Raw genomic sequence first — 113516 nt, 5'->3', positions numbered from 1 at the left:
GTTGCCGGCAGCTTCACGCCAAAGCCCTGCGATGGCCATGAACGGCGAGCCGTTGAGCGTGAAGCGATGCTTTGCCTTCGGATACTTCGTGCCCGTGAACTCGAAGAAGGCGGATGCCGGAACGAGGCAGCGTTTGCTGCCGGCGAATTGCCTGCCTTCGGAGCGGAAGTTGAACACTGGTCCGCCTTTCGGTCCGGCCGGTGGAAATCCGAACGTCATCGACGTCAGTTCGACAGCGCCGGTGTCGCCGGCGGCGCGCATGATCGGGGCCGGATCATTAATGTGGATGTCATCAACCTGCGGCAGGTCAAGTTCGGTCTGATGGGTCGGGATCTCGAGTGCCAGCGACTCCAGCATCCGGCAATATTCAGCCCAGAGAATATGCTGCTCATAGTCGTTGCACATGGAAGGCTCCCGACCGGTCTGCCAGTTTACGTTACGCAAACAAAGAGGCGATGGAAAGCCGTGGCCGTTCAACCCTCGCGGTCGCGCTCGACCAGGATATCGGCCTCGATCGCCGCGTTGACGAAGGGGGCGCGGGCATAGCGCGCCTCTTGAAGGCCTTCCAGAACGCCAAGGCAGGCTTTGCGGGCGGCGACGTGATAGCCGCCTGTCTTCACGGGCCATCGGTTCATGAGGATGTCAGCGGCCTGCGCGACACGCTCCACCTTGTAGATCGTGTTTCTGGACCTGCCGAGCGCCACGCGAACCGGCTCATCGAAATGCTGATCTTGCATGCTTCCCCTCCCGAACGCGATCGCGAGTCAATTCGGGGGAGGCAAGTTCGGTTCCACGGGAGCGATTTGCCAACGCAATAAACCCGCCTTCTGAAATCACTTTGCGCGCATCGGCCAAATGGCGGATTTGATTTGCTTGGTAATCCCGTCTGCCTAGGGCAAACTGCCTGCCGGGGCTGCAGGAGGAGAAATGCGAGCACGCGCAGCTACGATCGGCGATCTCGAAAGTGTCTTCCGCGATCTGTCCACGCGGATGTCGGACGAGTATGTGGCCGCCGGCAAGGACAGCAAGGTCGCCTACGACAATCTGATGATGAATTTGAAGGAAGGCCGGGCGCACGCGCTGGTCGACGGCGACAAGACGGTGGCGATCGTCGCCTGGCACGAAAACAGCGACGCCGCCGACACGCTGTTTGCCGCGCAGGAGGGTTTCTTCAGCGCCGCGACGGTCCGCTTCTGCAGGCGCCACATCCGCCACATTCAGGCGCTGGCCGGCAACCTGCCCATCCACTCGCGCAGCTGGCTGCAGCGGGCCGACGTCGGCAAATGGTTCCGTGTCATCGGTTATGTCGAACGCGGCCGGGAGAACGGCGCCACTGTGTTCGAATTGCCGCCGGCACGGGGAGCGTCAGCTGCGCGGGCTGCCTAGGGCTGCGCACCCACGGATGCCATCACGGAAAAGCCCCCGCCAGGATGGCGATGGGCCGATATCGCCTGCAATGGGTTCATATATCGGGCTGATCGAGCGCCTCGAAAATCACCCGTTCCAACGAATCGAACTCCTCTTCGATCTCGCTGACCTCAAGGCCTAAATGCCGAGCATCCAGGGCAGCTCGCGTGGTCAGGGTTCGAGCCGTTGCCTTGTCGGCAGGCAGTTCGCCCGGCAGGTGCTCGTGGATCCAGCCCTGCAGGAAATCAACGCCGCGCTCGCTCATCGATTTATCCCTTCCGTTATCTGGGGATTATTCACCCAGAATGACCCCAGAAGCGACGATCTGAGCCGTCAGGCTGGTGAGCCTGCCTCGCTTCACGAGCGTCGGTTTTTGGTAGATTTTCTTCATGGCGGTGCCTTTCGCGACAAATCGCTCGTCGGCAACAACGTCCGTCGCGGGGCAGCGTTCCCTGGCCGGCTGTCAGGTCGCGCCAGGCACCCTCGGCCGCACCCCGCTTCAGGCGGTTCCCGGACCGCGGGCTGCGGATCGGCCCACCCAGATCCCGAAAAGTGGAATCCGGTTTTTCGGAAAAGATTATGCTCAAACAACAAGATAGGGCACCATCCCGATTTCCATCGGGATGGACCGGCTCTAGCCGCGAAAACGGTTTACAAGGCGCTTCTTGAGCCTGCGCAGCGACAGGCTTCGCCTGAGGGAAAACCAGGCGATGCGCCGACGCACTTTGCGCATGGCATCGGCGTGGATTGCGTCAACGCTGCGGCTTCCGTCCCCAAGCTTAAGTGGCGGGGCGGATGATGCCGACCGGATGATGCCCTGCAGCGCCTTTGCGTGCAGATCGGCGTATCGGCCGTAATTGGCGCCCGCATCCCAGCCGGGAGGCCGCGCCAGGACGGTCGGGTTGTTGTTGATCTCGAAGGTCTGAATGCGGCCGTCGATCATGCCGTAGTCGATGCGGCCATAGTCGATCCCGGCTAGCGCGAACACCCCCTCGATCTCGGCCGCGTGCGGATTGTCAGCGACATAGGCGCGGCTTTCAGCCCTGTCCGCCTCAGTGAAGCGGGTGCTTGGAAACTTGATGTACCAGTTCTCGTTGATGAAGCAGTGCTGCGGATAAATGGTGGAACCGACCTTGTAGGCCGAATATTTGCGGAAGCGCCCATCGGCCGAGGGGGCGGCGCCATATTCGACGATCATCAGGTCCGGGTCATGCCGGATAGGCTCCGGCAGGGCGGCGATTGCCACTTCCAGCGCTTGCGCGCTGTCCAACAGTCCGGTCAGCGGCGGATCGTGCCGGCTTTCCCAGCGCACGAACACCGGAAAGCGCGAAATGGCCTGGCGCTGATCGAGGCGATGGACATCGAAACCGTTGAGGCTGACTCCCTTCAACCGCTTCAGCAGGTCAAAGCGGCCAAGCGCCTTGGCGGGGTTGTTCAGCAGGAGCAGGCCGGGATCCTGGGCAGCGACGCTGTCGAACAGGTCAGTCGCCGCCTGCATCTGAACCGGCGTGAGCCTTTCGAAATCGGTAAAAATGAACGTTCCCGGCGCGACCGAGCCAAGACTGCCGGTCTCTTCATAAGGGATTATCCGCAAGACATCGCCAAGCCCATGCGGGTAATAGCCAAGGAACACACCTATCGTGTAAGCGTGCTGGCGGGTACAAAGGTAATAGACCGGGCTGAAGCCCGCGGCAACGGTCATGGCCATGACCCTGCCCGCCGGTCATAGTTCGACGGGTGGTTGTGATTCAGGGTGAGGTAACCGGGGTTATTCACAAGAAAATGCATGGAGAATTTCCATCGGCCGACCACAGCTGGCGGCAAGTACGCGCCGGTTGCTTCAATGGTTCTACAGACATCTACGCGATCTACGATGAGATGCGCCAGCAGGCGCCTGTTTGGCAGGCGCCGTGGGGCGACGTCTACGTAACGAAATACGATCTTGTTTCGGCCTGTCTTGTCAACCGGCAGCTGTCGCATGTCCCGCCGAGCGGCGAAGCCGATACCGGCCGATCAGCCATCAATGACTGGCTGATGTATCAGGAGGGACGGGCGCACGCCGCCATCCGGCAAGCCCTGCAGCAGCCCTTTGTAGGCAACGGCACGGCAGTGCTGGCGCCCGTGGTCGACGAGGCCATCGACCAGCTCGTTTCAAAGGCGGATCTGTCCGGCACGGTCGACGTCGTCGCCGCCTTCACGCGCGCGGTGCCGGAACGCATCATCGGCCGGCTGCTCGGCGTTCCAGCCGAAGACATGCCGATGCTGCGCGCCTGGTCGGCATCGATCCGCACCATCCTCGATACCGGTTTCGATGACGCCTTCGGCTCGGCGCCGAACGCCGCCGACGAAATGTCGGCCTATTTCGCCGAGCTGTTGCGCAGCCACCTTGCCGGCGCCGTAATGCCGCCGTTGCTGGTCGGATTGCCGGCGCTGGTCGATGCCGTCGGGCTGACGGTTGCCGGCCGCAACATCGCCTTCCTGGCTTTCGCCGGGCACGAGACCACCGTGCATCTGCTTGGCAACATGCTGTTCCATCTCGCCCACGCGCCCGCCCAATGGGCTGCCTTGCGGGCCGATCCGCATCTAGTTGCCACTGCGGTTGCCGAGACCCTGCGGCTTGAAAGCCCGGTTCAGAAAATCTGCCGCTGGCCGCTGCAGCCTATCGAACTGAACAATCAGCCGATCGATAAGGAGCAGATGGTCGTCCTGCTCGTCGGCGCAGCCAATCGCGATCCGGCCCGGTTCAGCCAGGCCGAGCGCTTCGACATCAGCCGTTCGGGCAAGCAGAACCTCGCCTTCGGCCGCGGCGCCCATGTCTGCATCGGCAAGGCGCTTGCCGAAATGGAGGGAAAACGGCTGCTGGAGGCAGTGCTCCGTCGCTGGAGCAGCATCGAACCCGCCTCTGGACAGCCGACATGGATGGACAATTCGTCGATCCGCGGGCTGGAATCACTCGTCTTGCGGCTGGCTGCCTGACCGGCGCGGGGTCAAGCCCCGGTCGCGTCCAGCGCGGCGATGAGCTCACTGTCGGCCTGCCGCAACAGCACCGGCGCCTTCATCCCCGCAATGCTTATACCGCCTTTCAGGCGATGGCGTTTCAGCCGGCCATAGAGATCCTCGACCGGCGTCGCCTGGACAGGGCCAAGCTGGCCGATCCGGCGGGCATATTCGTATTGCGGGTTGGCGGCGAGTTCGGCATCGAGCTTTTCGCTCCATGCCGCAGCGGCCGGTCCGGCTTCGAGGAAGAGACGGTAGTGCGGATGCGGCTCTGTTGCCGCAACGACCAGCGCATAGGCCTGCTGCTGGCCAAGCCCGATCTTACCGATGCAATGAGCGACGAATGCCTCGGTCAGCTTCTCGCCGCAGAGATCGGAGACCATGCCGGCGCGACCGACGAATTGCAGACGCGGCGTGTCGCCGTCGAAGCCGACGACCTTCACCATGTCCTGCGTGTCATAGCGATAAAGGCCGGAGCCGGTGGTGACGATCAGCCGATAGGCCTGGCCGATCTCCAGCCGCCAGGCAAAATGGCTGGTGCCGCCATCGTCGACAAATTCGAAGAAGCCGCTTCGCGCGGCAAGGATCGATCCGGGACCGTCGCCATAGGGAAATGAAACGGCGGCTTCCGTCGACATCAACCCTTTCGACTGGATGAAGGCGGCGGGGAACAGGGCCTGCAGTTCGGCGGCGAAACCTTTGCTCGATGCATCGGTCCAGCAGCTGACGGTGTCAAGCTGCGGCCAGATAACCGAGAGGTCGCCTTGTGGGTCACGGAGCGCTTTCTCCAGCGTTTCGATACGGGTGCGCACCGCGGCGGCGGGGTGCGTTGCCGTCAACATCGAAGTCAACTGGGGTAAGAGGATGCCGGCATCGCGCCGCATCGCGCGCAGGATTTCGGTGAAATAGGTAGGGCTCCACACCCAGACCAGGGCAAGATCCTCGCAGGCCAGAAGATGCAGGCAGGTCTGCCGCTGCCAGCTCTCGAAATCGGCGAGCAGCCGCAGCTCCATGGGCACGGCAGACAGGGCGATCAGGCTGTCGCGCAAGGCGCCGAAATAGGCGAAAGGCACGGGGCTGCCGACCCGGTGCACGCCGATGCGCTGATCCAGCGACCGGCCGACGGGGCTGAGCGCGAAATAACTGCGGCCTCGCGTGACGCCGGGCCGGCGGCGGATCAAGTCGGCAAGCCAGGGATAAAGGCAGTCGGTGAACGATCTCAACCCGGTGTCCGTATAGGGGATGTTCTTGGAGCCGCCCGAACTGCCGCCGGTCTGCTCGATGAACCGGATCGGCCCGGTTGTCAGCACCCCGTCCTCGCCGCCGATCGCCCGGCCGATGTAAGGCTGGAGCGCGGCATAGTCGGCGATCGGCACCAGATCGCGAAACGCTTCCGCCGAACGGATTTCGGCGAACCGGCGGTCCTTGCCGAACGCGGTCGAACCATTGGCACTGATGAAACCAGCCAGGGTGCCGCGCTGGGCCGTTTCGACGCCGCTCAGCCCGGCGCGGAACCCGGCGTCGGTAGCCGCGGTGAGATCGGCAATCCGCGACCAGGCGTCAATGACCATCCGCCAGGCCTTCGGCAAAGCTGGTCGCCCCGTAGCGCTTCAGGTTGGCGATGTCGAATTCGGCCAGGCAGGCAAGCTCGACACCACGAAAATGCCAGGGATTGGCCTTGAGGAAGAAGGCCGCGTAGCGGTTGCGCGCGGCGGTTTCCTCGACGCCTGCCCATTCGTGCCGCAGATGCCCATGCGACTGGCCGAAATCGATCAGCCCGGTCTCGGGATTGAAATACTGTTCATAGCGCACTGCGGCGATCTCGTTGCGTATCCGCGCCAGACCGCTGGTATCTCGTCCGTCGATCGAGGGAAAGAAGTCGCGGAAAAAATTGGGCAGGATGCGGAACGTGCGGTGGCCCATCATGATGGAAAACCAGAACAGCCGGCCCTCGCCGATCCTTGCCTTGACGGCGCCGGCAGCGCGAAACCAGGCGCGCAGCAGCACCGGATCGCCCCAGCGTGATGAATCCAGAACCGTGTCGCCGGAAAAGAGATAGTGAACCGTGTCGTCGGCAATCTCCTGGCTTCCGACGAAAATGGTCGAGAAGCCGATGATCTCGTGCCGGCGTCGGATAAGGACGACGACCTCTTTTTCAGCGAGATCGCGATCGAACCGGTCGCGATCGGCAGCATCGTAGTATTTCTCGTAAAGGCGGAACATCTCGTCACGATCGTCTTTGCTGAGATCGCGCACCGGCATCGTTCCGGATTCGGTCGAACCGGCGTCATGCGCCACGGTTTTCCCCCCGTCAATCGATGCCATGCGTGCGACATACGGGACAAGGCAGCGACACTTCAACCGAAAAATGCCTTCGATCCACGGTAAACGATCCCACCAATTGTCGGCAGGTTGCGAAGCCAATGCGGGGCGTGGCATTTGTCGATGCCGATCATTGGGATGACAAGCAGGACATGGCAAGGCCGCCAGACATCGTCCGACAACAGGCCGCGAGCGCAGGCGTCAGCCTGAACCGGGCGCTTTCCAAACTCGGCCTGTGTTCGCGCAAGCAGGCCGAGCTGCTGATCGCCGAAGGGCGCGTGCAGGTTGGCGGCAAGGTGGTGCGCGATCCGTCGCTGCGTGTCGATCTCGGCCGCGACCGCATCGCTGTCGACGGCGAGCAGATCGTCGGCGAGGCAAAAGTCTACCTGATGATCAATAAGCCGCGCGGACAGGTCACCACGCGCGATGACCCGCAGGATCGTGGCACCGTCTATGACTGCCTGGTGGAATTGGAGTTGCCTTTCGTGTCGCCGGTCGGCCGCCTCGACAAGGCCAGCGAAGGCCTGTTGCTGATGACCAACGACACGCGCTGGGCCAACCGCCTGCTCGATCCGGCCTCGCATGTCGCCAAGACCTATCATGTCCAGATCGGCACCGCGCCCGACGAAGCGATGCTGGCGCGCTTTCGCGACGGAGCGATCGTCGACGGCGAACTGCTGACCGCAAGTTCGATCGAACTGCTGCGCAGCGGCGGCCGCACTGCCTGGCTGGAAATCGTGCTCGACGAGGGCCGCAACCGCCAGATCCGCCGCCTGCTCGGGGCATTCGACATCGAGGTGCTGAGGCTGGTTCGGGTGGCGATCGGCGGTTTGCAGCTCGGCGAGCTCGCCAAGGGCAAGGCGCGGCATCTGACATCGGAGGAATTGGCGGTGCTCGCGCGTTAAGAGGCAGGCTTGCTGAGAAACACTACTTCTGGTTCCACCTGCGTATCACCGGCTCGCTCAGATCGTGCTCATAGCCGAGGATGCTGAGGCTCGCGGTATCAAGCACGAAGTGCGCACCGCCTTCGGGTGGCAGACCGAGCCAGCGCGCGGCCAGCACGCGCAGGAAATGCGAGCTTGAAAACACCAGCACATTGCCCTCGATTGCCCGCAGCCCGGCGATGATCCTGTCGGCCCTGGCACCAACATCCGCTACCGACTCGCCGTCGGGACAGCCGTCACGGAACAATTGCCAGCCGGGGCGCTGCACAAGAATCTCCTTGGTCTTAACGCCCTCATAGGCGCCATAGTCCCATTCCTGCAGGTCGTCCTTCTTGACGGCAGCAGCGCCGAAGCCGGCAAGCGTGCAGGTGCTGAAGGCTCGCTGCGACGGGCTCGACCACACCGCCTGGAAGGACAGATCCTTGAGCCGGTCCGCCACGCCGCGAGCTGCCGCCTCGCCCTTTGCCGTCAACGGTATGTCGGTGCGGCCGGTGTGTTTTCCCGAAGCGCTCCACTCCGTCTCGCCGTGACGGACGAGGTAGATTTCGGGGTACGGATTGCTCATGCGCCGGCCTTTCGGTTTTACGTCCGCACCCTACCCGGGAGGGCCCGGCCAGCGCCAGCCACGTGCAGGCGGAAAAGGAAAGGCCGCAACCGAATCGGCTGCGGCCTTGTGCTCAAACGTCAGTGCCCGGAGCGGTCAGGCGGGCTGCAGATCGCCCGACAGCGCCAGGTCGGCTTCCTCGGACAATGTGCCGGCCATGGCGGCGGCGAACTTGGTCTGGTCGAGTTCGCCTTCCCAGCGCGCCACAACAATCGTCGCCACTGCATTGCCGACGAAGTTGGTCAGCGCCCGGCATTCCGACATGAAGCGGTCGACCCCTAGGATCAGCGCCATGCCGGCAACGGGTACCGTAGGCACGACAGAGAGCGTGGCGGCCAGCGTGATAAAGCCGGCGCCGGTGATGCCGGCGGCACCCTTGGAGCTCAGCATGGCAACCAGCAGCAGCAGAATCTGGTCGCCATAGGTGAGCGGCGTATCGGTCGCCTGGGCGATGAACAGCGCCACCAGCGTCATGTAGATGTTGGTGCCGTCGAGGTTGAAGGAATAGCCGGTCGGGATGACCAGGCCGACCACCGAGCGGTTGCAGCCGGCGCGCTCCATCTTGGCCATCAGGCCGGGAAGAGCGGCTTCCGAGGACGAGGTGCCGAGCACCAGCAGCAGCTCTTCCTTGATGTAGCGGATCAAGGCGAGGATCGAGAAGCCGTTGTACCAAGCGACAGCGCCGAGCACGACCAGCACGAAGAGCAGCGACGTCAGGTAGAAGGTGCCGATCAGAAAGGCGAGGTTGGCAATCGCGCCGATGCCGTATTTGCCGACGGTGAAGGCCATGGCGCCGAAGGCGCCGATGGGGGCGGCCTTCATCAGGATGGCGACCAGGCGGAAAATAGGCGAGGTCAGCGCCTGCAGGAAATCGACGACCGGGCGGCCGCGCTCGCCGACCAGGGCGAGAGAGATGCCGAACAGTACCGAGAAGAACAGCACTTGCAGAATGTCGCCTTGCGCGAAGGCGCCGGTGATGGTGTCGGGGATGATGTTGAGCAGGAAGCCGACGATGGTCGTGTCATGCGCCTTCTCGGTGAAGGTGGCGACCTTCGAGGGGTCGAGCGTCGCCGCATTGATGTGCATGCCGGCGCCCGGTTGGACGACGTTGGAGACGACCATGCCGACGACCAGCGCCAGGGTCGAAAAGACCAGGAAATAGATCATCGCCTTGCCGGCGACGCGGCCAACCTTTTTCAGGTCGGAGACGCCGGCAATGCCGGTGGTCACCGTCAGGAAGATGACCGGCGCGATCACCATCTTGACCAGCTTGATGAAGGCGTCTCCGAGCGGCTTCAGCGAAGCACCGAGTTCGGGATAGAAATGACCGAGCAGCACGCCGGCGGCGATCGCCGTCAGGACCTGCACGTAGAGATGACGGTAAAAGGGTAGCTTGCCGCGCGGTTCGGCGGCAGCGAATGCTGGCTGCATGACGTCCTCCATGGCGCCCCGATCGAAAGCTCGACCTCCCGGGGCAGTTGCTTTCCGCAGCCTTGCGACTGCTGTATCGGTGATTGCAACTGCCGTGCCAGACTGTGCGGCATTACCGCAGCCATTGATTTTGTTGGGTATTCGACCGATCGAGGCTGATGCCGCTCAACCGCAAGTGCGGACATCCGCATGATTGAATTGTGCTTTGTGCGAAATTATGCACAAATAGGGAATGTTGCAACGCCCTGCCGCGGTCCTGTCGCCGACGCCCGAGCAACTCGGCAAAAGCGCGCGTCGCGCCTGGCTGCTGTTTGCGGCGATCGCGCTGATGATCGTTGCCACGGCGCTCACCGGCGCCGGCTTCTACGCGCGCCGCGCCGAGGTCGCGGCACTGGCGGCGCAAGGCCGCACCGATGCCAATCTGAAGGTAGCGTTGCTGCGCGCCGTGCTGGAAAGCCCGCGGGCGCTGCCGCTGCTCTTGTCCGAGGACCAGCAGGTGCATGACGCCCTGCAGAACAAGGGCGCTGTCACGATCGACGTGCTCAACCGCAAGCTCGAAGGGCTGGTCTCCGGCACCAAGGCTTCGGTGCTTTACGTCACCGGCGTCGACGGGTTTGCGATCGCCTCCAGCAACTGGCGCGAAACAACCAGCTTCGTCGGCAACGACTATGGCTTCCGCGCCTATTTCTCCGGCGCCATGCAATCGGGAACGGCCGAATATTTTGCGCTGGGCAACATCAGCAAGCGCCCGGGCCTCTATATTTCGCGTCGCGTCGGCAATGCGGCGGCGCCGCTCGGCGTCGTCGTCGTCAAGATGGAATTCGACCAGCTTGAAGCCGACTGGCATGAGGCCAACCGGCCGGCCTATGTCAGCGACGACCACGGCGTCGTGCTGATCACCAGCGTGCCGTCCTGGCGCTTCATGACCACCGCGCCGCTGGCCGGCCCGGTGGCTGCCGCCATCCGGAGCAGCCAGCAATTCGGCAACGCGCCGCTGATCCCCTTGCCGATCACACGCCCCGAGGCATTGAGCCCTGACGTGTCGATGGTGCATGCGATAACACCGGGCGGCAGCGATGCCGAATATCTCAGGCTTTCGACACTGGTCCAATCGACGCCATGGCGGCTCGATTATCTCGTGCCGGTCGAAGCGCCGATCGCGGCTGCGGTGCGTGAGATGCGGCTGCTGGCGCTGGGCGTCGTGGTGCCGTTGCTGGCGCTGGCCGGCTATCTCCTGTGGCGCCGTCAGTCGGCGCAGATGCGCATCGCCGCCGAACAGGCAGCGCGCATCGAGCTCGAGCGCCGCGTCGTCGAGCGTACGCATGACCTCAGCCTGGCTCGCGACCGGCTGCAGGCCGAGATCACCGATCACCGCAGCACCGAAGCCAAGCTGCAGGTCATGCAGCAGGAATTGGTGCAGGCCAACCGTCTTGCTACCCTCGGCCAGGTTGCCGCCGGCGTCGCGCATGAGATCAACCAGCCGGTGGCGACCATCCGCGCCTATGCCGACAATGCGCGTGTGTTCCTGGAGCGCAAGCAGACCGCCTCGGCCGAGGAGAACCTTGGAGCGATTGCCGCGCTGACCGAGCGCATCGGCGGCATCACCGAAGAGTTGAAGGTCTTTGCCCGCAAGGGGCGCACGGCAGCCGAACCGGTCGAACTGCGCGGCGTCATCGAGGGCGCCGTGGTGCTGCTCAGAAGCCGCTTTGCCGGCCGGCTGGACGCGCTCGATATCACGCTGCCGCCGGTAACGCTCAAGGTGATGGGCAACCGGCTGCGGCTCGAACAGGTGCTGATCAACCTGTTCCAGAATGCGCTGGAAGCGCTGGACGGGCGCGACGGCGCCAGGGTGCAGGTGTCGGCCCAGGAGACGGCCGACGGCGTGGCGCTTGCCGTCGCCGACAATGGGCCGGGCATTTCGCCTGCCATCCTCAAGTCATTGTTCACGCCGTTCAACACCTCGAAGGAAAAAGGCCTCGGGCTCGGCCTCGTCATCTCGCAGGACATCGTCGCCGATTATGGCGGCCGCATCGAGGTGGCGAGCGGCCAGGCCGGCACGCGCTTTACCATTCACCTCGCCAGGGCAGCATGATGGACACCGCACCGGTCGTATTGATCGACGACGACAGCGAATTGCTGAGGGCCACTCGGCAGACGCTGGAACTCGCTGGTTTTTCCGTCTCGGCCTTTGCGGTGGCGGCCGAGGCGCTGGCCGGGCTCGACGCCAATTTTCCCGGCGTGGTGGTGTCCGACATCCGCATGCCCGGCATTGACGGCCTGCAGCTCTTCGACCGCGTCTTGCAGCTTGATGCCGACATTCCGGTCATCCTGGTCACCGGGCATGGCGACATCGCGGTTGCGGTCAAGGCGATCAAGGATGGCGCCTACGACTTCATCACCAAGCCTTTCGCCGCCGACCGGCTGGCGCAAAGTGTGGCACGGGCGGCGGAAAAGCGCCGGCTGGTGATGGAGAACCGCGCCTTGCGCGAAAGCGCCGAACAGGCGCAGGACGGCCTGCCGCTGATCGGGCAGACGCCGGCGATGGAGCGATTGCGCCGGACGCTGCGGCAAATCGCCGATACCGATGTCGACGTTCTGGTGACCGGCGAGACCGGCTCCGGCAAGGAGGTGGTGGCGAGCCTGCTGCATCGCTGGAGCCGCCGCGCCAGGGGCAATTTCGTGGCGCTGAATTGCGGCGCGCTGCCGGACACGGTCATCGAAAGCGAGCTGTTCGGCCATGAGGCCGGCGCCTTCACCGGCGCACAGAAGAAGCGCATCGGCCGGATCGAGCATTCGAGCGGCGGCACGCTGTTCCTCGACGAGATCGAAAGCATGCCGGCCTCGACCCAGGTGCAGATGCTGCGGGTGCTGGAAATGCGCGAGGTGACGCCGCTCGGCACCAATGAAATCCGGCCGGTCGACCTGCGCGTCGTCGCCGCCGCCAAGGTCGATCTCGGCGACGCCAGCCAGCGCGGCGCCTTCCGCGAGGATCTCTACTACCGGCTCAATGTGGTGACGATCTCGATCCCGCCGCTGCGCGAACGCCGCGACGACGTCGCCCTGCTGTTCTTCTACTTCGCCGAGCGTGCAGCCGGCCGCTTCCGCCGGCAAATGCCAGCCGTGCCTGCCTCAGTGCACCGCCATCTGAGCCAGCACGACTGGCCGGGCAATGTGCGTGAACTCGCGCATTTCGCCGAGCGTTTCGTGCTGGGACTCGAGGAAGCGGCGCAAGCGCCACCTTCCGCCCCGGCGGAGCCGGATGACGCCAGCTCACTGCCGGAACGGCTGGAACGCTATGAAGCCAATGTCATCCGCGAGGCGCTTGGCCGCAATGACGGCGATGTCCGGCGCACGATTGAAGCGCTCGGCATTCCGCGCAAGACCTTCTACGACAAGCTGCAGCGGCACCGCATCGTGCGCAGCGATTTTTCCAGGTAATTCATTTTCCAGGTATTCAGGCGTGTGGACCCGAAAGCAGGGTAGATTTTGTGAACCGGCGCAAAAAAACCGTGGCAAGTCGGCATCAGAAAGTGTTGAAGACCGCATCGGCGGCCTTCGGCACGGCGCGATCCGGTTGCGCTCGGCAGATGTTGATGATTTGTTGCCGGTCAGCGGAGAATGAATGATGCGAGAACCTGTCGGTCAAGATGAATATGGATCGACCAACCCGTTCGATCCGGACGATCTGACGAATTTGAACGCGATCGGCCCGGCCATGGGCGGCGGCAACGACTTCGAGAAATACGCCGTTGCCGTGATCATCGTCTTCGGCGCGCTGATCATTGGCGGGCTGATGGCCGCTTCCATGACCTTTGGTCACCGGAACGGCTTCCTGTTTGCGCTTGGCGGCGCAACCGCGGCCTGGATATCGGGCAATGCGCTGCTCCTCGACCGTCCCCGCATCTACGCGGCGTTCGTCGTGATCGCGGCGCTGATGCTCGTCGGGTCGACGCTTACGCTCGTCCTCTGATCAATCTCTTGTTTTGATCAGTAGCCAATCGCCTCGCCGGATGCGGCGCGGCTGTCGATGGCGCCGTTGTAGCGGGCGCCGCCGCCCTTCTCGATTTCCGCCAGGCTCTTGCCGCCGACAAGAATGCCGGCCGCCTGACCCCAGGTAGAATCCGCGAGATCGAGGTGGTAGCCCATGCCGGCCAGCAGTTTTTCAGTGTCGGGCGACAGGCCGAACGGTTCGACATAGATCGTGTCGGGCAGCCATTGATGGTGGATGCGCGATGCGTCGATCGCCTCCTGGATGTTCATGCCGTGGTCGATGACGTTGACGATGGCTTCCAGCGTGATGGTGATGATGCGCGAGCCGCCGGGGCTGCCGATAACCATGAACGGCTTGCCGTCCTTGGCGACGATGGTCGGGCTCATCGATGACAGCGGCGTCTTCTTCGGCTGGATGGCATTGGCCTCTCCCTGCACGAGACCGTAGAGGTTGGGCACGCCAGGCTTCTGGGTGAAATCATCCATCTCGTTGTTGAGCAGGATGCCGGTGCCGTCGGCGACCACGCCGGCGCCGAACGAACCGTTCAGCGTATAGGTGACCGCGACCGCATTGCCGTCATCGTCGATGATTGAATAGTGCGTCGTTTCCTTCGACTCGCCGAAGCCCTTCGGCATCAAATCCTGCGAGACGCCGGCGCGGAACGGGTCGATCTTGTCGCGGATCTCCTTGGCGTAACCCTTGTCGAGCAGTTTCGAGACCGGATTGTCGACGAAATCGGGATCGCCGAGCGCCGAGTTGCGGTCCACATAGGCGTAGCGCATCGCCTCGACCATGACATGCACGGTCTCGGCCGAGCGGGCGCCGAGATAAGACAGCGGGTAGCCCTCCAGCACGTTGAGGATTTCGCAGATGATGACGCCGCCGGAGCTTGGCGGCGGCGAGGACGTGATCTCATAGCCCCGATAGGTGCAGCTCACCGGTTGCAGCTCGCGTACCTTATATTGCTCGAAGTCTGAGTTGGCCAGAATGCCGCCCTTGGCGCCGCTCGCCTTGACGATGGCGTCGGCGATGGCGCCTTTGTAGAAGGCGTCGGCGCCTTTTTCGGAGATGGCGGCGAGCGAGGCTGCAAGATCGGGCTGGAGGAGACGCTCGCCGGCGCCATAGGGTTTGCCGTCCGGCTTCAGGAAGATGGCGGCGGCGGCAGGGTCCTTCGCCAGCCGTGCGGCATTGCTCGCGAATGAAGCAGCGTCGCCCTGGTCGAGGATGAAGCCATCCTTGGCATAGGCAATTGCCGGCGCCATCAAATCCTGGCGTGGCAGCGTGCCATATTTTTCACGAGCCATCTCGAACCCTGCCACGGAACCCGGTACGCCGACCGCAAGGTAGCCATCAAGGCTGGCGCCCTTCACCGGATTGCCGTCCTTGTCGAGATACATGGTCTTGGTTGCCGCCAGCGGCGCGCGCTCGCGGAAATCGAGGAAGGTCGATTTGCCGTCCTTGAAGCGGATGGTCATGAACCCGCCACCGCCGATATTGCCGGCATTAGGGTAGACGACGGCGAGCGCATAGCCGACGGCGACCGCCGCATCGACGGCATTGCCGCCCTTCTTCAGCACCTCGACGCCGGCTTCCGACGCCAGATGCTGGGCGGTGACGACCATGCCGTGCTCGCCCTTCGCCGGTTGTGGCGAGGCGGCATGGAGCGCGCCGGATGGCGCGAGCGCAATTGCGAGCGAAAGGGTGACGCCAATCAGCGTCCGGCGGGTCAAGGGCATGGCGGTGCTCCAAGTGCGGTGCCTAGAAGAGCTACATGGAGCGGCCGAGTCCATCATCAATATGAGCGAACACATATTGATGTTCGCCTGCCGGCAGAGGCAAGCTGATCTCCCCCCTGTGGTGGAGATTAGCCAATCTCAAACAATCCCGCCTGAACCGCCCACAACCGCCGGCCGTTCCGCCGCGACCTTCGCCCGGTAGCCCGCCGCGCGATATGCGGCGACTGGATCGATGGCGCCGCCTGTGTTCAGCCGCGCCATGGCAAGGATCGGCTCGACATCGGTGCGGTAGGCAGCTTTCAGCGTCTGCGTCGCCATCAGCGCATCATTGCCGTCTTGGAAACCCTCGAGCGCCTTGCGGTCGACCAGCAGCGCCTGCGCATAGGCGCGCTGCACCTCGACCGCCGACAGCATCAGGCTTTCGATCGGATCGGTGACGTTGTGGCTCTGGTCGAGCATGTGGGCGGGATCGAAACCCTCGGCGCCGGACAGCTCGGCATCGACCAGTTCGTTGAAGACCAGGAACAGCCGATAGGGATCGATCGAGCCGGCATCGAGATCGTCGTCGCCATATTTGGAATCGTTGAAGTGGAAGCCGCCGAGTTTCTTGAACTGGATCAGCCGCGACACGATCATCTCGATGTTGACGTTGGGCGCATGGTGGCCGAGGTCGACCAGGCAGTAGGCCTTGTCGCCCAGCTCCTTGGATATGAGGTAGTTGGTGCCCCAGTCCTGCACGACCGTGGAGTAGAAAGCCGGCTCGTACATTTTGTGTTCGGTGAACAGTTTCCAGTCGGCGGGCAGTCCGGCATAGATCTCCTTCATCGCGTCGAGATAGCGCTCGAAGGCTTTGGCGAAATTGACCTGGCCGGGGAAATTCGAGCCGTCGCCGATCCACACTGTTAGCGCCCTGGACCCCAGCGTCTTGCCGATCTCGATGCATTCCAGATTGTGCTCGACCGCCTGGCGGCGCGTGCCGGCATCGGCATGCGACAGCGACCCGAACTTGTAGGACAGTTTTTGGTCCCTGGCATCCGAGAAGGTGTTGGAATTCATGGCGTCGAAGCCGAGGCCGAAGCGCGAGGCCGCCTGCTTCAGCCGGTTCGGATCGGCCTTGTCCCACGGTACATGCAGCGAGACGGTCGGCGTCGCCTGTGTCAGTTGGCTGATGACGGCGCAGTCCTCGATCTTGTCGAAAATGTCGCGCGGCTCGCCGGCGCCGGGAAAGCGGGCAAACCGCGTGCCGCCTGTGCCGACGCCCCAGGACGGAATGGCGACGGCGAATTTCTCGACCTTGTCGCGGATGGCATCGATGGCGATGCCGCGGCGGTCGAGGCGTTCGCCGAGCGACGCGTAGTCGCGCTCGAGGTCGGGTTTGCGCTGGGCGTTGTGGCTGGAGACGAGATCGGCGGCGATGATGGTTTCGGACAAGTGCTATTCCTCCCAATGCGTTCAGTCAGCGCTGCCCTTCATCCGGCCCTTCGGGCCACCTTCTCCCCGTATAGTGACGGGGAGAAGAGAAGCGCTCCGCCCTTAACTCAGCGCGTAAAGCTCTGCGCGTTGCCGGCGTCGACGTTTATGATGTTGCCGGTGGATTTGGCCGACATGTCGGACGCCAGGAAATAGATCGCTTCGGCGATGTCTTCGGGAAACACCGAGCGCTTCAGCATCGAGCGCGAGCGGTAGTGTTCTTCCAGATCGTCGGTCGACATCTTGTAGGCGGCGGCGCGCTGTTCCTTCCACTCGCCGGTCCAGATCTTCGAACCGCGCAGCACGGCGTCCGGATTGACGACGTTGACCCGGATCTGGGCTTCCGCGCCTTCCAGCGCCAGGCAGCGGGCGAGATGGATTTCGGCCGCCTTGGCGGTGCAATAGGCGGCGGCATTGGGTGACGCGGCAAGACCGTTCTTGGAGGCGACGAAGACGACATTGCCGCCGATCTTCTGGGCCCGGAACAGCCGGAAGGCTTCGCGCGAGACCAGGAAATAGCCGGTCGACAATATGTCCATGTTCTTGTTCCACAGCGCCAGCGTCGTCTCCTCGATCGGCGCCGAGGAGGCGAGGCCTGCGTTGGAGACGAGAATATCAATGCCGCCGAACTCGACGGCTGTCTGGGCGAAGCCGGAAATCACCTGCTCCTCCGCGGTGACGTTGATCAGCACCGGCCGGACGAAGTCCTTGCCATAGGCTTTCGCCAGTTCGTCGTTGGCGTTGGCAAGTGCGGTCTCGTCGATATCGGCCAGCACGACGCAGGCGCCTTCGCGCAGCAGGCGATTGGCGGTGGCGCGGCCGATGCCGCCGGCGCCGCCGGTGACCAGCGCGATTTGGCCGGCGAGCGACTTCGGCTTCGGCATGCGCTGCAGCTTCAAATCCTCGAGCAGCCAGTATTCGATGTCGAAGGCCTCCTGCGCCGGCAGGCCGACATAGGACGAAACGGTCGAGGCCCCGCGCATGACATTGATGGCGTTGACGTAGAATTCGCCAGAGATGCGGGCGGTGGCCTTGTCGCCGGCGAAGGTGAACATGCCGACGCCGGGCATCAGGTAGACCACGGCGTTGGGGTCACGGATCGGGGGCGAGTCCGGATGCTTGCAGCTGTCGTAATAGGCCTGGTAGCCGACACGGTACTCAGCAATATCGTCGGCGAGGCGCGCAATCACGGCTTCGACGTCGGGCTTCGCTGGGTCGAACTCGATAACCAGCGGGCGGATTTTTGTGCGCAGGAAATGATCCGGGCATGAGGTACCGAGTGCCGCCAGCGGGCGCAAATCCCTGGAGTTGACGAATTCGAGCACAGCGGCGGAATCGTCGAAATGGCCGAGCTTGTGGCTCTTCTCCGAAATCAGGCCGCGGATCCTCGGCATCAGTCTCGCCGCGATGGCGCGGCGCTCAGCGGCGTCTAGCGATTTGACGACTTCGCCGCCGAAGATGGCGAGACCCTCGGAGCGGCGCTCGAACCATTCGATCGCCTGGTTGATGACCGAGATCGTCGTCTCATAGCACTCCTTGGGTGTGTCGCCCCAGGTGAACAAGCCGTGGCTTTCGAGGATGACGCCCTTGGCCTCGGGGTGTTCGACGCAGAATTTCTCCAGCCAGAGGCCAAGTTCGAAGCCCGGCCGCTTCCACGGCAGCCAGCCGATGGCGTCACCGAATATCTCCTTGGTCAACGCCTTGGAATCCTTGGCCGCGGCAATCGCGATAATGGCATCGGGATGCATGTGATCGACGAACGGCTTCGGCACATAGGCGTGCAGCGGCGTGTCGATCGAGGCCGCGCGCGGGTTGAGATTGAAGGTGCAGTGGGGAAGATAGCCCACCATCTCGTCCTCATGCGCGACGCCGCGATAAAGGCCTTTCAGCGCCTGCAGTTTGTCCATGTAAAGCGTGGCGAAACCGTCCAGCTTGATCGAGGCGCTGTCGCCGCCCGAGCCCTTGACCCATAGCACTTCGACTTCGGCGCCGGAGAGCGGGTCCTTCTGCCGGATCTTGGACGAGGTGTTGCCGCCGCCATAATTGGTGACACGCTTGTCGGAGCCGAGCGTGTTGGAGCGATAGACCAGAAGCTCAGGCTCGCTCAGCCCCTTGGCTTTAGCATCGTCCCAAAGGTTGGCAAGGCGCGAGCCGGAGCGCTTGTCGAGCATGATTATCCTCCCTGGGACGCAAAAGGCGCGGTCCATTTTGCCGGAAATGTCTACGCAAGCATCTCGGTTGTCAATCATAAACGATCAAGATCGATCATATTGCACTGCACAATGAAATTATATGAGCGGAAATGATTGACACTGGTGGTTTTCTAGTGCCTCATGACCATGCAGGGAGGAACCATGCACGAAAAAGAGCGCCACAGGATCATTCTGTCCGCCGTCCAGGAAAAGCCTGTGGTGACGGTGCAGGAGATGGTCGACCTGACGGACTCCTCCGAGGCGACGATCCGGCGCGATATCGCGGCTCTTCATGTGCAAAAGCGCCTGCGTCGCGTGCGTGGCGGCGCCGAGGCGATCTCGCCACCGCAGTTCATCGGCCTCGCCGGCCGGCCCTTTTCCGTCAACGAAACGCTTAACGCTTCGCAGAAGCGCGCGATTGCGCGCGAAGCGGTGGAGCTGTGCAAGGACGGCGAACCGATCATCATCAATGGCGGCACCACCACCTTCCAGATGGTGCATTTCCTGACCGGACGCCGCATGCCGATCTTCACCAATTCGTTCCCCATCGCCGAGCACCTGCTCAAGCATTCGAAGAACACCGTCATGCTGTCGGGCGGCACCATCTACCGCGAGCAGAACATCATCCTCTCGCCCTTCGACAATGACGTGACGCGTAGTTTCTACGCGCGCCGCATGTTCATGGGCGCTCAAGGGCTCGGGCCGCTTGGCCTGATGGAAGGCGACCCGCTGCTGATCCAGGCGGAGCAGAAACTGATCGACCAGGCCGACGAACTGGTGGTGCTGGTCAACTCATCGAAATTCCGCCAGCGCTCGAGCCTGATCCTGTGCGGGCTCAAGCGCATCGCCACCGTCATCACCGATGACGGCATCGAGGATCGCGAAGCCAACATGCTGGAGGCCGCGGGTGTGACGCTGATCGTCGCCCGCAAGTCGGCAAAGGAAGAATCCTCGCTGCAGGCCTGAGGCCAACCGCAGCGACGATGGAATGCAACGCTCAAGGGAGGAAATACGATGAGCTTTCTGAAGAAATTGATGGTGACGGCCGCGTTCTCGGCCGCCATGTTCGTGAATGCCGCCTATGCCGAGAACGTCAAGATCGCGCTGGTGGTGAAGTCGCTCGGCAACGGCTTCTTCGACGCCGCCAACAAGGGTGCCGAAGAGGCGGCCAAGGAACTCGGCGATGTCGACATCATCTACACCGGCCCGACCAAGGCGACCGCCGAAGCGCAGATCGAAGTGGTCAATTCGCTGATCGCGCAGAAGGTCAACGCCATTGCGATTTCGGCCAATGACGCCGACGCGCTGGTGCCGGTGCTGAAGAAGGCGATGGAGCGCGGCATCACCGTCATCTCGTGGGATTCGGGCGTCGCCAAGGAAGGCCGCCAGCTGCACCTCAACCCGTCCGACACCGGCCTGATCGGCGAGACCATCATCAAGCTTGCCGCCGACTATCTGCCGGAAGGCGGCGAAGTCGCCATTCTGTCGGCTTCGTCGACCGCGACCAACCAGAACGCCTGGATCGACGCGGCCAAGAAAATCCTGCCGGAAAAATTCCCCAAGATCAAACTCGTCGCCACCGTCTACGGCGATGACGATTCGGCCAAGAGCACCGACGAAGCCAAGGGCCTGCTGAAATCCTATCCGAACCTCAAGGCGATCATCGCGCCGACCACCGTCGGCGTCGTTGCCGCTGCCCAGGTCGTCACCGACGCGAACCTGATCGGCAAGGTCAATGTCACGGGTCTGGCGCTGCCGTCGGAGTTCAAGAAGTTCATCGACAACGGTTCCAGCCAGGCGGTTGCCCTCTGGAATCCGATCGACCTCGGCTACTCCGCCGTCTACCTCGCTCATGATCTGGCGGTGAAGAAGGAAGAGGCAAAGCCGGGCGCAACGCTGTCGATCGGCCGCGTCGGCAAGGTCACGCTCGATGACAGCAACTCGGCTGCGATGGCTCCGCCCTTCCAGTTCGACAAGTCCAACATCGAAAAGTTCTCCAAGATCTATTGATCTCGGACGTCTCGGACCAAGCGCGGCGGGACCAAAATCCCGCCGCGACTTTAAACGGACCTTGTTTCAGGGCTTGATACGGATATGGACACGACAGCCCAGCACGGCATTGCGAAGGAGGAGCCCACGGGTCCTGCCCCGCGCCTGACGCTGTCCGGCGTCTCCAAAAGCTTTCCCGGCGTGCGCGCGCTGCACAATGTCAGCCTGTCGCTTTACCCCGGCCAGGTTACGGCGCTGATCGGTGAAAACGGTGCCGGCAAGTCGACGCTGGTCAAGATCATGACCGGCATCTACCAGCCCGACGCCGGCACGATCAGCATTGACGGCCAGGCCGTCACCCTGCCCAGCGCGCATGCCGCCTTCGGCCACGGCGTCACCGCCATTCATCAGGAAACCGTGCTGTTCGACGATCTGAGCGTCGCCGAAAACATTTTTCTCGGCCATGCGCCGCGCACGCGGCTAGGCACCATCGACTGGCGCACCATGCGAAAACACGCGCGCGAAGTGCTCGACACCATGCATGCCGGCCATATCAACGCCGATGCGCGGCTGAAAGACCTCGGCATCGCCAACAAGCATCTGGTAGCGGTTGCTCGCGCGATGTCGATCGATGCGCAGATCGTCATCATGGATGAGCCGACCGCAGCCCTTTCGATGAAGGAGATCGAGGAGCTTTTCCTGCTGATCGAATTCCTCAAGGAGGAAGGCAAGGCGATCCTGTTCATCAGCCACAAGTTCGACGAGATCTATCGGATCGCCGATCGCTACACCGTGTTCCGCGACGGCGAGATGGTTGGCGAGGGCCTTATCAAGGATACCGGCCAGAGCCAGATCGTGCGCATGATGGTCGGCCGCTCGGTCGATCACATCTTTCCGCAACGCAAGGCCGAGATCGGCGCGCCGGTGCTGTCGGTCGCTGGCCTTTCGCACCCGACCGAATTCAACGACATCGGCTTCGAACTGCACAAGGGCGAGATCCTCGGTTTCTACGGCCTTGTCGGCGCCGGGCGGTCAGAGGTGATGCAGGCGATATCGGGCATCACCCGCATATCGGGTGGAACGATCACGCTGGAAGGCAAGACGATCACGCCGAAATCGGCGGCGGATTCCATCGAAGCCGGCATCGTCTACGTGCCGGAGGAACGCGGCAAGCAGGGCGTGGTGATCGGCCTGCCGATCTTCCAAAACGTCTCGCTTCCCTCGCTCAAGCGCACCTCCAAATCCGGCCTGCTGCGATTGTCGGACGAATTCGCGCTCGCCCGCTCCTACACCGAGCGGCTAGACCTGCGCGCCTCGTCGCTGAGCCAGGATGTCGGCACGCTGTCGGGCGGCAACCAGCAGAAGATCGTCATCGCCAAATGGCTGGCGACAGCGCCCAAGGTGATCATCCTGGACGAGCCGACCAAGGGCATCGACATCGGCTCCAAGGCCGCCGTGCACGGCTTCATGGCGGAGCTCGTCGCGCAGGGCCTGTCGGTGATCATGGTGTCGTCGGAACTGCCGGAGATTCTGGGCATGTCCGACCGCGTCGTCGTCATGCGCGAAGGGCTGGTTGCGGCGGTCTACGATAGTAAGGGGCTGGACGCCGAAACGCTGGTCCGGACGGCAGCGGGGATCGCGGCATGAAGGCTCTCCTGAAATTCCGCGAGATCTGGCTGGCAGCGGCGATCGTCGTTTTGATTGCTCTGATCTCGACGCGCTTCCCGGCCTTTGCCGACCCCGGCAATCTCGCCCAGGTGTTCAACGACACCTCGATCCTGATGATCCTGGCGCTGGGACAGATGGTCGTCATCCTGACCCGCTCGATCGACCTGTCGATGGCCTCCAACCTGTGCTTCACCGGCATGGTGGTGGCGATGCTGAACGCCGCACATCCGGCGATCCCGATCCCGCTGCTGATCGTCATTGCGCTGGCCGTCGGACTGGTGCTCGGCGCCATCAACGGCCTGCTGGTGTGGCGGCTGAACATCCCTTCGATCGTGGTGACATTGGGCACGCTCACCATCTATCGCGGCGCCACCTTCGTCCTCTCCGGCGGCGCCTGGGTCAATGCCGACAAGATGAGCCCGGACTTCATCGGCTTCCAGCGCGCAGCTTTCCTGGGCATTCCGGTTCTGTCCTGGATCGCCATACTGGTCATCGCGCTGTTCTTCGTGGTGATGACGCGAACCGCGCTTGGCCGTTCGATCTATGCCATCGGCGTCAACCCGACGGCGTCGGTCTATGCCGGCATCGATGTCGGCCGAACCAAATTCATCGTCTTCTGCATTTCCGGCATGATCGGCGGGCTCGCCGGTTATCTCTGGATTTCTCGTTATGTCATCGCCTCGGTCGAGGTCGCCAATGGCTATGAACTCAATATCATCGCCGCCTGCGTCATCGGCGGCATTTCGATTGCCGGCGGCATCGGCTCGGTCGGGGGCGCGGTGTTAGGGGCGCTGTTCCTCGGCATCATCTCCAACGCACTGCCGGTGATCAACATCTCGCCCTTCTGGCAGATGGCGATTTCAGGCAGCGCCATCATCCTGGCCGTCGTGCTCAACGCGCGCGGCGAACGCCAGCAGGGGCGGATCATTCTGAGGAAGGCGGAGGCGGCATGACCGACACCCCCGCCCCGCGCCACATTCCCGACCGGCTCGACAAGCCGCTCTCTTCAGCGATCTTTTCCTGGGAAGCGCTGCTGGTCTTCGTGGCGGTCGCCATCTTCGCCATCAACAGCTTCGCATCGCCCTATTTCCTCGATGCCTATTCGCTGTCGGACCTGACCTTCAATTTCACCGAGAAAGGCCTGATCGCCTTCGCCATGGCGCTGCTGATCATTTCGGGCGAGATCGACCTGTCGGTCGCCGCCATCATCGCGCTCGCCTCGACCATGATGGGCATGGCGGTACAGGCCGGCGCCGACACGCCGGTGCTGGTGGCTATCGGCATCGTCGTCGGGCTCGGTTGCGGCGCCTTCAACGGCCTGTTGGTGACGAGGCTCGGCCTGCCGTCCATCGTCGTTACCATCGGCACGATGAGCCTGTTTCGCGGCATTGCCTTCATCATCCTCGGTGACCAGGCCTACAAGGGCTATCCCGAGAGCTTCGCCTTCTTCGGCCAGGGTTACGTCTGGTGGGTGGTGTCGTTCGAACTGGTGCTCTTCCTCATCGCGGCCGTCGCCTACTGGTTCCTGCTGCATCGCACCAGCTTCGGCCGCCGTGTCTTTGCCATCGGCAACAATCCGGTCGCGGCACAGTTTTCCGGCGTTCGCGTCGGCCGCATCAAATTCATCCTGTTTTGCCTGACAGGGCTGATGGCCGGCATCGCCTCGGTGCTGATCACCTCGCGGCTCGGCTCGACGCGACCGTCCATCGCGCAGGGTTACGAGCTTGAGGTCATCACGATGGTGGTGCTGGGCGGCGTCAGCATTCTGGGTGGCTCCGGCAGCATTGTTGGCGTCGTGCTCGCCGCCTTTATCATGGGGCTGGTGACCTTCGGCCTCGGCCTGCTGAACGTGCCCGGCATCGTCATGTCGATCTTCATCGGCCTGCTCTTGATCGTCGTCATCGCGCTGCCGATCGTCTGGCGACAGCTGCGTGGTAACAGCTGATGCCTGAGAAATACGCCTTCAAGATGCAGCTCAAACCCGGCATGAAAGCCGAGTACAAAAAGCGCCACGATGAGATCTGGCCGTCGCTGGTGGCGCTGCTGAGAGAGGCCGGCGTCGCCGATTATTCGATCCATCTCGATGAAGACACCAACATCCTGTTCGGCGTGCTGTGGCGGCGCGACGACCATGGCATGGCCGACCTGCCGAAGCACCCGGTGATGCAGCGCTGGTGGGCGCACATGGCCGACATCATGGAGACCAGGCCGGACAACCAACCGGTGGCCATCCCCCTGGAAACAATGTTCCATATGGCATGAGTGCGCTGCGCCACATCGCCGTCATCGACATCGGCAAGACCAACGCCAAGGTGGCGCTGGTCGATCTCGTCACGCTGAGCGAAGTGGGGTTGCGCCGCATGGCGAACGCGCCGCTGCGGCAAGCGCCCTACCCGCATCACGATGTCGAGTCGCTGTGGAGGTTCATCCTCAACAGCCTTGCCAGCCTCAACCGCGAACAGCGTATCGAAGCGATTTCGATCACCACGCATGGTGCGACCGGCGTGCTGGTCGACGCAGCGGGCGAACTGGTGCTGCCTGTCCTCGACTATGAGTTCGACGGCCCCGACAGGCTGGCTACAGAGTATAGTGCGATCCGTCCGCCCTTCATTGAGACTGGGACGCCGCGCCTGCCGCTCGGCCTCAATCTCGGTGCGCAATTCTTCTGGCTTGAGAAGCGTTTTCCCACCGAATTCGCCAGGGCCGCCGCGATGCTGATGTATCCGCAATACTGGGCGCTGCGCCTGACCGGCGTTGCCGCCAACGAGGTGACCTCGCTCGGCTGCCACACCGATCTGTGGAGCCCTTGGGAGGCGGACTTTTCCTCGATGGTCGACAGGCTGGATTGGCGCAGGCTGATGGCGCCGGTGCGGCCGGCCAGGGACCAGCTCGGCCCGATCCTGCCGGCGCTTGCCGCGCGCACCGGGCTCGATCCGCAGACCCCGGTTTTCTGCGGACTGCACGATTCCAACGCCTCCCTATTGCCGCATCTTCTGTCCGACGAGCCGCCCTTCTCGGTCGTCTCGACCGGCACCTGGGTGGTATCGATGGCGGTCGGCGGCAGAGAGATTGCGCTCGATGCTGCGCGCGACACGCTGGTCAATGTCAGCGCGCTGGGCGACCCCGTGCCCTCGGCGCGTTTCATGGGTGGCCGTGAGTTTTCCCAGCTGACCAAGGACAAGCCGCAGGACTGCAGCGGCAGCGAGGTGCTGGCCGTTCTGACAAAAAAGATGCTGCTTTTGCCTTCTACCCAGCAGGGATCAGGACCGTTCCCGCACCATGCCGCGGCATGGCTTGGTGCCGAGGGCATCAGCAAAGGCGAGCGGTTCGCCGCCATTTCCTTCTATCTAGCACTGATGACGGCGACCTGCCTCGAGCTGATCGGCGCCGACGGCCCGACCACCGTGGAAGGACCGTTTGCTCGCAACCGGCTCTTTGTCGGCATGCTGGCGGCAGCGACCGCGCGCATCGTCATCGCCTCCGAGGCGGCCACCGGCACCAGCATCGGCGCGGCACTGCTCGCATCCGATCAGCCAGTGACGCACGGCAAGGGCGAAAGAATTGAGCCGCAGACCGACCCGGTCTGGGCGGCCTATGTCACCGCGTGGCGCGCGGCAGTCGACGCGCAAGGCTGATCACAAAATCCGCTTGCCAAAGGCCGACATGACGAAGTTGATGGCGTCGGCGCCGATCCGCGGCTCCAGACCGGCGGTCAGCCCGGAAACATCCATCGACAGCAGACCGCCGGACAGCGAGATCGCCTCCATTGCCTGATGCGTCTCGCGCACCGTCAGCCCGCCCGAGCCCGCAGCCCAGCCGGCGAATTCGGTCGCCGTCGGCGAATAGCTGAGATGGAAGCCTTGCGTGCCCGAGGTGGCGATGCGGATCGCCTCGTGCATGAGGTCGCGCATGCCCATGGCGTCGATGTCGGTCATGGTGAAGGCCGAGACACGCGAATCCTTGAGCACCCTTGCCTCCGCCGGATCGGCATGGCGCAGGCCGACGATGACGACATTTTCCGGCGACAGCTGCGGCTGCAGCGCGCCGGGCTTGTGATCGAGACCGAGCGCGCGGGCCAGCACCGAGACTTCAGGCATGTCTTCGGCCTCCTCGTCCTCGGGCATCAGGGCGGCGAGGGAATCGATCCAGATCAGGCCGAAGGAATGCGTGGCGCGCGCCGTTGCGGTCAGCGCCTTGTGGGCGATACGGCGATCTGCGCCGGCGGCGAGACGGACGAGGCCCGAGGGCGGCCGCTCGACGTCGGCGAGTTCGACCACGTCGAAATTCATTGCCTCCAGCCGCGCGCCGGTTCCCTCGCGGGCGATAATCCCGCCGGCTTCCGGTTCGGCCGAGATCGACACCATCTTGCGGCCGGAGAAATCCGCGACGTCGTGCATCGGCGCCTTCTCGACATATTCCGAGGTCATCGCCAGAAGCATGGCGCCATAATTCATGCGGAAGGCGACACGGTCGCCGACGGTAGGCCGCGGATCGGCATCCTGCACATCGAGCAGCAGATGGTCGCTGGAAGCGCCGAGCACCCTCACCCCCTTGGCGATCGGCGTCAGCCCTTCGACCAGCACGTCCTCGCGGCCTATATTGGCGATGGCGCGCAGCCGGTCGCCCTCGTCGGCGAAGACCGGCTGGTTGCCGAAGGCGTCGTAGCCGGATGTGCCGATCGGCCGCGAAGGCTTGAGTTTGACCTCGATGATGTCGCTGGTCAGCCGGCAGGCATCGGGTTCGAGTTCGGGCCACGGCACGTCGCGAAAGGTTTCGACACCGCCTTGCAGGATCGCCTCGCCCACGCGCAGATTGTTGATGCCGGGCGGCAGCTTGCCTTCGAGCAGCAGCGTCAGCGATGACGAGGCGCCGCCGGAAATGAAGTCGAGGCTTTTGCCGGACAGGCGCTCGGTTTTGTAGGCATGGGCGACGAGTTGGCCAAGGTTCTCCGGCGTCGGCATTATGGCGCCGAAGCAGCCGAGATTGGTGCCGATGCCGGCGATGCGCACGCCCTTGAATTGTAGGATCTGCTCGACGGTGGGGATCAGGTCGCTTGGCCAGATGCCTTCGCGGAGATCGCCGAGATCGATCATCAGCATGATATCGTGGACGCGGCCCATGCGCTCGGCAATGCGCGATATCTCGCGGATGGTGGTCAGTTCCGACTGCAGGCTGATGTCGACGGTGCGCACGACCTCCTCGACGCGCGCCATGGGCGGGCTGCGCAGCAGCATGACCGGCGCATTGATGCCGCTGTCGCGCAGCCGCCGAATGTTCTCAAAACGCGATTCCGCGATGCCGGCAACACCGCCGCGCAGCATGGCCCGCGCCACTTGCGGCATGCCGCATGTGCCCTTCGTAACTCCGAACACCTTGATGCCGGACAGCGCGCAGCGCTCGACGATGGTGCGGGCGTTGCGCTCGATGCGGCCAAGGTCGATAGCGACTTGCGGTCCCGACATTTCGTCACTCAGGGTTTGTAGAATCTATCAGCCAGATGCATCTTCCAGATCGTCGTACGATATTTGTCAAACTTTGCGCAGTGACGGTTTCAATGTTGGAAACCAGAGCAATTGTATGTGGGCACGTCTTTCGATCGGAGAGGCCGGTGACGCTGGTCGTTCATCATTTCGATGGTGAGTGGCAACTGACCTGCGGCGAACATGATCACCCCGCGCACTGCGGAGGTTTCGAAGTTATCGGTCTCGGCCATTTGACCGCCAGGCAGGAAAACTTGGCACAGATTGGCCAGCTTGAGCGCGGATGGCTTGCCGAATGGGTGCACGACGAATGGACTCGATGCCAACACGACGACTAGAGCTCCCTCAGTTCCCGTAGACCAGCCCTTGCGGGTCGATCTCCGGCTTGCGGCCGGCGACGAGGTCGGCCAGGAACTTGCCCGAGCCGCAGGCCATGGTCCAGCCGACATGGCCGTGGCCGGTGTCGAGGTAAAGGTTCTTGTATTTCGCCTTGCCGATGACCGGCACCGAGTTGGGCATCATCGGTCGCAGACCTGCCCACAACAGCGCCTTCTTCTCGTCGAAAGCGCCGGGGAAAAGGTCTTTGCCGGTGCTCAGCATGGACTTGAAGTCGCTGAGCTTGAAGCTGCGGTCGAAGCCGGTGAACTCGGCTGTCGAGGACATGCGCAGGCGGTTTCCGAGCCTGGAGTAACCAACCAGCCGGTCCTCGTCGGCGCCGCCCATGGTCGGTCCCTTGCTCTCGTCCTCCAGCGGGATGGTCGCGCTATAGCCTTTAACCGGATAGACGGGCAGGTCGATACCGTAGCGGCGGCCGATCAGGCCGCTCTCGGGGCCCATGGCGATGACGACGGCGTCGCCCGTCACCGGGCCGGCCGATGTCATGACCGCACGCACCCGATCGCCTTCTATGTCGAGCCCCTCGACCGTGGTGTCGAACAGGAATCTGACGCCGAGCTTTTCGGCGGCATAGGCGGCCAGCCCATCGACGAATATCCTGGAATCGCCGGTCTGGTCGATTGGCGAATAAACGCCGCCGGCGATCTTTTCCTTCACTCCGGCGAGCCCGGGCTCAAGTTCGACCAGCCGGTCGCGGCCGACGATCTCGATCGGCAGGCCATGCTTCGCCAGAAACTGGTAGTTGTCGGTGCCGGTGTCGAGACTGTGCTGCGAGCGGAAGAAATAAAGAATGCCCTTCTTGCGCTCGTCATAGTGGATGCCGGTGGCGTCGGAGAGCGCGTTGATGCAGTCGCGCGAATAGAGCGCCAGGCGCAGTTTGACCTGGCTGTTGGCGCGCAGGCGCGCCACCGTGCACTGGCGCAGGAAGCGCAGGCTCCAGGCGAGGAAATAGGGATCGAAGCGCAGCCTGACCTTGATGCCGAGATCATGGTTCCAGAGCGCGCGCAGGAAGGTCTTCAGCGCCGCCGGGGAGGCCCAGGCGGTGGCGTCGCCCGGCGACACCAGACCGGCATTGGACTGGCTGGTGCCGCGCGCCGGCGCCGGATGGCGCTCGATAACGGTGACCTCATGGCCGTCGGCGGCCAGATAATACGCGGCCGCGGTACCGACAACACCGGCTCCAAGCACCGTTATCTTCATGCCACCCCCTCTTCGCGGCGCAGCGCCTCCACGCCGCATCGCCAATGCCTTCAATAGCGCTTCGCCGCGCGCCTTGCGAGCCCTCGGAAGTGCCCGGCTCAGCCTCGCGCGGAGTTCTTGCCGGTGAGGATGCGCTCCCAGGCGAGCGCATCGGCGACGATCTGGTCAAGGTCGTCGCGTTGCGGGGTCCAGCCGAGTTCGGCGCGTGCAAGGTCGGAATTGGCAACCACGGCGGCGGCGTCGCCGGGGCGCCGGTCGCCCATCTTGACCTCGAAATCCCGGCCGAAGGCGCGCCGCACGCTGTCGATGACCTCGAGCACCGAATAGCCGTGGCTGTAGCCGCAATTGGCGACGAGGCTGCCGCCGCCGGCGCGCAGGCGCTGCAGCGCCAGCCGGTGGGCCGCGGCCAGGTCGCTGACATGGATATAATCGCGCATGCAGGTGCCGTCCGGCGTCGGATAATCGGTGCCGAACACCTGCATGAAGGGGCGTTTGCCGAGCGCGGTCTCGCAGGCGACCTTGATCAGATGCGTGGCGCCAGGCGTCGACTGACCCGCCCGGCCCCTGGGATCGGCGCCGGCGACGTTGAAGTAGCGCAGGGCCGTGTAGCGCAAGGGATGCGCAAGCGCTGCGTCGCGCAGCATCCATTCGCTCATCAGCTTGGACAGGCCGTAGGGCGATTCCGGCGCCAGGCGGGCATCCTCGCGCACCGGCTCCAGGCCGGCGCCGCCATAGACGGCGGCGGTCGAGGAGAAGATGAAATGCGGCACGCCCTCGCGCACCGCGGTTTCGATCAGCGTGCGGGTCTTGGAGGTGTTATTCTCGTAATAGGCGAGCGGGTCGGCAACCGACTCCGGCACCACGATGGAACCGGCGAAGTGGATGATCGCGTCGACCTCGTTATCCCGGATGATCTGGCCGACCAATTCCCTATCGGCGACATCGCCGACGACAAGCTTGGCTTCCGGCGCTACCGCCCATTCGAAGCCCGTGGAAAGGCGGTCGAGAACGACGACGCTCTCGCCGGCATCCAGCAGTTCCCAGACCATGTGGCTGCCGATATAGCCGGCGCCGCCCGTTACCAAAACCGTCATCCGCGTCCTCTTTTACTCATGATTTATCGGAAACTGTCTCAATCACCGCCTTACTGGAAAGCCTGCGGCAAGGCCATTAGAAACGCCTGAATGTTAAATCCGTAACAGTCTCACCGGCCTGTGGCATCGTACGGAAACAAAATTGATCCACATCAAGGGAATAGGCCACGATCTGGCATCGTTAGGAACAGGCTTGGGGCGTGGCATTTTGACCAAAACGGCCCGGTGGACGACGAATGGGCCAACGATTATGATCCCGCGCAAAACTGGGAAGGCGACATGAACTATCAGCGGTTCTTCGAGGAAGCGATCGACCAGCTCCACGCCGAGCGGCGCTACCGGGTTTTCGCCGATCTCGAGCGCATTGTCGGCAAGTTTCCGCGCGCCATCTGGCGTTCCAACGGCCGCGCCGAGGAAATCACCGTCTGGTGCTCCAACGACTATCTCGGCATGGGCCAGAACCCCGATGTCATCGCCGCTTTCCAGAACGCGGCCGGCAAGATGGGTTCGGGCGCCGGCGGCACCCGCAACATTTCCGGCACCTCGAACCCGTTGGTCGAACTCGAGCTGGAACTGGCCGACCTGCACGACAAGGAAGCCGCGCTCGTCTTCACCTCCGGCTTCGTCTCCAACGAGGCCTCGATCTCGACCATTGCGCGGCTTTTGCCCAATTGCCTGATCATTTCGGACGAGCTCAACCATGCCTCGATGATCGAAGGCGTACGGCGCTCGGGCGCCGAAAAGAAGATTTTCCGCCACAACGACGTCGCGCATCTCGAAAGCCTGTTGCAGGTGGCGGGCCGCGAACGCGCCAAGCTGATCGTGTTCGAGAGCGTCTATTCGATGGATGGCGACATCGCGCCGATCAAGCAGATCGTCGAACTGGCCGAACGCTACAACGCCATGACCTATATTGACGAGGTCCATGCCGTCGGCATGTACGGACCGCGCGGCGGCGGCATCACCGAGCGCGAGGGGCTGGCCGACCGCATCGACATCATCGAAGGCACGCTGGCCAAGGCGTTCGGCACGCTGGGCGGCTATATCGCCGGCAACAGCGCCGTCATCGACGCGGTGCGCTCCTATGCTCCGGGCTTCATCTTCACCACGGCGCTGCCGCCGGCCATCGCCGCCGCCGCTACCACGTCCATCCGCCACCTCAAGCGGTCGCAAGCCGAGCGCTATGCGCAACAGCGCCAGGCGTTGCGGACCAAGGAGGTTCTGTCTGCAGCTGGCCTGCCGGTGATGGAATCGCCGACACACATCGTGCCGGTGCTGGTCGGTGACCCCGAACTCTGCAAGATGGCCAGCGACCGTCTGCTCGGCGTGCACGGCATCTACATCCAGCCGATCAACTATCCGACCGTGCCGCGCGGCACCGAGCGGCTGCGCATCACGCCGACGCCGTTCCATACCGATACCCTGATTGCGGGACTGCAGGACGCGCTGGTCGAGACATGGGATGCGCTGGGCATTCCCTACGGCTCCGCCGGACGGCCCAGTGTCGCCAAGAGCGACCGGATTGTGCCGCTGCTTGTGCCGAAGTCGGGCGGCTGAAGCCGCCGCCCATTCACCTCAAACCGTCCTCATCCATCCCGCCAGCCGGTGTGCCGCTTCCTCGAGTTGGTCGAGGCGGCGGTGGAAGCACAGGCGCAAAAACGCCTCTCCGCCAGGGCCGAAGGCGGTGCCCGGCGCCAGGCCGACATTGGCCTTGTCGACGATGTCGAAAGCAGCCCGGCGCGGATCGGTGATGCCGTCGACCGTGAAAAACAAATAGAACGCGCCTTGCGGCACGGTGAAGCGCGCTTTGCCGGTTGCGCCGAGAATATCGCAGACCAGGTCGCGCGCTTTCCTGGCGCGCTCCACCTGCTCGACGATGAAGGCATCACCGTGGTCCAGCGCCGCGACGGCGCCGCGCTGCATGAACTGGGCGACGCCTGAGGTCGAATACTGGATCAGGTTCTCGAACACCTGCTGCAGCTCGGGATGGGTCTTGATCCAGCCGACGCGCCAGCCGGTCATCGCCCAGTTCTTGGAAAAGGAGTTGACGAACAGGATGCGGTCTTCCGCGGTCGAAATGTCGAGGAAGGACGGCGCACGGCCGTGGCCGTAGTGGAACAGCGAATAGATCTCGTCGGCGATGATCCACAGACCCTTTTGGCGGGCGAGATTCAGGATCGCCTGCAGCGTTTCCTTATCGGCCGTCCAGCCGGTGGGGTTCGATGGCGTGTTGACGAACAGCGCCTTGGTGCGCGGCGTCACCGCAGCCGCAATCTTGTCGACATCGCAGGACCAGCCATTGCCCGACTGGTCGAGCGTGACCGCAACCGGGGTAGCGCCGGAAATACCGGCGGCGGCGGCGAAATTCGGCCAGGCCGGGGAGAGATAGACCACCTCGTCGCCGCTGCCGGCGACCGCGGCTAATGCCAACTGAATGGCATGCATGCCGGAACCGGTGGCGATGAATTCCTCTTCGGCGAAGCTCTTGCCGAAATGCCTGGCATAGTAGCGAGAAAGCGCTTGCCTCAGCTCCGGAATGCCTTTCTGCCAGGTATAGAAGGTCTCGCCATTGGCGAGCCCCTTGGCGGCGGCTTCCGAAATGAAGGCAGGCGTCGGCAAATCGCCTTCACCGGCCCAGAGCGGGATCATGCCCTCGCGCGTACGGCCGTAATTGACGACGGCGACAATGCCGCTTTCGGGGGCGGCCACCGCTTCGGCGCGCAAGCTATCGATCAGGGTCATGACAGGTCCGTTTTGATGTCCGCTTTGATGCATGTCATTATCCAGAACCGCTGCGCACTTATGGGCGACATGCATTGGCGGATGCTCTTAGCAGATGCGGCAACAGAAAACCCCGGCCGCGAACGACCGGGGTTTTGGTCCAGAAATCTGGCCTTGTCTATTTCCTGGCGAGGAGATCGCGAATTTCGGTGAGCAGTGCGACGTCAGCCGGCGGCGGAGCCGCAGGTGCGGCCGGCTTCTCGCGCTCGAGCCGCTTGCGCATGTTGTTCACGGCCTTGACCATAAGGAAGATGATGAAAGCCAGGATGACGAAATTCAGCGCCACGGTGATAAAATTGCCGTAGGCGAACACCGCGCCTTCCTTACGCGCGTCGGCAAGATTGGTCGAATGCACTGTTGATGAGAGGCCTATGAAGTAGTTGGAAAAGTCGACGCCACCAAGTGCGCCGATGAAAGGCATGATGATGTCATTGACAAGAGAATCGACGATCTTGCTGAAGGCCGCGCCGATGATGACGCCGACCGCAAGGTCCATCACATTTCCTTTGGAAATGAATTCCTGGAATTCTTTCAGCATTCGACCCTCCTTGTCATGACGGACCGCGCTGCCGCCGTCCCTCCGGCGTCGGCCCGTGCGCACCATAACAAAAACCTGCGGTTGCAACAGAAGCAAAAGCTGGAAAACACCGCTTTCTCCTTACCTCAGGTCACGGTTCGACAGGGCGGCGTCGCGGTCATGCGCCGAAAGCCGCGATGGACTTGACCTTAGAGCTGTGATTGCCTCTGGGCAGGCCGGGGTGAAAGCTGGCCGAGGAGGATTTTCGGGCCGTGCAGGGCTGGTTCATCGTCATCATTGCGGTCGCCTATGTAACGCTGCTGTTCGTCATCGCCAGCCTCGGCGACCGGCGTTCAACGGCGCTGGGACCCGACCGCGCCCGGCCCTTCATCTATGCGCTCAGCCTCGCCATCTACTGCACCTCTTGGACCTTCTTCGGCTCGGTCGGCCTGTCGTCCGAGCGCGGCCTCGAATTTTTGGGCATCTACACCGGGCCGGTGCTGGTGTTCGTGTTCGGCTTTCCGCTGCTCAATCGCATCGTGCGGCTGGCCAAGAGCGAGAAGATCACCTCGATCGCCGACTTCCTCGGCGCGCGCTACGGCAAGAGCTTTGCCGTCTCGGCGATCGCCACGCTGATCGCCACCATCGGCGCGGTGCCCTATATCGCACTGCAATTGAAGGCGATCTCCGGTTCGGTCGGCCTGATGGTCGAGCATTATACGGGATCGCCGCCCTCCTTCGATCCCTTCGTCAGCGACATCTCGCTGGTGGTGGCCATGCTCTTGGCGCTGTTTGCGGTGCTGTTCGGCACCCGCCATGCCGACGCCACCGAGCACCAGGACGGGCTGGTGCTGGCGGTGGCGGTCGAAACCGTGGTCAAGCTCGCCGCCTTCCTGGCGATCGGCCTGATGGTCACCTTCCTGATCTTCGGTGGCCTGGGCGACATGATCGACAAGCTGGCCGAAAACAGCCAGGTGCGGCAAGCCATGGGCTACAACACCTCGCTCGCCACCTGGCTGGTGCTGACTTGCCTGAGCGGCTTTGCCATCATCATGCTGCCGCGCCAGTTCTACGTCACCATCGTCGAGAACCGCGGCGAGGCCGAACTGCGCACCGCGACCTGGGTGTTTCCGCTCTATCTCGTGGCGATAAACCTGTTCGTGCTGCCGATCGCCTTCGCCGGCCTGGCGCTGGTCGGCGCCAAAACCACCAGTGACCTCTATGTGCTGGCGCTGCCCTTGTTCGGCGGCCATGACTTCCTCGCCATGGCCGCCTTCATCGGTGGGCTGTCGGCGGCGACCGCCATGGTGATCGTCGAAAGCGTGGCGCTGTCGATCATGATCTCCAACGACCTCGTCATCCCGCTGTTCGTGCGCCGCCTGCTCAAGACCACGACCTCTGAGAATGAGGATTGGTCGACGCTGATCCTCAACGTGCGGCGCGGCGCCATCTTCATCCTGTTGTTCATCGCCTTCCTCTACTACCGCGAAAGCACCAACTCGGCGCGGCTGTCGTCGATCGGCCTGATGTCGTTCGCGGCAATCGCCCAATTCGCGCCGGCGCTGATCGGCGGGCTGATCTGGCGCGGCGCCAATGGCCGCGGCGCGGCCCTTGGCATGGTCGCCGGCATCCTCGTCTGGGGCTATACGCTGCTTTTGCCGTCGCTCTCGGCAGCCGACGCGGACATCGTCGTGCAGGGGTTGTTCGGTTTCGAGGCGCTGCGGCCGCAGGCTCTGTTCGGCACCGTCGCCGAACCGTTGAACCACGGCGTGCTCTGGAGCCTGTCGGTCAACACGCTGTTCTTCGTGCTCGGCTCGCTGTCGCGCGCGTCAGTGCCGCTGGAGCGGATCCAGGCGTCGATCTTCGTGCCGCGCGAATCCGGCCCGATGCCCAGCCTGCGCCGCTTCCGCACCGCCATCACCGTCAACGTGCTGAAGGACACCATCTCGCGCTACCTCGGCGTCGAGCGCACCGAGCGCTCCTTCCAATCCTTCGAGAAAAGCAATGGCGTCTCGCTGCACGGCAATGAGCAGGCCAGCATGGATGTCATCCGCTTTTCCGAGCAGCTGCTGGCGAGCGCGGTCGGCTCGTCTTCGGCGCGGCTGATCCTGTCGCTGCTGTTTCGCCGCAACGACCGCGAGTCCAAGGACGCCTTTCGCCTGCTCGACGACGCCACCGAAGCGCTGCAGCACAATCGCGACCTGCTGCAGATCGCGCTCGACCAGATGGAGCAGGGCATCACCGTATTCGACTGCGATTTTCGTCTGATCTGCTGGAACAGACAATATCGCGCGCTGTTCGACCTGCCCGACGAGATGGGCCAGGTCGGCGTCTCGCTCGACCGCATCCTGCGCCACCTCGCCGAGCGCGGCGATATTCCGGCCGACCAGCGCGTGGCGATGCTCAACCGGCTGACCAGCTTCGTCAGCCCATGGCAGATGGAGTTGAAGACCAGTGGCCATATCCTCGAACTGCGCTCCAACCCGATGCCGGACGGCGGAATCGTCGCCACCTATGCCGACATATCAGGACGCGTCGAACAGGATTTGGCGCTGAAGCGGGCCAATGAATCGCTGGAGCAGCGGGTCAAGACGCGGACCATCGAACTGACTAGGGTCAACGAGGAGTTGACCCGGGTCAATGAGGAGCTGGCGCAGGCGCAGATGCTGGCCGAGGAGGCCAATCTGGGCAAGACGCGCTTCCTCGCCGCCGCTGGCCACGACATCCTGCAGCCGCTGAACGCCGCCCGTCTCTACTGCTCGTCGCTGATCGAAAAGGCCGGCAAGGGCCCGGCCGGGAAGGCTGCTATCAACATCGAATCCTCGCTGGAATCGGTCGAGACGATCCTGGGCGCCGTGCTCGACATTTCCCGCCTCGACGCCGGCGCGATGAAACCCGATGACAGCGCCTTCCGCCTGGACGGGCTGCTGCGCCAGATCGGCAATGATTTTCAGCCGCTCGCCGCCGAAAAGAAACTCGATCTGACGATCATAGCCTCGTCGCTCAGCGTGTTGACGGACCGCAACCTGCTGCGCCGGCTGATCCAGAATCTGGTCTCCAATGCCATCAAATACACCCCCCATGGCCGCATCCTGGTCGGCGTGCGACGGCGCGGCGAACTCGCCGAAATCCAGGTGATCGACACTGGCATCGGCATTGCCGGCGACAAGCTGAACACGGTCTTCAACGAGTTCACCCGGCTGGACGAAGGCGTGCGCGAGGCCGAAGGTCTCGGCCTTGGCCTGTCCATCGTCGACCGCATCGCGCGGGTGCTGCGGCTCGAGATCCAGATCTTTTCCAACCCGGGCAAGGGTACGCGCTTTTCCGTTATCCTGCCGGTTGCGGCGGTTGAGGCGCCGCGGCGCGAGGTCGAGCCGAAGGCGCCTGCCCGCACCGCGAATTCGCTGGCCGGCCTGCGCGTCATGTGCATCGACAACGACGCCCGCATCCTCGACGGCATGCGGCTTCTGCTCGAGGGCTGGGGCTGCAGCATCGGCACGTTTTCGGGTTCGGAGGATTTTGGCAGGGCCGATCGTCCCGACATCGTGCTTGCCGACTATCATCTCGATGGCAGAAGCGGCCTCGACATCATCGCCCGCCTGCGTGACATCCATGGTTCGGACCTGCCGGCCGTGCTGGTCACCGCCGACCGCTCCACCGAGGTCCGTGCCGCTGCCGCCGCCTTGGACGTGCCGGTGATCAACAAGCCGCTGAAGCCGGCCGTGCTGCGTTCCATGATGGCAAGGGTCAGGCCGCTGGCATCGGCGGCCGAGTAGGGTTCAATGCATGTCGCCCAGAAGTGTGCCCCGGTTCTGGGACCACGACATGCATCGAACAAGAGCTAAAGCGGGTCGCATGAATCCGTTCAGCGCGATGCGCTTTAGCCTGCTGGCTGCAACGGATCGCTGCCGATCTTGGACAGCTGGATCACCGCCTGGGTGCGGCTGTCGACGCCGAGCTTTTGCAGGATGGCCGAGACATGCGCCTTTACAGTCGCTTCGGAGACGCTGAGTTCGTACGCGATCTGCTTGTTGAGCAGGCCTTCGGCCAGCATGCCGAGGACACGCGTCTGCTGCGGTGTCAGCGCCTGCAGCCGCTTGATCAGGTCGGATATTTCGGGGTCGCGCTCGACGCCGAGGTCGATGCCGACGGGTGCTGCGATGTCGCCGGCCAGCACCGTCTGCACGGCGCTGCGAATCTCTTCCATACTGGCCGATTTGGAGATGAAGCCGGACGCGCCGAGATCGAGCGCGCGCCGGATGGTCACCGGGTCGTCATGTGCCGACACCACCACCAGCGGCACCGCCGGGTGGATGCCGCGCAGCGCGATCAGACCGGACAGGCCGCTGGCGCCCGGCATCGACAGGTCGAGCAGCACCAGGTCGACATCCTCATTGGCCACGACCAGGACCTTGGCGCTTTCGAAATCGCCGGCCTCGTGAATGGCTGCGACATCACCAACGCCGGCAAGCGCCTCTTTCAGCGCGCCGCGGAAAAGCGGATGGTCGTCGGCGATGACGAAGGTGTAACCCGACGGCAAATGTTCCTCCCCAAATCCCTTATTGATTATCGGCTTTTACGGGACCGGACGATTATGCGGCGAAGCGCTTTGTCTTCATGCGGCAATGGCCGGACGGGGCATTCCCCGCCGGGCAGTTCAGGTCTTTTGCGAATTGAGATTGGCGCCGTCATCCTTGTCCATTTCCTTGACGATGCCCATGAAGCCGCGCAGCATGCGCTCCATATAGCTCATCGTCTTGTCGAAATCCTCCTCGCTCGGCAGCTTCGATTCGAGGCGGGCGGACAGCGAGTTCTCGAGCTTGGCGACGCGTTCGTCCATTGCTTTCATCGAGGCCTGCAAACGGTCGACTTCGTCCTGGAAGGCGGCGCGTTCGTCGGCGGCCATCTTGCAGACGAGCTGGCCGGAGCGCTCCTCGCAGATCGACATGGCGCCGGTCCGGGTGTCCATGCGGACATAACCGTTGGCGGATTTTTCCAGCCGGTAGCGGTCGGTCTCTTCGGACCAGGCCGATGCCGCAACCAGCGAGACCAGTGCGGCGGGGATCAGTATGTGCTGCAGACGCATGTTCCATCCTCCACGAGCCAGTATGCGCAACCTATCACAGCTTTGCGCCGTAAATGCGGACGAGTTGCCCTTCCCCGCATGATCGGTTCGGATTATAGCGCAACCATGTCTCAGATTATCTACAAGATCGCGCCCGAAGCGCTTTGGCGCGAGGCCGAGAAAAACGGCCGTTTCACCGGCGCTCCGATCGATATCGCCGACGGCTTCATCCATTTCTCCACCGCTGATCAGGTCAGGGAGACGGCGGCGAAGCATTTCGCCGGCCAGATGGATTTGCTGCTGATCGCCATCGACGGGGCGCTGCTCGGTGACGCGCTGAAATACGAGGTCTCGCGGGGCGGCGCGCTGTTCCCGCATCTCTATGGCGTGCTCGATATGAGCGCCGTGCTGTGGGTGCGGCCACTGCCGCTCGGGGCCGACGGCGCCCATCAATTCCCGGCGCTGGAGGCCGAATGATCGTGTTCGATCGCATCGGCCAGAAACTGCTGTTCACCTTCGATCCGGAAACGGCGCATGGCATGTCGATCGCGGCGCTGCGATGCGGTCTGCCGGTCGGCGCGCGGACGGTGCGCGACGACAGGTTGAAGCTCAGCCTCTGTGGCATCGCCTTCCCCAATCCGCTCGGCATGGCCGCAGGCTACGACAAGAACGCCGAGGTGCCCGACGCGCTGCTTGGCCTCGGCTTCGGCTTTGCCGAAGTCGGCACCGTGACGCCGCTGCCGCAGGCCGGCAATCCGAAGCCGCGCATTTTCCGGCTGACTGAGGATGATGCGGTGATCAACCGCCTGGGCTTCAACAATGAGGGCCACGAGGCGGCGGAAAAACGCCTTGCCGCGCGCCAGGGACGCGGCGGCATTGTCGGCGTCAACATCGGCGCCAACAAGGACAGCGCCGATCGTGTCCGTGACTATGAGTTGGGCGTTTCCCGTTTTGCGAAATACGCCAGCTATCTCACCGTCAACATCTCGTCGCCCAACACGCCCGGCCTGCGCACCATGCAGGCGCGCGAACAGCTCGGCGAACTGTTGTCTCGGGTCATGTCGGTGCGTGCAGCAGCTTCGGCGCAGCCGCCCCTCTTCCTCAAGATTGCGCCCGATCTGGTCGAGGCCGAGCTTGAAGACATCGCCGCCGAAGTCAGCGAGAAGCAGATCGACGGCGTCATCGTCTCCAACACGACGCTCTCGCGATCCGGATTGCGTAGCCCAAGCGGCGCCGGCGAGACCGGCGGTCTCTCGGGAAAACCGCTGTTCGAGCGCTCGACCATCGTGCTCGCCAAGATGCGTCGGCTGCTCGGGCCGGATCGCGCCATCATCGGGGTCGGCGGCGTCGATTCCAGTGATGCCGCGCTGGAAAAGATCCGCGCCGGCGCCGATCTCGTCCAGCTTTACACCGGCATGATCTATGCCGGGCCGGCACTGCCGGGCCGCATCCTTGCCGGGATGGTGCGCTTTGCCGACAAGGAGCGGCTGAAATCATTGCGCGAACTGCGCGACAGCCGGCTCGATCAGTGGGCTGCCAGGCCGCTCTAAAACGCCGTGAGCAACCGGAGCCGCAGGATGGCCAGCAGGCTGAAGCCACGCACCAGCAGGAAGACGTGCAGCGCCGCCCACAGGCCGTGATTGCCCAGCGACGGCGCCAAGCTGAACAATGCGGCGCTGAAGGCCAGGAAAGACACCAGCATCATGTTGCGCATGTCGCGCGACCACGTGGCGCCGATGAAGACGCCGTCCATCTGGAAGGCCAGCACCCCGCTCAGCGGTGTCAGTGCCGCCCACGGCAGATAGATGTCGGCAACAGCACGAACATCCGGCGACGTGGTGATCAACGAAGTCAGGCCGGCGCCGCCGAGCCAGAAGATCAGCGTGGCGGTTCCGGCGAGGCCGAACCCCCAGAACAAGGTCAGACGTACCGCCCGGCGGAACGCCGTCTCGGCGCGTGCGCCGATCGCGCGTCCCGCCAACTGCTCGGCGGCTGTGGCAAAACCGTCGAGGAAATAGCCGGCGACGAGGAAGAAGTTCATCAGCACGGCATTGGCGGCCAGCGTCAGCGTGCCGAACTGCGCGCCCTGGCGGGTGAACAGCGCGAAAGCGGCGAGCAGCGAGAACGAGCGGATCATGATATCGCGGTTGAGCGACAGCATGCGCAGGAAAGCGGGCATGTCGAGCAGGCGATGCCGCGGCAGGCGGGGTGCGGCCCGGAAGCGCCAGACAACGATGGCGAGACCCAGCAGCATGGCCAGACATTCGCCGGTGACGGTCGCCCAGGCCACGCCGGCGACGCCCCAGCCAAGCTTCAGGCCGAGCAGGATGCAAAGCACGATGTTGATGCCGTTGAGCACCGCCTGCAGCATCAGCCCAAGCCCGCCCTCGCCGCGTCCAAGGACATAGCCGAGGATGGCGTAGTTGATCAGCGTGAAGGGGGCGGCGAGCATTCTGATGTGGATATAGACGCCCATCGCCTCGCCGACGCGCGCTTCGCCGCCGATGAATTTCTGGCCGGCGATGGCGATCAGCGGCGCAAGGGCGACAAGCACGATGCCGGCGGCGACCGCGATCAGCACGGCGCGCCAGAACACCGCCTGCTCCTCGGTTTCGTCGCCGCGCCCAAACGCCTGGGCGACGAGGCCGGTGGTGCCGGAGCGCAGGAAATTGAAGGTGCTGAAGACCACGTCGAAGACCAGGGCCCCGGCCGCCAGGCCGCCGAGCAGGGCGGCATCGCCGAACTGCCCGACCACCGCCGTGTCGACGATGCCGAGCAGCGGCGTCGTCAGATAGGCGAGCGTCATCGGCACGGCGATGGCGAGCACCGAACGGTTGGTGACGGCGAAGGGTCTCGCGTCGGCTGGGGTTGCACCCGTGTCCAGGGGATTGCTGCCTTGCTGGTTGCGGCTTGATCGAACAGCCGATGTGCCCCATTTTCCCGCCACCGCGCAATCACTCTTGCCGTGACGGCCAACCGAAATGTTCTTCTGGCGCGAGCCCGCCGGATCCCAGTACTGGTTTTAAGCAATTCCCAAAGGGAAGCGCTACGCGCTTCTCCCGGGAAAACCGCTGCACACTTTTCCTGGAATTGCTTTAGCCATGCCCCTGCAGATCGTCCATCATCCCGACTACGATGCCGGCTTCGCCGTCAATCATCGCTTTCCGATGAGCAAATATCCGCTGCTGATGCAGGCCTTGCATATCAGGGGTCTGATCCATGCCGGGGCGCTGTCGCTGCCCGAGCCGGCGCCGGCCTCCTGGCTGAAGCTCGCCCATGCGGCTGATTATGTCGACCAGGTCATCACGTGTTCAGTGCCTGAAAAGATCGAGCGCGAGATCGGCTTTCCCGTGGGACCGCGCGTTTCGCTCAGGGCGCAACTCGCCGCCGGCGGCACGGTGCTGGCGGCGCGACTGGCGCTTATCAATGGCATTGCCTGCAACAGCGCCGGCGGCAGCCACCATGCGCGGCGCGCGCAAGGCGCGGGCTTCTGCACCTTCAACGATGTTGCCGTCGCTTCGCTGGTGCTGCTAGCCGAAGACGCGGTGAAAAACATCCTGATCATCGATCTCGATGTGCATCAGGGCGACGGCACCGCGGACATCCTGAAAGACGAGCCACGCGCGTTCACCTTTTCCATGCATGGCGAGCGCAATTATCCGGTGCGCAAGATTGCCTCCGATCTCGACGTTGCCCTGCCGGACGGCACCGGCGATGGCGCCTATCTCGAACGGCTGGGTGTCCACCTGCCGGAGCTCTCGGCCAAGGCGCACTGGGACATCGTCTTCTACAATGCCGGTGTCGACGTGCATGCCGAGGACCGGCTCGGCCGGCTGTCGCTCAGCGATGACGGCGTGCGTGCCCGCGACGCCATGGTGATCGGTCATTTCCGCGCGCTGGGCATCCCGGTCTGCGGTGTCATCGGCGGCGGCTATTCGACCGATGTCGCAGCGCTCGCCGCGCGCCACGCCATCCTGTTCGAGGTGGCGTCGTACTTTGCCTGAGTGGCCTTGGTTTGAGCATGATCTTTTCCGAAAACCGGTGCCACTTTTCGGGATCATGCTCCGCTTCACTTGCGGTAGTTCGCGACCCTGAGCAGGATGAACACCGGCACGACGATCGCGGCGCCGAGCAGGATATAGCCCAAGAAGCGATAGACCGCGTTGAAGCCAAGATTCCACAGATCGATGAAGAAACCCTGGATGCGGTAGAAGACGTCCATCGGCGTCCAGCCGAACGCATTCATGACCAGGCCGACGAGGAACGACACGACCAGCAGCTTGATGATCACCCTGACGGGCGAGTCACCGAGAAAGCGCGTCACTGTGGACAAGGGCCTGCCTCCAGATTGGTGTGCCCGGATTCGGGGTACAAACCCACGAATACGCACTTGCTGCGCCCGCATCAAGGCAGGCGGACCGGCGCAATCGGTCGGGTTTCCAACAGCCGTTTCCGAAGAGCTGTCCAAGGGCGATTGCCCGAAGCATGCCCATCATGATATCGAGAGGCCGACGCGGGTATGATGTAATGGTAGCTTGTCAGCTTCCCAAGCTGAACGCGAGGGTTCAATTCCCTCTACCCGCTCCAGTTCCTATCCCACCTCCCGCAAGATAAAATCGTGCAGCATCTTGGCTGCCGGCGACAGGACGCGGTTCTTCACCGTGATCAGGCTGTAGGGGCGGACCTCGATGTCAAACTCGGTCTGGACGACATCGATGGCGCCGGCGAGACCGTCGGGGTTCTGGATGAATTTTGCCACCTGGATCGACACCGGGGCGATGGCGTCGGACTGCGCCACCATGACCAGTGTGAGCAGCAGCGACGAGGTGTTGAGGATGCGGTCCGGCAGGGCGATGTTGCGGTTCAGGAAATTGCTCTCCATCGCCTGGCGCAGCGGCGACCCGCCCGACTGGAACACCCAGTCGAAGGCGGCGGTGTCCTCCAGCCGCACCGCCCTCCCATTGTTAAGAGGATGGCCATTGCTCAGCGGGTGGCCGCGACGCACGATCAGGCAGGCCTTCTCGACGCCGATGACACGGGATTCGAACAGGCGCGGATTGAGGTCTTCGGGAACACGGGCGATGATGAAATCATGGCGCGTGGCGATCAGTTCGCGCGCCAGCACATTCGACGTCTCGACCTGCATGGTAATCTCGATGCGCGGATAGAGGCGGCGTATCTCGCGGATCGCCGGGACCGCCAGTTCGATCGCCGGCGCCGTCACCGCGCCAAGGAACACCGAGCCGCCCTTGCCGGCCTTGAGCTCCGATATTTCGCGGTCGGCCTCGCGCATTTCGAGCAGGATCGAGCGCGCGCGCCGGGCCAGCGCCTTGCCGTAAGGGGTGAGTGTGATGCCGCGCGGCAGCCTTTCGCAGAGCTTCACCTCGAGCACCGCTTCCATCTCGGAAATCATGCGCGAGGCCGCCGGCTGCGAGATGTTCATCACCTGGGCGGCAGCACTCACCCGACCGTGATCGTCGAGTGCTGCGATCATGCGCATGTGACGCAGGCTCAAGCCGCTACGCAGAAGTGTCTCGCCATCGCCCGGCAATTCATCGTAACCGCTTGAAATTCCCTGAGGACCTCGTAAAGCCGCCATGCCTTTTCCCGCTTCCGCCACTGTTCCAGCCCGGTCTAGTCATATACCGGTTTTGGTATAGCAACCACCGAAGATCGCATTTGACAGTTATGGCAAAGGGTCACACTTTCGCGCGTCCTCAAGACTTGACGGTCGATGACGAGCAAAATCGTATCGATTTAAATCAAGACTGAGGGCCGATTGGGAGGATACCGGAGATCGATTATGACGGCGGCAGCGCTTTGGCGCATCCGCCCGACTGCGCGGCCCGCGAAGCCCCGAGGTGTCGCGTCCATCAACCAGGGAGAGTTTTACGTGAAAATCATCAAGACACTGGCCGCCGTCGCGGCCGTTGGCATCGCTGCCATGACCTACTCGGCGCACGCAGCCGACAAGGGTCTTGTCGGCGTGCTGATGCCGACCAAGACCTCGCAGCGCTGGATCAATGACGGCGATGCCGTCAAGTCCCAGCTCGAAGCTCTCGGCTACACGGTCGACCTGCAGTACGCGCAGGACGACATCCCCAACCAGCTCAGCCAGCTGGAAAACGAAATCACCAAGGGCCCGAAGGCGCTGATCATCGCTTCGATCGACGGCACCACCCTTTCGGACGCGCTGCAGAAGGCCGCCGACGCCGGCGTCGTCGTCGTCGCCTATGACCGCCTGATCAAGAAGACCGCCAATGTCGATTACTACACCACCTTCGACAATTTCGGCGTCGGCGTGATCCAGGCGAACTCGCTGGTCAAGGGTCTCAAGGAGCGCTTCCCGAACACCAAGCCGTGGAACGTCGAACTGTTCGGCGGCTCGCCGGACGACAACAACGCCTTCTTCTTCTACAACGGCGCAATCTCGGTGCTGCAGCCGCTGATCGATGACGGCTCGATCAAGATCAAGTCCGGCCAGACCGGCATGGACAAGGTCGGCACGCTGCGCTGGCTCGCCGCGACCGCCCAGGCGCGCATGGACAACCTTCTGTCGGCCAACTACTCGGACGGCAGCCGCGTCGATGGCGTTCTTTCGCCTTATGACGGCCTGTCGCGCGGCATCACCGCTTCGCTGCGCGCCGTCGGTTACGGTACCGACGCCCAGCCGTGGCCGATCGTGACCGGCCAGGACGCCGAAACCGCTTCGGTCAAGCTGATCATCACGGGCGAGCAATACTCGACCGTGTTCAAGGACACCCGCGAACTGGCCAAGGCCACCGTCGAACTCGTCGACAAGGTGCTCTCGGGCGGCAAGCCGGACGGCCTCGACGAAAAGACCTACAATAACGACGTCAAGGTCGTTCCCTCGATCCTTTTGACGCCGCATGAGGTCGACAAGTCGAACTACCAGGCACTGGTCGTCGACTCCGGCTACATCAAGGCCGACGAACTGAAGTAATCCGTTTAGAAAGACAGGGGTCCTGCGCGACGCAGGACCCCTTTCCGTTCACAAGCGACCCCGGTATTGTTTCTACCGGACTTAGTTTGCGTGCATGTCGTTGTCTCAAACCGCAAGCACTTTGGAGCGACATGCAACAGGAGGAGCTTGCCCTGATGACGACGATTTTGGAGATGCGCGACATCACCAAGACCTTCCCCGGCGTGAAGGCGCTGTCGAACGTCAACCTCAACGTCGAGGAAGGCGAGATCCACGCCGTGGTTGGCGAGAACGGCGCCGGCAAGTCGACGCTGATGAAAGTTCTGTCGGGCGTCTATCCCGCCGGCACATATGACGGCCAGATCATTTTTCAGGGTCAGGAATGCCAGTTCAAAGGTATCCATGACAGCGAACACAAGGGCATCGTCATCATCCACCAGGAGCTAGCGCTGGTGCCGATGCTGTCGATCACCGAGAATATCTTCCTCGGCAACGAAAACGCCCGATATGGCGTCATCGACTGGGATGCCAACGAGGCGCGCACCGCTGCCTTGTTGAAGAAGGTGGGCCTCAAGGAGGACCCCAAGACACTGATCACCAATATCGGCGTCGGCAAGCAGCAGTTGGTCGAGATCGCCAAGGCGCTGAGCAAGGACGTCAAGCTTTTGATCCTCGATGAGCCGACCGCGTCGCTCAGCGAGAAAGACAGCCAGGCGCTGCTCGATCTTCTGCTCGAATTCAAGCGGCAAGGCATGACCTCGATCCTGATCTCGCACAAGCTCAACGAGATCAACCGGGTCGCCGACAAGGTAACCGTCATTCGTGACGGGCGCACCATCGAGACGTTGGCCAAGAAGGATATCTCCGAAGACCGCATCATCACCTCGATGGTCGGCCGTTCGCTCGACGACCGCTATCCGCCGCGCGAGCCCAAGATCGGCGAAGTCGTGTTCGAGGTGAAGAACTGGTCGGTCTATCACCCGCTCCATGCCGAGCGGCAGGTGATCAAGGGCATCGACATCAATGTGCGCAAGGGCGAGGTGGTCGGCATCGCCGGGCTGATGGGCGCCGGCCGCACCGAATTCGCCATGAGCCTGTTCGGCCGCTCCTATGGCCGCCGCATCACCGGCGAAGTGCTGCTCAAGGGCAAGCCGGTCGATGTCTCCTCGGTAAGCAAGGCGGTCCAACACGGCATCGCCTATGTCACCGAGGACCGCAAGACCTACGGCCTGAACCTCATCGACCATATCAAGCATAACATTACGCTGGCCAATCTCGACGGCGTGTCGCGCCACAGCGTAATCGACGACATGCGCGAACTTGCGGTCGCCAACGACTATCGCAAGAAGACCAATATCCGTGCGTCCAGCGTCTATCAGATGACCGGCAATCTTTCCGGCGGCAACCAGCAGAAGGTGGTGCTGTCGAAATGGTTGTTTGCCGACCCTGACGTGCTGTTCCTCGACGAGCCGACACGCGGCATCGATGTCGGCGCCAAGTATGAAATCTACACGATCATCGCGCGCCTTGCCTCGGAGGGTAAGGCGATCGTGGTCATCTCGTCGGAAATGCCGGAATTGCTGGGGATTACCGACCGCATCTACGTCATGAACGAAGGGCGCATGGTGGGCGAAATGCCGGCGGCGGAAGCAAGCCAGGAAAAGATAATGCGCGCCATCGTCCGGGGAGAAGGAAAAGCAGCATGAGCACCGAAAGCGCCCCCGCCCCGCAGGGCAACGTCGCCGACGAACAGCGCCCGCGCATCGCCGTCTCGGCGCTGGCGACGAATTTACGCGAATACGGACTGATCATAGCCCTGATCGTCATCATGCTGTTCTTCCAGTTCACCACGTCGGGGACGTTGTTCAAGCCGGTCAACCTCAGCAATCTGGTGCAGCAGAACTCCTTCATCATCGTGATGGCGCTGGGCATGCTGCTGGTGATCGTATCGGGCTATATCGACCTCAGCGTCGGATCGGTCGCCGGTTTCATTGGCGCGCTGGCGGCAAACATGATGGTCATCTGGCAACTCGGACCGCTGAGCAATCCCCTGGTGGTTTCGATCGTCTGCCTGGTCGCGGGTGGCCTGATCGGCGCCGCGCAAGGGTATTGGATCGCCTATCACCGGATACCGAGCTTCATTGTCACGCTGGCCGGAATGCTGATCTTCCGCGGCATTTGCCAGGCGTTGCTTGGCGGCGGCTCGTCGGTGGGTCCGCTTCCCGACGACTTCAAGATGCTCAGTTCCGGCTTCATCCCGGATGTGATCGGCCCACTGACGCTCGTCCCGCCGGTCGTGAACGCAGCCGGCAAGACCATCATGGGCAGCGGCGTGACCCTGCACATGACGACGGTCGTGCTGGGGCTGATCGCCGTGCTCGCCTATGCCTATTTCGGGGTCCGCACCCGGCGCAAACGAGAACGCCATGGTTATGAGGCCGAGCCCTTCACCCTGTTCGTCGTCAAGACGCTGGTCGCCAGCGCGCTGGCGCTGTTCCTGGTCTATGAGTTTGCCAGCTACCGCGGCCTGCCCGTGGTGCTGCTGGTCATGGGCGTGCTGATCACGCTGTTCGTCTTCGTCACCAAGCGCATGACCATCGGGAGGCGCATCTACGCCATGGGCGGCAATCCCAAGGCGGCGCAGCTGTCGGGCATCAACACCGAGCGGCTGACGCTGATGGTGTTCATCAATATGGGCGTGCTGTCGGCGCTTGGCGGCCTGATCATCGCGGCTCGTCTGGGCCAGGCGGTCCCGGCGGCGGGTCTCGGCTCGGAGCTCGACGTCATCGCCGCCGTGTTCATCGGCGGCGCCTCGGCGATGGGCGGCGTCGGCCAGGTCATCGGGGCGGTCGTCGGCGGCTTCATCATGGGCGTGATGAACAACGGCATGTCGATCATGGGCGTCAATGTCGACTGGCAGCAGGTGGTCAAAGGCCTGGTGCTGCTCGGCGCCGTGATCTTCGACGTCTACAACAAGAACAAGGCCTGACAAGCTTCAGGCGAGGCAAGCAGGAGGCATACGGTCGCGGCGCAGCCGGCAAGTTGTCGGCATAAGAAGTCCCCCGAGGGATGGAGCTCGCGAGCGCAATCCGGACGAAGAGTTCAACCCGTGGCGCGGCGAGGTCCGAGCCGCGCAGGTCAAGGTTTGCCAAGGGGCAACCCGGCCAAGGCACATGAGAGAGGATTTCATCATGCTGATCTCCCAGATCCTCGACGACGCCGAGACCATCCGCGTCGTCGCCCGCAATGGCGGCGGCAAGACCAGGATCATCAACGGCGCCCGCAGCGTCTATTCGCTGGCCATGGAAGCCGCGCGCACCGGAACGGGCCTCGCCGCGCTGATCGAGCGCAAGGGGTTCGGTGAAGCGATAGACCTCGACGCCGTCTACAAGAAGGGCCGGCTGGTGTCGCCGATCAACCATCCCGATCCTGCGCATCTGCATCTGACCGGCACCGGCCTGACCCATCTCGGCTCGGCGGCGACGCGCGATTCCATGCACAAGAAGCTCAGCGATGGCGGCGAGGAGCAGCTTACCGATTCCATGAAGATGTTCCGCATGGGGCTCGAAGGCGGCAAGCCGGCCAAGGGCCAGACCGGCGTGCAGCCGGAATGGTTCTACAAGGGCAACGGCACCATGGCGGTGGCGCCGGGCGCCGCACTGATGTCGCCGGCCTTTGCGCAGGACGCCGGCGAGGAGCCGGAAATCGCCGGCATCTATGTCATCGGCGACGACGGCGCGCCGTTCCGCGTCGGCTTCACGCTGTCGAACGAGTTTTCCGATCATGTTACCGAGCGGGTGAACTATCTGTTCCTGGCACATTCCAAACTGCGCAACGCCTCGTTCGGGCCGGAAATCCTGATCGGCGACCTGCCGGCCGACGTCAGGGGCTCATCGCGAATCTATCGCGACAGCAATTTGCTGTGGGAAAAGCCGTTCCTGTCGGGCGAAGCGAACATGTCGCACACAATCGCCAATCTCGAACATCATCACTTCAAATATTCGGCCTTCCGCCAGCCGGGCGACGTGCATGTGCACATGTTCGGCACGGCGACGCTGTCCTTTGCCGACGGCATCAAGACTCAGGCCGGCGACGTGTTCGAGATCGAGGCCGGGGATTTCGGCCTGCCGCTGCGCAACCCGCTGGAGATCGAGCAGCCGGTGAAGGTGGCGGTGAAGGCGCTTTGAGGCAGCATCACATTTGGGAGCCGGAATGAACGGAATGCGGCTTGTCATTGTGTTCACGGGCGTGGCCCTGTTCCTGACCCAACCGTCGGTGGCCTTTAGCGCCGGCCAGTGCAGCCCGAAGTCCTATCGTGAAGCCCGTTTGGCGATGACGAGCCGTCTTCTGGCAACCGGCTATTCGAAAGCCCAGGTGAGCTTTCTGATGCGCAACACGGATCACATGACATCAGCGCTTCGCACCGACAGGCTGAACAACAATGGCAAGGTCTGCGGCATCAACTCCGCCAAGGCCCATGTCCTCGGTTGCCTCGACAAGCAGTTGTTCCCGTTGAAGCGCGGCTCAAACGCTTCGCTCGACGAGGTCAAACTGACCGAAGGCTTTTGGGGCAGGAAACGTTTGGCCGCACGCGAACTGCTGTTTATCGGCCATTTTCATGCCTGCCTTGGCGCCGCGAAAGAGTATCTCTTTCGCGGCTGACTCCGGCGGGCCGGAAGTCAATAAATATCGAAATCGAAATACTTGGCCTGGATCTTCTTGTAAGTGCCGTCGGCGACGATGGCGTCTATCGCCGCATTCAGCTTGTCGCGTAGCGCCGTGTCTTCCAGGCGGACAGCGATGCCGGCTTGCGTCTCGGTGCCCTTGACGTCGCCGACAAGCTTGCAGCAGCCTTCGCTCGCCTTCTTCAGCCAGTCCATCAGCACGAACTTGTCGGAGATGACGGCGTCGAGACGGCCGTTCTGCAAGTCGGTGATCGCCTCTTCCTGGGTGGGGTAGAGTTTCGCCTCGGCGCCGGCCTTGCCATAGGCGTCCTGCGCATAGTCGGCCTGGGTGGTCGAGGCCTGCGCGCCCACCGTCTTGCCGGCAAGGGCTGCCGGTTCGGTGGAAGTGAGGTCGCTGTCCTTGGGCGCCACCAGCGCCAGCGGCGTCGTGTAGTATTTGTTGGTGAAGGCGACCTGTTTCTTGCGCTCCTCGGTGATGCTCATCGAGGCGATGATGGCGTCGAACTTTTTCGCCTGCAGCGCCGGGATGATGCCGTCCCAGTCCTGGGTGACGATCTCGCACTCGACCTTCATCTGCGCACACAGCGCATTGGCAATGTCGATGTCGAAGCCCTCGATCTTGCCGTCCGCGGTGATGGTGTTGAAGGGCGGATAAGCGCCCTCGGTGCCGATCTTCAATTTCTCCTGCGCCTCAGCCAGCGAGCCGGCCGATATCACCAGCATGGCAGCGCCCGCTGCCGATATGATCCATCTTGAAATCTGCATTTTGGTTCCCCTTGCGCGCCGTTCTCTTGCCGGCCACCGAAAGGCAGCCAAGCATGGTGAGGCAGCGCAGGCAAGTATTTTGCCTGACGGTGATCGAAGGTTCAGCCGGCGGGGCGGAAATGCTTGGAGAGCTTGAGGCCTTGCGCCTGGTAATTCGAGCCGAGATCGGTGCCGTAAAGCGCCTGCGGCCGCTTCAGCATGTGTTCGTAGACCAGCCGGCCGACGATCTGGCCGTGGTCGAGGATGAACGGCACTTCGTGGCTGCGCACTTCGAGCACCGCCCGGCTGCCGGTGCCGCCTGAGGCCGAATGGCCGAAGCCCGGATCGAAGAAGCCGGCATAGTGAACACGGAATTCGCCAACCAGCGGATCGAAGGGCGTCATCTCGGCGGCGTAGAGCGGCGGCACGTGCACGGCTTCGCGGCTGACCAGGATGTAGAACTCGTCCGGGTCGAGCACCAGTTCGCCGGCGCCGCTCTTATAGAGCGGCTCCCAGAAATCGACGGCATCCTGGGCGGCGCGCTTGTCGACATCGACCAAGCCGGTGTGATGCTTGCCGCGATAGCCGACCAGGCCGTTCTGGTCGCCGTCAAGATCGATCGACAGCGCAATGCCGCCGCCGGAAATGTTGGGCGGCTCGGTCGCCACCAGCATCTCGGCGCGGTGCAATTCGTTCAGTTCTGCCTCCGACAACAGCGCGTTGCCGGTGCGAAAGCGGATCTGCGACAGCCTCGATCCGGCGCGTACGACGATCGGGAAGGTGCGCGGACTGACTTCGAGATAAAGCGGCCCGTGATAGCCGGGGGCGATCTTGTCGAACTCATGGCCGCGATCGGTCATCACCCGGGTGAAGATGTCGAGCCGGCCGGTCGAGCTCTTCGGGTTGGCCGAGGCCGACACGTTTGCGGGCAGCGCCAGGCGTTCGAGCAGCGGCACGATGTAGACGCAGCCGGTTTCCAGCACCGCGCCCTCGGCGAGACTGAACTCATGCAATTTCAGCCGGTGAAGCTTGTCGGCCACCAGATGATCGGGACCCGGCAGGAAGGAGGCGCGCACGCGAAAAGCCTTGTCGCCGAGCCTGAGATCGAGGCTCGCCGGCTGCACCTGGTCGACATCGAGCGCGCGCGGCGACTTCAGCGCGCCGGACTGAAACAGCGCGGAAATGTCCTGATCGGGAAGAATGCCTGTCTGCCGCAAAAGGCTGGCTCCGCTCCAAGGTCGGTCTCTTTGTGGCAGGTTCTTGCCGCAAAACCGCTGGATATTATTGCGGAACCTGCCTGGTACAAACCTCTTAATGAAGCCGGCAATTGACGCAAGCGCAGGTGAGGTCTAAAGGGTCGTTATCCCGTGGTGATTTGGCCGGTCGGCTTGCAGCCACGTTAAACAAGTCGCTAAAGGACCGTCGGGCCGCAAGGCCATATGGACCGGTTGCGACTTTCGCGGCCGGTTTTTTTGTGTCTGGAACAAAAGCGATGAGCACCAAGAAGCGTAACTGGAAACCTCAGACCGCACTCGTGCACGGGGGAACGCTGCGTTCCCAGTTCGGCGAGACGTCCGAAGCGATGTACCTCACCCAAGGCTATGTCTACGAGACGGCGCAGGCTGCCGAGGCCCGTTTCAAGGGCGAGGAGCCGGGCTTCATCTATTCGCGCTATGCCAACCCTACCGTCGACATGTTCGAAAAGCGCATGTGCGCGCTGGAGGGTGCCGAAGATGCGCGCGCCACGGCGTCCGGCATGGCTGCGGTGACGGCAGCGCTCCTGTGCAGCGCCAAGGCCGGCGACCATATCGTTGCGGCGCGCGCGCTGTTCGGCTCCTGCCGCTGGGTGGTGGAGACGCTGGCGCCGAAATATGGCATCGAGGCAACGCTGGTCGACGGCACCGACATCGCCAACTGGGAAAAGGCGGTGCGGCCGAACACGAAACTGTTCTTCCTGGAAAGCCCGACCAATCCGACGCTGGAAGTGGTCGACATCGCAGCGGTGGCGGCGCTCGCCACCTCGATCGGCGCCAGGCTGATCGTCGACAATGTCTTTGCCACGCCCTTGCAGCAGAAGCCCTTGCAGCTCGGCGCCCATATCGTCGTCTACTCCGCGACCAAGCACATTGACGGCCAGGGACGCTGTCTCGGCGGCATCATCCTGTCGGACAAGAAATGGATCGACGAGAATTTGCACGACTATTTCCGCCACACCGGCCCGAGCCTGTCGCCGTTCAACGCCTGGACGCTGCTCAAGGGCCTGGAGACGCTGCCGGTTCGGGTGCGCCAGCAGACGGAAAGCGCGGCCAAGATCGCGGATTTCCTGGCAGGACGGCCGGAAATCGCCCGCGTCATCTATCCCGGCCGCGCCGACCACCCGCAGGCCGACATCGTCAAGAAGCAGATGACGGGCGGATCGACGCTGATCTGCCTCGACGTGAAGGGCGGCAAGCAGGCGGCCTTCGCCTTGCAGAACGCGCTCGACATCGTGCTGATCTCCAACAATCTCGGCGACGCCAAGAGCCTGATCACCCATCCGGCGACCACCACGCACAAGAACCTCAGCGACGAAGCTCGCGCCGAGCTTGGCATCGGGCCGGGAACGCTCAGGCTGTCGGTCGGTCTTGAGGATACGGACGATCTGCTGGAGGACGTTGCGCAGGCGCTGAAGGCAGCCGGGTAGGCCGCGAGGCGTCACGCTCCCGACGAAGCCTCTTCCAGCTCGGCCGTCTTGGTGCCGATGATCATGGTGTTGCCGCGCCAATCGACGGCGCCGCTCAGCCAGCCGCGCGCCCAGATGGCGGGAAGCATCATGTCGCGGACCATCATCGCCGGGACCATGCGCAGCGACAGATGCCAGCCCTTGGCCGCGGCCAGCGCGCATTCGGGAATGTAGGCCGCCGCCAGCACGGCCAACACCGTGGCCGGCAGGCTGATGCCGGCACTTGCTGCCGCCACCAGCGCCAACGCCAACGGCACGGCGACGCCGGTCAGGATCTCGGGTGCGAAAAACAGCGGGAAAGTGACGCGGCGCAACCGCGCCCAGCGCGCCTGACGCGACCAGATGTCGGCAAGTCGGCGCTGCCCCAGTGGTTGCTCGAAAGGCGAGGCAACGAGATTGACGCGCAGGCCCAGTCCGTTGACCAGCTTGGTTGCAGCAGCATCCTCGGCGATCTCGGCGGCCAGCGCGCGGATACCGCCATTGGTATCGAGCATCGGCTTGTTCCACAGCATGCTCTTGCCCTGGGCAAAGCCGAGGCCAAGCGCCTCGCCGGCATATTGCCAGCGCGCCTGCAGCGTGTTGAGGAACGCGCATTCGACCTCGGCCCAGAAGCCTTCCGGCCGCGAGCCGATCGGCGTCGAGCAGATAAGCCCGGTATTGGTCCGCCAGGCCGCCATCAGGTGCTGGACGTAATCCCTAGGCATCAGCACGTTGGAATCCGCCAGAATAACCCAATGATTGCGCGCCGCTTCCCAGCCCTTGACGCAGTTGTTGAGCTTCGGGTTGCTGCTGACGCGGTCGTCGCCGATCAGCAGCCGGGCCGGCACGTTGGGAAACAGGACGATCGCCCTGTTTATCAGTTTGACGACGGGATCGTCGGCGTGAGCGACGCAGAAGATCAGTTCGTAGCGCGGCCAGTCGAGCGAGAAGGCTCGCTGCAGCGTCTCTTGTGTGAACGGCTCCACGCCGCGCGACGGCACGACGATCGAGACCGGTGGCTGCTCGTTGGACGGCGGGGGGATGAGACGGCGCGCTTGCAGTTTCGACGAAGCAAGCAGGATGCTGGCGAGATTGGAAAGAAGCAAAGCGGAGGAGGCGAAGGCGGCTGTGAGAGCTGGTTCCATCGAGATCTGGTCACTCCGGAAAGGCCGCTCGCGGCTGCTTTGTCAGTCGACAGATGGGCCTTGAGTCGCCGGCAAGGTTTGCGCACACCAACATTGTCATGTGTCACTTAAATGACATTGTTTGTCGGCACCTCCGCTTTGAGGCTGGCAGGACATGCCGTTGTGCGCGTATCAAACCGCATAGCGCGACAAATGTTCCTTGCCGCGCAACCGGAGCAGCCCATGTATCGCGCCGTCACGCGCAACATCGAAGTGCAGGTCAGACCGTTCTACCTGGAGGACCGCTCGGACCCGGCGGAGAACCGTTATGTCTGGGGCTACCAGGTGACGATCGACAACCAGTCGGACGATTTCGTGCAGCTTATGTCGCGTTACTGGCACATCACCGACGGCAGCGGCCGGATCGAGGAAGTGCGCGGCGCCGGCGTGGTCGGCGACCAGCCTGAGCTCAATCCCGGCGACAGCTATCAATACACGTCAGGCTGCCCGCTCTCGACGCCCTCCGGCTTCATGGTCGGCCACTACACCATGCGCAACAAAAAGGGCGAGACGTTCGACGTCGCTATTCCCGCGTTTTCGCTGGATCTGCCGGGGACGCGGCGGACGGTGAATTAGGGGTTTTCTCCCCATCTCTATACGGGGAGGAATGCCCGGCAGTGCAACGAGGGGCGCCGCCGGACTCATGAGGTTATCTTCCACGCACATGACGTAGGCTATGCGCGGCCATTCACCAAAGTTCGCGCTGCCCCTCATCCGCCCTTCGGGCACCTTCTCCCCGTGAACGGGGAGAAGGAAGAGATGCTACTGAGTTGCAAACTCCGCCGGGTCGAAGTCGTACTGCTTCGAGCAGAACTCGCAGGCGACGTGGATGCCGCCATCTTCGGTGCTGTCCTTGATCTCCTGCGCGGAAAACCCCTCGAGGATGCCGCGTATCTTGTCCCTTGAGCAGGAACATTGGTCGGCGACCGGCACGCCGCCGAAGACGCGCACGCCATGTTCGTGGAACAGCCTGTAGAGCAGCCGCTCGGCGCCGATGGTCGGGTCGATCAGCTCGGTCGGCTCGATGGTGCCGAGCAGCGCCACCAGCTCGCGCCACGAATTGTCGGCCGGCTCCTGCGTCACGTCACGCGGATCGCCGTCGCCGCCCGAAATGTCGGGCACGCGCATGCGCTCGGGTGACTGCGGCAGGAACTGCGCCAGGATGCCGCCGGCGCGCCACTGCTCACGAGCGCCGCCGGGACCTGGCGTCAGAAGCTTGGCCACCGACAGCCTGAGGTCGGTCGGGATCTGCTCCGACTGGCGGAAATAGGTGCGCGCGGCGTCCTCCAGCGTCTCGCCGTCGAGCTGGACGATGCCCTGATAGCGCTGCGTGTGCGCGCCCTGGTCGATGGTCAGCGCCAAAACGCCGCTGCCCAGCAGCGTCTGCTGCGAGGTCTGGCCTGCGGCCACCAGGGCCTCCAGCCGGTCGGCGTCGAAACGCGCATAGGCGCGCAATGCCGAAGGCGTGGAGAAATCCGCGACCAGCATGTCGACCGGGCCGTCGGTGCGGGTCTGCAAGATGAACTTGCCTTCGAATTTGAGCGAGGTGCCGAGCAGCACCGTCAGCACACAGGCTTCCGCGAGCAGGCGGGCGACCGGCTCGGGATAGTCGTGACGGTTGAGGATGGCGTCGAGCATCGGCCCGAGTTGCACGGTGCGGCCGCGCACGTCGAGCGGGCCGACCTCGAAGGGTACGACATGATCGTCGCCGGCATAGCCGAACTCGCCGAGTTTGGGGTGATGTTCAGTCACTTGATGCGTTTCCAACATGACAAAGCTCCAGGGCGCGGCCATGCGGCCCGGAGGGGTGCATGCGTCCAAACGCGCTTGATTTGCGTGATGGGGCGCAAATAGGCATCGCGCCGCCCCGGATCAAGCGCTTGGAGATCAAGCGCCTGGAGATCAAGCGCCCAGACACCAGGCCAAAACCGCCTTCTGGGCGTGGAGCCGGTTCTCGGCTTCGTCGAAGACCACCGAATGCGGACCGTCGATGACCTCGTCGGTCACTTCCTCGCCACGATGCGCCGGCAGGCAGTGCATGAACAGGGCGTCGGGCTTGGCCCTGGCCATCAGCGCCGCATTGACCTGATAGGGCGAGAAGACATTATGGCCGCGGGCGCGGTGTTCCTGGCCCATCGACACCCAGCAGTCGGTGACGATGCAGTCGGCCTGGTCGACGGCCTCTTCGGGCGAGCGGGTGAAGTGCAGCTTGCCGCCATTGGTCTTCGACCAGTCGATGTGCTTCTGCGCCGGCTCGCTGCCTTCCGGCACTGCGACGTTCAGGTTGAAGCGGAACCGCGCCGAGGCCTCGAGCAGCGAATGCAGCACGTTGTTGCCGTCGCCGGTCCAGGCGATGGTCTTGCCGGCAACCGGACCGCGATGCTCCTCGAAGGTCATGATGTCGGCCATCAGCTGACAGGGATGGGTGTCGTCGGTCAGCCCGTTGATGACCGGAATCGTGGCATTCTCGGTCAGCTCGAGCAGCCGCTCATGCGACGTGGTGCGGATCATGATGGCGTCGACATAGCGCGACAGCACCTTGGCGGTGTCGGCAATGGTCTCGGAGCGGCCGAGCTGCATTTCGGTCCCGGTCAGCATGATGGTCTCGCCGCCGAGCTGTCGCATGCCGACGTCGAAGGACACGCGCGTGCGCGTCGACGGCTTGTCGAAGATCATGGCCAGCACCTTGCCTTCGAGCGGTTTGGTCCGTTCGCCGGCCTTGAGGCGCGCCTTGCGCACCACCGCATCGTCCAGCATCAGGCGCAGATCGCCTTCGGAAACGGCGGAAAGATCGGTGAAATGGCGAAGGCTCATCGGGAATGGCTCTCGGGATTACTTCGAGGCGGCCGCGGCGATGGCGTCGGTCAGGCCCTTGGCGCCGGCGCGGATGCGATCGAGCGCTTCGCCGATCTCGGCGTCGGTGACGGTCAGCGGCGGCAGCAGACGAATGACGTTGTCGCCTGCCGGCACCGCCAGCAGATGCTGGTCGCGCAGCGCCATGTTGACCTTGGTGTTGGGCATGGCGCATTTCAGGCCAAGCATCAGGCCGCTGCCCCTGATGCCTTCGATGACATCAGGAAATTCGTCGGCGACCGCCGCCAGGCCCTGCTTCATCAGCAATGCCTTGCGCTGGACGTCTTCGAGGAAGCCGTCTTCCAGCACGACGTCGAGCACAGCGTTGCCGACCGCCATGGCCAGCGGATTGCCGCCGAAAGTGGTGCCATGCACGCCTGCCGTCATGCCGACGACAGCGTCGTCGGTGGCGAGGCACGCGCCCATCGGGAAGCCGCCGCCAATGCCCTTGGCAATCGCCATGATGTCGGGCGTCACGCCGGTCCATTCATGCGCGAACAGCTTTCCGGTGCGACCGATACCGCACTGGACCTCATCGAAGATCAGCAGCAGGCCATGCTGGTCGCAGAGCTGCCGCAGCCGCTTCAAGGATTGCGTCGGCACCGGGCGGATGCCGCCCTCGCCCTGTACCGGTTCGATCAGGATCGCGGCGGTCTCTGGTGTGATCGCCTTCTCGGCGGCGTCGATGTCGTCGAAGCCGACCTGGTCGAAGCCTTCGACCTTGGGGCCGAAGCCTTCGAGATATTTGTACTGGCCGCCGGCGGCGATGGTCGCCAGCGTGCGGCCGTGGAAGGCGCCTTCGAAGGTAATGACCCGGAAGCGCTCGGGATGGCCCTTGACGAACTGGTAGCGCCGCGCCGTCTTGATCGCGCATTCGAGCGCCTCGGCGCCGGAATTGGTGAAGAACACCTTGTCGGCGAAGGTGGCGTCAGCCAGCCGCTCGCCGAGCCGGGCCTGCCCCGGGATCTCGTAGAGATTGGAGACGTGCCAGAGCTTGGCCGCCTGTTCGGTCAGCGCCGAGACCAGATGCGGATGGCTGTGGCCCAACGAATTGACCGCGATGCCGCCAGCGAAATCGAGATATCGCTCGCCCTTGTCGGTAACCAGCCAGGTGCCTTCGCCATGATCGAAGGCCAAAGGGGCGCGGGCAAAGGTCTCGTAAAGCGCCGAACCGCTCATTATATGCGTCTCCGGTACCGGAAAAATCAAAAAAGCCGCCAAAGCGGCGGCCTTTGCGGCTTATCGTGTTTTTCGGCCATGAAGTCAACGAAAACGTCGTGCAGAGGCGCGTGGCCAGCTCCCGACGAGACGCCGGCTCATAAGCGACCGGGCAAGTTGGGGAAAACCTAAAAAACCGATTCGTGTTGCACCTGGGACTCTTGTCACCGAGTCAACACATGAGGTAATTGTAGTCGGGAAATAACTAGATTTCGTGCGGCGGACCTAATCACCTAATATATGTGGTGTCTGCCCCGGCAAAGATTGCCGGGTCGGGAACGGATTCCGGCTGCCGCACACATAGCAGGAGCGCGGTCTCATGAACTGGACTGACGAGCGGGTCGAACTTCTCAGGAAACTGTGGTCGGAGGGCTTGAGCGCAAGCCAGATCGCCGCACAACTCGGCGGGGTCAGCCGCAACGCGGTCATCGGCAAGGTGCACCGGCTGAAGCTGTCGGGCCGCGGACGCTCGACCGCGACGCCGGCGCGTCAGAAGAAGACAACGCAGGGATCTTCGATCCAGAAATCGGTGCCTCGCGCCGCAACCACGCAGCGCCATGTCACGACTTCGATCGGGGCGAACGCACTGCAGGCGCAGTTCGACGCCGAGCCGGTGGCGCGCCACTACATCCGCCCGGTCGAAAACGTCGTCGTGCCGATCTCGCGGCATCTGCAGCTCACCGATCTCACCGAGCGCACCTGCAAATGGCCGAATGGCGATCCGCTATCGGAAGACTTCAACTTCTGCGGCAACGAGGCGGCTGAAACCGGACCTTACTGCAAGTACCACGCAAGGGTGGCGTTCCAGCCGGCTTCAGAGCGGCGCAGGAGCCGGTAGTTAGGAATAGGGATTGGGGACTGGGCAGTAGGGAATGGGGTAGCGCTCGTGAGGCGCTACCTTATTCTGCCTACTGCCTACTGCCTACTGCCTACTGCCTACTGCCTACTGCCTACCATCACAGCCACCCACTCTTCCGAAATCGCCAATACAAAAACGAGCAGATCAGCGCGATCGAGACCAATACGACGGGATAGCCGTATTGCATCTTCAGTTCCGGCATGTCGTCGAAATTCATGCCGTAAATGCCGGCGAGCGCCGTCGGCACCGCCAGGATCGCCGCCCATGAGGCCAGCTTCTTGGTGTTCGCGGTTTCCTGGCTCTGGCCGACCAGCAGGCTGGCTTCGAAAGCGAACGCCAGAACCTCGCGCAGGCTGTCGATCTTTTCCTGCACGGTCCGGATATGGTCGGTGACATCGCGAAACAGCGGATGCATTGCGGTATGGATCTGCGGCAGTTCGGCGCTGGTCAGCCGGCGGCAGACCTCGACCAGCGGCAGCGCCGCATTGCGCAGGCGCAACAGATCGCGGCGCAGCATATAGAGCCGCTCGATGTCGGGACCGGTCATCGGCTTCAGCAGCACCCTGTCCTCGATCGCCTCGACCTCGTCCTCGATCTGCTCTAGCACCGGCATGTAGTTGTCGACGATGAAGTCGAGGATGGCGTAGAGGACGAAATCCTCGCCCTTGGCCAGTGAGTGCGGACAGCTTTCCCAGTGCTGGCGCACGGCGGCGTATGAGGTCGAGGGACCATGCCTGACGCTGACGATATAGCCTGAGCCGACGAACAGATGCGTCTCGCCGAAGGTGACGCGTCCGTCGATCAGCTGTGCAGTGCGGGCAACGATGAACAGTGCATCGCCATATTGCTCGATCTTCGGCCGCTGGTGCGGATGTTCGGCGTCTTCGATCGCCAGTTCGTGCAGATGAAATTGCGCCTTGACGCGCAGCAGAAGCTCGCGGTCGGGTTCGAGCAGCCCGATCCAGACGACATGGCCCGACTTCTTGGCCCATTCGCCGGCTTCCTCGATCGGTATGTCGGCGATGCGCTTGCCGGCGGTGTAGACGCTCGACGCGATGATGCCGGACGATGCCGGCGCCGGCTTGAACTCTCGGACATATTCCATCGCAGCCTCCTGAGCGCCTGGCCTTGGCCAGGAACCGAGACGCTAACATCCGGGCAGTTTAGCGCAATATGATTAAGCGTTCGAGGGGCGCGATCACTTCACCGGCAGCACCGGCAGGGCAACCTTGTCGGTCTTGTCGCCCTTGGGACGCTCGGCCGGCAACTGCTCGCCGGTGACGATGTAGTAGATCGTCTCGGCAATGTTGGTGGCGTGGTCGCCGATGCGCTCGATGTTCTTGGCGCAAAACAGCAGATGCGTGCACGGCGTGATGTTGCGCGGATCTTCCATCATGTAGGTCAAAAGCTCGCGAAACAGCGAGGTGTACATGGCGTCGATCTGGTCGTCGCGGTCGCGAACGAAGCCTATTTTCTCGACCGAGCGCGAGGCATAGACGTCGAGCACTTCCTTGAGCTGGGTCAAAGCGAGTTCGGCAAGCGCCTCGAGGCCGCGAAACAGGCTGGTCGGCTGGCGGCCGTCAATGACGCTGACCACACGCTTGGCGACGTTCTTGGCGAGGTCACCGACCCGTTCGAGGTCGGCCGAAATGCGGATGGCGCCGACGATCTCGCGCAGATCCGTCGCCATGGGCTGGCGCTTGGCGATGATGACGATGGCTTTGTCGTCGATTTCGCGCTGGCCATCGTCAAGCACGATGTCGTCACGAATGACCTTCTGGGCGAGGCCGGGATCGGCATTGACCAGCGCCTGGATCGCCTGCTCGACCATGCGCTCGGCATGGCCGCCCATCGCAGCGATGCGCTTCGCCAGGTATTTCAGCTCTTCGTCATAGGCGCTGACAATGTGTACGGACTGCATGGGCGAAATGCCTTCCTTAAATCTTTGGCCTTTTGAGTCGTTTCCTCGACCCCTGTGCTGATACGCTAGCCGGATGACAGAAAGAAGAAACAGGCAGTTAGCAGATAGTACCGCCTCAGCCTGCCGGCAAATGGACCGTGAACGCCGCGCCCTTGCCAACCTCCGACTTGATCGAAAGCCGGGCGTTGTGGCGCGTCAGAATATGCTTGACGATGGACAGGCCAAGACCGGTGCCTTTCTGCGTGCGGCTGCTCTCCACGTCGACGCGATAGAAGCGCTCGGTAATGCGCGGTATGTGCTCTTCCGGGATGCCCGGGCCGTAGTCCCTGATGGTTACATCGATGCCCGGTTCCGGGCCGGCCTCGCCCCGCGCGATCGACACCGTGACGCGTCCGCCAGGCTGGCCGTATTTGCAGGCGTTTTCCAAGAGATTCTCGAACACCTGGAACAGCTCGTCGCGGTCTCCGGGCACGTCGAGCGGCCCCTCGGCGTAGTCGCGTTCGATGACGACGCCGTTCTCGCTGGCGAGCGGGCCTAGTGAATCGATGACGCTGTCGATGGTCTGGCGCAGATCGACCTCGGTTCCCGGCCTCAGGTAAGGCTTCATTTCAAGCCTCGACAGCGACAGGAGATCGTCGATGAGGCGCGCCATGCGGCCGGTCTGGTTCTGCATGATCTGCAGGAACTGCTCGCGCGCCGCCGGATCGTTGCGGGCCGGGCCGCGCAACGTCTCGATGAAGCCCGAGATTGAAGCAAGCGGGGTGCGCAACTCGTGGCTGGCATTGGCTATGAAGTCAGCGCGCATGCGGTCGATGCGGCGCGTCTCACTCTGGTCCTTGAATACCAGCACATAGAGATCGGTGGCGTGGCCGACCGAGGACGCGCTGACCCGGTAGGCCCGTTCAACCGGCAGCTTCTCGGTGTAGTCGACGGCATCGGAGGCGACGGTTCCCGACAGCACGCCGTCGAGCAAGGCCTGCATTTCCGGCGCGCGGAATTTTAGCGACAGCGACAGGCCGGGCGCGATACCGACAAAGGCGGCAAAGGCGGCGGCATTGGCGTGGACGATGGTGGCGGTGCGGTCGAAGATGATCAGCGGATCGGCAACGGCAGCCGCAAGATATTCGCCGGAAAGCCGCTGCAGCCCGCTCGCCTCGATCGTGGCAATGGTCTCAGCAGACCGGCTGGCGCCTCCGGTTGGCAGAAGCGCGGCGGCCAGCAGCACCGTCAACGCAGCCAGGACGACATAGGCGGAGATACCGGCAAAACCATAAACGGCCATGATGGCGATCGCACCGGCGGCAAGCAGCCATCGGCTGTTCCACAGCCGGCCGGCGACGGCCTGCCCCGTGGTTGTCCGCTCTGCGCCGGTGTCAGCCATTCGTGCTTTCCGTGCTTCTGCGCCGGTCCCGCCGAAACTTCCGCTGGACCGGGTTTGAGGCCCCCCATAGCATGAGTCCGCAAGCTGGAAAGGTTCGTCTCGATGAAAAAAGCCAAGGAAAGTCCCGCCGCAGAGCCGGCAGAGGGGCCGCTGAAGATCAAGGTGGACGGCAAGGAGCGGGAGTTCGACATCGAAAACCCCGAGCTTCCCAGCTGGATCGAGGACCACAAACTGACCGCAGGCGACTACCCCTACGACAAGAAAATGAAGACCGAGGAGTATGACGAGACGCTGGAGCGGCTGCAGATCGAACTGGTCAAGGCGCAGGCCTGGCTGCAGGCGACCGGCAGCAGACTGATGTCGCTGTTCGAGGGGCGCGATGCCGCCGGCAAGGGCGGCACCATCTCGGTGCTGCGCCAGTATCTCAATCCTCGAACCGCGCGCAATGTGGCGCTGACCAAGCCGACCCCAACCGAAGTCGGGCAATGGTACTACCAGCGCTACGTCGCCCATTTCCCGACATCGGGCGAATTCGTCACCTTCGACCGGTCCTGGTACAACCGCGGCGGCGTCGAGCCGGTGATGGGCTTCTGCACACCGGAACAGCATGCAAAATTCCTCGACGAGACGCCGCATTTCGAGCGGATGATCTCCAACGACGGCATCTATTTCTTCAAATTCTGGCTCAACATCGGCCGCGAAACCCAGCTCGAACGGTTTCACGACCGCCGCTGGTCTCCGCTGAAGAACTGGAAGTTCTCGCCGATCGATATTGCCGGCATCACCAAATGGGACGACTACACCAAGGCGCGCGACCAGATGGTCGAGCGCACGCACAAGCAGTTCGCGCCCTGGATCATCGTGCGGGCCAATGACAAGCGACGCTCGCGGCTGGCCGTCATGCGGCGCATCCTGTTGTCACTGCCCTATGATGGGCGCGATCTCGACGCCATCGGCAAGGAAGACAAAAAGATCGTCGGCGAAGGGCCGTCGTTTCTCGAGAAGTAGAGACTGGCCTCGATAGGCAGAGGCTGAAATTACAGAGCCCACCCCCACACGGAGGTGGGCTCTGTGGCCATTGTCTAAAGCGCATCGCATTTGAACGGATTCACGCGACGCGCTTTAGGTCTTTGTTTCATGCATGTCGTTCTCTCAAAACCGGGGCCACTTTGAGCGACATGCATTAAAGCGCGTCGGGTGAAGACAGTCTCACGACGCCTGCCGCATGCCGAGCATGTGGGGGGTGCCCCTGGCCAACACCGGGGCGTGATGGTTGCGGCGCGAACGCACGACATCCAGCGTATGCTCGTTGAAGGTCAGCAGTGTGGCGACGACCTGCTGGTTGCCATAGGTGCGCTGGTACCCGAGCGGCGTCGCCAGGAAGTGCAACTGCAGCGTCCGCAGCACCCACACCGGCTCGACCTCGATAATGACCTGATCGACATTGCGAGCAAGGCCCCATTCGACGAAGCCGGCGATCAGTTCGGTGCCGACCGTAGACACGCCGCGCTTGCCATCGCGAAAGCCTGGCGCCACCGCGTAACGGGTTAGCTCCCAGACATTCGGTCCCGAAGGGCGCTTTCCCTCGCAGAGTTCCGGCATCACATCGCTAAGGAGATGCGGCCGTGTGGTCGGCAGCATCCGATGATAGCCTGCAAGCTCGCCATTGCGTATGACAAGGTGGTGTTCGGCCTCATCATGGTCGAATTGATCGATTTCGAGGCCGTCCGGGCGATCGAGATCGGTCCACCGCATCTCATCGACGAAGACCTTGTAACGCAGGCGATGGACGGCCTCCCATAGGTCGGGACGTTCCATCAGTTGTTGAGTGGTAAGGGAAAATAGCATTAGCCGTCTCCTGGGCTTAAGAGGAAGATACGGCCGGGCTTTCCCGAAAAAATTGCGCGAAGGTGTTGGCAAGGATTTCCAGGCTGCCACAGCCGACATGGCTAATATAGCTGCGTCTAAACGCCTCCGCGATGGCGTGCACCCTGTTGGCGACGCCGAGTCTGCTTTTGGCGTTAAGAAAGCATTAGCCGTCTCAAGAGGACGACAGGGGCCGGTCTTTTCTGAAGATATGACGCCAACAATGCGGCCATAAATTTCGGGCCGCCAGAACCGGCCTAGCTGATATAGCCGTGCCTGACTGCTTCGGCGACTGCCTGCACACGGTTGGCGGCGCCTAGTTTGCTCTTGGCGTTGAGAAGGTGTTTCTCAGAGGTATGCTCCGAGATGCCGAGGATCTGCGAAATCTCCCACTCGGATTTTCCGACCGCCGCCCATTGCAGGCATTCGCGCTCGCGCGGCGTCAATTCAATGTGATCGATAGATTTGCCGGCCGTCGTTTGAAGCTGCATGGCGCGGCCGATGGCATAGGTGGAGGCCAGCGAGACCATTGCGAATTCGGCTTCGGACAGTTCGACCGCCTCACCGCCCAGCGAGACCAGCGCGATCTGGCCTTCGAGCGTGATCAGCGGGAAGGCGAGGCCGTCACGCAGCTTGAACTGGCGGGCGTCGCGCATTACCTCGGCGCTGCTCTTGTCGGCGGGCATGCTTTGAACGGCATCGCGCCATTGGAATGGCGCCCGAAACTGCTTCAAATGGCTGACGACCGGATCGTGGTCGACGTAGTTGCGCGATAAGTAACGCTCCAGCCATTCGCTAGGCCAATCGCAGAGCAGCACATGGTCCTTCGTCTGGCTGCTTGGTGTACCGGGCTGCGGCACCGTTGCGGCTATCAGGGCCGTCAATCCGAAATTCGAGGTGACACTAAGTAGCTGCTCGCACACCGCAGCCGACGTGTCGGCACGCTGCACCCGGTCAATATATTCAAGTGTCCGGTCAAAATAACCCATCGCAACATCTACCCCATGTTGCCTACCGCTCTTGAGACCGATGCTACGTGCCTGCCCCGCACTTAGCCATCAACCCCGGATTGCAAAGCCACATCCTTAGCTTTTCTAACGCCAGCGACCGCCAACCCCGGGCCGACTCTGTGCGGCTATTTGCAACCTCGCCAAAGCATAACCCGAAATTTGCCCTTTGAAATCAAAAACAATTGTGCCTGCGCCGTTTTCGTATCACAAGCCAACGGCCAAGACGGGCGGAGTTTTTTGTGACATCACGCTGGATAACCATCGCCTTGCTGTCGATGCTGATCGGAGTGCAGCCGTTTGCCGGCGCTGTGCGGGCAGCGGAACCGCAGGTGCCGGTGCTTTGGGATGCCAAGGAGCGGCTGCCGAAGCCGGACCTTGCGGCGCTGCCGAGGCTCAGGTTCCTCACCACAACCGATTTCCCGCCCTTCAATTTTCTCGACGGCACGGGCCGACTGTCCGGCTTCCACATCGACCTGGCGCGGGCGATTTGCGCCGAACTCGACATCGCCGACAAATGCCAGATCCAGGCGCTGCCCTGGGCCGAACTCGACGACGCGTTGCAGAAGGGCGAAGGCGAGGCGATCATCGCCGGCATCGCCGCAACGCCGGAGACGCGGGCGAAGTACAGCTTTTCGCGCTCCTATCTACAGTTTCCGGCGCGCTTCATCATGCCGAAGACCAAGGCCTTCGCCGAGCCGATCCTCGACAAATTGCGCTCGAAGCGGGTCGGCGTGCTGGCCGGCTCGGCGCATGAAAAGATGCTGCGCGATTATTTCGGCACCGTGCAGATCATCCGCTTTCAACGGCCGGAAGACCTCTACAGCGACTTGAAGAGCGCCAAGATCGATGCCGCCTTCGGCGACGGCATGCGCTTTTCCTTCTGGCTGGGCGGCACGGACGCCGCCGGTTGCTGCCGCTTCGCCGGTGGACCCTACCTGGCGCCGGAATATCTGGGGTCCGGCATGACCATTGCCACCCGGGCCAGCGACCCAGCGCTGGCCGCAGCCATGGACTACGCGCTGCAGGAGATATCGGTGAAAGGCACCTTCGCCGAATTCTACCTGCGCTATTTCCCGGTCAGTTTCTTCTGATCCGGTTCCCGGTCAGCTTTTTCTGATCCGGTCCCGGTCAGCTTCCTTTAGGGGCTGGATCAGGTCAGCGTGCGCAGGCGGGCCTTCGCCCCGCGCGCGATGGCTGCGGCGGTCAGCGTGTCGAGATCGAGCTCACGCCGGATCAACTGCAGCACCCGCAATTCCTCCATGCGCATTTCTAGATCGACGGCGGCAACCTCGAAGGCCGCGGCATAGGCGGTGTCGTGCAGCCGTTCGGGCAAAGTCTCGGCGACACGCTCGAGCACGCCTTCCAACCCATCCTTTTCATGCAGCATCTTCTGGCAGTCCTGCGCAATGGCGATCAGCCTGTCCTGCTTGAAATCCTCGAACACCGGCCAGCTGCGGACGACGTCGCCGATGCGCGCCAGTTCGATATCGGTCATGTCGCGATCGGAAGCCGAGGTGATGACCATCAGGTAGATCAGGGCTTCATGGGTGGACGGCAACGGCATTCAAAACTCCTTGATAGTGAGGGTCGAAGGTAGGGACGCCACGGCGCCGTCGCAACGAAAACGCCTGATATCGTTGACGCTCCGCCCTGTCGCGCCTAGAGACCCGGTTGAAAAATCTTACCAGCCGCGAAAGCCGGCCATGACTGGAACTTTGACATGACGGGATCAAACATCGCCGATCTCAACCCCGAAATGCTTGCGGCAGCCGCCGAAAGCAAGGCCTGGCCGTTCGAGGAAGCCAAAAAGATCATCGAGCGCTACAAGGGCGGCGACTTCCCGGAGATCGTCCTGTTCGAGACCGGCTACGGCCCGTCGGGCCTGCCGCATATCGGCACGTTCGGCGAGGTCGCGCGCACCTCGATGGTGCGCCATGCCTTTCACGTGCTGACCGGGAACAAGGTCAAGACCAAGCTGCTCTGCTTCTCCGACGATATGGACGGCATGCGCAAAATCCCCGACAATGTGCCGGATCGCGCAGCGCTCGAGCCCTATCTGCATATGCCCCTGTCGGCGGTGCCCAATCCGTTCGGCGGCGACTATCCGAGCTTTGGCGACCACAACAACGCGATGCTGTGCCGCTTCCTCGACACGTTCGGCTTCGACTACGAATTCGCCAGCGCCACGCAGTACTACAAGGCCGGCCGCTTCGATGCGATGCTGGTGCGCGCCGCCGAGCGCTATGAGCAGATCATGGCGGTGATGCTGCCGACGCTGGGGCCGGAGCGGCAGGCAACCTACAGCCCGTTCCTGCCGATCTCGCCGAAGAGCGGGCGCGTGCTCTACGTGCCGATGAAGCATGTCGACGCCAAGGCCGGCAACATCACCTTCGACGATGAGGGCACCGAGACCACGCTTTCGGTGACCGGCGGGAAGGTCAAGCTGCAGTGGAAGCCGGATTTCGGCATGCGCTGGGCAGCGCTCGGCGTCGATTTCGAAATGTTCGGCAAGGACCACCAGACGAACGCGGTGATCTACGACCGCATCTGCAACATTCTCGGCGGGCGCGCGCCCGAGCATTTCGTCTACGAACTGTTCCTGGACGAGAACGGCCAGAAGATCTCGAAGTCGAAGGGCAACGGGCTGACCATCGACGAATGGCTGCGCTACGCGCCGACCGAAAGCCTCGGCCTCTATATGTATCAGCGGCCAAGGCAGGCGAAAAAGCTCTATTTCGACGTCATCCCACGCGCCGTCGACGAGTACTACACCTTCCTCAACGCCTATCCGCGCCAGGACTGGAAGGAGCGGCTGGGCAATCCGGTCTGGCACATGCATGACGGCAAGCCGCCTTCCATCGACATGCCGGTGCCGTTCTCGCTGCTGCTCAACCTGGTCAGCGCCTCCAACGCGCAAAACAAGGATGTGCTGTGGGGCTTCATCTCGCGCCATGCATCTGGCGTGACGCCGGCGACGCATCCCGAACTCGACCAGCTGGTCGGTTTCGCCATCCGCTACTTCGACGATTTCGTGAAGCCGACGAAGACCTTCCGGCCGGCCGACGATGTCGAACGCGTCGCGCTGGAAGCGCTTGGCAACGCGCTTGCTGGCCTGCCGGCCGGCGCCGACGGCGAAGCGATCCAGAACGCTTCGCTCAACGTGGCGCGCAAGATCGAACGCTATCAGGACCATTCGAAGAAGAGCCCGGACGGCGGCCCTGGTGTCTCGGGCGCTTTCTTCCAGATGATCTACCAGGTGCTGATCGGCCAGGAACGCGGACCGCGCTTCGGTTCGTTCGCAGCCCTCTACGGCATCGCCGAAACCCGCGCGCTCATTGAGCGGGCGCTGGCTGGTCAGCTGGCGGCGTAATTTCCGTCCCGGCCAGCGGCGTGTCTATCGCCGGGGCATCGAGGATCGGTTGCGACGCCGTCGGTGCCACAACAGGCGTTGGCGCCGGTGGCAGGCCGCCAAGATCGGTCGCGGCGCCGAAGACGCCCTTCTTGGCGGCGCGCGCCTTGTCGCCCGCTTCGACATAGGGGCCGGCTGCCGTGGCGCGCGCCCAGCCGTTTTCGACCAGCCACTGGCCGACATCCAGCTTGCCGATGCGGCATTCGGCGGCGATCAGCGCACGGTCGGCCTCCGGCGGCACCTTGCAGGCAACGGCCCGGCCGCGCAGGAAAGACCGGAACGCGGTGCGCGCCCTGATACCGCAAGCCCAGGACTTGCCGCCCTCGGTGCAGGTCTCGTCTTGCCTGACGATGTCGATGCCGGAGACCGTCACGGAATAACCATTGGCTTCGATCAGGCCGGCGGCGGCCGCGACCGGCTGGAACAGTTTTGTTCCTCCCCAGTCGTCGACCGCTCTGCGCCCACGCGGCTTGGGCGGCCCGGCCAGCGCCAGGTCGCTCAGCGGCGCGCGTGGCTCAACCCGTTCAAGTTCTTCTACCGGCAGCGGCGGCGGAGCGATGGCCTCGGGATCGATCGCCCTCGAATGCACCTGAGGCGAGTGCATCGGAGGCTTGACGGGCCGGACCTCGGGGATCGCCGACGTCGCCGGCTCCTCGGGCACGGCCTCGGTGTCCGGGTCGATCTGGTCGACGGTGATGGCGGTGCTTTCGCGATGCAGCGCGCGACCGCCGGCGACGACAATGGCGACCATCACCGGGATCGCCAGGAGGGCTATGAGGATTTGAAGCAGACGCACCGCGAGACCTACTGGCTTGCCCAGACGATCCGCGCCACCCATTCGACATCGCGCATCGCGATGTCGCGGTCCGGGTGGTCGGGGTTGAGCGAAATCAGCACGATCGATTTCGTCGTCTGGCGGTCGAGCACCTTGGCCATGACTTCGCCGGCATTGGTCTTGACGACGACGCGGTCGCCCTTGCGGGTAGCGGCGCCCGGCTCGACGATCAGCACATCGCCATTGCGGTACAGCGGCAGCATGGAATCGCCCTGCACCTTCAACGCATAAGAGGTTTCGGTCGCCCGTGCCGGAAGCTCGACAAGGTCCCAGCCCTGGCCTGAGGGATAGCCGGCATCATCGAAGAAGCCGCCGGCGCCGGCCTGGGCAAAGCCGAGCAGCGGCACCGCCGAACGCTGCGCGGCTACCGAGCCCGAAGCGGCCTTGGCACGGCCTTCGACCAGCCCGGTGAATTCGTCGAGCGAGGCGCCGGTCGCCTCGATGATCTTCGCCAGCGATTCGGTCGACGGCCAGCGCGGCCGTCCATCCGAGGACAGCCGCTTCGATTTGTTGAAAGCGGTGGAGTCCAGACCGGCTCGCCGGGCCAGGCCGGAGGCCGACAACGAATAGCGCTCAGCGAGAGCGTCGATGGCTGCCCAAACTCGGTCATGCGAGAGCAATTCGCTCTCCTCAAAACAGGAAAAAATACCTTTTCCTTCTAACGCGCGGTCATCCGATTGTCCACCGGCGCGCGGCCGATCCCCTAAAAAGCTGTGTGCGGCGAAGTCGTCATGGATGCCTCAAACTGCCTTGGCAAGGCTGCGCAATCCTTGGTGGGAGGTCATGCAAACCCGCTCGGCCTCGGTCGGCGGCCGCGGTTGAACGGAGCGGTCAAGCGTCCTATTGGACGCGCCAAGGACGCAGTAGCATTTGATTTGGCGCATGATCCTTTCCGAAAATCGATTCCGATTTTCGGGGTCATGCGCGAGGTCGGCGAGCATCATGTAGCGGGCGTTGTTGAGATGGAGGTTGAAGTCGATGTCGGCAGGCAGCGAAAAGCCAGCCGACTTTCGCTGCCGACCGCGTAAAGGGTCACGGCGCGCCTTGCCGTGGCCATCATGCGCGCAAGGCGCCCTCAGACGTACATGGGGCGCTAGCTCAAGCGGCCTTCTGCACCTCGCCTTTCGCATAGGGATCGAAGCGCTGGTAGAAGGTCTCGCCCTTCTCCGCCAGGTCGAGTAGCAGCTTGGGCGCCTTGAACTCGGCGCCGTATTTCTTCTGCAGGCCCTTGGCTATTCTGACGAACTCCCCGATGCCGATGCCGTCGATATAGGACAGCGCGCCGCCGGTGAATGGCGCGAAACCGAAGGCGAGGATCGAGCCGACATCGGCCTCGCGCGGATCGGTGACGATGCCCTCTTCCATCACCCGGGCCGCTTCCAGCGCAATGGTTACCAGCAGGCGCTGCTGCAGTTCCTCATAGTCGACCTTCTCGGCCTCCAGCTGCGGATAGAGATCCTTCAGGCCCGGCCACAGCTTCTTCTTGGCAGGCTTGGCCGGATAGTCGTAAAAACCCTTGCCGTTCTTGCGGCCGAAGCGGCCATGGGTGTCGACCAGCGTGTTGATCAGCGCCATCTGCCTGGGGTCGACAGACTTGTCTCCGAGGTCCCTGATGGTCTGCTTCATGATCTTCTGGGCAAGGTCGATCGCCGTCTCGTCGGTCAGCGCCAGCGGGCCGACCGGCATGCCGGCGGCCTTGGCGGCGTTCTCGATCATCGGCGCCGGAACGCCTTCGATCAGCATCTTGTAGGCTTCCGACATGTAACGCAGCACGCAGCGGTTGACGTAGAAGCCGCGCGTGTCGTTGACGACGATCGGCGTCTTCTTGATGGCGCGCACGAAATCGATCGCGGTGGCCAGCGCCTTGTCGCCGGTCTTCTTGCCCAGGATGATCTCGACCAGCATCATCTTGTCGACCGGCGAGAAGAAGTGGATGCCGACGAAATTCTTCGGCCGCGCCGAATTCTTGGCCAGTGCAGTGATCGGGATGGTCGAGGTGTTGGAGGCGAAGACCGCTGACGATTTCAGCACGGCTTCGGCCTGCTCGGTGGCAGTCTTCTTGACGGCCGAATCCTCGAACACCGCCTCGACCACCAGATCGCAGCCGGCGAGATCGGCATAGTCGGCCGTCGGCGTGATCAGCGACAGAAGTCTGTCCTTCTCCTCGGGCTTGGCGCGGCCCTTCTTGACCTGATCGGAGATCAGGCTGTCGGAATGCGCCTTGCCCTTTTCGGCCGACGCCATGTCGCGGTCGAGCAGGACGACCGGGATGCCGGCCTTGGCGGTGACAAAGGCGATGCCGGCGCCCATGAAGCCGGCGCCGAGAATACCGATCTTCTTGAACTTGGTCTCCGGCACGCCGGCCGGACGGCGGGCGCCCTTGTTGAGCTCCTGCAGCGAGACGAACAGCGAGCGGATCATCGCTGCTGCTTCCTTGGACTGCATGATTTCGGTGAAATAGCGCTGTTCGATGCGCAGACCGGTGTCGAACGGCACCAGCAGGCCCTCATAGACGCATTTCAGGATGGCCGCGGCGGCCGGATAGTTGCCGTAGGTCTCGCGACGCAGGATGGCGATGGCCGGCGGCCACAGATTGAAGCCGGCGGGCGAATAGATCAGGCCGCCGGGCAGCTTGAAGCCCTTCTCGTCCCAGGGTTGGACGGCTTTCAGGCCGTTCCTGATCATCGCCTTGGCGGTCTCGATCAGCTTGCCGGGTTCGGCGATCTCGTGGATCAGCCCCATCGCCTTGGCTTTCTGCGGCGACAGCGTCTGGCCGGTGGTCAGCATCTGCAACGCCTGCTGCTGGTCGGTCAGGCGCGGCACGCGTTGGGTGCCACCGGCGCCGGGGAAGATGCCGACCTTGACTTCCGGCAAGGCCATCTTGACCTTTTCGGAGTCAGCGGCAACGCGGCCATGACAGGCCAGCGACAGCTCGAACGCGCCGCCCATGCAGGTACCGTTGATCGCCGAGACCCAGGGCTTGCCCGACGTTTCGAGCTTGCGCCACAGGCCCCCCATGCGGCCGGCATTGTCGAACAGAAGCTGTGCCGCCTTCTCCGGGTCCTTGGTCTTCTCCTTGGCAAATACGGCCAGCATCTTCTGCAGCATGGTCAGGTCGGCGCCGCCGGAGAAGCTGTCCTTTCCCGAGGTGATCACCGCGCCCTTGATGGCGGCGTCGGCCACCACCTGGTCGATGATCTTGTCGAGCTCGTTCATTACCTCTTCGGTGAAGACGTTCATCGAGCGGTCCGGCATGTTCCAGGTGACCAGCGCGATGCCGTCTGCGTCGGTGTCGACCGTGAAGTTTGTGTAAGTCATGTCTCTCTCCTTCCGGCCGAAAATCAGACGCGTTCGATAATCGTTGCGGTGCCCATGCCGGCGCCGATGCAGAGCGTCACCAGAGCGGTGTTCAAATCGCGGCGCTCGAGCTCGTCCAGCACCGTGCCCAGGATCATCGCGCCGGTGGCACCGAGCGGATGGCCCATGGCGATGGCGCCGCCATTGACGTTGATCTTGTCGTGCGGGATTTCGAATGCCTGCATGTAGCGCAGCACCACCGAGGCGAAGGCCTCGTTAAGCTCGAACAGGTCGATATCCGACAGCTTCATCTTGGCGCGCTTCAGAAGCTTCTCGGTGACGTCGACCGGACCGGTAAGCATCAGCACCGGCTCGGAGCCGATGTTGGCAAAGGCGCGGATACGCGCGCGTGGCTTCAAGCCCATCGTTTTGCCGGCCTTCTTGGAGCCGAGCAGCACTGCGGCGGCACCGTCGACGATGCCCGACGAATTGCCGGCATGGTGGACGTGATTGACCTCTTCCACCTCAGGGTGCTTCTGCACGGCGACCGCGTCGAAGCCGCCCATTTCACCAGGCATGACGAAGGACGGGTTGAGCGAGGCCAGCGACTGCATGTCGGTCGACGGCCGCATATGCTCGTCATGATCGAGGATGGTGAGGCCGTTCTGGTCCTTGATCGGTATGACGGAGTTCTTGAAACGGCCATCGACCCAGGCCTTGCCGGCGCGCTTCTGGCTCTCGACCGCATAGGCGTCGACGTCGTCGCGCGAAAAACCATACTTGGTGGCGATCAAATCGGCCGATATGCCTTGCGGCACGAACCAGCCGGGCAGGCCGACGGACGGGTCCATGAACCAGGCGCCGCCCGAGGCGCCCATGCCGACGCGCGACATCGATTCCACGCCGCCTGCAATGACGATCTCGTCGGCGCCTTGAGCGATCTTGGCGGCGCCGAAATTGATGGCGTCGAGACCCGAAGCGCAGAAGCGCGATATCTGCATGCCCGGCGCCTTGTTGTCGTAGCCGGCTTCGAAGGCGGCGGCGCGCGGGATGACGGAGCCGGCCTCGCCCACTGGGTCCACGCAGCCGAAGATGATGTCGTCTACGTTTGCGGTGTCGAGGCCGTTGCGGTCGCGCAGCGCCTCAAGCGTCCTGGCGGCGAGCCGTACCGCCGGCACTTCGTGCAGCGAGCCATCCTTCTTGCCCTTGCCGCGCGGTGTGCGCACGGCGTCATAGACATAAGCTTCGGCCATTTGCTTGCTCCTTGCTTTGCCGACGTCGCTCTCAGAGAGAGCGGCCGATCAGCAATTTCATGATCTCGTTGGTGCCGCCGTAGATGCGCTGGACGCGGGCGTCGCGGAACATGCGGGCGATCGGATATTCATTCATGTAGCCATAGCCGCCATGCAATTGAAGGCATTCGTCGACGACTTTTCCCTGCAGGTCCGAGAGCCAGTATTTCGCCATAGACGCCGTCACCGGATCGAGGCCGCCATTGATGTGGCGGGTGACGCAATCATTGTAGAAGACGCGGCCGATGGTGGCCTCGGTCTTCAGTTCGGCGAGCTTGAACTGGGTGTTCTGGAACTCGATGATCGCCTTGCCGAAGGCCTTGCGATCCTTGACGTAGTCGATGGTCAGCGCCAGGGCGCGTTCGATCATGGCGATCGCGCCGGTGCCGATCTGCAGGCGCTCCTGCGGCAATTGCTGCATCAGCTGGATGAAGCCCTGTCCCTCTTCGTGGCCAAGCAGGTTCGAGGTCGGCACGCGCATATCATTGAAGAACAGCTCCGACGTGTCGTTGGCCTTCAGGCCGATCTTGTCGAGGTTGCGGCCGCGTTCGAAGCCTTCGGCCTCGTCGGTCTCGACGACGATCAGCGAGGTGCCCTTGGCGCCTTTGGCCGGATCGGTCTTGGTGACGACGATGATGAAATTGGCCAGCTGGCCGTTGGTTATGAAGGTCTTGGAACCGTTGATCTTGTACTGGTTGCCGTCCTTCTCGGCCCGCGTCTTGACGCCTTGCAGGTCGGAGCCGGCGCCCGGCTCGGTCATGGCGATGGCGCCGATCAGTTCGCCGGTCGCCAGTTTCGGCAGCCATTTCTTCTTCTGCTCTTCCGAGCCGTAATGAAGGATGTAAGGGGCAACGATCGCATTGTGCAGGCCGATGCCGAAACCGTCGACGCCGACATGGCCGATCGCCTCGATGATGGCGCTCTCATGCGCGAAGGTGCCGCCGGAGCCGCCATACTCCTCCGGCATAGAGGCGCAGAGCAGGCCGGCGGAACCCGCCTTGCGCCAGCTCTCGCGGTCGACCATCTCGTTCTTCTCGAACTCGTCGTAACGCGGCGCGATCTCTTCCGACATGAAGCGGTGCGCCATGTCGTAGAGCATGCCGACCTCGTCCGCCGCCCAGGCGGGCTTCGGCAAAGAGAGCACTTCGGCTGGATTTGTCATGCCGTTTCTCCCGCGCCAACGTCACCCTCCCCCTCGAGGGGAGGGTGGCCGCGAAGCGGTCGGGTGGGGTCGCCGATGACGTGCTCGACCTTATCTTCGGAATTGACGCGGGTTTGGGGCATTGCGCTCATCTCCTACCAAAGCGCCAACCAGCCGGCGCACTGCACGCAAGGACCCCTCCCGGCCCTTCGGGCCACCCTCCCCTCAAGGGGGAGGGGGACGCCAGCCATTTCTAGAACGCTTCCGCAGGCAGCGCCATTAGCGTGTCCGCACCACTGGAAATGCGGGCGAGATGTGCCGATGTCTCGGGCATGATCCGCTCCATGAAGAAGCGCGCCGTCACCATCTTGTTATCGTAAAAAGCCCCATTTTCGTGGACAGATTGGGACCCATTGGCCCCGGTCTTACCGAGCGCGGCCTTGGCCATCTGCGCCCACATATAGCCCAGCGCAACCAGGCCGAAGAGATGCATGTAATCGGTCGACGCGGCGCCGGCATTGTCGGGCTTGGCCATGCCGTTCTGCACCAGCCACATGGTCGCCGCCTGCAGATCGTTGAGGCCCTTCTTCAGCGCCTTGGTGAAAGGCGCCAGCTTCTCGTCGGCGCGGTTCTCCTCGCAGAACTCGCCGACGTCCTTGAAGAAGGCCTGCACGGCGCGGCCGCCATTCAGACCAAGCTTGCGGCCGACGAGGTCGAGCGCCTGGATGCCGTTGGCGCCTTCATAGATCATGGCGATGCGGGCATCGCGGACGAACTGGCTCATGCCGTGCTCTTCGATGTAGCCGTGGCCCCCGAACACCTGCTGCGCCATGACTGCATGGTCAAAACCCTTGTCGGTGAGCACGCCCTTGATCACCGGCGTCAGCAGGCCGGTATAGTCGTCGGCCGCCTGGCGATCCTTGTCGTCGGCGGAGCGGTGGGCGATGTCGGACTTGATCGCCGTCCACAGCGCCAGCGCGCGGCCGGCCTCATTGAAGGCCTTCATGGTCATCAGCGAGCGGCGGATGTCGGGATGGACGATGATCGGATCGGCTTGTCTGTCCGGCGCCTTGGCGCCAGACAGCGAGCGGCCCTGCAGCCGGTCCTTGGCGTAGGAGACCGCGTTCTGGTAGGCGATCTCGGACAGCGACAGGCCCTGCAGGCCGACGCCGAGGCGGGCTTCGTTCATCATCGTGAACATCGCCTTCAGGCCGCCATTGGCCTCACCGAGCAGCGTGCCTTCGGCCTCGTCATAATTCATGACGCAAGTCGAATTGCCGTGTATGCCCATCTTCTCCTCGATCGACCCGCAGGAGAGCGTGTTCTTCTCGCCCGGATTGCCCGAGGCATCGAGCTTCAGCTTTGGCACGATGAACAGCGAGATGCCCTTCACGCCTGCCGGCGCGCCTTCGATGCGGGCCAACACGAGATGGACGATGTTTTCCGACATGTCGTGCTCGCCGGCCGAGATGAAGATCTTCTGGCCTGAGATCTTGTAGGTGCCGTTGCCGTTCGGCACCGCCTTGGTGCGCAGCAGGCCGAGATCGGTGCCGCAATGCGGCTCGGTCAGGTTCATGGTACCGGTCCAGGACCCCTCGACCAGCTTCGGCAGCCATGTCGCCTTCTGCTCGTCGGTGCCGTGTGTGATGATCGCAGCGATAGCGCCTTGAGTCAGGCCGGGATACATCATCAGCGCCATGTTGGCCGAAACCATGTATTCGGCAACCGCGGTGTGCACGGCATAGGGCAGCCCCTGGCCGCCGAACTCGACGGGCGCCGCCAGTCCCATCCAGCCGCCTTCGCGATACTGGTCGTAGGCTTCCTTGAAGCCCTTCGGCGTAATCACCGAGCCGTCCTCATGGCGCACGCAGCCTTCGATGTCACCGACGCGGTTCAGAGGATGCATAACGTTTTCGGCAAGCTTGGCGCCTTCGGCGAGGATCGCCTCGACAACGTCGGGCGTCGCGTCGGCAAATCCGGGAAGGTTAGAGTAGCGCTGATAACCCAGCACCTCGTTGAGCACGAACAGCGTGTCCTGGACCGGCGCCCTGTAGATCGGCATGTGTTTCCTCCACCATGCGGGTCTTGGCCGCGAGATCGGGCCCCGAAACATGAGGTTGGGGCGGCATGCGGGCCAATGTTGAAAGCGGGATAGCAAAAATTGACGTTTGCGTAAACGTCAATTTTGTCGCCGGGACAAAATTTACCTATGCCAGCCTATCGGCACGAGCGGTGCATGGCTTTGTGCAAAGCGAGGGGGGTCAAACAAAAAGAGCCGCGCGGGCGGGCGCGCGGCTCTTAAGTTCAAAGCTTTCGCCGGGAGCTGCGGAGCAAAATCAGCTGGCGGCGCTGGCCGGGGCCGAACGCTCGGACAGCATCTGGCGCACGGCCGACATCGAGCCGCTCAGCTCGTTGATGGCGTCGTCGATCAGCGCGCGCTGCTTCTGCAGGCGGGCTAGCTGCTTCTCCGACTTGTCGAGAGCCAGCCGCAATTGCTTGGTGTTGGATCCCGTGGGATCGTAGAGATCCATCATCTGCTTGACGTCGCGCAGCGAGAACCCGACCTTGCGGCCGAGCAGGATCAGCTTCAGCCGCGCCTTGTCGCGGCGCGTGTAGAGGCGCGTTGCCCCATCGCGTTTCGGATTGAGCAGGCCCTTGTCTTCATAGAAACGCAGCGTGCGCAGCGTCACGCCGTATTTCTTGGCCATCTCGCCGATGCGCACGAGCTCCTCACTGGCTTCGGCAGACATATTGTTGGTGTTGGCCGCGGCTTCGCCGGGCGAAACAAGTTTCATAGTCACTGGCTTTCCCCTGTCGTGGCATCGCGGTCTCGGACCTTGCAACGCCTGAGTGGAAGCGGGGGCATGCTTCCAGTCGTGGTTTCAACTAATTCATCGCAAAAGGCACGAACGGCGCCCCTCTTACGTTTACGTCAATTCTATAACGATAGCCGTCGCATGACGCAAGGGCGTTCTGGGATTGCGAAACCTTATGCCGCACCCCCGGCGCCGGGTCCGAACGGGCACCGCCTGTATTTCAGCAATGCCGTAACTTCTTAAGCTTGGTTAACACCTTGTTTACCACGATGGGTGAAATGTGCGGATGTCGGTCACCCGTGTTTATCCTGTAGCGAATTTTTCACGGTTTTTCGGAGAGCGGGCCTGGCCCGGGAAGCTCGTCTTCCGCCGCAGCAGTGCCGCGCGGCCGCCTTCGTTCCCGACAAGGACTTGGGAAACTGGCAGCAAGCCGGCCATTCTGAAAAACGGACGCATCGATGAACAGCAAGCGGTCCTATCTCGATACACTCAACGCCGGCAGGCCGCGCAGGCCGAACACCACGCTTGACGAATTGAACCGCTCGCTGGAAACGCTGGAGCAGCGGCTGGAGCGCAAGCGCGAGGACGCCGCCGAGCGCTTCGATCCGCGCCGGCCCGCTCCGGAGCCGCGCTACGCAAGTGCCCAGCCCTACGCCCCGCCGCCGCGCTGGTACGAGGACCCGCAGCCCGCGCCGCGGCCGAAAAGCCCTGTGACGGCCGCCTTCGACCAGAACTATCAGGCGATCGCGCGCGACATCGACCGCGTGCGCGGCCAGGAAGACAGCGTCGCCGTGGTCGGCAAGATCGCCGGCGAATTGCGTGGCCTGCGCGAGGAACTGCGCCATCAGATGACGGCCGGCCTGCAGCGCGAATTCGCCGCGTTGCGCAAGGACATCGAACGGGCCTTCCAGGCGAGCAACCAATCGGGTGGTCAGGCAGGCGGCTTGCCCGGCAAGGGCAGCGCCGAACTCGGCGTCGAATTCGAGCGGCTGTCCGGCGCCATCCAGACGCTGGCCGAGAAGAGCGACGACCGAAGCGTCAACATGCTGCGGCTCGAGCTCGAGCAGGTAAAGACGGCGCTCGACACATTGGCGCGCGAGGAAAGCGTGCTGAAGGTCGACCGCCGCTGGGACGATTTCGACCGCCGCTGGAGCGCGTTCGAGGACCGTGTCGACGCCGACCAGCGCAACCGCGCCGACGGCCCCGGATTTTCGGCCCTGACCGACCGGCTCGAACAGATCAGCAATGCGGTCCACAATCTGCCGGAATCGCTGTCGCTGCGCTCGATGGAAGAAAAGGTGCGCACGCTTGCCGGCGCCGTCGATCATTTCGTCAGCCAGCAGAGCAACCGCGGCGGCGACACGCTTGGCCTGATCGACGAACGGCTCGATGAGATTTCGCGCGCCATCGTCGCCTCCACCGTCGCCGCACAGGCCAATTCCTTCGACCCCGAACCGTTCGAGCGCATCGAGAAGCGGATCGCCTCGCTGGCGCAGCAGATCGAGGAAGTCGTGCAGGTTCGTCCGAGCGGCGAGGTTCTCGACCGTCTCAGCACGCTGTCGAACAGGGTCGACGAGCTTGCCGGCCGCGCCAATCTGCCGGAACAGGCGATGGAGCGCCTCGGCAAGCAGATCGCGATGATCGCCGACAAGATCGACCGCGCCCCGGCGATGCCCGACGCCGACTATATCTTCCAGGGTCTGGAACAGCGCTTCGACGTGCTGTCGGGCATGATGGAACGCCGGCAGGGCGACGCCATCGAACAGGGCAACATGCTGTTTCGCGATCTCGAGCGGCGGCTGGACGAGGTTGCCGACCGGCTGGACCAGCGCCAGCCGCAGGCTGACAGCGCCGGCATCATGGACGCCATCGACGCACGCTTCACCGCGCTCGCCCAACGCATGGAGACGCGCATTCCCGATCCTGCCAACGAGGCGGCGATCCGTGGCCTGGAAAGCCGGCTCGAAGACATTTCAAGCAGGCTGGAATCGTCGGCCGCGCAGGTCGCCGGCATCGATCCGGCACTGATCCGCAGCCTCGAGGCGCAGGTCTCCGGCCTATCGGCGCATCTGTCGAAGCCCGGCACGCCGCTGCCGGAATTCGAGGACATCAGCCCGCGCCTCAACGAAATCGAGAAGTCGCTGGCCGGAACCCGCGAATCCATCATGGGCGCGGCACGGGAAGCGGCCGAGAGCGCCGTGCGCTCGCTAGCAGATTCCAACGCCAACACCGCGGCCGTTACCGGCCTTGCTCAGGATCTGAAGACGCTGGAAGCGCTGACGCGCCGTTCGGACGAGCGCAATTCACGGACATTCGAGGCTATCCACGACACGTTGCTCAAGATCGTCGATCGTCTGGGCTCGCTGGAGACCAGCGAACCGGCCGAGGCGGTGAGCGAGCTTCTGGATGCCCAGGCCGAGCCGGCGCGGCGGGCCCGCGCTGCACGCGCCTCCAAGATTTCGGTGCAGGACGCGCCATCGATGGATATCGACCAGCCGCTGCCGCTGACCGGAGACATGGCCGATCTCGACGGCCGCGCCGCCGCCATCATGCGCAGCGAGCCGGATATGCGCGCCGACCCGGGTACGCGTAGCGACCTGGGTACGCGTAGCGACCCGGTCATGGGCAGCGAACCCGTGCGGCGCTCGCCAGCCGAGGCTGCCGCGGCCGCTGCCCAGGCAGCGCTCGGTTCCGACAGGATTGCCGAGAAAGGCGAAGCCACGGCCAAGAAGTCGCTGTTCGGTGGATTTGCGCGCGCCTTCAGGGGCAAGAAGTCGGCTGACATGCCGCCGCTTGCCGGCTCGGGGCCTAATGTCGACATGCCGAGCGTCGATCTCGACGAGCCGCTCGATCCGAAGCTCGCCAACCGACCGTTGGAGCCGGGCTCCGGCGCGCCCGACCTCAACGCCATCATGAAGCGCGTGCGCGACGAGCGCGGCCCGCCGGTGCGCCAAAACTCCGGCGATGCGTCGAAATCCGACTTCATTGCCGCGGCCAGGCGCGCGGCGCAGGCCGCGGCCGCCGAGGCCGACGCGCTGAAACGCCAGTCCACCATGAAGGGCCCGGTCAAGGCGCTTCGTATCGGCGACCTGCTCAAGGCGCGGCGCAAGCCGATTCTGATGGGAGCGGTCGCGATCATGCTGGCGCTTGCCGGCCTCCAGTTGGGCAAGGCCTTCTTCGCCGACCCGGTCGAGGTCGCAAGCAACGATACAGCGCCGATCGTCGCCTCGCAGCCGGTCGAGACTGCCTCGGTCAACGCTGCCAGCCAACCCAAGGCAGAACAGCAGGTGGCCGTGCAGGACGTGCCGGCCCGGATCGTCAGGCAGGCGGAGCCCACGGAACCGGCAGCTGGCAACGATGCGCCAATGAATGCGGCCTCGGTCGCTGGGCCCGAAGTGCCGGCGGTGGAGCCCGCGCCAGCGCCGATGGCTTTGGCCGATCCGGCCCCCACGCCAAATGCAATGCTGCCGACCACCGCCACTGCGGAACCGGCGGCTGCCGACGCGCAGCCTGCGGCCGCCGTCATGGCGCCCTCGGATACGACGGCCTCGGATACTACCGGCGCCGTTCCGCCGGCTGATGATGCGGTAGCACCTGTCGTGGCCAAGATAGACGTTCCGGCCGATGCAGGCCCGCAAGCCTTGCGCGACGCGGCTGCCGGCGGTGACGCCAAGGCGCTGTTCGAGCTCGGTTCGCGCTATGCTGAATCGCGCGGCGTCAAGGAAGACATGGCGGCAGCGGCCAAATGGTACGAAAAGTCGGCCGAGCTCGGCTTCGCACCGGCGGAATACCGCATCGGCAATTTCTACGAGAAGGGCATCGGCGTCACGCGCGACGTCAAGAAGGCAAAGACCTTCTACCAGCTCGCCGCCGCGCAGGGTAATGCCAGCGCCATGCACAATCTGGCCGTTCTGTTTGCCATGGCCGCCGACGGCGTGACCGACAATGAATCGGCCGCGCACTGGTTTCAGGCGGCGGCCGATGTCGGCGTCAAGGACAGCCAGTTCAATCTCGGCATCCTGGCGGCAAAGGGCGTCGGCATGAAGCAGAGCCTGGAGGAATCCTACAAATGGTTCGCGCTCGTCGCCAAGACCGGCGACAAGGATGCGGCTGCAAAGCGCGACGAAGTCGCCACTGCGCTGCGCCCCGAACAGCTGGAGCGGGCGCGCGCCGCCACGGAACTGTGGAAGCCGAAGCCGCTCGACCCTGCGTCCAACTCGGCCGACATTCCTGAATCCTGGCAGGAAGGCACGCCGCAGACCACCGCCAGCGTTGACATGAAGAAGGCGGTCAAGAACATCCAGCTCATCCTCAACAAGAACGGCTACGATGCCGGCGGCGCCGATGGCGTGATGGGCGGCAAGACCAAGACCGCAATCATGGCTTTCCAGACCGACAACAAGATGCAGGCGACCGGCGAAATCGACGAAAAGCTGGTGAAGGCGCTGCTGGCGCACAAATAACGGCAGATGCGTCGCTAACGCGACGCCCTTGCCATACATTTGCCTGTTAACTGCTTGAGATGTTTTTTGTTTCGGTAGGGCGGCGGGGTTTGATCCCACTGCCCCGGCGGTGCAAGAAAGAATTGGCTTTTCGGTGCGACAATGCCCTGGAATGGCTGCAATCGCCGACAGGCAAACTGATCGAGACTGACGGGTGGGCATCTATCTCCCGATCGCGGAAATTTCCGTCAACGTCTTCGTGCTGCTGGCAATGGGCGCGGCGGTGGGTTTCCTGTCGGGCATGTTCGGGGTCGGTGGCGGCTTTCTGATCACGCCGCTCTTGATCTTCTACAACATCCCGCCGGCAATCGCCGTTGCCACTGGCGCCAACCAGGTTATCGCCTCCTCCTTCTCCGGCGCGCTGTCGCACATGAAGCGCGGCACGCTCGACTTCAAGCTCGGCGGGGTGCTGCTGGCCGGCGGCATCGTCGGCTCGACCGGTGGTATCTTTGTCTTTGCCTTCCTGCGCCGGCTCGGCCAACTCGATTTGTTCATTTCGCTGCTCTACGTCGTGCTGCTCGGCACCGTCGGCGGGCTGATGCTGGTCGAGAGCGTCAATGCGCTGCGCGCCACGCGCAGCGGTGCGGCGCCGGTCTTGAAGAAATCCGGCCAGCACAACTGGATCCACCGGCTGCCGCTGAAGATGCGCTTCAGGGCCTCGAAGCTGTTCGTCAGCGTCATTCCGGTGCTGGGGCTCGGCGCCGGCATCGGCTTCCTGTCGTCGATCATGGGTGTCGGCGGCGGCTTCATCATGGTGCCGGCGCTGATCTATCTCTTGAAAGTGCCGACCAACGTCGTCATCGGCACCTCGCTGTTCCAGATCATTTTCACCTCGGCCTACACCACGCTTGTCCACGCCACCACCAACCAGACGGTCGACGTCATGCTTGCCTTCCTGCTGATGGCGGGCGGCGTTGCCGGCGCGCAATATGGCGCCAAGGCAGGACAGAAGCTGCGCGGCGAACAGCTCAGGGCACTGCTGGCGCTGCTGGTGCTGGCGGTTGCCATCCGGCTTGCCATCGATCTCTTCGTCACGCCGCTAAACCTCTATTCGCTGACCGCCGCGGGCCTGAACTGATGCCGCAGTGGGGGATTTTTTCGGCCGCCGCTTTGCTTATCGCCGTCGCTCTGCCGGCCGCAGCGCAATCGCCGAACCCCTTGCCGGAAGGCATCCAGATCGGTCTCTCCACCGACGCCGTGTCGATCACCGCCGGTTTTTCCGGCGCCGACCTGACCATTTTCGGTTCGCTGGAAAACCCCGACCCGCTGGTCGCGCGGCAGGGGCGCTATGACGTCATCGTCGTGCTCGAAGGGCCGCCGCGGCCGGTTGTGGTGCGCCGCAAGGACCGGGTGCTCGGCGTCTGGGTCAACCTGGAATCCGAGACCTTCGAGAACGTGCCGGTCTCCTACTCCGTCGCCACGACACGGCCGCTGCAGGACATCACCGAACCCAACAGCTACAAGCAGCTGTCGCTCGGCGCCTCCAACCTTTACATGCAACCGGCCGACGTAACCGACAGTCCGGCGACGATCGAGGAATTCACCGTGGCGCTGCGCGAGCGCAAGGCGGCGACCGGCCTCTATAGCGAGAATGTCGGCGGCGTGCAGTTCCTGTCGCAGAACCTGTTTCGCGCCACGGTGCGGCTGGCGCCCAATGTCCCGGTTGGAACGCATAAAGCCCGCGCGTTCCTGTTCAAGAGCGGCCTGTTCCTCAAGGAAAGCTCGGCCCAGCTCGAAATCCGCAAATCGGGCTTCGAACAGTCGATCTTCCGCGTCGCGCATGATTACTCGTTTCTCTACGGCGTCTTCTCCGTGTCGCTGGCCATGATCACCGGCTGGCTGGGCAGGCTGATTTTCCGCAGGGATTGACGCGCAGGACCCATTTCCGGGGAAAAGGGGTTCCCCTTTTCTCAGTCTTGCGATAGACCGCCGCCTCCCAACCCTCGGGTTACACGCACAATCATTCGGCAGAACGGTCCGGCCTCTGGACGGCGCGCGTCTTGCGACGCCTGCCACAGCGACGACCCAATGACAGGAGGCTGCAATGCATCAGGCATTTGGCGGCATCGATTTCGGTACGTCCAATTCGACGGTGGGCGTGATCCGCAACGGCCAGGCACAGCTGGTGGCGCTGGAGGGGGACCAGCCGACATTGCCGAGTGCCGTGTTCTTCAACTTCGAGGACGGCCACACCTATTTCGGCCGCCGCGCCATTGCCGACTACACCGATTCCATCGAAGGCCGGCTCATGCGATCGCTGAAGAGCGTGCTCGGCAGTTCGCTGGCGCATGAGAAGACGCGGATCAAGGCCCGGCAGATCGGTTTCATCGACATTGTCGGCATGTTCGTCGGCCATTTGAAGAAACGGCTTGAGGAAGATGCCGGCGCTCCGGTGGAGAACGTTGTGCTCGGCCGGCCGGTGCAATTTGTCGACGACGATGTGGAAGCCGATGCCAAGGCGCAAAGCGAGCTTGAAAAAGCGGCGCGCGCGCAAGGCTTCAAGCACATCGCCTTCCAGTTCGAACCGATTGCGGCAGCGCTCGACTATGAGCAGGACGTGAAGCGCGAGGAACTGGCGTTGATCGTCGACATGGGCGGCGGCACGTCCGACTTCTCGATCGTGCGGGTTTCGCCGCAACGCGCCCGCTCACGCGACCGCAAGGACGATATCCTGGCCAACCGCGGCATCCATATCGGCGGCACCGATTTCGACCGGCTGCTCAGCATTGCCCATGTCATGCCCAAGCTCGGCTACCTGACGCCCACAAAAGACGGCAAGCGCAACCTGCCGGCGAGCTATTTCATTGATCTCGCGACGTGGCAGCGCATCAACCTCGTCTATACTGCCAAGGCGATGACGCATCTGAGGCAAATCCGCTTCGAGGCCGTCCGCGCCGACCTTGTCGACCGCTTCATCCATATTGTCGAGCACCGTTACGGCCATGCGCTGGCCGGCCTCGTCGAACGAGCCAAGATCGCGCTGACGGATCAGGCTTCGGCCGATGTAACGGTGGCGCTGCCCGGCGCGCATTTCGCCGCCGAGATCTCGCGGACCGGCCTGGAAGAGACCATCGCCGCCGACATCGAGCGGGTATCCGCTACGGTGCGGCAGACGATTGCCGATGCTGGCATAACGGCGTCTGCGATCACCGCCGTATTCCTCACCGGCGGTTCGACCGCGATCCCGCTGGCACGGCGTGAAATCCTGTCGCTGGTGCCGCAAGCCGCCGTTATCGAGGGCGACATGTTTGGTTCGGTCGGCCTTGGCCTGGCGCTGGATGCGCAGCGGAAGTTCGCCTGATCGCTTACGCCGGATTGCTGACGCCCTCAGCGCCGAGATGCGCCTTGAGCGCCATCTGGGCCAGGCTTGCCTGGCGGTCACGATGGGTGATCATGGCGAAGTCGCGCTTCGGCAGTTCGAGCGGCACCGACCGGAGACTGCCCTCGGCGACGGCGCGTCCGACGACGAGGTCCGAGATGATGGTGGCGCCGGCGCCGGCCTCGACCGCCTGGCGAACCGCCTCGTTGCTCGGCAGCACCAGAAATATCTGCAGGTCGCCAAGCGATATCCCCTCGCGGCGGGCCAGATCCTCCAGCACCTCGCGCGTGCCCGAACCACCCTCACGGATGATCCAGCGCAGCCCTCTGATATCCGGGCGGCCCGGCGCGATCTCGGCGATTTCGGGATGCGAGGCGGCGACGACCAGCATCAACCTGTCGACGTCGACCTTGGTGCGGCGGAGGATGTCTAACTCGGTGCGCCCCTCGACCAGACCGAGATCGGCGGTGCCGTCGAGCACATTGGCCTCGACCTGCCTGGTGTTGCCGATGCTGACGCTTAAGCGCACCGCCGGGTAGGCCTCGTGGAAAGAGGCCAGCCTGCGCGGCAGCCAGTAGCTGGCGATGGTCAGGCTGGCGGCGATCGACAGGCTGCCGGCGACCGTCTGCGAGACATGCTCCAGCACATTTCGGGCGGCGGCGGCGCGTTCCAGCACCGCCTTGGCCTCGGGCAGGAAACGGTGGCCGGTCTGAGCCAGCTCGATGTTGCGGCCGACACGGTTGAACAGATGAACGCCATGCTGCTCTTCCAAAGCGCGGATAGCCGCCGACGCCGCCGACTGGGAGATGCCCAAAAGCTCCGCCGCCTTGGTCATATGGCCGCGTTCGGCAACGGCAACGAAAATGCGCAACTGGTCCAGCGTCATGTGTGCATTAAGAACCAATTCCGATCGAATTTACAAGAACAACTGATTAGACGGATCGATAGCTTTATTCTACTTTTTCAGTCGAAGTTAGAAAGAATTCGCCAACAAATCGCGGCCAACAAAATGATCGGGCGGTTCAGATCCCTGTTTGCGCATTGGACCCGTGGCCTCAGGCGGCGGCTGGCCGGCGATCGATATCATCCTGAAGAACACTATATGCGTGGCCCCGGACCGAAGACGCGGGCCAAATTCGCAGGTAGCAAAAGCACGCCGGCATCATGAACCCAGCTGCGCCGCGCGGAGCCAATTCCGCACCGTCGCAACGGCCGCTTCCCAATACACGCGCGCCTGATGAAGGCGACGGTGTCGACACCTCGCCAACCGTTTCCGACAGCATCGCCAAGACCACCTGCTATATGTGCGCCTGCCGCTGCGGCATCGACGTCCACATCAAGGACGGCAAGGTGCGCTACATCAACGGCAACAAGGACCATCCGGTCAACCGCGGCGTAATCTGCGGCAAGGGCAGCTCCGGCATCATGCAGCATTACAGCCCGGCGCGGCTGAAGAAGCCGCTGTTGCGCAGCGGCCTGCGGGGCTCGGGTGAATTCCGCGAGATCGAGTGGGAGGAAGCGTTTTCGATTGCGACCGAGCGGCTATCGAATATCCGCCGAACCGATCCGAAAAAGCTCGCCTTCTTCACCGGGCGCGACCAGTCGCAGTCGCTGACCGGCTGGTGGGCGAGCCAGTTCGGCACGCCGAACTTCGCCGCCCATGGCGGCTTCTGCTCGGTCAACATGGCGGCCGGCGGGCTCTACACGATCGGCGGCTCGTTCTGGGAGTTCGGCGAGCCGGACTGGGACAATACGAAATACTTCATGCTGTTCGGCGTCGCCGAGGACCATGATTCCAACCCGATCAAGATCGGCTTGGGTAAACTCAAGGCGCGCGGCGCCAAGGTGGTGTCGATCAACCCGTGCCGCACGGGCTACAACGCGATTGCCGACGACTGGATCGGGATCCGGCCCGGCACCGACGGCCTCTTCGTCTTCGCCCTCATCCACGAACTGCTCAAGGCGGGCCGCGTCGATCTCGATTATCTGCTCCGCTACACCAACGCCCATGTGCTGGTCATCCAGGAGCCGGGTGCGGCGGACGACGGGCTGTTCCTGCGCGACAGCGACAACAATCTTCTCGCGTGGGACAGAGTGGCGAAGACAACCGTCAACGCAGCCGATGCGGATGCGAAGCCGGCGTTGACCGGCAGCTTCACGTTCGCCGGCCGCCGCTGCCTGCCGGTGTTTCGGCTTATCGCCGACCGCTACATGGACGACAGCTACGCACCCGATGCGGTCGCGGCACGATGCGGCATTCCGGCCGACACCATCCGCCGGATCGCTGCCGAACTCGCCCACGTCGCCTTCGAACAGACGATCGAACTGCCGGTTGCGTGGACCGACTGGGCCGGACGGCGGCACGAGACGATCAAGGGACGGCCGGTGTCGATGCATGCCATGCGCGGCATCTCGGCCCACTCCAACGGCTTTCACTCCTGCCGTGCCATCCACCTGCTGCAGGTGCTGCTCGGCACGGTGGACGTGCCCGGCGGCTTCCGTTTCAAGCCCCCCTACCCGCGCTCGGCGCCCCCGGGACCGAAGCCGGCCGGCAAGGTGGTCAGGCCGATGACGCCGCTCGACGGCATGCCGCTCGGCTTCGTCTGCGGGCCGGACGATCTCCTGGTCGACGAGGCCGGCACGCCTTTGCGCATCGACAAGGCTTATTCCTGGGATGCGCCGCTCGCCGCGCATGGGCTGATGCATACGGTCATCCGCAATGCGTGGGCCGGTGACCCGTACCCAATCGACACGCTGATGATGTACATGTCGAACATGGCGTGGAATTCCTCGATGAACACCGTCGAGACCATTGCCATGCTCACCGACCATGACGAAGCGGGTAACTACAAGATCCCCTTCATCATCTATTCCGACGCCTATTATTCCGAGACGGTGCCGTTCGCCGACCTGGTGCTGCCCGACACCACCTATCTCGAACGTCACGACTGCATCAGCCTGCTCGACCGGCCGATCAGCCATGCCGACGGGCCGGGCGACGCGATCCGCCATCCGGTGGTCGAATCGGACCGAGATGTCAGGCCGTTCCAATCGGTGCTGATCGAACTTGGCGCTCGGCTTGGCCTGCCCGGCTTCGTCGAGGACGATGGCTCGGCCAGATATGCCGACTATGCCGACTACATCGTCAATCACGAACGCACGCCGGGCATCGGCCCGCTGGCCGGCTGGCGCGGCAAGGACGGCACTTCCGTCGGCAAGGGCGAAGTCAATCCCGACCAGTTGCAGCGCTACATCGGCAATGGCGGCTTCTGGCACCAGGATTTTGCTGAGGACCAGCGCTATTACAAGATGGCCAACCGCTCCTATCTCGACTTCGCAGAGCAGATGGGGTTCATCCCCAAGGCCGAGCCGATCGTGTTCCAGCTCTATTGCGAACCGATGCAGCGCTTTCGCCTCGCCGCGCGCGGTCATGGTCGCGTCCAGCCGACCGAGAGCGAACGCCAGCGCATCGAGACCTATATGGATCCGCTGCCGTTCTGGTTTACGCCGTTCGAAGAGGCCGCGGTCGATCCGCAGAAATACCCGCTGCATGCGCTGACGCAGCGGCCTATGCACATGTATCATTCCTGGGGCTCGCAGAATGCGTGGCTGCGGCAAATCACCAGCCAGAACCGCCTGTTCGTGCACCACCAGACCGCGGCAGTTCTCGACCTGGCCGACGACGACTGGGTGTGGATCGAAAGCATCAACGGCCGGGTGAAGGGACAGATCAAGCTGGTCGACGGGGTCAATGCGGATACGGTCTGGACATGGAACGCCATCGGCAAAAGGCGCGGCGCCTGGGGGCTGAAGGACAACGCCGCCGAGAGCAATCGCGGCTTCCTGCTCAACCACATCATCGGCGACCAGACATCGGCTGACGCGAAAGGCAAACGCTATTCGAATTCCGATCCGGTGACCGGCCAGGCGGCGTGGTTCGACCTCAGGGTACGCATCGTCAAATGCTCTGATGAGGAAGCCGGCTTCACCGAACCGCAATTCGAGCGTTTCAGCCAGCCGCCAAATGTCGAGCCTTCGCCCGACATCCTTCGCTTCGGCGCCGAGTTCCGCGTCAATAGGGAAGCCGTGGAATGACCTGCCTTCCCGCCCATACAGACAAGAAGCTTGGCCTGGTCATCGACCTCGACACCTGCGTCGGCTGCCAGGCCTGCGTCACCGCCTGCAAGGAGTGGAACACCGGCGGCCACATGGCGCCACTGACCGACATCGACCCCTATGGCGGCCGTGTCGATGGCGTCTGGTTCAACCGCGTGCACAGCTATGAGCACACGACCGAGGCGGGCGGGCGCACGGTCAACTTTCCGCGCTCCTGCCTGCATTGCGAGACGCCTGCCTGCGTCACTGTCTGCCCGACCGGCGCGTCCTACAAGCGGGCGTCGGACGGCATCGTGCTGATCGACGAAAGCAAATGCATCGGCTGCAAACTGTGCAGTTGGGCCTGCCCCTATGGCGCGCGCGAATTCGATACCGACGTCGGCGTGATGAAGAAATGCACGCTGTGCGTCGATCGCATCTACAACGACAATCTGGCCGAGGAAGACCGCGTGCCGGCCTGCGTTGCCGCCTGCCCGACCAGCGCCCGGCATTTCGGCGATCTCGGCGATCCCTCGTCGGCTGTCTCGCAACTGGTGGCGGAGCGTGGCGGCGTCGACCTGATGCCGGAGATGGGCTACAAACCGACCAACAAATATCTGCCGCCGCGCGCCCAGCGCGCCGCATGGGTGCCGGCGCCAAGGCTCGAGCCAATCACGGCCGAAGGCGGTTTTCTCGGCTGGATCGACCGCATGCTTTCGAACTGACCAATGCATCCAGCCTTTTCCGTCGTCTTCTTCACAACTGCCACAGGAGCGGGCTACGGCCTGCTGGCGCTGCTTGGCGTGCTTGGCGGACTGGGTTTTATCCCGGCCCATTTCTGGCTCGGCCTTATCGGCATGGGGCTGTCGCTCGGCCTGATCGCCGCCGGCCTATTGTCCTCGACCGGCCATCTCGGCCGCCCCGAACGTGCATGGCGCGCCTTCTCGCAATGGCGCAGTTCCTGGCTGTCGCGCGAAGGCGTGGCCTCGGTCGCGACCTTCATTCCCGCCGGGCTGTTCGGCATCGGCTGGGTGTTTTTTGGCCGCACCGGAGGCTGGATGGCCATCGCCGGGTTTCTCGCAACTATCGGCGCAATCGTCACCGTCTGCACCACCGGCATGATCTATGCCTCGCTGAAGCCGATCGCGCAGTGGCATAGCCCGTATACGCTGCCGGGCTATCTCATCTTTTCGGCGATGACCGGCAGCGTGCTGTTGAACGCGCTGCTGCAGGCTTTCGCCATCAGCCCGACCGCCGTTGCGGTAGCCGCCCTGCTGCTGACCTTGCTCGGCTGGGGCTGGAAGCTGGCGACGTGGCGATACAATGACGCGCTGGAGATCGCGACCACCGCCAACACGGCGACAGGCCTCGCCGGAGGGACGGTGCGCTCGCTGGAATGGCCGCACACCGAGGAGAACTACCTGCTCAAGGAAATGGGCTTTCGCATCGCCCGCAAGCACGGTGCAAAGCTGCGGCTGATCACGCAGTTGCTGGCTTTCGCCTTGCCTGCCCTGCTGCTGCTTTCTGTCTTATTCGCTTTGCCCTGGCCATTCGCAGCGGTGCTGTCGGTGCTTGCGGCAACCGTCCAGTTCGCCGGCATGCTGGTCGAGCGCTGGCTGTTCTTCGCCGAGGCCAAGCACACCGTCACCCTCTATTACGGCCGGTAGAGCGTCCCGCCGTCAGGCGGCCCGTGCTCGTGGCGCCGCCGGCAAATCCTTAAGCAGGATTTCGATCGCGGCATCGATTACAGCTGTCCTGCGGTCGTGCGCGTAAAGGCCGTATTGGACCGTGAGCGGCTCGGGCAGGCCGGCTGACGTCTTCAGCACCCGCATCGAAGCAGTGCGCACGGATTCGGGCGGAAGCAGTCCAACGCCCAGTCCGTTCTCGATCGCGGCCTGAAGGCCGGTGACGCTCTGGCACGACAGGACGATCCGGTGCTCCCGGCCGGCGGCGACCAGCGCCTCGATCATCCGCCTGCGCCAAGGGCAGGTTGCGCCGAAGGCGGCGAGATCGAGTGGCCGGTCATGGTCCAGCACATAGTCCTGGGCGCAGACCCACTGCAGTTCGACGTTCCATGTCGTCACGGCATCGGCCGCGACGACGGATGTCGGGGCAATCATGACATCCAGCGCATCCTCGCTCCACAGCCGTCCCAGCGCGACGCTGTGCTCGACCATCGCGTCGAGGCTGATGTCGGGATAGGTGCGATGCAGCCGCCCAAGCGCGGCCGAAAGCGCGGCCGTGGTGACCTCTTCGGCAAGACCAATACGCACGCCGCCGCCAATGCTAGCCTGCTGCAGACGCGCCACCGCTTCGTCGCCGAGAGCGAGGATGCGGGTCGCGTATCCCAGAAAGAGCTCTCCCGCCGCAGTCGGTACGACACCGCGGCCGGTGCGCTGGAACAAGTGCCGTTGGAGCAGGCCCTCCAGCCGGCGCATCTGCATGCTCATCGCCGATTGGGTCTTGCCGGTCTGCGCGGCGACCCTGCTCAGGCTACCTTGCCGGCAGACCGCGACATAGGTGCGGAGAAGGTCGAGGCCGATCTGCTCAGATATCATTTTATTTGAACTCTGATGTCATAGGTATCAGTCTACAATGATATCTCGCCACGCGCTATCTCACACTCAAGAGAAACAGCGCAGGGAAGAAAACCATGAAAGCGATCCGTGTTCACCGCCATGGCGGGCCAGATATGCTCGCCTACGAAGATGTCGACATCGGCCAGCCCGGACCGGGCGACGTGCGCGTGCGCAACCGGGCGGTCGGCCTCAACTTCGTCGACATCTATTTTCGCACCGGCGAATACGCGCCGCCCGCTCTGCCATTCATTCCCGGCAATGAAGGCGCCGGCGAAATCGTCGCCGTCGGTGAAGGCGTCAGCGGCTTCGCGCCTGGCGACCGAGTCGCCTATGTCGAGACGCTCGGCGCCTATGCCGAAGAACGCATCGTGCCCGCGCATTTCGTCGTGCATCTGCCCGACGCCATCGATTTCGAGACAGGTGCGGCGATGATGCTGAAAGGGCTGACGGCGCAATATCTGCTGCGCCGCACGTTTCGCGTCGAGGCGGGCCATACCATCCTGGTGCATGCCGCGGCGGGCGGCGTCGGCCTCATCCTGACGCAATGGGCCAAACATCTCGGCGCGACCGTCATCGGCACGGTCGGTTCACCCGAAAAGGCCGAACTTGCGCGCGCCAATGGCTGCGACCATGTCATCGACTACAGCAAAGAGAATTTCGCCGCACGGGTGAAAGAGGTCACCAACGGCGAAGGCTGCCACGCCGTCTATGACGGCGTCGGCAACGCGACCTTCCCCGCCTCGCTCGACTGCCTGCAGCCGTTCGGCACCTTCGTCAGCTACGGCACAGCGTCGGGGTCGATCCCGCCCTTCGACATCATGCTTTTGATGCAGAAGGGTTCGCTGTTCGCCACCTGGCAGTTGCTGTTCCATCATCTCGCCAGGCGTGAGGACGTCGTCGCCATGAGCGAGGATCTGTTCAGCGTCGTCCTCAGCGGCGCAGTGAAAATCCCGGTGCACACAAGCATGCCGCTTGCCGAAGTGGCGGAGGCGCACCGCCGGCTCGAAGCACGGCAGACGACAGGCGCAACCGTGCTTATACCGTAGAAACTCAGCCCGGCCGCAGCATCGAACCGGAAATGGCGAAGATGCGCGCGGCGCCCATCATATAAGCTATCAACGTCTCGCGGCGGAACAGGCCGGCATAGGCGCGGTCGAGCACGTTGAGCGAGCCGGTATAAGCGCCGAAGGCCGGCATGATCATGCGGCCGCCATCGCCGGCAAAGCAGCGCCGCCGCACCGAGCGGCCCTGCTGGACGATGCGGGCGCAAGGGTGAAGATGGCCGGCAACTTCGCCCTCGGTTCTTATCTTCGACGGCTCGTGGCGGAACAGCAGCGAGCCGATGGCGAGTTCGCGCACCGTCTCGCCGGGCAAATCCGCCGGCGCTTCCGGGTCATGGTTGCCGGCGACCCAGAACCAGTCGCGGCCGGCCATCAATGCTTCCAGCCGATCGCGGAAGGTTTGATGCATGCGCTCGGCGCCGCCGCCGTCGTGGAAGGAGTCGCCCAGGCTGATGACGATGGCCGGCTGGTAGTCCGCGATTACCGCCTGCAGCCGGAGCAGAGTGGCGCCGGTATCGTAGGGCGGGATCAGTGCGCCGCGCCTGGCGAAGGACGAGCCCTTTTCCAGATGCAGGTCGGAGACCGCGAGCAGCCTCAGATCGGGGAAATAGAGCACGCCGCGCGAATCACAGACCGCGCGCTCGCCCGCGATGCCGACAAAGTCGGCCTCGGCGATCAGCGATGCCCGCGCCAGCGAAAAATTCATTCCTCAACCATCCCAGGACCCATGGCTTCCTCGACCAAAGTCGCGGCATCCATCAGCAGCGTTTCGTCGGCCTCGCCGTTCACCGGCATCTTGCCGATTTCGAGCATGATCGGCACGGCCAGCGGCGATATCTGTTCGAGTGCCTTATGCACGATTCGACCCTGGATACGCGAGAGCATGTCGGCAAGTCTGCTGACATCGAGCAGACCGGTCGCCGCGTCGGCGCGCGTCGCCTGCAGCAGGATGTGGTCGGGCTCATGGCTGCGCAGCACGTCATAGATCAGATCGGTCGAGACGGTGACCTGGCGGCCGCTTTTCTCCTGGCCGGGGTGACGTTTCTCGATCAGGCCTGAAATCAGCGCGCAGTTGCGGAAGGTGCGCTTGAGCAGCCAGCTGTCGGCCAGCCAAGCCTCGAGGTCGTCGCCCAGCATGTCCTGGTCGAACAGAGCGCCAAGCGAAGGTTTCCGCGATTTGAACATCGCGCCCATATCGCCCAGCGACCAGATGGCCAATGCGTAGTCGGTGGCGACGAAGCCAAGCGGCCTGGCGCCGGCCCTGTCCAGCCGGCGGGTGAGCAGCATGCCGAGCGTCTGGTGCGCCAGCCTGCCCTCGAAAGGATAAGCGACGAGATAGTGACGGTTGCCGCGCGGAAAGGTCTCGATCAAGAGGTCGTCGCGTTTGGGCAATACCGATTTGTCAGCCTGGAACCGCAGCCAGTCCGATACCTGCTCGGGCAGCTTCTTCCAGCGCTGCGGGTCGTCCAGCATGGCGCGCACCTGCTCGGCGAGGTAAGTCGAAAGCGGAAATTTGCCGCCGCCATAATAAGGAACCTTGGCGTCGCTTCCCGGCGCATTCGAGACGAAGCATTCGTTCTTGCGGATGCCTTCGAAGCGCAGCACTTTGCCGGCAAACATGAAGGTGTCCCCATGCGTCAGCGTTTCGAGGAAGGCCTCCTCGATCTTGCCCAGAGCCCGGCCGCCGTGCGAAGCCGAGCCTTTGCTGCCGGCCTTGACGTAACGCACATTGAGCGCCGGCACCTCGATGATGGTGCCGACGTTCAGCCGATATTGCTGCGCGACGCGAGGATTGGAGACCCGCCACATGCCGTCCTTGTTGAGGCGGATGCGGGCGTAGCGCTCGTAGTTCTTCAGTGCGTAGCCGCCGGTGGCGACGAAATCGATGACGCGGTCGAATGTCGGCCGGTCGAGGCTGGCATAGGGCGCTGCTGTCAGCACTTCCTCGTAGAGATCGTCGGCGCGAAACGGCGCTCCGCAGGCGCAGCCCAGCACATGCTGGGCCAGCACATCGAGCCCGCCATTGACCAGCGGCGGCGTATCCTGGGCGCCCAGATAGTTGGCGTCCAGCGCTGCCCGGCACTCCAGCACCTCGAAACGATTGGCCGGGATGAGGATCGCCTTCGACGGCTCGTCCATGCGGTGGTTGGCACGGCCGATGCGCTGCGCCAGCCGGCTGGCGCCCTTGGGCGCCCCGACATGCACGACCAGATCGACGTCGCCCCAATCGATGCCGAGATCGAGCGTCGAGGTGGCAACGATGGCACGTAAGGCATTGTCTCCCATCGCCTTCTCGACGCGGCGGCGCTGGGTGACATCGAGCGAGCCGTGATGCAGCGCGATCGGCAAGGTATCCTCGTTGACCCGCCACAATTCCTGAAACAGCAGCTCGGCCTGGCTGCGGGTGTTGACGAACAGCAGGGTGGTCTTGTGGCGCTTGATCTCGCGGTAGATTTCCGGCGTCGCATAGCGCGCCGAATGGCCGGCCCATGGCACGCGCTCTTCCGAATCGAGGATCGAGATTTCGGGCTTCGCGCCGCCGGTTACGACGATGAGCTCAGACATATCGGGACTTGCCAGGCCTTTGGGCGGATTCTGGCTCACCAGCCAGCGCCGCAACTCGTCGGGCTCGGCCACCGTTGCCGACAGACCGATCGTCTGCAGGCCGGGCACGATGCTGCGCAGCCGCGCCAGCCCGAGCGCCAGCAGATGGCCGCGTTTCGATGTCACCAGCGAATGCAACTCGTCGAGCACGACATAGCGCAGATCCTCGAAGAAGCGCCCGGCATCGCCGGCCGCAATCAGCAGCGCCAATTGCTCGGGCGTGGTGAGCAGGATATCGGGCGGCGCCAGCTTCTGGCGCTGCCGCTTGTGGGAAGGCGTGTCGCCGGTGCGCGTCTCGATGGTGACGGGCAGGCCGATCTCCTCCACCGGCTTGCCGAGGTTGCGCTCGATGTCGACGGCCAGCGCCTTCAGCGGCGAGATGTAGAGCGTATGGATGCCGCGCCGTGCCATACCGGCTTTGCGTCTGGGGCGGTTGGCCAGTTCGGTCAACGATGGCAAGAAGCCGGCCAGTGTCTTGCCGGCGCCGGTCGGTGCGATCAAGAGCACCGATTGCCCGGCTTGAGCCTTCGCCAGCAGCTCGATCTGGTGAGCGCGCGGCGACCAGCCTTTTTCGCCAAACCATCTGATGAATGGCTCGGGCAGAAGGACGGCGGCATTTTGTTTGGCAAGGCGCGGCTGCTCGGTCACGCGAAAGAGGTAGCGCGACGGCGCGCGATCGCCAAGGAAAATCGGAACAAAAAGTGATCGGGTGAGTTGCCCTCACCCCGTACGGGGAGAGGATGCCGGCAGGCACGTGAGGGACAGCGCGAGCTTTCAATCGCTGGCGCCGCCCCTCATCCGCCCTTCGGGCACCTTCTCCCCGTGAACGGGGCGAAGGAAGAGGCGCTAAGGCCGCCGAAACCCAGTCGGCCCGCCATAGAGATACCCAATCCGATCAACCGCATCCTTCAGCCCTTCGCGCGAGACCAGCATGGTGTGGCCGTTGGCGTGGATCATGGTCTCGGCGTCGGTCATAACGGCGACATGCCCCTTCCAGAACACGAGGTCACCGCGTTTTAGCCCGGCATAATCGGATCCCGGATCGAGCGGCTCGCCGAGGCCTGCCGCCTGCATGTCGGAATCTCGAAGCACATTGCGGCCGGCCATGCGCATGGCCAGTTGCACGAGGCCAGAACAGTCGATGCCGAAGCCGGAGGTGCCGCCCCAGAGATAGGGCGTGCCGATAAACATCTCGGCGACCGAGACATAGTCGGCGGCGATATCGCTGACGGGGCGCACATGGCCGGCGATCAGCGCCTCGCCGGAAGGCAACAGCGCATAGTGCGTGCCGCGCGTTTCGGCAGCGCCGGTTACCGTCACCGTCGAGCCCATTGACAATTGGCCGCTGATCGGGAAGCGCAGATCCGGGCCAGGATAGAGGAAGGTGCGCGGCGCCGTGACGATGTGGGTTGGCGCATGCTCGCGTGCGCCCAGCATGGTGGCGCCGACGTAGCCGACATAGCCGTCGCGTTCGGCCTGGACCCAGGCCCATCCCTCGGCTTCCTCGAAGACAAGCACATCGTCGCCGAACAGTACCTGCGTGTTGACGCCGGCATCCGGGCGCGGTGCCTTGCGCAGGTCAGCCACGGAGGCTGTGATCCGAGCCGGACGGCCGGTGACGAAGCGATCGGCCGAAACCTTCCCTTTCAGCCTTGCATCGGCGAGGTCGGAACGGAAGGCGTGGAGGCGGGCATCCCTGGCAGTCAAATCGGTACTCGTTCTAATTCAGCGATTGATCAGATGGGCAGTTCGTGGGCCCTGGCAACGATACCATCCCCGAAGCGCTCGACAAAGAGCGCGCCTTCGACCGTGCGCCGGATCAGCACATTGCGCTTGTCGAGCTCGTCGCGATGGCGTGACACCAGTTTCAGCGCACCCATAGTGTCGAGGGCGCGGGTGATGACCGGCTTGGTGACATTGAGGCGGGCTGCCAGGCCGCGCACCGTGTGCGGCGGCGGGTCGAGATAGATGGTGAACAGGATCGCCGTCTGGCGCATGGTGAGATCTGGCGCGCCGGCGCGCACCTGCGACAACATCACCTGCTGCCATAGTCGCATCGCCTGGCTCGGACGCATCGAAATCGACATCGCGCGAGCATGACGGAAAATTGTTTCGGTTCCGTTTCAGTTTAGAGGCAGTGTGCTTTGCTCACGACCCTAGGAATAGCGCCTCGAAATGACCCGCTCCAGTGCACGGATGCCTTGCGCCTCGCCGCCGGCGGGTCCGTAGGGGCGATCGGACGGGTTCCAGGCGAAGATGTCGAAATGCGCCCAGCCCGTTGTCCGTTCGACAAAGCGCTTGAGGAACAGCGCCGCGGTGACCGAGCCGGCGAAACCGTCCGTGGTGACGTTGTTGATGTCGGCGATCTTCGACGCCAGCCTGGCGTCATAGGGCCGCCACAACGGCATGCGCCACAACGGATCCTCGACGGCCACCGAGGCCGCAGCCAGTTCGGACGCCAGCGCTTCGTCGCCAGTGTAGAAAGGCGGCAGATCGGGACCGAGCGCGACACGCGCTGCCCCGGTCAGCGTCGCCATGTCGATCAGCAGTTCCGGCTCCTCGTCATCGGCCAGCGCCAGCGCATCGGCCAGCACCAGCCGCCCTTCGGCGTCGGTGTTGCCGATCTCGACGGTAATGCCCTTGCGGCTGGTCAGTACATCTCCAGGCCGGAAAGCGTTGCCGGCAATCGAATTCTCGACCGCCGGGATCAGGACGCGCAGCCGGATCTTCAGCCCGGCAGCCATGATCATCGAGGCCAGGCCCAGCACATTGGCGGCGCCGCCCATATCCTTCTTCATCAAGAGCATGCCCGACGACGGTTTGATGTCGAGGCCGCCAGTGTCGAAACAGACACCCTTGCCGACCAGCGTCACCTTCGGCGCGCCTTCCGGTCCCCAAACCATGTCGATCAGTCGCGGCGCTCCGACCGAGGCCCGGCCGACCGCATGGATCATCGGGAAATTCTGCTTCAGGAGATCATCCCCCTTGATCACCGACACCTCGGCCTTGTGAGTGGCCGCCAGGGTCCGCACGGCCTTCTCCAACTCGTCCGGTCCCATGTCGCTGGTCGGCGTGTTGACGAGGTCGCGCGCCAGGAAGACGCCGTCGGCGATGCGCCGGACGCGTCCTGCATCTACGCCGAGCGGCAGCGCAAAACGCAGCGTCTTGCCTGATTTCTTTCCGTAGCGAGTGAAGACGTAACCGCCGAGCACCAAGGCTATGGCCGCGAGTTCCGGCTCGGCTGGAGCGGCGGCAAAATGCCAGTCGCCTTCCGGCAAGGCTCTCGCCAGCATGCCGACCGCCAGCGCGCCCTCGCCATCACCGACGCCGAACAAGGCGCCGGCAAGGGAACCGTTGTCGCCGGGGACGGCGAGCGTCCTACCGGCTTCGCCGGAAAAGCCGTTGGCGGCCGCCCATGCGGTCATGGAAGGCGAAAGCCCCAAGGCCTCCAGTCCATCGCTCGCGACCAGATGGACCGGCAGGGCAGTGTTTAGTGTCTCGATGAGTTCGACGGGCATTCGATGGTCTCCGGGAGGCTTGCAGGTCGTCCTCAGTCAAGTGACAGGGACGTCGGATGATTTCAACATCTATGCACAGGGGCCGGCATGGGACTGCCAGGCCAAAGGCTTCCGGCGGGCCGTTCACCGATCCGACGGCTCACTTTTTAACTGTCCGTTAGGGTTAACAGAATATTTCTGCGGGGATGAAGATGGCCACGTGAATGGCCACGCGCAGGAATGGAGAGCCCCGTGCCGATGCCCACCAACCGCAGGATGAACGTCACGGGCAAACGGTTGGTCACCACGGCACTGCTGATGGCGCTGGCGGCCGGTGTTGCCGGGTGCGGAACCAGCAAGCTCACGACCGGCTCGATCGGGCGCACCAGCGGCAAACCGCTGGAAACCATGTCGGCCAGCGAGTTGCACGGGGCGACCGGGCGGCTGGGCGAATCCTACGCAAAGAACCCCAACGACAAGCGGCTGGCGACAAATTTTGCGGCGGCGCTCCAGATGGACGGCGATGCCGACCAGTCGCTTGCCGTGATGCGCAAGCTGGCGATCGCCTACCCCAAGGATCGCGACGTGCTTGCCGCCTACGGCAAGGCGCTGGCCGCCAACGGCCAGTTCGAGCCGGCGCTCGACGCCGTGCGCCGGGCGCAGACGCCGGAATATCCGGACTGGCGGCTGATGTCGGCCGAGGCCGCCATTCTCGACCAGCTTGGCCAGAAGGATGAAGCGCGCCAGAACTACCGCAAGGCGCTGGACCTAAAGCCGAACGAACCCTCGATCCTTTCCAATCTCGGTATGTCCTATGTGCTGGAAGGCGATCTGCGCACCGCCGAGACCTATATGCGCTCGGCAGCCCAGCAACCGAATGCCGACAGCCGGGTGCGCCAGAACCTTGCGCTGGTCGTGGGACTGCAGGGCCGCTTCGACGAGGCCGAGAAGATCGCGTCGCAGGAGCTTTCACCCGAACAGGCGCAAGCCAATGTAGCCTATCTTCGCCAGATGCTTGCCCAGCAGAACGCCTGGAGTCAGCTCAAGGATCAGGACAAGGCAAAGCCGGCGACCAACTGAGCGCCGCATGGGCGCCGGCTCCGCACAGCGCAAAATCCGTCCACATCTCAAAGCTGAAAACAAGAGCCGCACTGCATTGGCAGTGCGGCTCTTTTGTATGGCTGCAACGAGGCCTACTGGCTTGAGGAATTGTGCTGGTCGCCGAAGATGCCGCGCTGACTGACCTGAATGCCGGCTGGGCCCAGAATGATAGCGAACAAAACCGGCAGGAAGAACAGGATCATCGGCACGGTAAGCTTCGGCGGCAGGGCGGCGGCCTTCTTCTCGGCGGCATTCATGCGCATGTCACGGCTTTCCGAGGCCAGCACGCGCAATGCGTGCGCCACGGGTGTGCCGTAGCGTTCGGCCTGGACCAGCGCCTGGGACACTGACTTCACCGACTCCAGGCCGGTACGGGCCGAGAGGTTTTCATAAGCCTGCCTGCGTTCCTGCAGATAAGAGAGTTCGGCATTGGTCAGCACGAATTCCTCCGCCAGCGCCACCGATTGCGAACCGATCTCCTCGGAGACCTTGCGCAAGGCAGCCTCGACCGACATGCCCGACTCGACGCAGATCAGCATCAGGTCGAGCGCATCCGGCCACGCCGCCTGGATCGACTGCTTGCGCTTGGCGGCACGATTGTTGACGTAAAGGATCGGCGCGTAGAAACCGGCGTAGGCGACAAGGATGCAGACGAACAGTTTCACGAAGGCCGGCCGGTCCGGCAGCCCGCCGAGCACAAACAGATAGATCGCTGCCAGCGCGAAACCGACAAAAGGCAGGATCAGGCGGAAGAACAGGAAGCGCGTGAGCGGGTTCTGGCCACGAAAGCCCGCCACCTTGAGCTTCTGCAACGTGCCTTCATCGGCCAACGCACGCCGCAGGTCCAGCCTGTCGACGATGTTGCGCATGCCGATCGACTGCTCTTCGCGCAGCCCCTTGCGGCGACGATCGGCTTCATTGGCAAGCCGCGCGCGCTGCTTGGCGCGCAATTCGTCACGCTCCAGCGCCACCGATCTCATGCGCGTCTTGAGCTGATTGCCACCAAGGGCCGGCAGCACCGTGAAGACGGTCGCGAACACCGCAATGCCAACCAGCAACGCTATCAGGAAGGCAGGATCGGTCAGCGATTTTACGACTTGGTCGGTCATTCGTTTTCAGTCTTTTCGTTTCGAGCTTTCCAAGGTCGGCCTAAACTTCAAAGTTCATCATCTTGCGCATCACCAGAATGCCGATCGACATCCAGACGCCGGAACAGCCGAGGATCAGATTGCCGGTGCTGGTGGTGAACAGCGGCATGATGTAGTTCGGGCTCGACAGATAGACGAGAAGGGCGACGACAAAGGGCAGCGCGCCGATGATGACGGCCGACGCCTTGGCTTCCATGGAAAGCGCCTGGACCTTGGCCTTCATCTTCTTGCGATCGCGAAGCACGCGCGACAGGTTGCCAAGCGCCTCGGAGAGATTACCGCCGGCCTGTGACTGAATCTGGATAACGATGCCGAAGAAGCTTGCCTCGCTGCACGGCATGGTTTCAGCCATGCGCAAGGTGGCATCGGGGATGGACATGCCAATCTGCTGTGAATCGACGATCCGGCGGAACTCGGTCTTGACCGGCTCCGGCGATTCACTGGCGATCAGGCGAATGGCGTCGTTGAGCGGCAGGCCGGATTTGACGGCGCGCACGATGATGTCGAGGGCGTTGGGAAATTCGTTGAGGAACGCCTTGACCCGGCGCGCGCGGCGAAACGAGACGAACCAGCGCGGCAGGCCGAGCGCCCCCGCCAGCAGCGCGCCCGGCAGGACCAGAAGCGGCGCGCCGGCGAGATAGGCAAGCACCGTCAGCGCGATGCCGCAAATGACGGAGTAGATATAGAAACGCTCGATCGAGACCTGCATGCCGGCCTGACGAATCTGGGCCTTTAACGGCGGCTTCTTGACGGCGAGTTCGTTGGTTTTCTGCTTTTCGTCGAGCTGTTTCAGCGTGTCCTGGACAGATTTACGCCGCTTGACCGCCTCCGCGACACGGTCGCGCGAAGCCTTGACGACCGAACGATCGGTCTCGGCGGCCTTGATCGTCTCGAGCCGCTTGCCGGCCTGCTTCTCGTTGCTCATCTTGGTGAACAGGAAGGCATAGGCGACCGCACCGGCGCTGAAGCCGGCGAGCACGATGAACGCCAGTACGGTGGTGTCAATTCCGAACATCGACCTCGGTCCCCAGCGCATATCGCCGTTTCAAAGAAACGGCGATATGCGCTATCGCTTTGTTTTGACGCAATTCCCAAGGGAAAGCACTACGCGCTTTTCCCGGGAAAACCGCTTCACACTTTTTCTGGAATTGCTTCCAACCTCGATATGCGTCAGTCAGCGCGTTTCTCCATCGATTCCAGCGCATTGGCGAGGCGCTGTTCCTCGCCATAGTAGCGGGCGCGATCCCAGAAGTGCGGACGGCCGATGCCGGTCGACACGTGCTCGCCAAGCAGCCTTCCATTCGAGTCCTCGCCCTTGATGTTGTAGAGCACGATATCCTGCGTGATGATGACGTCGCCTTCCATGCCGATCACCTCGGTGATGTGGGTGATGCGGCGCGAGCCGTCGCGAAGGCGTGCTGCCTGGATGATGACATCGATGGAGCCGACGACGATTTCACGCACGGTCTTCTGCGGCAGCGAATAGCCGCCCATGGCGATCATCGATTCGATACGGTTCAGGCATTCGCGCGGGCTGTTGGAGTGGATCGTTCCCATCGACCCGTCATGGCCGGTGTTCATCGCCTGCAGCAGGTCGAAAACCTCCGGTCCGCGCACTTCGCCGACGATGATGCGTTCGGGCCGCATGCGCAGGCAGTTCTTGACCAGGTCGCGCATGGTCACCTCGCCTTCGCCCTCGAGATTGGGCGGGCGGGTTTCGAGACGCACCACGTGCGGCTGCTGCAGTTGCAGTTCGGCCGAGTCTTCGCAGGTGATGACGCGTTCCTCGCGGTCGATATAGTTGGTCAGGCAGTTGAGCAGCGTCGTCTTGCCGGAGCCGGTACCGCCGGAGATGACGATGTTGCAGCGGACGCGGCCGATGATCTTGAGGATCTCGGCGCCCTGCGGCGAGATGGCGCCGAACTTGACCAGCTGATCGAGCGTCAGCTTGTCCTTCTTGAACTTGCGGATGGTGAGCGCGGTGCCGTCGATGGAGAGCGGCGGGGCGATGACGTTGACGCGGGAGCCGTCGGGTAGGCGGGCGTCGCAGATCGGACTCAATTCGTCGACGCGGCGGCCAACCTGGCTGACGATGCGCTGGCAGATGTTGAGCAGCTGCTGATTGTCGCGGAAGCGGATGCCGGTCTGTTCGACCTTGCCATTGACTTCGATGTAGACGTTCTTGGAGCCGTTGACCATGATGTCGGCGATATCGTCGCGGGCGAGCAGCGGCTCCAGCGGGCCGTAGCCCAGCACATCGTTGCAGATGTCCTCGAGCAACTCTTCCTGCTCGGCGATCGACATTGCGAAATTTTTGATGGCGATGATGTCGTTGACGATGTCGCGGATTTCCTCGCGCGCGCTCTCGGGATCGAGCTTGGCGAGTTGCGACAGGTCAATGGTGTCGATGAGCGCGGAGAAGACCTGGCTCTTGGTGTCGTAGTAGGTTTCACTTTTTTCGCGCTGGATCTTTTTTGGCGGCTCCGGCGCCATCGATGGCGCCTCAACGGCACGGCGAGTTGGCGGGGTTCCCGGCGCTCCAGGCGGCGCTGCCGCGGGCCGGGCAAGTACCGCCATGTCCGCAGGCGTTGCAGTGGCCGGCGCCGCTGGCGCCGGTGCTGGCTGACGGAACTCCGGGGTGAACCGGCCGCCGTCGTCGGAGCCTCTTTTACCAAACATGATCGACTACCAATTCCGTCCAGAACATGATGCCGAAGCGGTTTTCGGACGACATCATGCTCTACTTCTTGATTTGGAGGGGAGCGTCATTTCTTGTTACGCGAGAGCTTGCCGAGCAGGCCGCCAAGGCCTGCCTTCTTCCTGGCCTTGATTTCGCTGCGACCGGTCAGGACATGCGCGATTTCGTTGATCATGCCGACGACCGGGCTCCTGGCATCCATCTCGCCCAGCATGCGGCCGTTGTTGGCGGCATTTCCAAACAACAACGGGTCGAAGGCGATGACCGACATCGGCGTGAGGCTGAGCGGTTCGGCGAAGTCGGAAGCGGAAATCTCGGGCCGTTTCGGCACGCCGGCCTGGTTGATGATCAGCTTCGGCGGCGGATCGTTCGGGCGAAGCCTCGTCAGCATATCGACCAGGTTCTTGGTGTTGCGCAGATTGGCCAGTTCCGGCGTCGCCGTGATGACGATCTCGTCGGCCTTGATCAGTGTGTTCTTGGTCCAGCCCGTCCAGATATGGGGGACGTCGAGCACCAGCAGCGGCACGCTGCGCTGGGCGGTATCGATGAGTTGCGTGAAGGCATCGGGATCGAAATCATAGACACGTTCCAGTGTAGAGGGCGCGGCGAGCAGCGACAGATGTTCGGCGCACTGGGCAAGCAGACGGTCGAGATAGACCTCGTCGACGCGTTCGGGCGAAAATACGGCTTCGGCGATGCCTTGCGCAGGGTCCTGGTCGAAATTTATGTTGGCAGTCCCGAAAGCCAGGTCGAGATCGGCGACGACCACTTCCGACTTGAACAGCGATGACATCGCCCACGCTACATTGTGGGCGATGGTCGAGGAGCCGACGCCGCCCTTGGCGCCGATGAAGGCGATCGAGCGGCCGATCGGCTCGGCTTCCGGATCGACGAAGATCGATGACACCACGGAGACGATATCGGCCATCGACACCGGTGCGATGACATATTCGGAAATACCGAAGCGAATGAGTTCGCGGTAGAGACCGACATCGTTGTAGTGGCCGATCACCACGACTTTGGAGGAGGGATCGCAATATTCTGAAAGCTGGGCAAGCTGCTCCAGCAATTGCTTCGGTTCGCTGCGCGATTCCAGCAGGATGAGGTTCGGCGTCGGCGCCGATTGATAGAATTCGATCGCCGTGGCGATGCCGCCCATATGCACTTTCAGATGCGCCTTAGCCATGCGGCGATCCTCGCCTGCCCGCTCCACCGGATGCGCGACACCTTCCGTCTCGCAAAATGCCTGAATAGAAATACGCGGCACCGGCCGCAGCGCCTGCATCGCTGCAACGTCCGATTGCGAGCTGTCGCCGCCGTCTCCGGGCGTGTCGTAGGCAAGATTGCTCATCGTCATGCTCTTTTCCGTGACTTCTCTTTCCGGTCTCTACGCGGGACCGGCGCTCCTAATACGTCACTTCCGAACTGCCGAGGAACTCGTCCGAAATACCTCTGCCGCGATAGACGTCGATCACCGCGCCGCGGTTCTCGGCGTCGATATCGGACGACTTTCTTGGCCCGAGCAGATCGGCCGGATTGGCGAGTTGCGCGGCGAGGTTGTTTTGAGAGGAGCAGCCGTAATCGGCGTAGTGCTTGTTTTCGGAGGTTGCGAGGATGTCTTCGGGCCAGCGCCCGCATTTGTCGGTCTGGGCTCTCACCGAAATATAGGAAACGCGGATAGGCGCCGAGGCTTCCGGGGAAACCGACTGGTAGGAGGTCACCACGATCCGGTTTCGCTTGATGCCGCCGGCAACCGCCAGCCTGGCGAAATCGCGCGCCGCGGCAGTCGCCGCCACCTGATTGGCCGAGCCGATCGGGATTGCGATCGTCAGCGCCGGGGCAGCGCTCCTGTCGTAGCCGTCAAGGAAGCCCAGAAGCGTGTCGCGCTGCGAGCCGGTCATGCCGCGATCGCCGGCGCCGACCGGGAGGTCCAGCTTCTGGTTCTTCTCGGCAATCACGATCGGATGCGTGGTGCGATAATCATCGGGAATCGCCCCAACCGTGATGCTGTCGCGCTTGGCGCAACCGGCGAGCGAGGCGGCGATCGCGATCGCCAGGATCGGCATTGCCGATCGGCTGATCCGGGCACGGCCGGACCGCACTGTCGCGGCGACCGCCACTGCCTTCGATGCTGACTGAGACATGTCCGCTCCCCGCTTACTTGTAGATGAAGCCGACAACGCCGTGGTAGCGGCCGTTGGGCTTGTCTGTCTGCATGGTGCCGTAGACGCGGTTGACGCGGCCAAGGAACATGGCCGGGCCATCGCCGGCGGCGTTGAAATTGTCATCCGGCTTGGCCAGGTCGTTGCGCGCCACCGGCCGCGCCAGATAAGGCGTGATGATGATGACCAACTCGCTTTCGTTGCGGACGAAATCGCGGCTGCGGAACAGCGTGCCGAGCACCGGGATCTTGGTCAGTCCGGGCAAGCCGTTTACCGCCTGCCTGACGTCGTCGCGGACGAGGCCGGCTATCATCATCGATCCACCCGAAGGCAGTTCCACGGTCGTGTCGGCCAAACGTTTGCGCAGCGATATGACGTTGGTGTCTCCGAAAGAGACCGCGCCTTCGGTGGTCGGTTCGGAAACCGACGTCCTGACCTTCAGGCTGATGCGACCGGGCGACAGCACCACAGGCTGAAATTCCAGGCCGATGCCGTATTCGATTTTCTGAGCCGTCCAAACCCTGTCGGCATTCTGATTGGCATCCGACTTGGCATTTGTAACGGCGCTGACCATATTGTACTCGCCGCCGACCTTGAAGGTCGCCTTCTCACCGGAGACGGCCGTCAAAGTAGGCTCGGCCAGCGTTTTCATGACGCCGGACTGCTCCATCGCAGTGATGTAGCCCTGCAGAGCAGAGGTGGCGAAATTGACCCCCGAACTCGACAACGGCTTGCCTAGGCCGGGGAAGGTGTCACTGGTCGCATTGAAGCTGATGCCGTTGGAGCTGCCTTTGCCAACCATGTTGACGCCGAGCTGCTTCATCACCGAGCGGCTGACTTCGGCCACGGTCACCTTCAGCGTCACCTGGTCGTCGCCGATGATCTGCAGCAGGTTGACGATCTTCGAGACCCGGCGTTCGGCATCCGGATTGTTGATGTCGACGCCGCCATTGGCATTGCCGCCTGCCGCGGTCTGCGAATACTGACCGGTCGTCGCTTCACCGCCGGACACGAAGATGGTTGCCAGATCGACGGCGCGCTTGGCATCGAGCGGCGTGTCCACCGTCCCGGTCAGGACGACGTTGTCGTTCAGCAACTCGACCTTGATCTCGGCATTCGGAAGGAAGCGCTTGAGATAATCTTCCAATCCGGCGACGTCGCGTTCGACGGCCAGATCCAGGCTGGCGATCTGCTCGCCATTGGGACCGAAGACGAAGATGTTGGTTTCGCCCACCGACTTGCCGAACAGATAGATCCGCCTTGCGGTGCGGGTCACCGCATCGGCGACCGCGGGGTTGGCGACCAGGATGTCGTAGGCGTCGCTCGGCAGATCGATGACCACCGATTTGTTGAGGCCAAGCTTGACACGTTGCGTGGCCGACGAGGCCGTGACCCCGACGCTCTTTCCGGCGGCCTTGGCGTCGACAAGGCCACTTGCATGGGCTCCGAGAAAAAGCAGGCCGATGGCCGCAGCCGTGGTGACCGGCAGTCTAGCGACTAACCTCATTTCCTTGCCCCTACTTCGGAAACTTCGCCCGATTTGATCAACCGCACCGTTCCGCGCCGCCCATTGCCGGAAACGAGGTAGTCGGCTTCATCGGTACCCTTTTCCTTGTTGTCGGTGATCGAGCGCAGCGCCAGCGTCAGGCGATCGGCCATCTGCTGGGCGACGGTGATGATCTCGGCCTGCTGCGGCGTCAGCTCCAGCGTCGCCGTCTGTCCGACCCTGGTCTTCTTGCCTTCCTCGTCCTCCTGGATGGTCTGATCGATCGCCAGGACGCGGATGTTCTTGAGGATGGTCTCGGTGGTGAATCCGCTACCGGCGTTGCCGGTGTCGGATCTGCGGGTCATGATGACGTCGACAAAATCGTTAGGCAGGATAAAGCCGCCTGCCGACGTGTCGGCCGAGATCGCGGTGGCGACGGCACGCATGCCGGTGGGCAGGATCGAAGACATGAAGCTCTGCCCCTCGCCGATCAGCTTGGAGCGCCGCAGCGGCTCACCGGTGTACATCGCCATGCGGGCGACGGAGCCCTTCAGCTTCTCCCGCGCTTCGGGTTCGGCGGCACGGGTGATGAAATTCGCATTGATGCCATCGGACGGCCAGGACTCCCAGCTGAGATTGTTCTCAAGCGGGCTTCCCATCGGCACGTCGCCGGAAAGCACGAGCACATCCTGCAAGGCGATGGCCGGTGCCTGCGGGGCATCGACGACGACCTGCTGGGGCGGGACCGCCACCATATTCTTGGCAACATAACCTGCACCACCCGCCGCAGCCACCGCCACGCCCAGAATGATCAGTCGGGATGCTGGCATCTGTCCGAACCCTCGCCTTTAGGCAACCACCTAGCCAGGCCGGACTTTGCAGCGGCAATCGTCAAAACAAGGTTAATACAATGCTTACGATCGTGATTAATTCAAGGTTTACATAATTACACGACCATGCTCCGACAAATGAAAAAGGCGGCCAAGCCGCCTCTTTTCAGGATCGATGCCGGAAGGGCAGAGGAGGTTCGCTACATCAGGTCGCCAACCTTGCCAATGCCCATTCCATCAAGGGCGAATCCGGATAGGTCAGCAGCCCGCCAATGCCGAGTGCGATGCCATAGGGAACGCCATTCATCTCGTCGGCGAAATGGCGCAGGACCGGATTGTGACTGGTGTAGGTCGCCAGCGGCGATTTCCGATAGAGGAGAATGGCGAGCGTCAGCAGGCCACCGATGAACGTCGAAGCCACGAGGTAATTGACAAGGTGAATGTTGAGTCCCATCCAGATGGACGTGGCTGCCAAAAGCTTGGCATCGCCGCCGCCCATGCCGCCGAGCGCAAACAGACCGAAAGTCACGGCCAGCACCAGGCCGCCGGCGGCGAAATGCCAGCCATAAGTTGCCCAGTCCATACCCGTCAGTGGCGCAACCACGGCAAAGACGGCCACAAGCAGCACCGGCACCCGATTGGAGATTGTCATCGACAGCGCGTCGGAGATCGCCGCAAAAAGCATGCAAAACGGAAAGACAACGAAGATCAGTGCGTTGAGCATCGGTCTCTCATGGAAAGGCAACGATGGCTGCAGGTTAGGCGGCTTGGGTTAAGGATTGGTGAGTTCTGCTCATCCGGGTCAAATCCCGGGAAATGTCAGCGCGCTAAGCGGCGCAGCAAGACCAAAGCCAAACGATCTTCAAAAGACAAAAGGGCCGCCAGCGAGGCGGCCCTTCCAGTCTACCGGTCGAAACAGGATGCTAGATCATTACTTACAAGCAGCGTTCGTCGGATCGTTCACGCAATCCGCGATGGTCGTGAACTTGGCGTTCAGGGCATTGCCGAGCTGACCAGCGCCAACCATGATGGCAAGCGCGATGAGAGCGGCGATCAGACCGTATTCGATAGCGGTCGCGCCGGATTCGTCCTTCGCGAAACGTGCGATGAGATTAGACATTCGAGAGCTCCTACTCCACGTGTTACAGCACTTCCGTCAACTTCTGTGGTGGTTGATCGGATGCTGCCAATCTACGGAGAAGCTCTTTCAATCGGCTTAATAAACAGCCTTACCGATTCCTTTCCCGCTTCGAACAGCTTGCGTGGTTAACCGTAAACTAAACGCTGGACAGTAGCTCGCCTGCCCGTGAAGAGCTGTAATTTCACGGCTATCGGCAGGATGCATTGTTATATTAGCTGGCAGCAGGATTGGTGCGAATACCCCGGCGCCGGTCAAGGGTTTAACCGTTGGTTCACCAATCTCCTTCATGTTTCTTTGAACAAGTTTTGCCGCTGTGGAGCGCCTTGATGACTGCCATGAAATCGTCATTCCTGCTTGTCGCGCTTCTCGCCGTCCCGGCTTTTGTGCTGCCGGCCAAGGCCGGAGCCGGCATCGAAGTGACGATGAATCAGGCCAAGATCGTCAAACTGACACGCCCCGCCGACACCATAGTCGTCGGCAATCCGGCGATTGCCGACGCCTCCGTCCAGGATGCATCGACGATCGTACTGACCGGCAAGGGGTTCGGCGTCACCAATCTGGTTGTCCTCGACCACGATGGCAGCCCGATCGTCGACGAGCAGGTGACCGTGGTGCGCCAGGACGCGTCGTCCGTGCGTATCTACAGGCGCGCCTCGGTACAGACCATGTCCTGCACGCCCTATTGCGAAAGCTCGTACAAGAGCGACTCGGAAAAGTCGTCCGAAGCCGAGATGAGCGCTGGGCAGTAAGCGCCTCAGTTGGCTCGATTGTCTCGAGAAAGCCGCGTCGGTTAGCGGCCGGTTAATGTCGCCTGGTCGAATTTAACGGTCATTCAAACCGGAGCTAAATGGGTTCTTGATAGTGGTGCTGACGGTACCGCATCAGGATCGGCAGGAACGGGATATGGGCGACGTTTTGGACGAGGATTCAGAACGCGAGATCTGCAAGGCCAAGGCAGGGCGCGTGACGTTTGCCCGTCGTTTCCTGCGTGATCGGCGCGGCAGCACGGCGATAGAATTCGCGATGCTTGCGTTACCGTTTGCGGCTCTCGTCTTCGCCATCCTCGAGAGCTGCGTTTCATTTGCCGGACAGGAGGTGATGGCCAACATCACCGATGATATCGCCCGTCAGTTGCGTACTGGCCAGTTGAGGCAAGCCGATGTGACGGAAGAGAAGCTGAAGGGCTTGGTCTGCGCCAGACTCGAGATCATTGTCGCGAAGGGTTGCCCCGGTTTGCTGGTGGATCTGCGCCCGTTCAAGACCTTTGCCGGGGCAGCCAGTGCGGGTTTCACGATTTCCGGCTCGACCATCACGCTGACGGGCAAGGATCCGGATACAGGCAAGGACCCGGCTTTCGGGACCCCTACAATAGGTCCGGCAGAATCAAAGAACATGCTGCGGGTCTTTTACCCCTGGCCGGTCATGACCGATTTCATGGCTCAATACATGTCGAATATGGATGGCGGCAAGACTCTGCATTACGCGACGACAACGTGGCAAAACGAGCCATTCGACAACTGAGTTTGCACGTGTAAGCAAAAGGAAAAGTGCATGTTTCGTGCGGGGGCACATCCGGGGATGTCGGTTGTCTGGAAGAGAGCGGCGCGGTTTTTTTCCGATCGGCGCGGCATAGCGGCCGTCGAGTTTGCCCTCATCGTGCCTGTCTTGCTGATCATGTATTTCATTACCATGGAGGCCTCGCAAGCCATCGAGGCCAGCAAGAAGGTCAGCCGCATCAGCTCCATGGTTGCCGACCTCGTCACGCAGCAAACGTCGGTGGTCAACGCAGATCTCACCGACATCATGAAGATCGGCAACTCCAGCCTTCAGCCTTACAACCGCTCGGTCGCCAAT

99 protein-coding genes, 1 tRNA gene, 1 pseudogene and 1 riboswitch (2 of these 102 running past the window's edge) are annotated in these 113516 nt (G+C 63.1%); of the genes and pseudogenes, 44 read left to right on the top strand and 57 right to left on the bottom strand.

Annotation, left to right across the window (positions count from 1 at the left end; genetic code table 11):
- Nucleotides 1-405: the 5' portion of an SOS response-associated peptidase gene (locus ACYG9V_RS08830; RefSeq protein ID WP_023730999.1), read on the bottom strand. Its footprint begins 195 nt before the window's first position; 405 of the gene's 600 nt are visible here — the first part of the coding sequence; the start codon lies at nucleotides 403-405; its stop codon lies off the left edge, out of view.
- A 68-nt stretch (nucleotides 406-473) separates the two neighbouring features.
- Nucleotides 474-737, bottom strand: a complete 264-nt coding sequence (locus tag ACYG9V_RS08825; RefSeq protein WP_352763766.1) for a DUF982 domain-containing protein — start codon at nucleotides 735-737, stop codon at nucleotides 474-476.
- 190 nt (nucleotides 738-927) lie between these two features.
- Between ACYG9V_RS08825 and ACYG9V_RS08820 the strand changes: the two genes are divergently transcribed.
- Nucleotides 928-1386, top strand: a complete 459-nt coding sequence (locus ACYG9V_RS08820) for a hypothetical protein (protein WP_023696662.1) — start codon at nucleotides 928-930, stop codon at nucleotides 1384-1386.
- A gap of 76 nt (nucleotides 1387-1462) precedes the next feature.
- Here ACYG9V_RS08820 and ACYG9V_RS08815 read toward each other — a convergent pair whose 3' ends face one another.
- Nucleotides 1463-1672 (bottom strand): DUF768 domain-containing protein, encoded by a 210-nt coding sequence (locus ACYG9V_RS08815; RefSeq protein WP_023818760.1) that lies wholly within the window; start codon nucleotides 1670-1672, stop codon nucleotides 1463-1465.
- Between the two features lie 369 nt (nucleotides 1673-2041).
- Complete coding sequence (locus tag ACYG9V_RS08810; protein WP_352763769.1) at nucleotides 2042-3109, bottom strand: hypothetical protein; 1068 nt, start codon at nucleotides 3107-3109, stop codon at nucleotides 2042-2044.
- A gap of 80 nt (nucleotides 3110-3189) precedes the next feature.
- Here ACYG9V_RS08810 and ACYG9V_RS08805 point away from each other — a divergent pair, with 80 nt between their 5' ends.
- Entirely contained in the window at nucleotides 3190-4383 is a 1194-nt protein-coding gene (locus ACYG9V_RS08805) for a cytochrome P450 (RefSeq protein ID WP_352763771.1), read from the top strand.
- A gap of 11 nt (nucleotides 4384-4394) precedes the next feature.
- Here the strand turns inward: ACYG9V_RS08805 and ACYG9V_RS08800 are convergent, their stop codons facing one another.
- A complete protein-coding gene (locus ACYG9V_RS08800) occupies nucleotides 4395-5975 on the bottom strand; it encodes a GH3 family acyl-acid amido synthetase (protein ID WP_352763774.1) in 1581 nt (526 codons plus the stop codon).
- Nucleotides 5965-6729, bottom strand: coding sequence for a hypothetical protein (locus ACYG9V_RS08795; RefSeq protein ID WP_352763777.1), 765 nt, complete (start codon nucleotides 6727-6729; stop codon nucleotides 5965-5967). The genes ACYG9V_RS08800 and ACYG9V_RS08795 overlap by 11 nt, the downstream gene beginning before the upstream one ends.
- A 149-nt stretch (nucleotides 6730-6878) precedes the next feature.
- Between ACYG9V_RS08795 and ACYG9V_RS08790 the strand changes: the two genes are divergently transcribed.
- The gene (locus ACYG9V_RS08790; RefSeq protein ID WP_023687389.1) at nucleotides 6879-7631 is read left to right on the top strand and encodes a pseudouridine synthase; all 753 of its coding nucleotides are present in this window, start codon (nucleotides 6879-6881) and stop codon (nucleotides 7629-7631) included.
- 22 nt (nucleotides 7632-7653) lie between these two features.
- Here the strand turns inward: ACYG9V_RS08790 and ACYG9V_RS08785 are convergent, their stop codons facing one another.
- Complete coding sequence (locus ACYG9V_RS08785; RefSeq protein ID WP_023711385.1) at nucleotides 7654-8235, bottom strand: histidine phosphatase family protein; 582 nt, start codon at nucleotides 8233-8235, stop codon at nucleotides 7654-7656.
- A 135-nt stretch (nucleotides 8236-8370) separates the two neighbouring features.
- On the bottom strand, nucleotides 8371-9705 hold the full coding sequence (locus ACYG9V_RS08780; RefSeq protein ID WP_460221937.1) for a dicarboxylate/amino acid:cation symporter: 1335 nt from the start codon (nucleotides 9703-9705) through the stop codon (nucleotides 8371-8373).
- 232 nt (nucleotides 9706-9937) lie between these two features.
- Between ACYG9V_RS08780 and ACYG9V_RS08775 the strand changes: the two genes are divergently transcribed.
- The 3 genes from ACYG9V_RS08775 to ACYG9V_RS08765 all read left to right on the top strand — a co-directional run bounded on the left by ACYG9V_RS08775 (nucleotide 9938) and on the right by ACYG9V_RS08765 (nucleotide 13675).
- Complete coding sequence (locus ACYG9V_RS08775; RefSeq protein WP_352763782.1) at nucleotides 9938-11797, top strand: sensor histidine kinase; 1860 nt, start codon at nucleotides 9938-9940, stop codon at nucleotides 11795-11797.
- Nucleotides 11794-13143: a sigma-54-dependent transcriptional regulator gene (locus tag ACYG9V_RS08770; RefSeq protein ID WP_352763784.1), complete on the top strand. Its 1350-nt coding sequence runs from the start codon at nucleotides 11794-11796 to the stop codon at nucleotides 13141-13143. Before ACYG9V_RS08775 ends, ACYG9V_RS08770 begins: the two co-directional genes overlap by 4 nt.
- A gap of 184 nt (nucleotides 13144-13327) precedes the next feature.
- On the top strand, nucleotides 13328-13675 hold the full coding sequence (locus ACYG9V_RS08765; protein ID WP_032885862.1) for a hypothetical protein: 348 nt from the start codon (nucleotides 13328-13330) through the stop codon (nucleotides 13673-13675).
- A 17-nt stretch (nucleotides 13676-13692) separates the two neighbouring features.
- Here the strand turns inward: ACYG9V_RS08765 and ggt are convergent, their stop codons facing one another.
- The 3 genes from ggt to ACYG9V_RS08750 all read right to left on the bottom strand — a co-directional run bounded on the left by ggt (nucleotide 13693) and on the right by ACYG9V_RS08750 (nucleotide 19073).
- The gene (gene ggt, locus ACYG9V_RS08760) at nucleotides 13693-15432 is read right to left on the bottom strand and encodes a gamma-glutamyltransferase (RefSeq protein WP_023669665.1); all 1740 of its coding nucleotides are present in this window, start codon (nucleotides 15430-15432) and stop codon (nucleotides 13693-13695) included.
- 138 nt (nucleotides 15433-15570) lie between these two features.
- Nucleotides 15571-16863: an L-rhamnose catabolism isomerase gene (rhaI, locus tag ACYG9V_RS08755; protein ID WP_027049381.1), complete on the bottom strand. Its 1293-nt coding sequence runs from the start codon at nucleotides 16861-16863 to the stop codon at nucleotides 15571-15573.
- A 107-nt stretch (nucleotides 16864-16970) separates the two neighbouring features.
- On the bottom strand, nucleotides 16971-19073 hold the full coding sequence (locus ACYG9V_RS08750) for a bifunctional rhamnulose-1-phosphate aldolase/short-chain dehydrogenase (protein WP_023696671.1): 2103 nt from the start codon (nucleotides 19071-19073) through the stop codon (nucleotides 16971-16973).
- A 183-nt stretch (nucleotides 19074-19256) separates the two neighbouring features.
- Here ACYG9V_RS08750 and ACYG9V_RS08745 point away from each other — a divergent pair, with 183 nt between their 5' ends.
- The 7 genes from ACYG9V_RS08745 (at nucleotide 19257) to ACYG9V_RS08715 (ending at nucleotide 26386) form a co-directional block, all read left to right on the top strand.
- Nucleotides 19257-20060, top strand: a complete 804-nt coding sequence (locus ACYG9V_RS08745; RefSeq protein WP_460221936.1) for a DeoR/GlpR family DNA-binding transcription regulator — start codon at nucleotides 19257-19259, stop codon at nucleotides 20058-20060.
- Nucleotides 20061-20108: 48 nt separating this feature from the next.
- Nucleotides 20109-21104, top strand: coding sequence for a rhamnose ABC transporter substrate-binding protein (gene rhaS, locus ACYG9V_RS08740; RefSeq protein ID WP_023669661.1), 996 nt, complete (start codon nucleotides 20109-20111; stop codon nucleotides 21102-21104).
- Between the two features lie 84 nt (nucleotides 21105-21188).
- The gene (locus ACYG9V_RS08735) at nucleotides 21189-22730 is read left to right on the top strand and encodes a sugar ABC transporter ATP-binding protein (protein ID WP_023711392.1); all 1542 of its coding nucleotides are present in this window, start codon (nucleotides 21189-21191) and stop codon (nucleotides 22728-22730) included.
- The gene (locus ACYG9V_RS08730) at nucleotides 22727-23704 is read left to right on the top strand and encodes an ABC transporter permease (RefSeq protein ID WP_023681925.1); all 978 of its coding nucleotides are present in this window, start codon (nucleotides 22727-22729) and stop codon (nucleotides 23702-23704) included. The genes ACYG9V_RS08735 and ACYG9V_RS08730 overlap by 4 nt, the downstream gene beginning before the upstream one ends.
- The gene (locus ACYG9V_RS08725) at nucleotides 23701-24696 is read left to right on the top strand and encodes an ABC transporter permease (protein ID WP_023681926.1); all 996 of its coding nucleotides are present in this window, start codon (nucleotides 23701-23703) and stop codon (nucleotides 24694-24696) included. Before ACYG9V_RS08730 ends, ACYG9V_RS08725 begins: the two co-directional genes overlap by 4 nt.
- Nucleotides 24696-25013, top strand: coding sequence for an L-rhamnose mutarotase (gene rhaM, locus ACYG9V_RS08720; RefSeq protein ID WP_023681927.1), 318 nt, complete (start codon nucleotides 24696-24698; stop codon nucleotides 25011-25013). Before ACYG9V_RS08725 ends, rhaM begins: the two co-directional genes overlap by 1 nt.
- Nucleotides 25010-26386 carry an FGGY-family carbohydrate kinase gene (locus tag ACYG9V_RS08715; RefSeq protein WP_023681928.1) on the top strand — a complete coding sequence of 459 codons (1377 nt, stop codon included), beginning with the start codon at nucleotides 25010-25012 and terminating at the stop codon, nucleotides 26384-26386. Before rhaM ends, ACYG9V_RS08715 begins: the two co-directional genes overlap by 4 nt.
- Here the strand turns inward: ACYG9V_RS08715 and ACYG9V_RS08710 are convergent, their stop codons facing one another.
- Complete coding sequence (locus tag ACYG9V_RS08710) at nucleotides 26387-28213, bottom strand: alanine racemase (protein ID WP_023681929.1); 1827 nt, start codon at nucleotides 28211-28213, stop codon at nucleotides 26387-26389. It lies immediately after the preceding gene.
- Nucleotides 28214-28359: 146 nt separating this feature from the next.
- Between ACYG9V_RS08710 and ACYG9V_RS08705 the strand changes: the two genes are divergently transcribed.
- Nucleotides 28360-28569 (top strand): hypothetical protein, encoded by a 210-nt coding sequence (locus tag ACYG9V_RS08705; RefSeq protein ID WP_352763789.1) that lies wholly within the window; start codon nucleotides 28360-28362, stop codon nucleotides 28567-28569.
- 7 nt (nucleotides 28570-28576) lie between these two features.
- On the opposite strand, the gene ACYG9V_RS08700 is transcribed toward ACYG9V_RS08705, so the two are convergent.
- Entirely contained in the window at nucleotides 28577-29827 is a 1251-nt protein-coding gene (locus ACYG9V_RS08700; RefSeq protein WP_023692518.1) for a D-amino acid dehydrogenase, read from the bottom strand.
- Nucleotides 29828-29925: 98 nt separating this feature from the next.
- Nucleotides 29926-30921 (bottom strand): UDP-glucose 4-epimerase GalE, encoded by a 996-nt coding sequence (galE, locus tag ACYG9V_RS08695; protein ID WP_023692519.1) that lies wholly within the window; start codon nucleotides 30919-30921, stop codon nucleotides 29926-29928.
- Between the two features lie 279 nt (nucleotides 30922-31200).
- On the opposite strand from galE, the gene hemA reads away from it, so the two are divergent.
- Nucleotides 31201-32478, top strand: coding sequence for a 5-aminolevulinate synthase (hemA, locus tag ACYG9V_RS08690; protein WP_352710395.1), 1278 nt, complete (start codon nucleotides 31201-31203; stop codon nucleotides 32476-32478).
- Nucleotides 32479-32496: 18 nt separating this feature from the next.
- Here hemA and ACYG9V_RS08685 read toward each other — a convergent pair whose 3' ends face one another.
- The gene (locus ACYG9V_RS08685; protein ID WP_023669650.1) at nucleotides 32497-33663 is read right to left on the bottom strand and encodes a pyridoxal phosphate-dependent aminotransferase; all 1167 of its coding nucleotides are present in this window, start codon (nucleotides 33661-33663) and stop codon (nucleotides 32497-32499) included.
- Between the two features lie 157 nt (nucleotides 33664-33820).
- Complete coding sequence (gene mscL, locus ACYG9V_RS08680; RefSeq protein ID WP_023681933.1) at nucleotides 33821-34240, bottom strand: large conductance mechanosensitive channel protein MscL; 420 nt, start codon at nucleotides 34238-34240, stop codon at nucleotides 33821-33823.
- A 251-nt stretch (nucleotides 34241-34491) separates the two neighbouring features.
- On the opposite strand from mscL, the gene ACYG9V_RS08675 reads away from it, so the two are divergent.
- Nucleotides 34492-37995 (top strand): PAS domain-containing hybrid sensor histidine kinase/response regulator, encoded by a 3504-nt coding sequence (locus ACYG9V_RS08675; RefSeq protein ID WP_352763792.1) that lies wholly within the window; start codon nucleotides 34492-34494, stop codon nucleotides 37993-37995.
- Between the two features lie 104 nt (nucleotides 37996-38099).
- Here the strand turns inward: ACYG9V_RS08675 and ACYG9V_RS08670 are convergent, their stop codons facing one another.
- Both ACYG9V_RS08670 and ACYG9V_RS08665 read right to left on the bottom strand, forming a co-directional pair.
- Nucleotides 38100-38759, bottom strand: coding sequence for a response regulator (locus ACYG9V_RS08670; protein ID WP_023669647.1), 660 nt, complete (start codon nucleotides 38757-38759; stop codon nucleotides 38100-38102).
- 117 nt (nucleotides 38760-38876) lie between these two features.
- Nucleotides 38877-39305, bottom strand: coding sequence for a hypothetical protein (locus tag ACYG9V_RS08665; protein WP_023740730.1), 429 nt, complete (start codon nucleotides 39303-39305; stop codon nucleotides 38877-38879).
- A gap of 105 nt (nucleotides 39306-39410) precedes the next feature.
- Between ACYG9V_RS08665 and ACYG9V_RS08660 the strand changes: the two genes are divergently transcribed.
- Nucleotides 39411-39761, top strand: a complete 351-nt coding sequence (locus ACYG9V_RS08660) for a DUF952 domain-containing protein (RefSeq protein ID WP_023669645.1) — start codon at nucleotides 39411-39413, stop codon at nucleotides 39759-39761.
- Entirely contained in the window at nucleotides 39758-40834 is a 1077-nt protein-coding gene (locus ACYG9V_RS08655) for a quinone-dependent dihydroorotate dehydrogenase (RefSeq protein WP_023669644.1), read from the top strand. Before ACYG9V_RS08660 ends, ACYG9V_RS08655 begins: the two co-directional genes overlap by 4 nt.
- Here ACYG9V_RS08655 and ACYG9V_RS08650 read toward each other — a convergent pair.
- On the bottom strand, nucleotides 40831-42168 hold the full coding sequence (locus tag ACYG9V_RS08650) for an MATE family efflux transporter (protein ID WP_352763884.1): 1338 nt from the start codon (nucleotides 42166-42168) through the stop codon (nucleotides 40831-40833). The two genes, ACYG9V_RS08655 and ACYG9V_RS08650, sit on opposite strands and share 4 nt — an antisense overlap.
- A 217-nt stretch (nucleotides 42169-42385) precedes the next feature.
- Between ACYG9V_RS08650 and ACYG9V_RS08645 the strand changes: the two genes are divergently transcribed.
- A complete protein-coding gene (locus ACYG9V_RS08645) occupies nucleotides 42386-43288 on the top strand; it encodes a histone deacetylase family protein (RefSeq protein ID WP_352763796.1) in 903 nt (300 codons plus the stop codon).
- Nucleotides 43289-43353: 65 nt separating this feature from the next.
- On the opposite strand, the gene ACYG9V_RS08640 is transcribed toward ACYG9V_RS08645, so the two are convergent.
- Nucleotides 43354-43617 (bottom strand): DUF6460 domain-containing protein, encoded by a 264-nt coding sequence (locus ACYG9V_RS08640; RefSeq protein WP_023669641.1) that lies wholly within the window; start codon nucleotides 43615-43617, stop codon nucleotides 43354-43356.
- A gap of 180 nt (nucleotides 43618-43797) precedes the next feature.
- Here ACYG9V_RS08640 and ACYG9V_RS08635 point away from each other — a divergent pair.
- A tRNA-Gly gene (locus tag ACYG9V_RS08635) sits at nucleotides 43798-43871 on the top strand.
- Between the two features lie 4 nt (nucleotides 43872-43875).
- Here ACYG9V_RS08635 and ACYG9V_RS08630 read toward each other — a convergent pair.
- Nucleotides 43876-44883 (bottom strand): LysR family transcriptional regulator, encoded by a 1008-nt coding sequence (locus tag ACYG9V_RS08630; protein WP_023669640.1) that lies wholly within the window; start codon nucleotides 44881-44883, stop codon nucleotides 43876-43878.
- 294 nt (nucleotides 44884-45177) lie between these two features.
- Here ACYG9V_RS08630 and chvE point away from each other — a divergent pair, with 294 nt between their 5' ends.
- From chvE to ACYG9V_RS08605, 5 genes are all read left to right on the top strand, one after another.
- The gene (chvE, locus tag ACYG9V_RS08625) at nucleotides 45178-46248 is read left to right on the top strand and encodes a multiple monosaccharide ABC transporter substrate-binding protein (RefSeq protein WP_352763800.1); all 1071 of its coding nucleotides are present in this window, start codon (nucleotides 45178-45180) and stop codon (nucleotides 46246-46248) included.
- 152 nt (nucleotides 46249-46400) lie between these two features.
- A complete protein-coding gene (mmsA, locus tag ACYG9V_RS08620) occupies nucleotides 46401-47933 on the top strand; it encodes a multiple monosaccharide ABC transporter ATP-binding protein (RefSeq protein WP_352763887.1) in 1533 nt (510 codons plus the stop codon).
- A complete protein-coding gene (mmsB, locus tag ACYG9V_RS08615; RefSeq protein ID WP_023669637.1) occupies nucleotides 47930-49216 on the top strand; it encodes a multiple monosaccharide ABC transporter permease in 1287 nt (428 codons plus the stop codon). Before mmsA ends, mmsB begins: the two co-directional genes overlap by 4 nt.
- A 202-nt stretch (nucleotides 49217-49418) precedes the next feature.
- The gene (gene araD1 / locus ACYG9V_RS08610) at nucleotides 49419-50414 is read left to right on the top strand and encodes an AraD1 family protein (protein ID WP_023669636.1); all 996 of its coding nucleotides are present in this window, start codon (nucleotides 49419-49421) and stop codon (nucleotides 50412-50414) included.
- Nucleotides 50415-50439: 25 nt separating this feature from the next.
- Nucleotides 50440-50889, top strand: a complete 450-nt coding sequence (locus tag ACYG9V_RS08605) for a hypothetical protein (RefSeq protein ID WP_460221935.1) — start codon at nucleotides 50440-50442, stop codon at nucleotides 50887-50889.
- Nucleotides 50890-50906: 17 nt separating this feature from the next.
- On the opposite strand, the gene ACYG9V_RS08600 is transcribed toward ACYG9V_RS08605, so the two are convergent.
- Both ACYG9V_RS08600 and ACYG9V_RS08595 read right to left on the bottom strand, forming a co-directional pair.
- On the bottom strand, nucleotides 50907-51677 hold the full coding sequence (locus ACYG9V_RS08600) for an ABC transporter substrate-binding protein (RefSeq protein WP_023669635.1): 771 nt from the start codon (nucleotides 51675-51677) through the stop codon (nucleotides 50907-50909).
- A gap of 101 nt (nucleotides 51678-51778) precedes the next feature.
- Nucleotides 51779-52873, bottom strand: a complete 1095-nt coding sequence (locus tag ACYG9V_RS08595) for a 2'-deoxycytidine 5'-triphosphate deaminase (RefSeq protein ID WP_023669634.1) — start codon at nucleotides 52871-52873, stop codon at nucleotides 51779-51781.
- Between the two features lie 140 nt (nucleotides 52874-53013).
- Nucleotides 53014-53091, top strand: a riboswitch (SAM riboswitch).
- 57 nt (nucleotides 53092-53148) lie between these two features.
- Here ACYG9V_RS08595 and ACYG9V_RS08590 point away from each other — a divergent pair.
- On the top strand, nucleotides 53149-54339 hold the full coding sequence (locus tag ACYG9V_RS08590; protein ID WP_023669633.1) for an O-succinylhomoserine sulfhydrylase: 1191 nt from the start codon (nucleotides 53149-53151) through the stop codon (nucleotides 54337-54339).
- A gap of 11 nt (nucleotides 54340-54350) precedes the next feature.
- Here the strand turns inward: ACYG9V_RS08590 and ACYG9V_RS08585 are convergent, their stop codons facing one another.
- The gene (locus tag ACYG9V_RS08585; protein ID WP_023831973.1) at nucleotides 54351-55502 is read right to left on the bottom strand and encodes a ceramide glucosyltransferase; all 1152 of its coding nucleotides are present in this window, start codon (nucleotides 55500-55502) and stop codon (nucleotides 54351-54353) included.
- A gap of 222 nt (nucleotides 55503-55724) precedes the next feature.
- On the opposite strand from ACYG9V_RS08585, the gene apaG reads away from it, so the two are divergent.
- A complete protein-coding gene (apaG, locus tag ACYG9V_RS08580; protein WP_023681948.1) occupies nucleotides 55725-56117 on the top strand; it encodes a Co2+/Mg2+ efflux protein ApaG in 393 nt (130 codons plus the stop codon).
- A gap of 186 nt (nucleotides 56118-56303) precedes the next feature.
- On the opposite strand, the gene ACYG9V_RS08575 is transcribed toward apaG, so the two are convergent.
- The 3 genes from ACYG9V_RS08575 to ACYG9V_RS08565 form a co-directional block, all read right to left on the bottom strand.
- Nucleotides 56304-57335: an Hsp33 family molecular chaperone gene (locus tag ACYG9V_RS08575; protein WP_031195623.1), complete on the bottom strand. Its 1032-nt coding sequence runs from the start codon at nucleotides 57333-57335 to the stop codon at nucleotides 56304-56306.
- Between the two features lie 108 nt (nucleotides 57336-57443).
- Complete coding sequence (gene argF, locus ACYG9V_RS08570; RefSeq protein WP_023681949.1) at nucleotides 57444-58355, bottom strand: ornithine carbamoyltransferase; 912 nt, start codon at nucleotides 58353-58355, stop codon at nucleotides 57444-57446.
- A gap of 18 nt (nucleotides 58356-58373) precedes the next feature.
- Nucleotides 58374-59573 (bottom strand): aspartate aminotransferase family protein, encoded by a 1200-nt coding sequence (locus tag ACYG9V_RS08565; RefSeq protein ID WP_023745297.1) that lies wholly within the window; start codon nucleotides 59571-59573, stop codon nucleotides 58374-58376.
- A 358-nt stretch (nucleotides 59574-59931) separates the two neighbouring features.
- Here ACYG9V_RS08565 and ACYG9V_RS08560 point away from each other — a divergent pair, with 358 nt between their 5' ends.
- Complete coding sequence (locus ACYG9V_RS08560; RefSeq protein WP_023669627.1) at nucleotides 59932-60450, top strand: GcrA family cell cycle regulator; 519 nt, start codon at nucleotides 59932-59934, stop codon at nucleotides 60448-60450.
- Between the two features lie 118 nt (nucleotides 60451-60568).
- Here ACYG9V_RS08560 and ACYG9V_RS08555 read toward each other — a convergent pair whose 3' ends face one another.
- The 3 genes from ACYG9V_RS08555 to ACYG9V_RS08545 all read right to left on the bottom strand — a co-directional run bounded on the left by ACYG9V_RS08555 (nucleotide 60569) and on the right by ACYG9V_RS08545 (nucleotide 63773).
- On the bottom strand, nucleotides 60569-61576 hold the full coding sequence (locus tag ACYG9V_RS08555; RefSeq protein WP_023692534.1) for a magnesium and cobalt transport protein CorA: 1008 nt from the start codon (nucleotides 61574-61576) through the stop codon (nucleotides 60569-60571).
- Nucleotides 61577-61669: 93 nt separating this feature from the next.
- Entirely contained in the window at nucleotides 61670-62392 is a 723-nt protein-coding gene (gene phoU, locus ACYG9V_RS08550; protein ID WP_023696693.1) for a phosphate signaling complex protein PhoU, read from the bottom strand.
- A gap of 115 nt (nucleotides 62393-62507) precedes the next feature.
- Nucleotides 62508-63773 (bottom strand): ATP-binding protein, encoded by a 1266-nt coding sequence (locus ACYG9V_RS08545; protein ID WP_023726832.1) that lies wholly within the window; start codon nucleotides 63771-63773, stop codon nucleotides 62508-62510.
- Nucleotides 63774-63875: 102 nt separating this feature from the next.
- Between ACYG9V_RS08545 and ppk2 the strand changes: the two genes are divergently transcribed.
- Nucleotides 63876-64781 carry a polyphosphate kinase 2 gene (ppk2, locus tag ACYG9V_RS08540; protein WP_023711408.1) on the top strand — a complete coding sequence of 302 codons (906 nt, stop codon included), beginning with the start codon at nucleotides 63876-63878 and terminating at the stop codon, nucleotides 64779-64781.
- Between the two features lie 201 nt (nucleotides 64782-64982).
- Here the strand turns inward: ppk2 and ACYG9V_RS08535 are convergent, their stop codons facing one another.
- Both ACYG9V_RS08535 and ACYG9V_RS08530 read right to left on the bottom strand, forming a co-directional pair.
- Nucleotides 64983-65621, bottom strand: a complete 639-nt coding sequence (locus ACYG9V_RS08535) for an acyl-homoserine-lactone synthase (protein ID WP_023681954.1) — start codon at nucleotides 65619-65621, stop codon at nucleotides 64983-64985.
- Between the two features lie 275 nt (nucleotides 65622-65896).
- Nucleotides 65897-66628: a helix-turn-helix transcriptional regulator gene (locus ACYG9V_RS08530; RefSeq protein WP_023669621.1), complete on the bottom strand. Its 732-nt coding sequence runs from the start codon at nucleotides 66626-66628 to the stop codon at nucleotides 65897-65899.
- A 296-nt stretch (nucleotides 66629-66924) separates the two neighbouring features.
- Between ACYG9V_RS08530 and ACYG9V_RS08525 the strand changes: the two genes are divergently transcribed.
- Nucleotides 66925-67740, top strand: coding sequence for a transporter substrate-binding domain-containing protein (locus ACYG9V_RS08525; RefSeq protein WP_050586840.1), 816 nt, complete (start codon nucleotides 66925-66927; stop codon nucleotides 67738-67740).
- A gap of 59 nt (nucleotides 67741-67799) precedes the next feature.
- On the opposite strand, the gene ACYG9V_RS08520 is transcribed toward ACYG9V_RS08525, so the two are convergent.
- Nucleotides 67800-68213, bottom strand: a complete 414-nt coding sequence (locus tag ACYG9V_RS08520) for a tellurite resistance TerB family protein (protein WP_023688697.1) — start codon at nucleotides 68211-68213, stop codon at nucleotides 67800-67802.
- A 156-nt stretch (nucleotides 68214-68369) separates the two neighbouring features.
- Between ACYG9V_RS08520 and ACYG9V_RS08515 the strand changes: the two genes are divergently transcribed.
- Complete coding sequence (locus ACYG9V_RS08515) at nucleotides 68370-70019, top strand: lysine--tRNA ligase (RefSeq protein WP_023732412.1); 1650 nt, start codon at nucleotides 68370-68372, stop codon at nucleotides 70017-70019.
- Here the strand turns inward: ACYG9V_RS08515 and ACYG9V_RS08510 are convergent.
- The 8 genes and pseudogenes from ACYG9V_RS08510 to ACYG9V_RS08475 all read right to left on the bottom strand — a co-directional run bounded on the left by ACYG9V_RS08510 (nucleotide 69982) and on the right by ACYG9V_RS08475 (nucleotide 79418).
- Entirely contained in the window at nucleotides 69982-70854 is an 873-nt protein-coding gene (locus tag ACYG9V_RS08510) for a thermonuclease family protein (RefSeq protein WP_023688698.1), read from the bottom strand. The genes ACYG9V_RS08515 and ACYG9V_RS08510 overlap by 38 nt on opposite strands.
- A gap of 8 nt (nucleotides 70855-70862) precedes the next feature.
- Nucleotides 70863-71513, bottom strand: coding sequence for a S24 family peptidase (locus ACYG9V_RS08505; protein WP_023681959.1), 651 nt, complete (start codon nucleotides 71511-71513; stop codon nucleotides 70863-70865).
- 309 nt (nucleotides 71514-71822) lie between these two features.
- A pseudogene (locus ACYG9V_RS08500) lies at nucleotides 71823-71950 on the bottom strand (thioesterase family protein); the annotation flags it as partial.
- Nucleotides 71951-71991: 41 nt separating this feature from the next.
- Entirely contained in the window at nucleotides 71992-74211 is a 2220-nt protein-coding gene (locus tag ACYG9V_RS08495; protein WP_352496858.1) for a 3-hydroxyacyl-CoA dehydrogenase NAD-binding domain-containing protein, read from the bottom strand.
- 23 nt (nucleotides 74212-74234) lie between these two features.
- Nucleotides 74235-75443, bottom strand: a complete 1209-nt coding sequence (locus tag ACYG9V_RS08490; RefSeq protein WP_352763809.1) for an acetyl-CoA C-acetyltransferase — start codon at nucleotides 75441-75443, stop codon at nucleotides 74235-74237.
- A gap of 31 nt (nucleotides 75444-75474) precedes the next feature.
- Nucleotides 75475-76644, bottom strand: a complete 1170-nt coding sequence (locus ACYG9V_RS08485; RefSeq protein WP_352763811.1) for an acyl-CoA dehydrogenase family protein — start codon at nucleotides 76642-76644, stop codon at nucleotides 75475-75477.
- A gap of 232 nt (nucleotides 76645-76876) precedes the next feature.
- Nucleotides 76877-78685 (bottom strand): acyl-CoA dehydrogenase, encoded by a 1809-nt coding sequence (locus tag ACYG9V_RS08480; RefSeq protein WP_023688701.1) that lies wholly within the window; start codon nucleotides 78683-78685, stop codon nucleotides 76877-76879.
- A gap of 274 nt (nucleotides 78686-78959) precedes the next feature.
- Entirely contained in the window at nucleotides 78960-79418 is a 459-nt protein-coding gene (locus ACYG9V_RS08475; protein ID WP_023669610.1) for a MerR family transcriptional regulator, read from the bottom strand.
- Between the two features lie 479 nt (nucleotides 79419-79897).
- On the opposite strand from ACYG9V_RS08475, the gene ACYG9V_RS08470 reads away from it, so the two are divergent.
- The 4 genes from ACYG9V_RS08470 (at nucleotide 79898) to ACYG9V_RS08455 (ending at nucleotide 87242) form a co-directional block, all read left to right on the top strand.
- The gene (locus tag ACYG9V_RS08470; protein WP_352763813.1) at nucleotides 79898-83902 is read left to right on the top strand and encodes a peptidoglycan-binding protein; all 4005 of its coding nucleotides are present in this window, start codon (nucleotides 79898-79900) and stop codon (nucleotides 83900-83902) included.
- Between the two features lie 193 nt (nucleotides 83903-84095).
- Entirely contained in the window at nucleotides 84096-85019 is a 924-nt protein-coding gene (locus ACYG9V_RS08465; RefSeq protein WP_352510948.1) for a sulfite exporter TauE/SafE family protein, read from the top strand.
- On the top strand, nucleotides 85019-85810 hold the full coding sequence (locus ACYG9V_RS08460) for a TIGR02186 family protein (RefSeq protein WP_352537306.1): 792 nt from the start codon (nucleotides 85019-85021) through the stop codon (nucleotides 85808-85810). Before ACYG9V_RS08465 ends, ACYG9V_RS08460 begins: the two co-directional genes overlap by 1 nt.
- A 175-nt stretch (nucleotides 85811-85985) precedes the next feature.
- Nucleotides 85986-87242: an Hsp70 family protein gene (locus ACYG9V_RS08455; protein WP_023692549.1), complete on the top strand. Its 1257-nt coding sequence runs from the start codon at nucleotides 85986-85988 to the stop codon at nucleotides 87240-87242.
- A 4-nt stretch (nucleotides 87243-87246) separates the two neighbouring features.
- On the opposite strand, the gene ACYG9V_RS08450 is transcribed toward ACYG9V_RS08455, so the two are convergent.
- On the bottom strand, nucleotides 87247-88146 hold the full coding sequence (locus tag ACYG9V_RS08450; RefSeq protein WP_460221934.1) for a LysR substrate-binding domain-containing protein: 900 nt from the start codon (nucleotides 88144-88146) through the stop codon (nucleotides 87247-87249).
- A gap of 278 nt (nucleotides 88147-88424) precedes the next feature.
- On the opposite strand from ACYG9V_RS08450, the gene ACYG9V_RS08445 reads away from it, so the two are divergent.
- The 3 genes from ACYG9V_RS08445 to ACYG9V_RS08435 are packed head-to-tail and all read left to right on the top strand — an operon-like array spanning nucleotide 88425 to nucleotide 93022.
- On the top strand, nucleotides 88425-91355 hold the full coding sequence (locus tag ACYG9V_RS08445) for a molybdopterin oxidoreductase family protein (RefSeq protein WP_352763817.1): 2931 nt from the start codon (nucleotides 88425-88427) through the stop codon (nucleotides 91353-91355).
- Nucleotides 91352-92080 (top strand): 4Fe-4S dicluster domain-containing protein, encoded by a 729-nt coding sequence (locus ACYG9V_RS08440; protein WP_352759880.1) that lies wholly within the window; start codon nucleotides 91352-91354, stop codon nucleotides 92078-92080. Before ACYG9V_RS08445 ends, ACYG9V_RS08440 begins: the two co-directional genes overlap by 4 nt.
- 3 nt (nucleotides 92081-92083) lie before the next feature.
- Nucleotides 92084-93022, top strand: coding sequence for a dimethyl sulfoxide reductase anchor subunit family protein (locus tag ACYG9V_RS08435; RefSeq protein ID WP_023688708.1), 939 nt, complete (start codon nucleotides 92084-92086; stop codon nucleotides 93020-93022).
- A gap of 12 nt (nucleotides 93023-93034) precedes the next feature.
- Here the strand turns inward: ACYG9V_RS08435 and ACYG9V_RS08430 are convergent, their stop codons facing one another.
- Nucleotides 93035-93913 (bottom strand): LysR substrate-binding domain-containing protein, encoded by an 879-nt coding sequence (locus ACYG9V_RS08430; RefSeq protein WP_023688709.1) that lies wholly within the window; start codon nucleotides 93911-93913, stop codon nucleotides 93035-93037.
- Between the two features lie 95 nt (nucleotides 93914-94008).
- Here ACYG9V_RS08430 and ACYG9V_RS08425 point away from each other — a divergent pair, with 95 nt between their 5' ends.
- Nucleotides 94009-94980, top strand: coding sequence for a quinone oxidoreductase family protein (locus ACYG9V_RS08425; RefSeq protein ID WP_352763821.1), 972 nt, complete (start codon nucleotides 94009-94011; stop codon nucleotides 94978-94980).
- Between the two features lie 4 nt (nucleotides 94981-94984).
- On the opposite strand, the gene pdeM is transcribed toward ACYG9V_RS08425, so the two are convergent.
- Both pdeM and ACYG9V_RS08415 read right to left on the bottom strand, forming a co-directional pair.
- Nucleotides 94985-95701 (bottom strand): ligase-associated DNA damage response endonuclease PdeM, encoded by a 717-nt coding sequence (gene pdeM, locus ACYG9V_RS08420; RefSeq protein WP_023669598.1) that lies wholly within the window; start codon nucleotides 95699-95701, stop codon nucleotides 94985-94987.
- Nucleotides 95698-98202, bottom strand: a complete 2505-nt coding sequence (locus ACYG9V_RS08415) for a ligase-associated DNA damage response DEXH box helicase (RefSeq protein ID WP_352763889.1) — start codon at nucleotides 98200-98202, stop codon at nucleotides 95698-95700. The genes pdeM and ACYG9V_RS08415 overlap by 4 nt, the downstream gene beginning before the upstream one ends.
- On the opposite strand from ACYG9V_RS08415, the gene ACYG9V_RS08410 reads away from it, so the two are divergent.
- Nucleotides 98110-98304, top strand: a complete 195-nt coding sequence (locus tag ACYG9V_RS08410; RefSeq protein WP_352763895.1) for a hypothetical protein — start codon at nucleotides 98110-98112, stop codon at nucleotides 98302-98304. The genes ACYG9V_RS08415 and ACYG9V_RS08410 overlap by 93 nt on opposite strands.
- A 141-nt stretch (nucleotides 98305-98445) precedes the next feature.
- Here ACYG9V_RS08410 and ACYG9V_RS08405 read toward each other — a convergent pair whose 3' ends face one another.
- The 3 genes from ACYG9V_RS08405 to ACYG9V_RS08395 form a co-directional block, all read right to left on the bottom strand.
- On the bottom strand, nucleotides 98446-99306 hold the full coding sequence (locus tag ACYG9V_RS08405; RefSeq protein ID WP_023831958.1) for a C40 family peptidase: 861 nt from the start codon (nucleotides 99304-99306) through the stop codon (nucleotides 98446-98448).
- A gap of 29 nt (nucleotides 99307-99335) precedes the next feature.
- Nucleotides 99336-99686 carry a MarR family winged helix-turn-helix transcriptional regulator gene (locus ACYG9V_RS08400; protein ID WP_023669596.1) on the bottom strand — a complete coding sequence of 117 codons (351 nt, stop codon included), beginning with the start codon at nucleotides 99684-99686 and terminating at the stop codon, nucleotides 99336-99338.
- 69 nt (nucleotides 99687-99755) lie between these two features.
- Complete coding sequence (locus ACYG9V_RS08395; protein ID WP_352763825.1) at nucleotides 99756-101117, bottom strand: leucyl aminopeptidase family protein; 1362 nt, start codon at nucleotides 101115-101117, stop codon at nucleotides 99756-99758.
- A gap of 237 nt (nucleotides 101118-101354) precedes the next feature.
- Here ACYG9V_RS08395 and ACYG9V_RS08390 point away from each other — a divergent pair, with 237 nt between their 5' ends.
- Nucleotides 101355-102176, top strand: coding sequence for a tetratricopeptide repeat protein (locus ACYG9V_RS08390; protein WP_023669594.1), 822 nt, complete (start codon nucleotides 101355-101357; stop codon nucleotides 102174-102176).
- Between the two features lie 113 nt (nucleotides 102177-102289).
- Here ACYG9V_RS08390 and ACYG9V_RS08385 read toward each other — a convergent pair whose 3' ends face one another.
- The 9 genes from ACYG9V_RS08385 to ACYG9V_RS08345 all read right to left on the bottom strand — a co-directional run bounded on the left by ACYG9V_RS08385 (nucleotide 102290) and on the right by ACYG9V_RS08345 (nucleotide 111641).
- A complete protein-coding gene (locus ACYG9V_RS08385; protein WP_023688716.1) occupies nucleotides 102290-103306 on the bottom strand; it encodes a type II secretion system F family protein in 1017 nt (338 codons plus the stop codon).
- A gap of 40 nt (nucleotides 103307-103346) precedes the next feature.
- Complete coding sequence (locus tag ACYG9V_RS08380; protein WP_023669592.1) at nucleotides 103347-104360, bottom strand: type II secretion system F family protein; 1014 nt, start codon at nucleotides 104358-104360, stop codon at nucleotides 103347-103349.
- A 155-nt stretch (nucleotides 104361-104515) separates the two neighbouring features.
- On the bottom strand, nucleotides 104516-106024 hold the full coding sequence (locus ACYG9V_RS08375) for a CpaF family protein (protein WP_460221668.1): 1509 nt from the start codon (nucleotides 106022-106024) through the stop codon (nucleotides 104516-104518).
- An 86-nt stretch (nucleotides 106025-106110) separates the two neighbouring features.
- Nucleotides 106111-107394: an AAA family ATPase gene (locus ACYG9V_RS08370; protein WP_023692561.1), complete on the bottom strand. Its 1284-nt coding sequence runs from the start codon at nucleotides 107392-107394 to the stop codon at nucleotides 106111-106113.
- 55 nt (nucleotides 107395-107449) lie between these two features.
- Entirely contained in the window at nucleotides 107450-108187 is a 738-nt protein-coding gene (locus tag ACYG9V_RS08365) for a CpaD family pilus assembly protein (RefSeq protein WP_023806289.1), read from the bottom strand.
- Nucleotides 108188-108200: 13 nt separating this feature from the next.
- Nucleotides 108201-109712: a type II and III secretion system protein family protein gene (locus ACYG9V_RS08360; RefSeq protein ID WP_023732428.1), complete on the bottom strand. Its 1512-nt coding sequence runs from the start codon at nucleotides 109710-109712 to the stop codon at nucleotides 108201-108203.
- Nucleotides 109709-110521, bottom strand: coding sequence for a Flp pilus assembly protein CpaB (gene cpaB, locus ACYG9V_RS08355; RefSeq protein WP_023688721.1), 813 nt, complete (start codon nucleotides 110519-110521; stop codon nucleotides 109709-109711). Before cpaB ends, ACYG9V_RS08360 begins: the two co-directional genes overlap by 4 nt.
- A 205-nt stretch (nucleotides 110522-110726) precedes the next feature.
- The gene (locus ACYG9V_RS08350; RefSeq protein ID WP_023688722.1) at nucleotides 110727-111245 is read right to left on the bottom strand and encodes an A24 family peptidase; all 519 of its coding nucleotides are present in this window, start codon (nucleotides 111243-111245) and stop codon (nucleotides 110727-110729) included.
- Between the two features lie 207 nt (nucleotides 111246-111452).
- A complete protein-coding gene (locus tag ACYG9V_RS08345) occupies nucleotides 111453-111641 on the bottom strand; it encodes a Flp family type IVb pilin (RefSeq protein WP_023692564.1) in 189 nt (62 codons plus the stop codon).
- Between the two features lie 347 nt (nucleotides 111642-111988).
- Here ACYG9V_RS08345 and ACYG9V_RS08340 point away from each other — a divergent pair, with 347 nt between their 5' ends.
- The 3 genes from ACYG9V_RS08340 to ACYG9V_RS08330 form a co-directional block, all read left to right on the top strand.
- Nucleotides 111989-112411, top strand: a complete 423-nt coding sequence (locus tag ACYG9V_RS08340) for a pilus assembly protein N-terminal domain-containing protein (RefSeq protein WP_023681988.1) — start codon at nucleotides 111989-111991, stop codon at nucleotides 112409-112411.
- A gap of 154 nt (nucleotides 112412-112565) precedes the next feature.
- Nucleotides 112566-113183 (top strand): TadE/TadG family type IV pilus assembly protein, encoded by a 618-nt coding sequence (locus ACYG9V_RS08335; protein ID WP_050587055.1) that lies wholly within the window; start codon nucleotides 112566-112568, stop codon nucleotides 113181-113183.
- Nucleotides 113184-113213: 30 nt separating this feature from the next.
- A protein-coding gene (locus tag ACYG9V_RS08330) for a TadE/TadG family type IV pilus assembly protein (protein ID WP_023699476.1) crosses the window boundary here: on the top strand, nucleotides 113214-113516 show its 5' portion. 333 nt of this gene lie beyond the right edge of the window; 303 of the gene's 636 nt are visible here — the first part of the coding sequence; it begins with the start codon at nucleotides 113214-113216; its stop codon lies off the right edge, out of view.

It is taken from the genome of Mesorhizobium sp. W016 (assembly GCF_054719485.1).
The sequence above is the reverse complement of the archived record's forward strand: the minus strand, read 5'-3'. Positions and strand labels throughout refer to the sequence as shown.

What these genes read in the sequence shown, in the direction of transcription:
- ACYG9V_RS08825 (WP_352763766.1), bottom strand. Translation starts at nt 737, where the DNA reads ATGCAAGATCAGCATTTCGATGAGCCGGTTCGCGTGGCGCTCGGCAGG.
- ACYG9V_RS08820 (WP_023696662.1), top strand. Translation starts at nt 928, where the DNA reads ATGCGAGCACGCGCAGCTACGATCGGCGATCTCGAAAGTGTCTTCCGC.
- ACYG9V_RS08815 (WP_023818760.1), bottom strand. Translation starts at nt 1,672, where the DNA reads ATGAGCGAGCGCGGCGTTGATTTCCTGCAGGGCTGGATCCACGAGCAC.
- ACYG9V_RS08810 (WP_352763769.1), bottom strand. Translation starts at nt 3,109, where the DNA reads ATGACCGTTGCCGCGGGCTTCAGCCCGGTCTATTACCTTTGTACCCGC.
- ACYG9V_RS08805 (WP_352763771.1), top strand. Translation starts at nt 3,190, where the DNA reads ATGCATGGAGAATTTCCATCGGCCGACCACAGCTGGCGGCAAGTACGC.
- ACYG9V_RS08800 (WP_352763774.1), bottom strand. Translation starts at nt 5,975, where the DNA reads ATGGTCATTGACGCCTGGTCGCGGATTGCCGATCTCACCGCGGCTACC.
- ACYG9V_RS08795 (WP_352763777.1), bottom strand. Translation starts at nt 6,729, where the DNA reads ATGGCATCGATTGACGGGGGGAAAACCGTGGCGCATGACGCCGGTTCG.
- ACYG9V_RS08790 (WP_023687389.1), top strand. Translation starts at nt 6,879, where the DNA reads ATGGCAAGGCCGCCAGACATCGTCCGACAACAGGCCGCGAGCGCAGGC.
- ACYG9V_RS08785 (WP_023711385.1), bottom strand. Translation starts at nt 8,235, where the DNA reads ATGAGCAATCCGTACCCCGAAATCTACCTCGTCCGTCACGGCGAGACG.
- ACYG9V_RS08780 (WP_460221937.1), bottom strand. Translation starts at nt 9,705, where the DNA reads ATGCAGCCAGCATTCGCTGCCGCCGAACCGCGCGGCAAGCTACCCTTT.
- ACYG9V_RS08775 (WP_352763782.1), top strand. Translation starts at nt 9,938, where the DNA reads ATGTTGCAACGCCCTGCCGCGGTCCTGTCGCCGACGCCCGAGCAACTC.
- ACYG9V_RS08770 (WP_352763784.1), top strand. Translation starts at nt 11,794, where the DNA reads ATGATGGACACCGCACCGGTCGTATTGATCGACGACGACAGCGAATTG.
- ACYG9V_RS08765 (WP_032885862.1), top strand. Translation starts at nt 13,328, where the DNA reads ATGATGCGAGAACCTGTCGGTCAAGATGAATATGGATCGACCAACCCG.
- ggt (WP_023669665.1), bottom strand. Translation starts at nt 15,432, where the DNA reads ATGCCCTTGACCCGCCGGACGCTGATTGGCGTCACCCTTTCGCTCGCA.
- ACYG9V_RS08750 (WP_023696671.1), bottom strand. Translation starts at nt 19,073, where the DNA reads ATGCTCGACAAGCGCTCCGGCTCGCGCCTTGCCAACCTTTGGGACGAT.
- ACYG9V_RS08745 (WP_460221936.1), top strand. Translation starts at nt 19,257, where the DNA reads ATGCACGAAAAAGAGCGCCACAGGATCATTCTGTCCGCCGTCCAGGAA.
- rhaS (WP_023669661.1), top strand. Translation starts at nt 20,109, where the DNA reads ATGAGCTTTCTGAAGAAATTGATGGTGACGGCCGCGTTCTCGGCCGCC.
- ACYG9V_RS08735 (WP_023711392.1), top strand. Translation starts at nt 21,189, where the DNA reads ATGGACACGACAGCCCAGCACGGCATTGCGAAGGAGGAGCCCACGGGT.
- ACYG9V_RS08730 (WP_023681925.1), top strand. Translation starts at nt 22,727, where the DNA reads ATGAAGGCTCTCCTGAAATTCCGCGAGATCTGGCTGGCAGCGGCGATC.
- ACYG9V_RS08725 (WP_023681926.1), top strand. Translation starts at nt 23,701, where the DNA reads ATGACCGACACCCCCGCCCCGCGCCACATTCCCGACCGGCTCGACAAG.
- rhaM (WP_023681927.1), top strand. Translation starts at nt 24,696, where the DNA reads ATGCCTGAGAAATACGCCTTCAAGATGCAGCTCAAACCCGGCATGAAA.
- ACYG9V_RS08715 (WP_023681928.1), top strand. Translation starts at nt 25,010, where the DNA reads ATGAGTGCGCTGCGCCACATCGCCGTCATCGACATCGGCAAGACCAAC.
- ACYG9V_RS08710 (WP_023681929.1), bottom strand. Translation starts at nt 28,213, where the DNA reads ATGTCGGGACCGCAAGTCGCTATCGACCTTGGCCGCATCGAGCGCAAC.
- ACYG9V_RS08700 (WP_023692518.1), bottom strand. Translation starts at nt 29,827, where the DNA reads ATGAAGATAACGGTGCTTGGAGCCGGTGTTGTCGGTACCGCGGCCGCG.
- galE (WP_023692519.1), bottom strand. Translation starts at nt 30,921, where the DNA reads ATGACGGTTTTGGTAACGGGCGGCGCCGGCTATATCGGCAGCCACATG.
- hemA (WP_352710395.1), top strand. Translation starts at nt 31,201, where the DNA reads ATGAACTATCAGCGGTTCTTCGAGGAAGCGATCGACCAGCTCCACGCC.
- ACYG9V_RS08685 (WP_023669650.1), bottom strand. Translation starts at nt 33,663, where the DNA reads ATGACCCTGATCGATAGCTTGCGCGCCGAAGCGGTGGCCGCCCCCGAA.
- mscL (WP_023681933.1), bottom strand. Translation starts at nt 34,240, where the DNA reads ATGCTGAAAGAATTCCAGGAATTCATTTCCAAAGGAAATGTGATGGAC.
- ACYG9V_RS08665 (WP_023740730.1), bottom strand. Translation starts at nt 39,305, where the DNA reads ATGCGTCTGCAGCACATACTGATCCCCGCCGCACTGGTCTCGCTGGTT.
- ACYG9V_RS08660 (WP_023669645.1), top strand. Translation starts at nt 39,411, where the DNA reads ATGTCTCAGATTATCTACAAGATCGCGCCCGAAGCGCTTTGGCGCGAG.
- ACYG9V_RS08655 (WP_023669644.1), top strand. Translation starts at nt 39,758, where the DNA reads ATGATCGTGTTCGATCGCATCGGCCAGAAACTGCTGTTCACCTTCGAT.
- ACYG9V_RS08645 (WP_352763796.1), top strand. Translation starts at nt 42,386, where the DNA reads ATGCCCCTGCAGATCGTCCATCATCCCGACTACGATGCCGGCTTCGCC.
- ACYG9V_RS08630 (WP_023669640.1), bottom strand. Translation starts at nt 44,883, where the DNA reads ATGGCGGCTTTACGAGGTCCTCAGGGAATTTCAAGCGGTTACGATGAA.
- mmsB (WP_023669637.1), top strand. Translation starts at nt 47,930, where the DNA reads ATGAGCACCGAAAGCGCCCCCGCCCCGCAGGGCAACGTCGCCGACGAA.
- araD1 (WP_023669636.1), top strand. Translation starts at nt 49,419, where the DNA reads ATGCTGATCTCCCAGATCCTCGACGACGCCGAGACCATCCGCGTCGTC.
- ACYG9V_RS08605 (WP_460221935.1), top strand. Translation starts at nt 50,440, where the DNA reads ATGAACGGAATGCGGCTTGTCATTGTGTTCACGGGCGTGGCCCTGTTC.
- ACYG9V_RS08600 (WP_023669635.1), bottom strand. Translation starts at nt 51,677, where the DNA reads ATGCAGATTTCAAGATGGATCATATCGGCAGCGGGCGCTGCCATGCTG.
- ACYG9V_RS08590 (WP_023669633.1), top strand. Translation starts at nt 53,149, where the DNA reads ATGAGCACCAAGAAGCGTAACTGGAAACCTCAGACCGCACTCGTGCAC.
- ACYG9V_RS08585 (WP_023831973.1), bottom strand. Translation starts at nt 55,502, where the DNA reads ATGGAACCAGCTCTCACAGCCGCCTTCGCCTCCTCCGCTTTGCTTCTT.
- apaG (WP_023681948.1), top strand. Translation starts at nt 55,725, where the DNA reads ATGTATCGCGCCGTCACGCGCAACATCGAAGTGCAGGTCAGACCGTTC.
- ACYG9V_RS08575 (WP_031195623.1), bottom strand. Translation starts at nt 57,335, where the DNA reads ATGGCCGCGCCCTGGAGCTTTGTCATGTTGGAAACGCATCAAGTGACT.
- argF (WP_023681949.1), bottom strand. Translation starts at nt 58,355, where the DNA reads ATGAGCCTTCGCCATTTCACCGATCTTTCCGCCGTTTCCGAAGGCGAT.
- ACYG9V_RS08565 (WP_023745297.1), bottom strand. Translation starts at nt 59,573, where the DNA reads ATGAGCGGTTCGGCGCTTTACGAGACCTTTGCCCGCGCCCCTTTGGCC.
- ACYG9V_RS08560 (WP_023669627.1), top strand. Translation starts at nt 59,932, where the DNA reads ATGAACTGGACTGACGAGCGGGTCGAACTTCTCAGGAAACTGTGGTCG.
- ACYG9V_RS08555 (WP_023692534.1), bottom strand. Translation starts at nt 61,576, where the DNA reads ATGGAATATGTCCGAGAGTTCAAGCCGGCGCCGGCATCGTCCGGCATC.
- phoU (WP_023696693.1), bottom strand. Translation starts at nt 62,392, where the DNA reads ATGCAGTCCGTACACATTGTCAGCGCCTATGACGAAGAGCTGAAATAC.
- ACYG9V_RS08545 (WP_023726832.1), bottom strand. Translation starts at nt 63,773, where the DNA reads ATGGCTGACACCGGCGCAGAGCGGACAACCACGGGGCAGGCCGTCGCC.
- ppk2 (WP_023711408.1), top strand. Translation starts at nt 63,876, where the DNA reads ATGAAAAAAGCCAAGGAAAGTCCCGCCGCAGAGCCGGCAGAGGGGCCG.
- ACYG9V_RS08535 (WP_023681954.1), bottom strand. Translation starts at nt 65,621, where the DNA reads ATGCTATTTTCCCTTACCACTCAACAACTGATGGAACGTCCCGACCTA.
- ACYG9V_RS08530 (WP_023669621.1), bottom strand. Translation starts at nt 66,628, where the DNA reads ATGGGTTATTTTGACCGGACACTTGAATATATTGACCGGGTGCAGCGT.
- ACYG9V_RS08525 (WP_050586840.1), top strand. Translation starts at nt 66,925, where the DNA reads ATGCTGATCGGAGTGCAGCCGTTTGCCGGCGCTGTGCGGGCAGCGGAA.
- ACYG9V_RS08520 (WP_023688697.1), bottom strand. Translation starts at nt 68,213, where the DNA reads ATGCCGTTGCCGTCCACCCATGAAGCCCTGATCTACCTGATGGTCATC.
- ACYG9V_RS08515 (WP_023732412.1), top strand. Translation starts at nt 68,370, where the DNA reads ATGACGGGATCAAACATCGCCGATCTCAACCCCGAAATGCTTGCGGCA.
- ACYG9V_RS08495 (WP_352496858.1), bottom strand. Translation starts at nt 74,211, where the DNA reads ATGACTTACACAAACTTCACGGTCGACACCGACGCAGACGGCATCGCG.
- ACYG9V_RS08490 (WP_352763809.1), bottom strand. Translation starts at nt 75,443, where the DNA reads ATGGCCGAAGCTTATGTCTATGACGCCGTGCGCACACCGCGCGGCAAG.
- ACYG9V_RS08485 (WP_352763811.1), bottom strand. Translation starts at nt 76,644, where the DNA reads ATGACAAATCCAGCCGAAGTGCTCTCTTTGCCGAAGCCCGCCTGGGCG.
- ACYG9V_RS08480 (WP_023688701.1), bottom strand. Translation starts at nt 78,685, where the DNA reads ATGCCGATCTACAGGGCGCCGGTCCAGGACACGCTGTTCGTGCTCAAC.
- ACYG9V_RS08475 (WP_023669610.1), bottom strand. Translation starts at nt 79,418, where the DNA reads ATGAAACTTGTTTCGCCCGGCGAAGCCGCGGCCAACACCAACAATATG.
- ACYG9V_RS08470 (WP_352763813.1), top strand. Translation starts at nt 79,898, where the DNA reads ATGAACAGCAAGCGGTCCTATCTCGATACACTCAACGCCGGCAGGCCG.
- ACYG9V_RS08460 (WP_352537306.1), top strand. Translation starts at nt 85,019, where the DNA reads ATGCCGCAGTGGGGGATTTTTTCGGCCGCCGCTTTGCTTATCGCCGTC.
- ACYG9V_RS08455 (WP_023692549.1), top strand. Translation starts at nt 85,986, where the DNA reads ATGCATCAGGCATTTGGCGGCATCGATTTCGGTACGTCCAATTCGACG.
- ACYG9V_RS08450 (WP_460221934.1), bottom strand. Translation starts at nt 88,146, where the DNA reads ATGACGCTGGACCAGTTGCGCATTTTCGTTGCCGTTGCCGAACGCGGC.
- ACYG9V_RS08445 (WP_352763817.1), top strand. Translation starts at nt 88,425, where the DNA reads ATGAACCCAGCTGCGCCGCGCGGAGCCAATTCCGCACCGTCGCAACGG.
- ACYG9V_RS08440 (WP_352759880.1), top strand. Translation starts at nt 91,352, where the DNA reads ATGACCTGCCTTCCCGCCCATACAGACAAGAAGCTTGGCCTGGTCATC.
- ACYG9V_RS08435 (WP_023688708.1), top strand. Translation starts at nt 92,084, where the DNA reads ATGCATCCAGCCTTTTCCGTCGTCTTCTTCACAACTGCCACAGGAGCG.
- ACYG9V_RS08430 (WP_023688709.1), bottom strand. Translation starts at nt 93,913, where the DNA reads ATGATATCTGAGCAGATCGGCCTCGACCTTCTCCGCACCTATGTCGCG.
- ACYG9V_RS08425 (WP_352763821.1), top strand. Translation starts at nt 94,009, where the DNA reads ATGAAAGCGATCCGTGTTCACCGCCATGGCGGGCCAGATATGCTCGCC.
- pdeM (WP_023669598.1), bottom strand. Translation starts at nt 95,701, where the DNA reads ATGAATTTTTCGCTGGCGCGGGCATCGCTGATCGCCGAGGCCGACTTT.
- ACYG9V_RS08400 (WP_023669596.1), bottom strand. Translation starts at nt 99,686, where the DNA reads ATGTCGATTTCGATGCGTCCGAGCCAGGCGATGCGACTATGGCAGCAG.
- ACYG9V_RS08395 (WP_352763825.1), bottom strand. Translation starts at nt 101,117, where the DNA reads ATGCCCGTCGAACTCATCGAGACACTAAACACTGCCCTGCCGGTCCAT.
- ACYG9V_RS08390 (WP_023669594.1), top strand. Translation starts at nt 101,355, where the DNA reads ATGCCCACCAACCGCAGGATGAACGTCACGGGCAAACGGTTGGTCACC.
- ACYG9V_RS08385 (WP_023688716.1), bottom strand. Translation starts at nt 103,306, where the DNA reads ATGACCGACCAAGTCGTAAAATCGCTGACCGATCCTGCCTTCCTGATA.
- ACYG9V_RS08380 (WP_023669592.1), bottom strand. Translation starts at nt 104,360, where the DNA reads ATGTTCGGAATTGACACCACCGTACTGGCGTTCATCGTGCTCGCCGGC.
- ACYG9V_RS08375 (WP_460221668.1), bottom strand. Translation starts at nt 106,024, where the DNA reads ATGTTTGGTAAAAGAGGCTCCGACGACGGCGGCCGGTTCACCCCGGAG.
- ACYG9V_RS08370 (WP_023692561.1), bottom strand. Translation starts at nt 107,394, where the DNA reads ATGAGCAATCTTGCCTACGACACGCCCGGAGACGGCGGCGACAGCTCG.
- ACYG9V_RS08365 (WP_023806289.1), bottom strand. Translation starts at nt 108,187, where the DNA reads ATGTCTCAGTCAGCATCGAAGGCAGTGGCGGTCGCCGCGACAGTGCGG.
- ACYG9V_RS08360 (WP_023732428.1), bottom strand. Translation starts at nt 109,712, where the DNA reads ATGAGGTTAGTCGCTAGACTGCCGGTCACCACGGCTGCGGCCATCGGC.
- cpaB (WP_023688721.1), bottom strand. Translation starts at nt 110,521, where the DNA reads ATGCCAGCATCCCGACTGATCATTCTGGGCGTGGCGGTGGCTGCGGCG.
- ACYG9V_RS08350 (WP_023688722.1), bottom strand. Translation starts at nt 111,245, where the DNA reads ATGCTCAACGCACTGATCTTCGTTGTCTTTCCGTTTTGCATGCTTTTT.
- ACYG9V_RS08345 (WP_023692564.1), bottom strand. Translation starts at nt 111,641, where the DNA reads ATGTCTAATCTCATCGCACGTTTCGCGAAGGACGAATCCGGCGCGACC.
- ACYG9V_RS08340 (WP_023681988.1), top strand. Translation starts at nt 111,989, where the DNA reads ATGACTGCCATGAAATCGTCATTCCTGCTTGTCGCGCTTCTCGCCGTC.
- ACYG9V_RS08335 (WP_050587055.1), top strand. Translation starts at nt 112,566, where the DNA reads ATGGGCGACGTTTTGGACGAGGATTCAGAACGCGAGATCTGCAAGGCC.